A 115,343-nucleotide genomic window follows, 5' to 3' on the forward strand; every position below is an offset into this window, starting at 1 on the left:
GCAAGGCGATGCGCAAGCTCATAAATACCATATTTTGCACTTGTGTCACATCATTTGTCAGTCTCGTAATGAGCGAAGCGGTCGAAAACCGTTCCACATTGGCGAACGAAAAGGACTGAATTTTTTCGAATAGATGCTTTCGCAGCGAAAATCCACACTCTTGACCGACGTAGGCGGCAGCAAAAGAGTTGGCAATCCCCGATGCAAACGCTAGAAATGAAGCGCCGATCATCACCGCACCCCACGTCCAAACAACAGACAAGTTTTGTTTCATGACTCCATCGTCAATAATTTTTCCCATCAACAGCGGCTGCCATAATTCCACTAACAGCTCAATAAGCATCAGCATCCAAGCGATGATCATCCATTTGCGATATGGTTTTAAGTACAATAATATCTGCCGCATGTTGTCACTCCCCCGTGCCTATCATCTGAACCTCCACACGACTAAAGTCGGTGCGGTCTGACGTACTAAAGAGTTTTCCTACACCTGTGTGCAGGCACTCCATCTTGTTCTGTTAAGGATCATGGGCAAAATCTCACTGGTGTTTAGCGCTCTGCCGGCCCGGTTTAACATCGTTTTCCACTTCATTCCAAAACTCAAACCATGGACTTCGTGGCTATCTGCTTTTGTAACTTTTATTCTACTCGCCAAAAAAGCGTTTTACAATTTTTTGATCTTTTATGGAAAAAGACGACGGGCCGTAAATGAACGAGGGAGTGTTATACGAATACAACTGGATTTCCGTATATTTTCAATTTTGTATACAATGGTTCTGCCATATTTTCAGCAACATTTCCTGGCTGGCAATTTCTTTAGTGAGCGAAGCCAGCAACCGAGCGAGATCCTCTTCCCGCTCCACAATCGGAAACAATTTATCAAATTTTGCAATCGCCAATATCCTTTCTACCGTTTTATTAGTGGAAACGACCAATGCAATTTGTTTGTTTTGGCAAACCGCCTTTTTGAAAAAGTGAATCAATAACGCTAATCCTGTACTATCAATAAAAAGAAGTTGACTGACGTCCATTATGACGATGTTTCTGTCTATTTCTGCTAATGCCATTTCCATCTTTTGTCTTGCCGCCTGTTGCGTATGGTAAACCAAATTTCCTTTTAACCATATTTTCGCATACGTTTCTACCGATACCGTTACTAATTCAAAAGTGGATATCCGACGATCCATTCTGTCCTCTCCTCATTTTCATTACGATCGCACATTTGCCGCCTTCATGCGGCACGAATGACACCACATCCATCGTTTCCTTGATCAGTAAAAGACCGCGCCCGGATTCGGCAAGCAAGACATCTTCCAAGCTTTCCTGCCCCAATCGTTCGATCTCTTTTATCGGAATCCCTCCGCCTTCATCGGTTACCGTCACCGTTACCTCTTCCTCTGTAATTCGCCAGGATACGACCAACGCACCGTCATCTATTTTTCTTCCCAGCTGTTTTACTGCCTTTATGGAATTGACAACTGCTTCATGGACCGATAAGACAAACATATCGCGATCATGAAGGGAAAAGAAGCGGGCGATTTGCTTCGCCAGCAAATCGCAAAAATCAATGGCCTCCTCCGTCGCTTTGCATTGCATCGTTATTTCGTACATTGTTTTGCACCTACTGATACAGCTAATTTGGAAGTTATCCTGTCACTGAACTGTAATAGACAGCAAACATATATCATCGACAGGGCTTGTCGACGATTTTCCCTCTTCCATCAACATATGTAAAAACTGTTTGTCTGATAAATGGCTGTACATTTTTGTATACGTACGAATTTTATTCATGCTTTGTAAAATAGAGGAGTCGATTTCATCTAAAATCCCATCGGTATATAAAAATAGTCTTGTCCGCTTTCGGTAATGAATCACCTCTTTTTCAAACGGTACAGAAAACGGGCTGCCGATCGCCAATCCGCCCTTATCCAATTCAATGATTTCTCCGTCCTCGGAAACCAATAATCCGGCAGGGTGTCCGGCATTTGTATACTCGATCTGCTTCCTTTTCGTATCAATCACCAAATAAATCATGGAAAATAAATAGCGGATTTCATTTACCTCATCTGGAAACAAGTTTTGTACATGTTTCTCTAGTTCGGTAGCAACATACACTGGATCGATGACACGTACAATCAGTCCCCTCAGCAGTGAGCGAAGCAGCATGCTGACAAGCGAAGAAGAAATGCCATGCCCCATTACGTCAATAATAATGACGCCATAACGATCCCGATCAATTTGGTAACATGCATATATATCTCCAGATAAGTCGTCCGACGGGATATAAACCGCATCCATTGTTACTACATTGTTTTGGATCGGGGGCGTTAATAAACTTCGCTGAATTTTTTTCGCGAGCTCCACTTGCCGTTTGTGCTCGATGTCTTTTTGCCTCCGCCTTGTAATATCTTCAAACATCACAATATATCCGGTAACGTTTCCATCCGAATCGGTCACCGAAATGACTGCATATGCAACGTCGATTAATGTTCCGTCCTTTCGCTTAACCATGCACTCCCCGGCTTTTTTCTCTTTTAACGGATAGGAAAATACCTCATGATGGGGGTACTCATAAAACAGAGAAGATAAACTTTGACCAATGACTTCCTCCCGCTTCCAGCCAAATAACGCTTCAGCGGCATGTCCCCAGTCTTTTATCGTCATATTTTTGCATAACGGAATTACGGCCAGCGGGGCAGTTTGATATATGGCTCGCAACATTTGTTCCGATTCTGGCAAAGAAGCTGATGTTTCCGTATCGGTAAAACACCAGACGTAACATTCATCTGTCGCGCCGGAAAGCGCATATACTGTTAACATCTTTGTGCGCTTTTGGCCATTGTCCACGTAATGATCTATTTCCCCTTGCCAATAACCGCTTTCTAACACAGTTTCCCAAATCAATTCACACTTTTCAGCAATGCGTTCATCGGCAAGAAGAATATGAATAGATTGGCCGATTAATTGCTCCTTAGCATAACCGGTCAGTTCCGCTATCTCATCATTCACCGCTACAATTAATTGGTTTCGGTCAGTAATGATCATTCCACCACTGGCACGATGGTTAAACGTTTTTCCGATCACCTGTACATTTAGCTTCACCATTGTTCAACCCTTTTTCATCGTAATCTCTCATTATTGCCCCACTTCATGATAAAAGGTCACCTTTTGAACACAAGGCAACCATTGCTTCGAAACGGAAAGGTTTTCTTTTTTGATTTATTAAATTCGCTTCCCCCCCTCCTTTTCCTGCTTTTTCTTTGGAAAAAAAGATAGCCATTTTTTCCTATTTTCATGATTGCTGATTGAAATAACGGTGACGAATAGCTGCAATCACGAGTAAACAAATAGGAATAATAACTTGCAGCGGCAAGTGCAAATAGACCGTGACAATCCGTAATCCTTCCTTAATATGTTCGGAAAAATTGTCAGCGATCGCAACGGATAATAACAACACAATGAACCCAAGAGAATAAATGAGACGGTGATGATTTTGCACTCCAAATAACTCGCTCGCTCCTACCACTCCAGCATAAAAAAAGAGCGAGATTTTAAAAAAGCCGCCAATAATAAGGGCAATCATGAAAAAGACATCGAGGCGTTCCAAAAAATTAGCAACTTGAATGTTTCGGATCGTGTCTAAAAGCGGGAACGTCGAACGGGACACAAGCTCTGGGCCAAGCGCCGCCACATTAATCGCCGCGGTAATGGCTAAATTGATGCCGCTTAGCCCCATACCGATAATAGTCGCTTGTTTTGCTTTTTCCGGATTGTTTAAATACGGAAATATCATCGCAAATACGATCATTTCCCCAAACGGCACATAAAGTGTTTCCGTAAACACTACTTTCCACACAGGCTTCCAGCCATCCGCCAGCACCGGCTCCAAGTTATATAAATGCACTAACCCTGCGCTTATGACCAAAATAAACCCGCCGATTGCCAGTACATAAAGAAACGTCAAAAACAGCTCCCCTGTCCGTGCTAATACCTCAATGCCTTTATACACACCATACATCACCGTCAATATCATAATCGCATTTAAACTAAAGAGAGGCGTTTCCGGATAAGCAAACGTCAAAAGCAGCTCTCCGAAGTCCCTGAGCACCCGGGAGGCAAGATAAAGAAAATAAACGGTATACACAAACGCAAGCGCTTTGCCAAGCCAGGGTCCGATAATGTGTTGCACATAGGATGTTAAGGGAATATCCGGATAATAACGGTAGAGGCGATAATAAACCAAAAACAGCAATATGCCGCCTACCATTCCTAACAAGATCGCCAGCCACACATCCTGCTTCGCCCGCACTCCAAGCGGAATGACGAGCGCACTGCCATGTTCAAACAGTATGATGAGCACAAACAATTGCCGTGCGCTAATTTTTACTTTTTCCATTCCAGTTTCCCGCCTTGCTGTTGAAATATATATGGTTTATTCCGCAGTCCCGTCCGGCGGATAAAAGACTCAACTTTTACATTGACCTCCAAATAAGGGAAATATGATTCATTCCAATTTTTTGCTATTTTCCTCCATTCGTGTGGATAGGAACGATACACGGTTTGGCCAAATCCAAAAATATCTGTCCTCTTTTCTTTTGCTCTTTCAACGGCGTCAAGGACTTCCCTTTTTATGGCCTGTTCTATCGCCTTTTTCAGCATTAAAAGCTGCTTTGGATCGTTTAAGTCAAGAGGCACCAGCACTTCACCGATGTCTCCTTCTGTCTGAATATGAACGGAAACAGACGGCTTCCCATTTTTGATACGGGCGGCCACACTCGTTTGGGACCGATCTACTTTATAGCTAATTGCCTCTTTTTTCTCTTTCCATCCTGTTGTGATATTGGTTTGTTTAATCTTATCTAATACCCATAACACCCCGCGGGATGCTTCCCCATTAATCCATCCGACAAGTTTTCCGTCTTTAAACATCGCCAATCCATCTACATACAAGCGCGCATCCGGCTCGGAAGCTTGTATGCTTAATTGACGTTTTCCTTTTCGTACGTTCCCTTCAATTCCAACACCGCTAATAACAGGAGCTTTTCCTTGTGAAGAAAGATCTCTAATGATGTCTCCTACATGAATATTGATGGTTTCCCCCCACATTTTTTCTGAAAATTGCAATGTTTTGATAATTTGATTGGCAGAAATTTTATCAATGGGTGTTAATATTTTTAATACATCCTCCGCTGAATGATGGCGGGCAATGACCACCATGGAAGTCGCGCGAAACTGGCTGTTGCGCTCCAACGCGTCAAATAGTCCATCCAATCCTTCTCTGGCTACCTCCTCCCCAATCACTACCAAGTTCGTATGGGCATAATACGGAATCCGCGATACCTTTTGCGATGTTTTTCGGCTTGCCTCGACAAGGTTATTGCCTGTTGCTTTATAAATAGAAACCGGCACTCCACCGCTTCCTCCTCCTCTTTGCGTTGCCCCGGCCACATTTCCAGGGTTGACGACTTGGTAGATCATCATGTATTTTCCATCTTTGGTTTTATCCAACCCAACTGCGATGATAAAAGCCAAATCGGTAAGCTCTTTTCTGCTCCAGCATCCCGCAAGGATGATTCCACATAGCAAAATAGAAACGACCGTTGCGATTATTCGTTTCATGACGTTTCTCCCCTGTTTGAATCGTTTGAACTATTCGAGCCAGGCGGTTGTGGCTTCTGATTGTTCCCTTGGCGCTCAATATTTTTTTGGCTGATGAGATGCGGCCGATCTTTAAACGCCCATGTCGGCACACGGAAGAGCGTATCACCCATGTTAGCTGGAATGGATGGAGCCAATGGCGACATATATGGAACACCAAATGAACGAAGGCTGCATAAGTGAATGGTCATCACTAAAATTCCTATGATAATTCCGTAAAACCCAAATATGGCCGCAAGAACCATAAGCAAAAACCGAATGAGGCGGGCAGAAATAGCAATCGCAACTGCCGGCGTTGCAAAACTAGCCACCGCTGTAATCGAAACAACGATGACCATCGCCGAAGAAACAAATCCCGCCTCGACTGCCGACTGTCCAATGACAAGCGCGCCGACGATCGATACCGCTTGACCGACCGCACGCGGCAGACGCACCCCAGCTTCTCGCAAAATTTCGAAAGTGACTTCCATCACCAATGCTTCGACAAACGCTGGAAATGGAACTGCCTCCCGTTGCGCAGCGATCGCAATAACCAGCGGCGTCGGGATCATTTCTTGGTGAAATGTTGTCGCTGCAATATACAACGCAGGAGCAATTAAGGAAATAAAGAAAATAAGCACACGCAAAAAGCGAAGTGCCGTCGAAATATCAAAACGGGAATAATAATCTTCGACCGCCTGAAAAAATTGGATAAACACAGCTGGAACAACCAGGACAAATGGAGTTCCCTCCATAAAAATGGCGACTCTTCCCTCTAACAGATTTGCGGCAACCGTATCCGGCCGTTCCGTATGATATACCGTAGGAAACGTAGTATATGTTTGATCTTCAATTAATTGTTCGATATAGCCAGATTCCAAAATACTGTCAATATTGATGCGGTTAAGCCGTTGTTTTACTTCTTGTACAATTTCCTCATTGGCGATTCCTTTTATGTACATAATGGCGACGTCTGTTTGCGTTACTTTGCCGATTTTCATTGTTTCCATCCAAAGATTTGGATTTTGAATGCGGCGGCGAATCAGTGAGGTATTGATGCGCAGCGATTCGGTAAACCCGTCGCGAGAACCGCGGATCGCTATTTGTGTTTGCGGCTCCTCAATTTGGCGATATTGTCCCCCTTTTGTGCTCGCGCATAAGGCCAACGGAATTCCATCAAGGAGAATAATCGTCCTTCCGGACATTAGTTCTGTAAATAACTCGGACCATTGAGAAATTTGCCGAATCCCGCCGACAGCGGCCAGTTTCTTTTCCATCCAGATAAATAGGTCTGTCGGCAATAAAGAAATTGGAAACGTTGCGGTCATGAGAGGTTCAAGTAAAAATTGGCACACATTTTTTTCGTCAACAAGACCATCGACAAAAATCATAGCTGCGCGAATAGTACGTTCATGGCCAACATCAAAGCGACGAATGACAATATCAGGACTGTCTCCCGTCGTATGACGGACAATATCTATATTCATTTCTAGTTGTGAATGAATGGGTTCCCCTGGAATATCCTGCGCTTGGCCGCTTTGATCTTTTCCTTCTTTCTCCTGAATTTCCTGCTTTTTTTTCTGTAATCCCCACTGAAACAACATTTACTTTCCCCCTTGCTCCAAACTCATGCATTTTTCATTATGGGCAACGAAAAAAGTGGATATACAAAATCAAAACAAGAAAGAAAATAAAACAAGAGAGAAAGGTTTTACAATTAGGACAAAAACAATAAACATCATTTTAACGGCAGGTGGTACGATGAAATTATTGATCATCAAACTAATTATGATCATCTCGCTAGCCGGCATCGCTATGGGAATGGACAGACTGCTTGGTTACTCCTTTTATCAATCCATTCACAATATCCTTTTTCCGTTTCGAGTGATGAAAGGTGCTGAGATGATGATTTTTTTCATATTTGTGCTGCTATGGATCATTGATTTATTCGCAGAAATCTTGAAGCATAAAAAATACCAAAAACAACCATGAGCAATTTTACTCCTCCCCCATGCGTGAAAATCCACCCTCCCCATCATGATGCTAACGCAAACAGGTTGAAAATACGCGCTTTTTCATGGTGTTGCGTCCCTGTCATAGAACTGTTTGAGTCCATTTGGCGCTCCACCCATTGTCAGTCCTTTTCATATGAAAAGATGGCTACGGACAGAAAAAAGAGAAAGGCTGATGCGAAACCCTTTTCGCATCAGCCTCCTTTCGCTTCGCTATTTCTTTTTCTTCCAAACTGAAGCAGCCTTAGTGAATTCAGCAAGACAAGCAAGGTTGCTCCCATATCGGCAAAAATGGCCATCCATAAGGCAAGCCATCCCGGAATAATGAGCAAGAGCGCCAATAATTTTAAGAATAGAGCAATAGCCACGTTTTGTTGAATCATACGCAGCGTTTTCCGGCTTAGGCGGATCACATACGGAAGTTTTTCCAAATCATCCCCCATTAACACAATATCTGCAGTCTCAAGCGCCACATCCGTTCCGGTATTTCCCATTGCGATGCCAATATTGGCCGCCGCCAACGCCGGGGCATCATTGACGCCGTCACCAACCATCGCAATACGATCGAATTGTTTTTGCAATCCGTGAATAGCGGTTAGTTTTTCCTCTGGCAATAGCTCAGCGCGCACATCGGCAAGCGGAAGATCCGCGGCAAGCGTATGGGCGGTTGTTGCATTGTCCCCTGTGAGCATCACGGTTTGCGAGATTCCTAGTTTTTTGAGCGCCTGCAGCACCTTGCCGGCGCTAGGGCGCAGCTGATCGGAAACAGCGATCATTCCCAGCACGCTTGTTTCATCGCCCACTAGCATCACTGTATTTCCTTGTTTTTGCAACGTTTCGATTTTCGTATGAATCGTTTCGCTTAACGATAAATGCGAAAATAGTGAAGGTTTCCCAATATAATACATCGTTCCATTGACACGGGCTGCGGCTCCTTTGCCGGCCATTGCCCGAAACTCCCTAATCTCCATGCCATCAACCGACAGCTGCCATTGTTCCGCTTTGCTCAACACTGCCGAAGCAAGCGGATGTTCTGATTGTTTCTCGATCGCAGCGGCAATTTGCAGCAATTGTTTTTCATTGATATGGCTTACTGGATAAACTCCCGTTACTTCCGGCGTTCCCGTTGTTAACGTCCCCGTTTTATCAAACGCCATCGCCTTAAGTTTTCCGACCTCTTCTAAATAGGCTCCTCCTTTGATCAACACCCCTTGCCGCGCCGCCTGTCCGATCGCCGTAACGATCGCGACCGGCGTACTAATGACAAGTGCGCACGGGCAGCCAACAACAAGAATTGTCAATCCGCGATAAATCCATGTCAGCCACTGTTCATCGAACCATAAAGGCGGGACGATGGCAACGAGCAAGGCAATCAGCATAATCGCCGGCGTGTAATAGCGGGCAAAACGGTCGACAAATTGCTGCGTTGGCGCCCGCTCGGCCTGCGCTTCTTCGACAAGATGAATGATTTTGGCAATGGTGGAATCTTCGACGCGCTTTGTAACGCGCACCTCAAGCGCCCCTTCGGCGTTTAACGTCCCGGCATATACTTCATCGCCGCTCGTTTTTGCAACCGGCATCGCTTCACCAGTAATCGCCGCTTCGTTGACCGACGATTCCCCGCGAATGACCACGCCGTCCATCGCGATTTTTTGTCCGGGTTTCACAAGAATCGTATCGCCGACCATCACCTCTTTGACATCCACTTCATACTCTTTGCCGTCGCGGAGCACGAGCGCTTTTTTCGGGGCGATATCCATTAGCCGCTGAATCGAACGGCGTGCCGTATCCATGGAATATCTCTCGAGCGCTTCGCTAATCGCAAATAGGAAGACAACGACCGCCCCTTCTTTCCATTCTCCGATGCACGCCGCGCCGATGATGGCGATCGTCATCAATGTTTTCATATCAAATTGTAGGCGAACAAGATTGTTGATTCCGGTTTTTAATAAATGATAGCCGCCGACCAGGATGCTTGTTGCAAACAATAAAATCGCGGCAAGGCTCGTTTCGCCAACCGCATGCGCCGCGACAAAGCCGCTGAGAAGAAACAACGCGGAAACGGCGGCAAGCACGTTTGTTTTCTTTTTCCAAAACGGCGCTGCTTTCTGTTCTTTCCGCTCCGTTTCCGGAATGACGGTAATTCCGTCAAACGCTCCCGCTTTTTCCAGCTCTGCGATCGACGCTTCGCCAATCACCGTTAGTTTCGCCGCGCCGAAATTGACTTCAGCATCTTTGACCGTCGCAATCGACTTCACATTTTTCTCAAACCGTGCCGCACAGTTAGCGCAGGAAAGGCCTTGAAGGCGGTACACATGTTTATTTTCCATCGTTTTCTTCCCCCTCTTTGGCGTGAACAAGCGCCAGTGCCACAAGCTGTTCGACATGGTCGTCTTTCAGCGAATAAAACACGAGTTTCCCCTCTTTGCGGTGCTTGGCGATTCCCATATCGCGCAACAGGCGCAAATGGTGGGAAGCGGTCGCCACCGTGCAACCGATAATCGTCGCGACATCACAGACGCATAGCTCTTTTTCGAGCATTAACGCATACGTGATTTTTAAGCGCGTCGCATCGGCCAGCACTTTAAATAGCTGTTCCACCCCGCTGATTTCATTGATGCGCTGCCGGACGGCATCGACTTTTTCCGCGTTAATGGAAAATACTTCACATACATCGTTCGCCATCTTGTCACCTTCATTCAAATATTCGTTTGAATATAGTATATTCCTTCATCAACAAACGTGTCAATTCATTCAAACAATAATTTGAATATCTTTCAATCAAAAAAGGGAATCACTGCGATTCCCTTTTATCATTCCGCATTCCCTCGGGCTTTTGCGAGCAGATGATGATCTTTGAGCCACTTTTCGACATGCGTATACGTTTCTTTCCACGCGAGAAGAATGGTATCGCCGTCACTTTGTAAAAGCTCGATATCCCCCTGCCATACTTTGCTGCTATCCAGCATCGCGCTTGCAGGCTCTTCCATTAAGTCGGCTTTTAACGCTTCGATAAATGAATCAATTTGCTGCGGCTCGATGATCGTCAACGTTTTCTCGCTCGTCTCTGGGTGGCGGAAGGCGACTTGGCGAATCGGCGAATATCCTTGATCGCGCAGCAATAAATAATAGTTTTTCTTATACTCTTTCGATTCTAAAATTGGTTGATAATAGGAAAAATACGGTTCGCTAGGCACACCATACTGGCGGATCATCCGCTTGCCGTTCTTGAACACATAACCGATGACCACTTGTCGCTGCGCCTCAGACGGAAACGATCTTGGTTGATCTTTGACTAGCTGTTGGTGAAATGCGTAGACGGCTCGAATATTTTCTTTTTCCTTTAAAAACTGGTTTTCTTGTTCAAACGGCACATACGAACGTTCGCCATTTTCAACAAAATCATAGACGGAACTGCCAAAATAGACTTGGCGGATATCCTCTAACGCTGGCAGCCGTTTTTCATATCCGGTTATATCAAGATGAACCAAAATGCCGATGACCACCATCGCCGCGGCAAAATAAGTGTACCCTTTCCACTTATGGAAAACCCGCCACGTTTTTTCGATAATCATTTCGGCAATGAAAAAGCCGATAAATGAGAAGGTGACATATCCGAATACAATCCAGGAAAACTGATTTTGCGTAACGCCAAAATAAAAACCGCCGACGAGCATCGTACAAAACGCGACGCCGTACTTAAAGACCGGACGGAGCACCGGAAATGCCAGCGCCTGCGTCGCCGCCTCGCTATGCCGTTTTTGGTACAGCCAAATCGCTAAAATAAGGAACAACATAATAAAAAGCAGATAAATAAGCGATTCGCCCGCTGCCAACGGTTCTGCTTCAAGATTTAAATAGCGGAAAAACGGCACAATTGTCTCCAGATTTTTTGATAAATAATAACCGGCCGGGAATCCAATCAATAAAAACGAGGTATTGGCTAATAATAAAATCGTGATGCCTGCCGGGAATAAAAACAAAATATACGTAAATACGACTTGCAGCGTCGACATGCCTGTCATCATTCCGACAAACACGCCAGCGGCAAAAACAAACAGTTCCATGATAGCCGTTTCCCACATCCAGCGGATAATGTCACTGATCGTTAGCGGCACGGAAAGACTTAATCCATAGCGGCAAACGACGGTAAGCAATGAAATAAGCACGATTGGAATGACAATGAGCATCACTCCAAACACGACTTGCTGGCAAAACAGTTCCGCTCTCTGTACAGGTAAACTATGCATAAAATCAGATGATGGTTTGCCTTGCATGTAACGAAATAAGAATGCGGCTAATAACACCGGCAGCGTAAAAACAATCATCGATTGAAACGGCGCGGAAATGCTGTATAAACTTTCCCATTCGGGATAAATGCCGCCGTCTTTCTGCTGGGAGTAAGCCATCAATAATTGCAGCGGAATGGCGGCGAACCACAGCAAGAAATGCACGATGCCAATCCAGCCGACGCTGCGAAGATTTTGCACAAAAAGCCCGCGATTAAACGATAATATTTTCGATGGCATAGCCGGCATCCCCCATTTCGTAAATAAAAATCTCTTCAAGCGTAAGCGGCAGGATATCAAAAATGAGCGGCTGAAACGGCTTAATATAGGAAACGATTTCCTGCTTTTTGCCGCGCACAATAAGGAGAAGGACGCTGCCGCGCTGCTCTTTGTAAACGATATTAAGCTGCTCAGCAAATTGCTTTGGAATTCCATTGCGAAACGCGACTTGAATTTTATGGATATCGGTTTTCATCGCATCCAGCTCTTTTTCAAACAGCATTTCTCCCTCATGCAAAATGCCGATACAGTCGCAAAGATCTTCCATTTCCCGCAAGTTATGCGAAGAAATAACGACCGTCATTTCACGCTCGGCGACCTCTTGGACAATAATGTTTTTCACTTTTTGCCTGACGACCGCATCGAGTCCATCAAGCGGTTCATCCATGACGAGCACGTCCGGCATCGTCGAAAAGGCGAGCCAAAATGCGGCTTGACGCTGCATTCCTTTCGAAAACTGGTGGATTTTTTTGCGCGGGTCAAGCAAAAATATTTCTTGTAATCTTGTAAACCGCTCCCGATGAAAAGATGGATAAATACTTTCGTAAAACGCGGCCATTTGCTCGATCGTTGTTTGCGGGAAGAAATATACATGATCCGGCAAAAACATGATTCGCCGCTTTATTTTTGGATTTTCCCATACCTCTTCCCCATCAATGAGCACTGTGCCATGATCGGGACGGATAATCCCAGCCATCATCTTTAACAATGTCGTTTTCCCCGCGCCATTGGAGCCGAGCAGGCCGTAAATTCTTCCTTTTTGCACCGTCATGCTGACTCCGCGAATCGCTTGAAAGCGGTCAAACGTTTTCGTTACGTTCGTCAAATGAATCATCTGTTTTTCCCCCTCTCTCCCCTTGTTCCGCTTGTTCGATCCATTGCAGCACTTCTTCTTTTGTCACTCCTAAAAAAAACGCCTCGGCAGCCAGACGGACAATATCGTGGCGAATGGCTGCGATTTTTTCTTGGCTTGCTGTTTTCGCCTGCGGAGAAACAAAGTTTCCCTTTCCTGGAATCGAATAAATAAACCCTTGGTGCTCTAATTCCCGATACGCTTTTTGAATCGTGTTTGGATTAATCGTTAATTGTTTCGCCATCATCCGTACGGATGGCAGCTGCTCATGCGGCTTCCATATTTCGCGGATGATCATTTCTTTCATTTTTTCGACAAGCTGTTCATAAATCGGTTGGCGGCTGCGAACGTCTAACTCAAACATCTCCCCCCTCCTTTCATCATCTGTATCAACTGTACTATTAATAATAATACACTTATAACAGTTAAATAGCAAGTATTTTCCATAAATAAAAAAAACGTAACATAAGGAAATGATATTCCTTACATTACGAATACGTCTGCACAAACAGGCCGTCCCCTTCCAGCCATTCGGCAATGATGACGTCCTCATACGATGACACGCCATGGGTACGCAATTGTTCGTTTAGCCATTGCTCATCTTTGCCAATTGCGTGCAGTTCATCGATAAGCAGCTGTCCCTCGCGGATGAGCGTAACCGGAACATGAACGGGATGGGGCGGCAATTGAAAATCTTCACGTATCGTTTTTTGATATTTTGCTTTTTTCAAGACGCTGATTGTTCCGTTTGCCTCTAAATAGCAAAAAGCGACTTCCCGCAATGAAAACGTTTCGTTTTGACGAAGCAAACTTTGCAGTTGATTGAGCGTCATCCGGCTTTTCTTCAATGCTTCATAGTCAATGATCCCATTTCGGATTAATGCTGTCGGTTTTCCTTCACTAAGGCGGCGAAACGGGAGCCATTTTTGGCTCATGTATTCGACAAGCAATAATAGCGCTCCCCATAGCGATATCGAATAGATAATATACCAAAGATGGACATGATCGTCATATAGAGCGTTTCCTAACAGCTCTCCTAATACGAGCGCCGAAATAAATGTAAATGGGCTTATTTGATGGATCAGTTTTTTGCCGGCCACTTTCACAACGAGAAATAAAAGCACAAATCCTGTCACAAGCTCTACTGTTAAATGCACCCATTTCATTCATTGCCACCATCCTGATCATGATTCGTTAGTTTCATTATGAACAACAACATGCTAAATTATGTCACGGCAAAGTTTTTGCCGCCTGAAGCCAAGAACGCAACTCCTTTTTTCAACAATTGTTTATTCCCTTATAAAAAAGCTATTTTTCCATCCCATTCTTTCCGTATAATAATATAATAATAGGGTCGAATTTTCGTGGATGGGAGATATTTATGGGTTCTTATATAAATCAACATGTATTAAACAATTTGTTTTATATTTTAGTGAGCGTATTTGTTTTTTATTTTATTTATGATCACGGGGAGATATTTAAAAAGCGGCCATCATACAGAAATGCCCTCCTTGCCATTTGCATGGGGTTTCCGATCATTTTATGCATGAAATTTCCTATTTACATTGATGAACGTTGCATCCATGACTTACGACAAATTCCATTTCTTGTAGGCGCACTATATGGCGACGGAATCGTCGGCTTTATTTTGCTTCTGATTTTGCTGGCTGCTCGCTCTCTGATTTACGGATTTGAGTATATTACTGCGATTGTGTATATGACCATGTTTGTGGTCACAGCTCTCATTTCGCCGACATTTAAGACATTAAAACGCCGAAACAAACTCTCTATGTCGGTCTGGTTAACCTTTTTTCTGGCGATTCTCACCACGTTTCTCGCCATCATCATCGCCCATTTTCCAGTAACGGACACTTATATTGTTTATTTCATTGTACTTCCTCCCATTGGGATGCTATTTGTCGTGTATATTATGGAAACATTAAAAGAAGCAATTATGATGCGCTCCAAACTGGTTAAAGTCGAGAAAATGGAAGTGGTTAGTCAGCTTGCGGCCAGTATTTCACACGAAGTTCGCAATCCATTAACCGTTGTCAAAGGATTTATTCAATTATTAAAAACCCCTTCTCTTCCACAAGATACAAAAGATCGCTACATTCAAATTGCTTTAGACGAAATTAATCGAGCGGAAGCGATTATTAACGATTATTTAACCTTTGCCAAACCAGCATCGAACAAGGTAGAACGTCTCATGGTAGATGCCCAGTTGCGAAAGGTCGTTCAGATGCTGGTGCCAATGGCTCATATGAGCTCGATTGAAATTGTTGAAGAGCTGCAACCCGCTGCGATTGTCGGAAACATTCAGTACTTTCAACAGTGTTTTTTAAATTTGATAAAAAACAGCATCGAAGCCATGCCAAACGGAGGGACATTGACGATTTCATCCCGCGTGCATGGAAATCATGTCATCATTACGATTAAAGACACCGGCGTGGGAATGACAACGGAACAAGTAGGCCGTTTTGGCGAGCCATACTTTAGTACAAAAGAAAAGGGAACCGGTCTTGGAACAATGATAGCGGTAAAGATGATTCAAACGATGCAGGGAGCGCTGCATATTCAAAGCGAGGTAAATAAAGGAACCACATTAACGATTACGTTTCCTAAGGCTGCGAACTGATCCTGCCAGAAAGAAAGGGATGTGGAGCTAGTCCACATCCCTTTCTTATGTAGATGTCGAGTGCGAGGGCTGTCTCTCTTTTTTCTGAGATAACAAGAGAACCGTCACCATAATGCAAACGGCTCCAATGGCTTGAAACAGACCGAACGGGACATGTAAAAAAGCAATCGAGGCTATTACGGCTGAAAGCGGCTCTACGCTAGATAGCAAGCTCGATTCCGTCGGCGATAAGTAGCGAATGCTTTCGACAAATAATAAAAATGCAAATAAAGTGCCAAATACAACGACAAACAAGATAAGCAGCCACGTCTGTGCATCCCAGCGGACCAACGGCAGCGGAAAAGGAGGAAAAACAAAACACATGACTCCCCCTCCGATGACCATTCCCCAACCGACAACGATGGTGGAGTGCCACTGTTTCAGCATCTGTGCCGAAGATAATGTATAAAAAGCTAAGGCAACACCAGAAAGAATTCCCCAACCAACAGATATCAATGGCACTTTTAATTCCCCGGTTGAACCGTTTGTAATTAATAGAAAAGTCCCTAAAAGAGCCAATACAATAGCAAACATCACCTCTTTCGATGGACGATGCTTTTGAAAAGCGATGGCATATAACACGATATAGACAGGGGCTAAATATTGCAATAATGTCGCCGTAGCGGCATTGCCCGTGGCGATCGATGCAAAATACGTATATTGCACTCCAAGCATGCCGAAAAACCCAAACAATAGTAAGCTTACAATGCTTTTGGCGTCGGTCCAGATCGAAAATATCGCCATCCGTTTACATGCCGCAAACAATAGCAACGCGCTTCCCGCCAGCATCATTCGCACCACGACAAGCCATTCTGCGGTTATTTGCTTTTCCTGAAATAACACTTGCGCCGCTGTTCCTGATAATCCCCAAAGCGCTGCACCGGTGATGACCATCATTAGTCCTTTGATGCGACTAGAGACTTGTGTGGCCATAATTCTCCCCTTCTTTTGACTGATGTTGATGGATAGGATGCTTAACGGCAATAAACACCCCTATGATAATCAGCAACCCGCCTACATAAAACGAAGCTGCAATTTGTTCATGTAAAAACAAAAAGCCAAAAACAGCGCCGACGAGCGGCTGAAAAAAGAAAAATAACGAGCCAATCCCGGCATCCATCATTTCCATTCCTTTATTCCAGAGAAAAAACGCCCCCGCGGTCGAAATAATCCCAAGATAAAGAATCCCAAATACGACGATCATGTCAGGAAAAGAAACGGGTTGTTCATATAACTCCCAAATCATAACCGGGGTAGTGAATAATAAAGCAAACAAAATGGCATAGGTTGTAATCGTCAAGGCCGAAAAGCGGGTGGAAGCCACTTTCACGTACACAGATAAAAGCGCCCATGTCAGCGCCGCCCCAACTAACATCATATTCCCCCAAAATGATGTCCCTCCGCTGTTGTCCAAACCGATGACGACGACGACCCCGATGGTAGCCAGCAAAAGAGCAAAAGCTTTTCTCAAGGTGATCCACTCATGTAAGACCAATCTTGCAAACAAGACAATAAACGCCGGAGTTGCCGACGTGATCAACGCCCCTGTATGCGCATCAGATAATTTGGTGCCGATAAATTGCAACGATATCGAAACAAAATAACCGATAAAACCGATCCAACCTAGCAAAAGCCAATCTTGTTTTCGAAGGGATAGCCTCGCTTTTGTTTTATATTGATGGACTTTTAATATCCCAAATAAAACAACGAACGCGATGGCATAACGCAGCCACACTAACGTAAACGGCGGAACGAAATCAAGGACATATTTGCTGACAACGTACATTCCACCCCAAATGCTGGCTGCCAGCGATAAATAGAAGGCGCCGAAAAATATATTTTTCATTGGAACAACCCTCCGTCTTCATCGGGATTGAAAAGCCATCCTTTCCTAAGATGAGGCGCAATTATAGCTGCCCCCGTCTTAGAAGCGAGCCGCAGGTTGATCGTTTTCCCATAAATCGAAATACATTCTCATCGTTTCTCACCCTTTTCTCTATAATCATTTCATTTTGTTTCATTGTATCAAATTATCGTGAAATACACATTCATATTTTCCTAATTATTATGTATGTTGCGAAAAAGAATAGACATTGCTGCTTATGGAAAAAATAGCAACATAGTTAGTAATTCACCCAAAGAAAGGTGTCCGCTGTGAATCATACTCCGTTAAGTACCGTTCAACTGGTTTGTGTATTTATGTTGTTCATCGGGCTAATGAATCATGTCATTGTGATCCCATTGTTATTAGACGCAGCCGGTCGTGATGCGTGGATTTCGGGAACCATGGCCCTTGCTGCATTGCCGTTATGGCTTCCGCTTTTATATTTTGTCATGAAGCAATCCAATCAAATGCATTTATTCTTATGGTTAAAAACAGAATTTAAAAGTGTCATTGCATATTTCGTGGCTATTCTTGGAAGCCTATTATTACTGGTTATCGGCTATGTTACAGTCAACGACACGGTTACGTTTATTACCACTACCTTCTTAACGCGTACACCTGATTGGGTCATTTTGTTAATCTTAACAGTGATGTGCTTTTATAACGCATATTATGGCATACCATCCATTGCAAAGACGGCGGTCATTCTTTTACCGTTTGTCGTTATTTTTGGGATGTTAGTTGCGATCGCAACTACGCCGCATAAAGATTATTCATTGTTAAAGCCAATTATGGAAAATGGCTTTACCCCTGTTTTAAAAGGGATGATCTATGCTGGTGCCGGAAATGTGGAAATTTTTCTTATTTTATTCATGCAACATTATCTTCCAGCTCGCTTTTCTTTTAAATCGCTGTTAATCATTAGTGTTCTCGCCGCAAGCTTAGGCATTGGTCCAACGATTGGCGCGATTATTGAATTTGGACCGAAACAAGCAGCGGATTTACGTTACCCGGCCTTTGAAGAATGGGGATTGATCAGCTTTGGAACGTACATTGAATATCTTGATTTCCTTGCGGTTTATCAGTGGATGTCTGGGGCATTTATCCGAAATTCCCTGGCTACTGCGCTCATCCCAGAGCTATTTCACGTAACGGATAAAAAAGTACGATTATGGATTTTGATCGTTATTTATATCACTCTGTTTTTATTATCATTGATTCCGATCAGCGACGACAAATTTTTAGATTTGCTATATCAATTGGTTCTGCCGCTTTCGCTACTATCCATTCTATCTCTCTCTTTGCTTATTGGGATATTGGCACTCATTTCATATTTCAAAAAGAGGAGAGCTTAATCATGCAGATTCCTTCAAGAGCGCCGCAAGTCAGAAATTATCCAAATGATCATAGCGGACAGGAAACGCTCATTGTTTCCGAGCAAACGTTGCGGGATCATTATTCGAACTGTAAAGATGTCGCGATTCTTACCTCGACGATTCAACCAGCAAAAACCGCAAGCGGCACGCTTACCCTAGTGTTTATCTATTGCGAGGAGCTGTGTGACACTCAGCTGATGAAACAGGTCATATTTCCAATGTTTCGTGAAATGTGCCGTAAATATCCTTGCCAGTCGGTGGAGGAAATTGAAGCAAACAAACTGATGCCAATGGAGCTGCTTGGAAAAGAAGTGCTGGTGGATGATCTAGACTATCTTCTCTTTAACGGTGATTTATTAGTCTACTTTCAAGAAGCGGATGTTTTATATTCCCTTACGCTTGCCAATCCGCCCAACCGCGACCCGGAAGAACCGAACACGGAAGTGTCGATCCGCGGCCCGAAAGACGGTTTTATTGAGGAAATTTCGAAAAACGTCGCGCTTATCCGCAAGCGAATTAAATCCCATAAGCTCTGTTATGAACAATTTATCGTCGGAACAAGAAGCCAAACAAAAGTGGGATTAATGTACATAGAGGACATCGCGAATCGTGAAATGATTCATGAAGTGAAAAAAAGAATTTTACAGTTAAATATTGATTCCCTGACGAGTACCAATCAGTTGGAAGAGTTGCTTGGCGACAAACGATTCTCTCTGTTTCCGTTATTTGCCTACACAGGACGGCCGGATTTTGCTGTGAATAGTTTATTGAATGGAAGATTTATCATCCTGTTAGACGGTGCTCCTACCGTCATTATTGGTCCGGGAAACTTATTGTTTTTACTGAATACATCGGAAGATAACGCTACAAACCCTATCTTTGTCATTTTTCAGAGAATCCTTCGCTTCATGGGAATCTCATTGGCTATTTACTTACCTGGATTTTGGACCGCCTTATTATCGTTTCATCCAGGAGAAATACCATTCACTCTCTTAGGAACGGTTGTGCTTTCCAGGCAAGGAGTGCCATTGCCTGTTCCACTGGAAATGTTTATCATGGTGGGGCTGTTCGAAATTGTTAAAGAAGCGGGTATGCGCTTACCGTTAGCGGTTGGCCAAACATTATCGATTGTCGGCGGATTGATTATTGGGCAAGCGGCTATCAGCGCTGGCTTATTCACACCGGGAAGCCTTGTTGTTGCGGCCATTGCTGTGGTCGCTTCGTTTACATTAGTGAATCAAAATTTGTCAGGAACCGTGGCGCTATTGCGTTTTATTGTCTTAATCGCTTCTTCTGTATTAGGGTTATTTGGGTTTATCGCTTCTTTATTTATACTTTTAACATATGTGGCGAATTTAAAAATATTTGGAATTCCGTATCTTATGCCTCTCTCTCCTCCAACCATGGATATTTTCAAAACCTTAATTCCGAATGGTTGGAAAAAATTCAAAAAGAGAGCAGGTTTGGTAAAACCGCAGGACGATACACCAAGGGGGAAGCGAATTGAATTTCAAAACCGCCTTTCCCTTTATGATTTCTATATTCTTGTTAACAGGATGCTGGGGATCGCAAAATATTGATCATCTTTTTTATGTCGGTGCAATCGGTATTGATTATAAGGATAATCGGTTTATCGTTTATGTGGCCTTCACTAGCTTTACCGGATTAGCGAAAGTCGAGTCTGGAGGTGCCCTTGAAAAATCCGGCATTGCCGTTGGAAAAGTAGAAGGCGAAACGTTTAATATCGCAACCGATAATCTGTATCCTTCTATTCAGCGAATGGTATCATGGGCGCATGTGAAAAGTATCGTGTTTACAAAAAGAGCGCTGAAGAAAGTAGTGCTAGAAGACGTCTTAGACGTTTTAGACCGATATAACGAAATTAGGCATACACTATGGGTTTATGTGACAGATGAGCCGATAACAAAACTTTTTTTTGGGGCAGCACCACTTTTGCATACATCGCCATACTATTCTTTATTAGCCAATCCTAGTGAAATTTTCAATCAAAGTTCATTTATTCAGCTGATTCGCTTAAATCGCTTTGAAGCTGATATGCGTGAAGATTCCAAAACAGTGCGACTTCCTTATCTCAGCATTACTACGCGCCATTGGAAGGAGGGAAAAAAAGAAAAACCGATGTTAAATTTAAAAGGAATGTGCTTTATACACGATGATGAACTTCAAAAATGTTTTGATCGCTCTAAGTTGCTAGGAATCAGATGGCTTGAAAAACAAATAAAAAGAACCCCTATTTATGTAAAAAAAGGAAACAAAGTCGTTGCATCAATCGTTGTTCTTAAACCTAAGTCAAAAATTTCCTATCAGCGCAAAGGATATACTCCTGTATTTAACATAGAGGTAACCGCCAAAGGAAGTGTGATTGAGTTAAGGGAAAAATTAACGGAAAAACAATTAGTTCGTTTGGCGCAAAAAACGGTGGAAGATGAAATAAGAAGTCTCTACAAGCTAGGGCTAAAATATGATATTGATACCCTTAACCTCTCTGAAGCCATGTATCGCCAAAAGCCAGAAGATTGGAAGAAGTTTTCCAAAAACGGAGAGATTCCATTAACAGACGAAAGTTTAAAAAAGATTAAAGTAAAAATCTCCATTAATACATTTGGGAAAGAAAAATTGAAATACTGATGTATCGTGGACCTCTCTCCTAAATAATGCTGATTTGCATCATTGTGATATGGTGCAGCTTCCTTCCGCTGCTTGGGGTACTCACGAGGTGGTTACCAAAAGAAAAACCGCTCGTTTCTCAATAGGCGAAAAGGCTGTCTTCCGTAAGAAACGGAGACAGCCTCCATTGGTTTGTAAGAAGCGGATGGGCCAGCTTCCATCGTACAATGATCATTTTACCTATATGAATAACTATTTCACATGTTGGGTTGAACCTTCTCCTAAACCGTAGCTTGTAAAAAAGAGGAAGTATTACTTCTCCTCACGCACTTCCTCAAAATAATCTTTATAAAACCCGCCAATTTTTCCGGTGTTATCAATAATAAAATAAAATTCTTCCGTTTCGTTTTTCACTTCATACGTTTTTCCTGGTGTTAGCACATGATCAACGATGTATTTTTCCGCGTTTGTATGTACACATTTCACTTTTTTTAACGTTGGGCGTTTTAACCAAGTTTGATGAATCATATTCGACTCCCCTTGTTCTGTCATCATTACTACTCCCATTTTAGCGATATTTCGATTCGGCTGCAATATCAAAAGAATGGCCATTCACAGTTTTTGATGAATGGAAGTACTGTTGGGCATGCTATGGATGAAAGTTTTTCAAAATAAGGGAGGAGACACGATGGAAAAACGCCCGAGCGAGCGTCAATTCCAACAAGATGTCAAGCAATACAACATGGATAACGTGATCAACGCGCCAAAAAACTACGTATATCGGGTCGGATACGAAGCATCAAGCGGCAATCCGACCGGAAATCATGACGAAGCGAAAAAAACGCGCGATTTGCAACAATAAACGAGAATGCCTATTTGGTATTCTCGTTTATTTGTTTAAGACAGCTTCAAATTCGATGATTCTGCCACACGGTTCAATGACCGTTTCTCCGTTTTTCCGCACTTCACGGAAAATCGGCCGTTCTATGCGGCGAATGGGTCGATATCCTTCTGCTTTTATGCGCTTGAGACATTCGTCAATCGTTTCCTGTTCTTCGACGACAAAAATTTTTTTCATTACTATAATCCCTCCTTTCTTTTTATCATCACCTATTTCGCTGCAAAAAACAAACCGAACGCGATGGCAGCGTTCGGTTAACGGATTTTCTGTACATATTTTTTGTACAGTCCATACAAAATGGCAGTTTTGTATGTTTCCACTTTTTTTCTTTCCACAGGATGATAGCGAACTCCTGCCTCTTTCAACTGTTGAACGAGCCAACCTTTGGAACCGAAATAAGCCATAAGCATCCCCCTTTTTCTGTTGCTTGTCCTATATATACGGCGAAAAACAAAAAAACAGAACTAAAAAACGGATTGGCGTCATTGCCAATCCGTTTTTAATCATCTTCTTCATCGTTATCATGTTTATGGCCTTTTCCTTTTCCTTTTTCTTTTTGTTTCTTTTCATGTTTGTCATGCCAGTGATGTCGTCGTTTTTCCTTCTCTCTTTTTTCTTTCGGGCCGTGTTCATGTTTTCGTTTCTCTTCTTTTTTCTGTTTTTCTTCTTCTTTCTTTTGTTTATGCCATTGTTGCCATTGTTTCTGTTCTTTCTTTAAAGCTGGGTAGGCAAATGATTGCGCCGGTGTGCCTTCGAGCGCTTTTTCCATGATTTCACGGAAAATAACAGCGACGGTCTGGCTGCTTGTCGTTTGTAAATAATGGCGTTTATCGGTATGATCATATCCAAGCCAGATAGCTCCGACAAGCTGTGGAGTATAGCCAACCATCCATTGATCTTTTACCCCATTTACTCCGTCTACTGGAACTTGGGTTGAACCTGTTTTTCCCGCTAACGCTCTTCCAGGAATGCGTGCGCGTTTCCCTGTTCCTTCTTTTACGACCCCTTCGAGCATAAACGTTATTTTTTGTGCCACTTCTTTTGATGTGACGCGCACATCATGTGGTTTCCATTTCGCTATCTCGTTGCCGTTTTTGTCGACTATTTTTGTAATAATGTGCGCGTCTGTTCGCACGCCATCATTCGGAAACACGGAATACGCTTCAGCCATTTGCAATGGGGATACGCCCTGCCGCATTCCGCCTAATGCGACTCCTAAATAATGATCTTTTTCGTCCAAAGGAATCCCAAACCGTTGCAACGCATCGATTCCTTTTTCCAATCCGATTTGATCCAAAAGCCATACAGCAGGAACGTTCAGCGAATTAATGACCGCCTCATACATCGTGACACTTCCGCGGTATGTATGGTCATAGTTTTCCGGGCGGTAACCGTTAAATTCGACCGGCTCATCTTTTAATTCGTCAAATATATGATATCCTTGTTCTAACGCAGGCGTATACACGGCAAGCGGCTTCATTGTTGACCCCGGCTGGCGTTGTAGTTGCGTCGCCCGGTTAAACCCGCGGAATACATGCTCGCCGCGCCCCCCAATTAACGCCTTGATCCCGCCTGTTTTCGGATCTAGAAGCACCGCACCGCTTTGGACAAGCTGATCGTCCGTTCCCTGCGGAAACAAAGCGTCGTTTTGATACACGGTTTCTAACGCCTCTTGCATGCGCGGGTTCAACTCCGTATAAATATGAAGCCCCCCGGACAGCACTTCACTTTGTGTGACATGGTAGCGCGCGATCGCCTCTTCGATCAGCTGATCCACATAATACGGATATTTGCCTTTGTATGGGTCTGGTTTTTTTTCTTTTTGAATCACCATTTTTTCATTCTTGGCGTGCAAAAATGTCTGCTCATCAATATAGCCTTGTTCCTTCATCAGCTGAAGTACAACGTTTCTTCTGGCAATTGCCTTCCCATAATGACTGGCCGGCGACAAGGCGGACGGGGCTTTAATCAGCCCGGCAAGCAGCGCCGCTTCGCTGACGGTTAATTTGGAAACGTCTTTGCCAAAGTACGTTTTCGCAGCGCTTTGCACCCCCCACGCCCCCTCACCGAAATATACGCGGTTTACATACATCTCCAAAATTTGTTGTTTGGAATACGTGCGCTCGATTTTTTTGGCAATAAACCATTCCTGCCATTTTCGCCACAACGTTTTTTCGTTCGTTAAAAACACGTTTTTGGCAAGCTGTTGGGTAATGGTGCTTCCGCCTTCGGTCCATCCGCCTGCTTTTATGTCGCGAAAAAGCGCTCGCAGCATTCCATAATAATCAATGCCATGGTGTTGATAAAAGCGACGGTCTTCGGTCGCCACCACTGCTTCAAGAAAATGATTAGGAATTCGTTCGATCGGTACCTCCTCCATCTTCGATGAGGAAATTTTGCTGGCGACGCGGCCATTTTGGTCATAAATGATGGTCGGAGCCGGCAGCGGTTTTTGCAACGCGCTTATATCTCTTGTCGCGATATACCATTGCATCGTTAAATAGACGCCGACGATAAAAACCGCGAACACAACTCCAGTAAGCAGCCAATGCCTTTTCCGTTTGTTTTTTCTTGCTTGCCATCGGCTTTGTTGTTCCAACGAAATCCCCCCTACTCTATCACTTTTATACCATTCGAAGCAACACTCCTTTTTCCGTACATTGTCCATCACAAAAAATGGCGCAAACGGCCGAGATGCGGCCGTTTGCGCCAAGCATTCCATCAAGCTGATGGAGCATTTTTCTTTTTCCCTTTTAAGAAGAACGCTAAAATGAGCGCCAACACAGCAAGTCCGGTGGCGACAAAAAATGCGTCGTTAATTCCCTCGACAGCGGAATGCTGCTGCACGATGCCATATAAAAGCTGCGCGATCGCTTCATCGCTAGGAATCACATGTTTTAACTGCGCGACAATATCCATGAAGAACGGATTATTTTCCGTCATCTCATTACGATAATTTTCCGCATGAAACTTCGTACGGTTAGACATGACGGTAACGAGAAATGCCGTGCCGAGCGAAGCGGCGACTTGCCGTAGCGTGTTGGCCATTGCCGTTCCATGGCTGTATAAATGGCGCGGCAATGCATTTAATCCTTCCGTCATAATCGGCATCGACAACATCGACATACCGAACATGCGGAAAATATAAATTGCCAAAATATGGCTGTATGGTGTATCCATCGTCAGCTTGCTGAATTCCCATGTTGTCGCGACCGTAATGATTAAACCGACAATCGCGAGCATGCGCGCGCCAATGCGGTCAAAAATCCAGCCGGAAATCGGCGACATGATGGCCATCACAATCGCACCAGGCAAGAGCAGCAAACCGGCGTCAACCGGCGTAAATCCGCGCAAGTCTTGCAAATAGACCGGAAGCAGGACCATCGCGGCAAACAGAGCCATGTTAATGACGCAGCCGATGATGGTGGACAAAGTAAATACATTATATTTAAACACACGGAAATTTAAAATTGGATTTTCCACCATTAACGAACGCCATGTAAATAAAATCAAGAATATAACACCAAGGATAATGGACACTACTACACTCATCTGTCCCCAGCCGTTGCTTCCCGCTTCGCTGAATCCGTAAAGTAAGCCGCCAAAGCCGATGGTCGAATAAATCGCGCCGCGCCAGTCCAAAAGCGGATTTCCTGTTTTCGGTGTATTTTTTAACCAAAGAAACGCAAGCACAATATCTATAATCGCAATCGGCAATACAACATAGAACAAAAGGCGCCACGTGTAATGTTCCACGATCCATCCCGATAATGTCGGACCGACAGCCGGCGCAAACATCATGGCAATCCCGACAGTTCCCATCGCTACCCCGCGTTTTTCCGGCGGGAAAATAGTCAGCATAATGACCATCATCAACTGCATAATAATTCCCGCCCCTACCGCTTGGATTAGGCGTCCTGTCAGCATGATGGCGAACGATGGGGAGATGGAACAAATAAAAGCTCCAGCAGCAAAAAACAACATTCCGGCTAAAAACAGCTTCTTCGTTGGGAATTTCGCAATTAAAAACGGGCTGATCGGAATCAGCACGCCGTTAACAAGCATGTACCCTGTCACAAGCCATTGAACCGTTGACGTTTCCACATTGAAATCATGCATCATATGCGGCAGCGCAACATTAATAAGCGTTTGGTTCAAAATCGCGACAAACGCTCCAAGCATGATCGTGACTACTACTTTGGCGCGGCTATCCCCAATATTTTCCAATCCTGTTTGTTGTCCTGATGCCGCTGCCGTTTTCAACGGCTTTTCGTCTCTATCTGCCGCCATGCCATGTGCATGTGCCATCTCTGCTCGTTCCAGACTAGACGGGACGGGATCGTTTTTTTGTCTTCTTAGCGCAATATTCAGCACAACCAGAACAAGGACAGAAAAGATAATATAGCCAGTTAAAAATGTTGACATAGGTCATCACCTACTTATGAATGCGAACGGTGACGTTCATTCCTGGTACTAGCCCCGCCCCGTTGTAATTGTCAATGGAAATCGTCACTGGAATTACTTGCGTCACTTTCGTATAGTTTCCGGTCGCATTCGAACTTGGAAGCAGGCTGAATGTGTTGGCGGTCGCATATCCAAGTTTCTCTACTTTTCCGCTAAACTTGCGATCCGGGTATGCGTCCACGTAAATATCGACATCTTGGCCTACTTTGACATCTTCAATATCCGTTTCTTCAATATTGGCCGTTACCCATAAATCATCCAAATCATAGCCGCGCGCCAACGCCATGCCGGCTGCGACAAACGAATTTTCCACCGCGTTTTGCTGAGCGATCGTCATATGATGTGGAACGGTTACCGGAATATTATGCTCGCCGTCGGATACTTCACCAATTTTATCGCCGCTGTTAAATGTTTTTCCAACGCTTCCGGACCAGGAAGTCAGTTTTCCGGAAAATGGCGCAGCAATCGTAATCGCTTGGCCGTCGATACGAGCGTTGTCCGTTTTAATATAATTGGTTGCTTCATTGACATAATAATAAGCAGCAAAACCGCCGCCCACTAGCAAAATAAGAACAATAATATTTAATATAATTAAGCGTTTTACGTTCATGTTTTTACTCCTCCCCTAATAAAATGTCTTTCATTTTTTGCTGGATGGATAAATATTGTACAATCTCTTCCTCCTTAAAGGTTTCCTCGATTCTTTTTAATCGTTTCCTCAAAACGGATTCATGGTTAAACGCTTCTTGAATCGCCTGTCTCCCTCTATCTGTTAAACTTAATACAACAGCGCGCCGATCTTGTTTTGAAGTCTCCCGCGCTACCAGCCCAGCGCTGACAAGGCGGTCGACCGTACCGCTGACATTGCTGTTGCTTAAATTTAATTTTTCCGCCAAATCGTTCAGCCGGATATTTTCTTTTTTTAACAACGTATAAAGAATCATTAGCTGCACTTCTGTAATTCCTACCCGGGCCGCATCTTCGCGGACAAGACGGTATAACGCCTTTTGCATTCGGAACACCGAATACATAATTTCTTTGCCAATGCCCTCCATACATCCCCCCACCTCACTATATGTAATAGAAATAGTTTTAATACGAATTATTTCTATGCGAATTATGATTATAACATGACAATATACAAAAATCAAAATGTTGATATATCAGCTCTATTCAATTTCATTGTTGATGTTTAGGCCACAGAAAATAAATCAGTCTTTTCAGCTTGTCGACAAAGTCGGCAAGTTGATTCTGATGCAAATAGTCTTCTGTTGTCAAGAAACGTATTTAATAAAAAAACCACACCACTAAAGCCTGTCTTAGTGGTGTGGTGCAGAAATATTGATCCTTATTTTCTTATAAATTGTTGTGTCCAGATGTACCCGTTTTCTTCAAAACCTACTCCGATATGAGTGTAGTTTTTGTTCAAAATATTTGCCCGATGGCCTTCGCTATTCATCCAGGCTGCCACTACTTCTTGCGGAGTCCGTTGGCCTTTTGCAATATTTTCTCCAGCAGCTGTATAAGAAATGCCGAATTTTCTCATCATTTCAAATGGAGAGCCATATGTCGGGCTGTAATGGGAGAAATAATGGTTTACTGCCATGTCTCTTGACTTTTCACGGGCCACTTTGCTTAACGCTAAATCGACCTTTAAAGGCGGCAAGCCATATTTCGCCCGTTCTTTGTTCGTTAAGTCTACTACTTGTTGTTCATAAGCTTTTAATCCTGCTTCATTCGTTGCTTTTTGGCTTTGACTTGGTGCAGGTGCCTGCGTTGCTGGCTTGCTTACAGGAGCTTGTACATTCGCTGACGGTTTTTGGACAGTTGTTGTGACTGGTTTTTGCTGTACCAGTTTTGTCATTTCTGCATTTCCTGTTTGATTTAAAATAAACTGCAACCATTTTTCAATATCTTGAATGCTAGATGGATAGACATTATATTTAACTTCATAGCTTTTGATAGCTGGACATGGAGCAGGCCCAGCTGCTTCCGTTTTTACTGTATTTACTGTAAAAGATGCTCCTACAATCGCTAAAGATGCAGCAAGTGAAAATACGAATTTTTTGTTCATTGTTTCTCCTCCTCCAACTCATCCCTTGCTTGCACCTACATAATAACACGGATTTTTTGTAATATTTTTAGATAAATATGGTAATTGGATTAATTTACCATTTATTCTGCAAGAAAAGATTTTTTTCATAAAAAAATCAATGTCTATCCCTGAAAAAAACTAGCATTGTAAAAAAACATCTTTCATGGGTATTTAATTCTTTTTTGGAATTACTAGCGAGAATTCCTATATATTACTTGTGAAATAAAGATTGACAAAGTTTAAGAAAAAGATCATAGTTAACATTTTTTACAACAATGTTACAATACAGGATGTTGTTTAAAATTTTTTACAAGAAAATTTCGTCAGATCATAATGTTCCTAAAAAATCCGTTTTTGAACCTTGTAGTTTTTTACCAACAAACGTACATGCATGAATTTCAAGCGTATCACTCCATTTCTTTAATATCAATATACATTATTTTCCATATCACTACAATCATTTGGCATAAGAAAACAACAATCCTTTCGAAAAGAGCTATAGAGAAAAATTAGAAACTTCAAGGCCAACAAAGAGGTACATAATCATAAACAATAATGTTATAATTATTCTGAATTATCATACAATGGCAGTGGGCTTACTTAATGAATGTTGCAAAATTTAGGAGGTATTGCTATGAAGGCTCAGCACATTGACCAAATACTGCAAAGAGCTGTGTCAGAAGGAAAAGTGCCGGGTGTAGTTGCGGTCGCGGCAAATGATAATGGATTGGTATACCAAGGCGCGTTTGGTAAACGAAGCATAGACAGCGACACTCCAATGACCCTGGACACCGTCTTCTGGATTGCCTCCATGTCAAAAGCAATAACGTCCGTAGCGGCAATGCAACTGGTAGAGAAGGGGAAACTCCAGTTAGACGAACCGTTAAATCGTGTGCTACCCGAGTTGGACTCGATTCAAGTGCTTGAAGGATTCGACAGTAACGGTCATCCTAAACTTAGAGCGCCAAAGAAACCCATTACTCTTCGTCATCTCCTCACACATACCGCTGGATTCACTTATGATATGTGGAATGCTGATATGGTTCGCTACATGGAGTACGAAAAGATTCCAGGAATTATTGAATGTAAAAACGCCTCTCTCAAAACTCCACTAGTCTTTGATCCTGGCGACCGTTGGGAATACGGCATCAACATCGACTGGGTAGGAAAGGCCGTTGAAGCAGTAAGCGGTCAGTCTCTACGCGATTATCTAAAAGACCACATATTCATCCCACTTGGCATGGACGACACAGATTTTATCATACACCCCGAGGCTCGCTCTCGCATGGCCGCGATGCATCAGCGTGATAACAACGGTGTGCTTAACCGCATCGATTTTGAAGTTCCGCAAGAACCTGAGTTCTTCATGGGTGGGGGCGGTCTCTACTCTACAGCCGAAGATTATTTAAAATTCCTTCAAATGTTGCTACATGGTGGCACTTTCAAAGGGGTTCGCATTCTTAAATCGGAAACAGTGAAAGAAATGGGAATTAATCAAATTGGTGATCTTAATGTGCTCACAATGAGAAGCGCAATCCCTTCCGTTACCAACGATGTTGAATTTTTTCCAGGCATGGTCAAGAAGTGGGGATTAGGCCATATGATTACGACTGAAGATGCACCAACTGGAAGAAGTGCGGGAAGCCTAGCGTGGGCGGGACTCGGGAACACGTACTACTGGATTGACCCAGTTAAACGCGTGACCGGTGTACTTCTTACCCAGATTCTCCCTTTCGCGGACGACTCTGTCTTGGAACTACTTGCTAAGTTTGAGACGGCGATCTATGAACAACTATAATTCTAACTAGTAACTTCATCAGGAGACTCGCAACGTGAGTATCCCGGATATTTCAATTCTATATTCTGAGCAAACCACCATGTACTCAATGAGAAGGTCTTTTTTATTGTTAGACAATGATTGTCGGATATCCTTTTTTTTCTTGAGTTCTTCTGCAAGGCGTTCCCCATTCCCGCGCTCCGCGAACGCTTCGACTTGCACGCGATACAATTTTCCGTCAGAGGATTTTTCTTTTGGTTGTACATCTTCTTTGGATCCCATCCGAACAATTTGGCAAATCCATGAGCGTGAGCAAGTGCGATAAATCACCTTTTTGCCCATCATCTATAACAGCGATTTTTCTTATATGTTTTGGGCTTAGGGAAAAACGTGCATGAAAAAAGCCGACCTCTATGCAAGAGATCGGCTTTTTTCATGTACATGACGCCGCGTTTGCCGTTGGTGGAATGCAGTTTCTCAACCACACTCTACCAGGTGGGTGTTCGCAGAAACGTTCCTGTCGTCCTCTAACCTAGCGCGTAGGGAGGCATGACATTCCCGTTTCGATATAGAACTCCCTTTCTATTGCCATCGGTTGAAACTTCATTCTTCAACGTACAACGCAGCAGTCGTTTTTTGGTGATTATTATCATACATAATCTTTCTTCTTTTTTCAAGTGGTTGACATACTCATTTTTAGCAACTTATATAAACAGATATAATAATTTATTGTGACAGGTTTAATGCTTTTCGTTCAGCCTATTCTTTCATTATACCGGGTAGACGCCATGCTTTCTTTCCGAAAACGTCATATATTTGGACATATAGGCGTCAAAACGGCGGATCAGCTCATCGCGCAACTGGTTTGGAGCAATAATGCCGTCTACGACCATTTCCGATGCAAGCCGGTAGATATCGATATCGCGCCGGTATTCTTCACGTTTTTGCTCGACAAAGGCTGCGCGCTCTTCCTCCGGCAATTCGGCAATTTTATTCGCATACACCGCATTGACCGCTGCTTCCGGCCCCATGACGGCGATTTGTGCGTTTGGAAACGCCAAGCAACAATCCGGCTCAAACGCCGGTCCCGCCATCGCATACAGCCCGGCGCCGTATGCCTTGCGCACGATGATCGAGATTTTTGGCACGGTCGCTTCCGACATCGCCGAGATCATTTTCGCTCCGTGACGGATAATGCCCGCGCGCTCGACCTTCGTACCAATCATAAAACCTGGTATGTCGGCTAAAAAGAGAAGCGGAATGTTAAACGCATCGCAAAGAGTGATAAATTTGGCCGCTTTGTCGGCAGAATCGTGGAACAGCACCCCTCCTTTGACGCGCGGCTGATTGGCGATAATACCGATCGGTTGGCCGTTTAAGCGCGCCAGTCCGGTAATAATCTCTGGCGCAAATAACTTCTTAATTTCGCAAAATGACCCTTCGTCGATCACGCGCTCAATCAAATCGTACATGTTAAATGGGGCGTTTTGGTTCGCCGGAAGAATATCTTCAATCGTTTTTTCGAAGGCTTTTGGCGGCTTGGCTTCCGTAACTGGCGGCTTTTCGCTGTAATTAGCCGGAAAGTAGGATAAATAGCGGCGGGCATAGGCGATCGCCTCTTCCTCCGTTTTCACAAGCACATCGCCGCAGCCGGAAACGGTGCAATGCATGCGGGCGCCGCCCATCTCTTCGAGCGTCACTTTTTCCCCAATCACCATCTCCGCCATGCGCGGGGATCCTAAATACATTGACGCATTCCCTTCAACCATAATGACAATATCGCAAAACGCCGGAATATACGCGCCCCCGGCCGCAGACGGCCCAAACAGGAGACAGACTTGCGGCACTTTTCCTGATAATTTCACTTGGTTATAAAAAATTCTTCCTGCACCACGCCGACCTGGAAACATTTCAATTTGGTCCGTGATGCGTGCACCGGCCGAGTCGACTAAATAAAGAATCGGGCAACGCAGCTTTTCCGCCGTTTCTTGAATGCGGATGATTTTTTCCACCGTCCGCGCTCCCCAGGAACCCGCTTTCACCGTCGAATCATTGGCCATCACGCAAACAGTCTGTCCGTTGATTTTTCCTACCCCGGTCACAACGCCGTCGGCTGGAAGCCCATCGGCAAGACAGTTGGCAAATAGTGCATCTTCAAATTCGAGCCCGTTATCCAATAGCAATTTTAAGCGGTCGCGGACAAACAGCTTTCCTTGCGCCGCGTTTTTTTCGTGGTATTTTGGCGCTCCGCCTTGTTCAATTTGTCGGATTCGCTCCTGCAATTGCTCTGTCAGCACTGCATTTTGTTTTTTCGCAACATCGTTCATTCCCATGCTGTCTTCCTCCTATTCCCCTTTGTAGACCGGTTTTCGTTTTTCTTTAAACGCCTGCAATCCTTCAAGACGGTCCTTTGTTGGAATGGTTACTTCATATGCCATTTGCTCGAGACGCAACCCGGTCGCCAAATCGACATCCAAGCCGCGGTTCACCGCAAGTTTCGCCTGCCTTACGGCGATTGGCGCGTTGGCGGCGATTTGCCCAGCAATTTCGAGCGCTTTCTCCATTAATTGCGCGCGTGGCACCACGTATTCGACAAGGCCGATTTGTGCCGCTTCTTGGGCGGTAATGCGCTTAGCGGTAAAAATCAATTCTTTCGCCTTTCCTTTTCCGATGAGACGCGGAAGCCGCTGTGTTCCACCTGCGCCAGGAATGATTCCTAAAGACGTTTCCGTAAGCCCCAGTTGCGCCGTGTCTACTGCCACGCGAATATCGCAGGCAAGAGCGAGCTCCAGACCGCCTCCAAACGCCGAGCCATTTAGGACAGCGATGACGGGCTGCGGCAGCTGTTCTACCTGGTTGATCGTCTCGCGAATGAGGGCGACCGTTTTCCGTACTTCCGTTTCATTCATGCCGGCGCGTTCTTTTAAATCGGCTCCAGCGCAAAAGACTTTTTCCCCCGCCCCGGTCACAATGACAACGCGAATGTCCTTCCGGAAAGCAAGATCGCCAAGAAGCTCGGACAGCTCGTTTAAGAGCGAGGTCGACAGCGCGTTCGCCGTTTCCGGTCTATTTAACGTCACTATTGCAATACCATTTTCCTGAAACTCGTATGAAACGAATGATGACATCGTATTCCCCCTTTGATTACCGAGCAATGGTTTGTAAGTACCGGCTAGAAAGCGGACGCCCGATTTTATCGCGAATAAACAGCGCCGCTTCTGTCAGCTGTTTGACATCGATGCCTGTAGCAATATCCATGCCATGAAGCATATAGACTAAATCGTCTGTCGCCACATTCCCCGACGCGCCTGGCGCGTACGGGCAGCCTCCTAATCCGCCAAGCGAACTGTCAAATGTTGTAATCCCCATTTCCAACGAAACGAGAATATTCGCTAAAGCCGTCCCCCTCGTGTCATGAAAATGCATGGCCAGCTTTTCCTTTGGAAAGCGTTGCAAGACAGCTTCCAGCACTTCTTGCACTTGCTTCGGCGTGGCGATTCCAATCGTATCTCCTAACGAAAGCTCATCAATTCCCATAGCAAACAATCGTTCTGAAACGCGAATCACTTGTTCGATCGAAACGTTTCCTTCATATGGGCAGCCGAATACCGTCGATACATAGCCGCGCACCGCTTTTCCTTCTTGTTTGGCCATTTTCACCACTTCTTCTAACACCGGAAACGTTTCCGCGATCGATTTGTTGATGTTTTTACGGTTATGCGTTTCACTCGCGGACATAAAGACGGCAACTTCATCTACCTGCGCGGCCAGCGCTTTTTCCAATCCTTTTTGGTTCGGAACGAGCGCGGCGTACGTCACGCCTGGCACCCGTTCAATTCTCGTCGCTACTTCCAACGCATCGGCAAGCTGCGGAATCCATTTTGGGTGGACAAAAGAAGTAATCTCAATATACGTTAAACCTGTTTTCGACAGTTGATTAATCCAGGCAATTTTATCTTCGGTGGCGATTTGTGCTTTTTCATTCTGCAGTCCGTCGCGCGGGCCGACTTCTTTTATGGTGACATGTGTTGGCCATTTGCCCATTTCTCTCACCTCTTATTCTAATTCGAGCAGCACGTCGCCCTCGTTCACAAAGTCCCCTTCTTGTACATTGATTTGTTTGACAACTCCCGAAGACTCCGCCGCAATCGGGATTTCCATTTTCATGGACTCTAAAATGATCACATCTTGCCCTTCTTCAACTTGGTCCCCTACCGCTACAACAATTTTCCACACACTTCCTGCCATTGATGCAACTACTTGACTCATCGTTTTCTTCCTCCATTTCTTCTATTTTGTCGTTGTGGTTTGCAAATGTTTTTCGACGAAGTTAGTGGTTGTATCTCCTGCTTGGAACGCAGGGTGGGAAAGCACCTCTTTTAGCATTGGAATGTTTGTTTTAATTCCTTCAATTTGATAATTTTCTAGCGCTGCAAGCATGCGTTTGATCGCTTCTTGGCGGTCGTTGCCTTTCGTAATGAGTTTGGCAATCATGGGATCGTAAAACGGCGTGACCGTCATGCCGCTTTGCACCGCCGTTTCATTGCGCACGTATTCCCCTTGTGGCAGCCCGAAGACCGTGATTTTCCCTGGCGACGGCAAAAATGTTTTCGGATCTTCCGCATAGATGCGCACTTCGATCGCATGGCCGTCGCGGCGGATATGTTCCTGCCGATAGCGAAGCGGCTCACCGGCGGCGACGCGCAGCTGTTCTTCAACTAAATCGAGTCCGGTAATTTCTTCGGTAACCGGGTGTTCCACTTGCAGTCTCGTATTCATTTCAAGAAAATAAAAGTTTTTCTGTTCATCGACTAAAAATTCAATCGTTCCGGCGTTCGTATAGCCGATATGTTTGGCAGCCTTGACAGCGGCTTCCCCCATTTTCCGCCGCGTTTTTTCATCTAAAAACGGCGATGGTGCCTCTTCGACGACTTTTTGGTGGCGGCGCTGAATCGAACATTCCCGCTCCCACAAATAAATGCAGTTCCCATGTTTGTCGGCGAGAAGCTGAATCTCAATATGACGTGGATTGGCGATATATTTCTCTAAATACATCGCCCCGTCGCCGAAGAATGAAGCGGCCCGCTTTTGATTGCCGGCAAACGCTTTGCGCAGCTCGTCTTCATCGCGCACGATTTGCATGCCGATGCCGCCGCCTCCCGCCGAAGCCTTTAACATAATCGGATAGCCGATCGCTTCAGCGGTTTTTACCGCTTCCTCGACATCTTGAAGCGGAAAGGCGATGCCGGGTACGATCGGCACTCCGGCCGTTTCCATCGTTTTTCTCGCTTCAATTTTGCTTCCCATTTTTGCGATCACATCCGCTTTCGGCCCGATAAAGACGATGCCTTCTTCTTCGCAGCGGCGGGCGAATTGCGGATTTTCCGATAACAATCCGTAGCCCGGATGGATGGCTTCCGCTTTTGTCGCTTTCGCCACTTCAATAATTTTCTCGATATTTAAATAGCTTTCGCTTACGCGTGGCTTTCCGATCAAATGTGCCTCATCCGCCAGCTTGACGTGAAGCGAGTCAGCATCCGCTTCCGAATAGATCGCCACCGTTTGAATCCCTAACTTTTTGCACGTGCGAATCACCCTTACCGCAATCTCCCCGCGGTTGGCGATCAATATTTTTGCAAACATCCCATCACCCTTTGTCTCCTTAGTTAGTTTCGTTTTATTGCGAAGCGGGACGGCGAAATAACGCGCCGCTTCGCCAGACAATTGTTTTAGTTCGTCAATCTGAGACGCTGTTTCGCCATTTCGCGCAATTTAAATTTCTGTATTTTTCCGGAGGCTGTCATCGGATACGAGTCGATAAATTCGATATAGCGCGGGATTTTATGGCGCGAGATTTTCCCGCGGCAAAACTCGCGAATTTCTTCTGCAGTTGCCGTCTGTCCTTCTTTCAAAATAATCCACGCCATCACTTCTTCTCCATATTTTTCATCCGGCACGCCGACGACTTGAACATCCAAAATTTTTGGATGTTTGTATAAAAATTCTTCAATTTCACGCGGGTAAATATTTTCGCCGCCGCGAATAATCATGTCTTTTAAACGTCCTGTGATCCGGCAATATCCGTTTTCATCCATCACCGCTAAATCGCCGGTATGCAGCCATCCATCTTCATCAATCACTTCTTTCGTTGCATCTGGATTGTTGTAATAGCCTTTCATCACGTGGTAACCGCGCGTGCATAATTCCCCTTGCACACCTGGCGGCACTTCTTTATTTGTCCCAGGCTCGACGATTTTCACTTCGACATTTGGCAGCGCACGACCGACCGTTTCCACGCGCAAGTGAATCGGGTCATCCGTTCTTGTCTGTGTGATCACCGGCGATGATTCTGTCTGACCATAAGCAATCGTAATCTCTTTTATTCCCATTTTCTCGATGACCGCTTTCATCACTTCAATCGGGCAAGGAGAGCCGGCCATAATTCCCTTGCGAAGCGTTGATAAATCATATTTTTCAAAATCAGGATCGTTTAATTCGGCAATAAACATCGTCGGCACCCCATGCAAGGCCGTGCATCTTTCCGCTTGCACGGTTTGCAGCACTTGTTTCGGGTTAAATTCCTGCACCGGCACCATCGTTGCCCCGACCGTAGCGCATGCCAACGTGCTCATCACGCAGCCGAAGCAATGGAAGAACGGCACTGGGATGCAGAGGCGGTCACTTTTGGTGAGCTTCATGCACTGCGCAACATTATAGGCATTGTTGACAATATTGTAGTGGGTGAGCATCACGCCTTTCGGGAATCCCGTCGTTCCCGAGGTGTACTGCATGTTGATGACATCATGCGGATCGAGCGAGTTCATCCGTTCATCAAGCTGTTCTTCCGGCACATCATGCGCCATCGCAAGAATGTCGTTCCATGTAAACATCCCCGGATAGCGTTTCTCCCCAATGAACACGACATTTTTCAATTTTGGCAAACGCTTGGACTGAAGCTTTCCAGGCTCGCATGTGCGCAGCTCCGGAACAATCTCGTAAACAATATCCACGTAAGAAGAACCGCGATATTGTTCGATTAAAAAGAGCGTCGTCGAATCGGATTGTTTTAATAAATACTCTAATTCTGCGGCGCGGTAGTTTGTATTGACAGTAACAAGCACTGCTCCCATTTTTCCGGTCGCAAATTGACAAGCGATCCATTCCGGCACATTGGTTGCCCAAATCGACACATTTTCCCCTTTTTCAATGCCAAGCCGCATCAACCCGCGCGCCACTAGACGGCAATAGTCATTAAATTGCCTATACGTCATCCGTAGGCCGCGGTCTGCATACACAACCGCCTCATGATCCGGATGCAACCTCGCTTTTTCCTCCAGCAGCTTCCCCACCGTGACCGTCAACATAAACCGTCTCCTCCCCTTTGTCCAGATTCATTTCTAGCTATATGCGCATTTCCCGGTATTTAGCATCCAAGTTGACGAGCGATGACCAGACGTTGAATTTCGGACGTGCCTTCCCCGATTTCCATTAGTTTAATGTCGCGCAAATGGCGCTCGACTTCATACTCTTTCATATAGCCATAGCCGCCGTGAATTTGAATCGCCTGGTTGCAAACGCGAAAGCCCATTTCCGAAGCAAACAGTTTCGCGAACGATGCTTCTTTTGTGAACGGTTTGCCTTGATCCTTGAGCCATGCCGCTTTATACACCATATTGCGGGCGAGTTCAATTTCCATCGCCATATCGGCAAGCTTAAACTGGATCGCTTGAAATTTTGAAATAGTCTGACCAAATTGGACACGCTCTTTTGCGTATTGAAGCGCTTTCTCAAATGCCGCTTGGGCAATGCCAACCGCCAATGCAGCAATGGAAATGCGGCCGCCATCAAGCGTGTATAAAAACTGTTTAAACCCTTTTTTCGGATCGCCAAGTACGTTTTCTTTCGGCACGCGGACGTTTTCAAACACAAGCTCACACGTATTGGAAGCGCGGACGCCCATTTTGTCGTAGTTCGAGCGAATCGTAAACCCTGGCGTATCCGTTGGAACGATAATGGCGGAAATAATATTTTTGCCGCGTTCATCTTTTCCCGTTACCGCCGTGACAATCACCTGTCTGGAATATTGGGCATTGGTAATCCAGCACTTTTCGCCGTTAATCACATATTCATCTCCATCCAATACCGCTGTAGTGCGTGTGCCGCCTGCATCAGATCCAGCGTTTGGTTCGGTCAAGCCAAACGCTCCCAACGTTTCTCCTTTCGCCATCGGAACAAGCCACTTTTGCTTTTGTTCTTCCGTGCCGAAATAATAAATCGGGCTTGCGCCTAAGGAAACGGCAGCAGCATAGCTTAATCCGGTGCCGCCGCAAGCACGGCCGATTTCTTCGACAGCGATGGCATAGGAAATCGTATCTCCGCCCGAACCGCCATACTTTTCTGGAAACGGGATGCCTAAAAGCCCTAATTCGCCCATCTTTTTAAACACTTCAACAGGAAAATACGCTTCTTCATCCCATTTCGCCGCGTATGGCGCAATTTCCTTCTCGGCAAAGTCACGAACCATCTCTTTAATCATCTGCTGCTCTTTTGTTAATTCGAAATTCATTCTCTCTCCCCCATTAGATTTATCATTTATCTTAAAACCGACTAGTCGGTTTTAATCGTTAGCAATAGAAACAGATGACAACTGCCTCTGTTTCTATTTAGACCGACTAGTTGGTTTCTTTACAAACACACACATTATTTCTCCTTCGAAAACGAATGAAACAAAGACGGAAGCAAAAATCGAGAAATGGACGGTTTTTCCTTCATTTCTTCCCTCAGCACGGCATGCAAAATAAAATCAGCAAAATATTTCGCGATTTGCTCGATCGTAAGCGGGCCTTCTGGGTTATACCATTTATACGTCCAGTTGACCATGCCGATAATCGACATGCCAGTAATTTCAACAGATAGTTCGGGACGGAATTCCCCTGCTTCGATCCCCTCGCGGATGACGCGAAAAATGACTTGTTTGAATTCATCACGTTTTCGGTTGATCTTTTCCGAGTATTCCGGCTTTAAATATGTGCTTTCCTGATAAAAAACAGTAATATGAGGCTTATATAAATGAAACACTTTAACAAATGACTGGATAATGGCATATAAGCGCTCTGTCGGGGTTTTGTAGTTTTCATACGCTTCCTGCGCCTTATTCAAGACATACGTAATAAATACGTCATGAATGTGATAAAGCAGCTCGTCTTTTGACTTAAAGTTATGGTAAAAGCCGCCTTTTGACGTATCGCTTTCCGTCACAATGCGGTCAACGGTCACGCCGTGATACCCATATTTTTCAAAGAGGCGAAGAGCAGTGTCAATAATTCGGTCTTTTAGCGGTTTTTCTGCCATGAAAAATCTCCTTTGCTTTTATATTACCACTATTTTCTGAAAAATAAAATATTTTTTGTTTAATTATAAAATACGGAATGGTTGCCGGAATTGTCAACTATCGTTTATCATCAATCATGTAACGAAAAAGAAAGGAACGATACGATGGCAAAAATATTAGTGTTAAATGGCAGTTCAAGAGAAAACGGAAATACGGAACAGCTTACAAACATGATGTTGGAAGGAATCTCTTGTATCCACGTTCATCTTAGAGACTTTCATATTCAGCCGATTGTTGACAAACGCCACGATCCGGCAGGGTTTACGAAAGTTGACGATGATTATGATCAAATGATGGAGCTCGTTCGCCAACATGATGTTCTTGTTTTTGCGACTCCCATCTATTGGTATGGAATGAGCGGGCATATGAAACAATTTATCGATCGCTGGTCACAAAGTTTACGGGATACACGATTTTCTTTTAAAGAAGAAATGAAAAAGAAAAAAGGCTTTGTCGTGATTTGCGGCGGTGACGATCCGTATATAAAAGGTCTTCCGCTCATTCAACAGTTTCAGTACATCTTCCAATTTATCGGTCTGGAATACATCGGCTATGTGATCGGAGAAGGAAACGCTCCTGGAGACGTTTTGCACGACAAACGAGCTATCAGTCAAGCGAAATACTGGAATGCTTTTTTTCAAGCTCTTTAAAAATTCCTCCGTTTTCAGCGGAGGAATTTTTTCTTCATCCCTCATACGTTATTAATTGCTTCGCTGCGCGGCACGTCTTTTTCATGCTTGAACGTGCCAAACTTCCCCAACGTCTCGTCCCCCTTATGAAACAAACTCGAGAATCGTCTCAATCACTTCTGTTTCCCAACGATGACCGTCAAACGTATGGTTGGCTCCTTCAATCAAATGGATGGTGGCGCGGCTGCCGTAACATAACTGCTTATACAGATGGCTGACGCGGTACGGTACGACATCATCCTTCGTTCCATGAATAAGCAGCACAGGGCCGTCGTACGGCTTGGCCCGCTCAAATACGTTGATCGTTTGTAAATCCTCTAAAAACGCGCGTCCAACTAAGTTTCCCCCGTGATCAAAATAAGGAGCGGTCGCATCGATATTTCCTTGCCGAATCGTCTCCACGATCAGCTCGTACATGTTTCCTGCCGGCGCCATAAGAATTAATTTGGCGACATCGTTCGGTCTTTCGCCGGCAACGACACTGGCAACAAGCCCGCCCATGCTGAGGCCGAGCAAACAAATGCGCGATGGATTAATGCGCGCATCGCGTTTGACAAAGTCGACAATCGCATGCGCTTCCTCTATTTCTTTAGATACGGTCATCTCTTCAAAGTCGCCGTCGCTTTCCCCGCTGCCTAAAAAGTCGAAGCGGAAGCTGGCGATTCCTTTCTTCTCAAGTGCACGTGATATTTTTAAAAACAAACGGTGCGGTTCTAGCTTCGTACCGGTAAATCCGTGAAACAAAATAACGGCAGGGATCTTTTCATCCAGCGCTTTTTCCGGGATATGTTCCATCCCGCGCAGCGTCATGCCACGATGAGTCAATGTAATCGCTCTTTGCACCTTGCCCCTCTCCCTCCTGATTTTCTCTATAAATACTATTGTTCGCTATATTTGTATGCGATTCCTCTATGACATATAGGCGGTTTCTACAATTTTATACATAATCATGACGGTTTTTCCAAAACATAAAGATGGAGGTGGCTTCTTTTGGAACCGATGTTATGTCCGAACTGCAAAACAAATCGAACCCGTTTCCATTTAATCGAGCAACATCCGCGAGCAGTAAAGCTCAACCCACAAACAGGCGAAATTGAACAAGAATATACGAACGAGGCGTTAGAACCGTTCCATCTTCCGTATCGCGGCCCAAGCTACCGCGTCCAATGCGGCACATGCGGGCTCATTGAAGATGCGGAAATGTTTATTCAGCGTGCAAAATCTTCACAAATGAGGTGACCAATATGGCAAACAAAAAACAAACTCCATCATCATTGGTCGACCAAAAACAACTTGTTAACGGCAAGGCAAAAGCAATGAGAGAACAAGGCGACCAACATATTCGCCGCGTCACGCCAAACGGAGCGGACGGGCAATAATCATGAAAGGTGGGCCTACTTCCCAAGTCAAAGTAGGCCCACCCTTTTCTAGCGATACATCGTTCATGTACCGATATCGCGAAAACCAAGATGTTTGTAAATGCTGCCTGCCTTTGAATTATTGTAAAAATAAGCATAACGTTTTCCCTTCGTCTTGCATTTACGATCTTTCATGGATTCGAGCTATATTTAACTAAAAGCAGACAATCATCATATACATAAATTTATGTAAACTGATGATAAACGAAACAGATGGAGGAAAAATGAATGAAATTTGTCGACGAGCTATACGAATACTATAAAAACCGACTCACAGGTGATGAAGAAGATGCGGAAGCGATGACGATGTCGATTTTGGAAGAGCTCGATCGCAACGATTTGATGCAGCTCATTGAAGAAATGACCGATGAGGAATTAATGGGGATGATGGGGCTTTACATTCTCGAAAGCCTAAAAGCGAAAATGGCGCATGATGGAATCGGACAAACCAAACTACGAGATATGCCGAACGTTCACTGAAAACAATAAGGGATGGCGTGACTACGCCATCCTTGAGGCGGTGTTATTGAAAAAACTCGACGTCATATCCTTCTTTTAACAACACTTGGTGAATTTGATGAATATGATCTTGATTTTTTGTTTCGAGCGAAAAATGAATTTCCGCCTGTCCCGGCAATACTTTTGCCCCAATGCGCTGATGGTGAATGGACATGACGTTTGCTTCTAATTCGGCAATAATGCGCAATAATTTATTGAGCTGGCCCGGTTTGTCGGAAATGACGGTCGTAAACGTGACAAACCTTCCGGATTCGACAAGACCACGTTCAATAATGCGCGAAATAAGGGTAACATCGACATTGCCTCCGCTTAATATGACGACGACTTTTTTTCCGGTAAATGGAAGCTTTTGATACAACAGCGCTGCCAGCGGACACGCCGCCGACCCCTCGACTAACAACTTGTTCCGCTCCAGCAAATATAACATTGTCCGCGAAATTTCCGCTTCTTCGACGCAAACGACGCCATCTACGTATTTCTCAATATATTGGTACGTGATATTTCCTGGCTTCTTCACCGCAATCCCATCAGCAATCGTATCCGAGGAGGCAATCACCACCGGCTTTTTATGGCGAAGGGCTGCCGTCATTCCCGGACAGGCCGCTGATTCGACGCCATACACTTTGATCGACGGTTTTAACTGTTTTAATGTAAACGCCAATCCTGAAAGCAGACCGCCGCCACCAACCGGGCACAGGACAACATCAACATCCGGAAGCTGCTCGAGAATTTCCAAGCCGATCGTTCCTTGCCCTGCCATCACTGCCAAATCGTCAAACGGATGGACAAACGTCATACCGCGCTGCCGCTGCAGTTCAAGCGCATACTCAAGCGATTCGTCAAACACATCGCCATGCAAAATCACTTCTGCGCCGTATCCTTTTGTCGCTTCGACCTTGCTTAACGGCGCCCCTTTCGGCATGACAATCGTGCACGGGATGCCGATCATGCCGCTGGAGTAGGCGACCCCTTGGGCATGGTTTCCTGCCGATGCGGCAATCACCCCACGTTTTCGTTCTTCTTCTGTTAACGACATAATTTTATTAAACGAGCCTCGCACTTTAAACGAACCGGTTTTTTGCAAGTTTTCCAATTTCATATATACATTATTGCCGGATAAATTGCTAAACGTTTGCGAATGCTCGAGCGGGGTTTGATGAACAACTCCTTTCATTTTCTCTCTTGCTTCTAGCACATCATTTAACGTTAGCATCGTTTTCATCACCTAACTATTTTCATTTCAGCTATCACACTAATCATTATATAAGAAAAATGAGCAGTGCTACAAACTATACTGCATATAGCGCTTTTTTCCCTTCATTAAGTGAAAAGCGTATAAAATAAACTAACAAAGGCGCTAATCCCAATAATGGCCCCAGCCTCCACAGGACTGATTCCTTTCACCTTGGTTAAATAAATCGACAAAAACGGAATCGTCATAAACGTCGCTGTCTTTGCAAACAGCGTGCCGATGATAATATGTAAGCTGATTGGATGTAGTGAAAGAATGTTTCGCATATGTTTCCTCCTAGTGCATATATATTTTGCAAATCTTTCCGAACTTCATTATGATAGAAAAGGAACGAACTTCCGGAGGGAATAATATGGAAAAGAATCGATTTCTTCCCCTTTTATTTGCTATCATGTTTTTAGTGATGTCAGGATTTGGAATTATCATCCCTGTACTCCCCTTTTTAGCCGAAGACATCGGGGCGACTCCGACACAGTTAGGGCTGCTTATGGCGATTTACTCCCTAATGCAATTGTTGTTTGCCCCGTTTTGGGGCAGATGTCGGACCGCTACGGACGCAAGCCGATTTTATTCATCGGCATCGCCGGTCTATCTCTTTCTTTCTTTTTGTTTGCTATCGCTAAAACGCTTGCCATGCTGTTTATCGCCCGCATTATCGGCGGAATACTGTCAGCAGCTACGATGCCTACGGCAATGGCTTATGCGGCTGACGTCACCACGTCGCAGGAACGCGGAAAAGCGATGGGAGCGATCGGCGCGGCTACGGGACTTGGGTTTATTTTCGGCCCGGCAATTGGCGGCATTTTTTCAAAAATGAATTTACATACCCCTTTCTTTATTTCAGGCTGTCTTTCCGCCATCACCGCCTGTTTTGTCCTGCTGTTTTTAAAAGAATCATTATCAAAAGAAAAACAATCGTCTGGTTCAAAAACGAAAGAACCAATGTGGCATATGCTCAAAGGACCTCTCTTGTTTTTATATTTGCTGCAATGGTTCATTACGTTTTCGCTCGCCGGGCTGGAAGCGACCTTCGCTTACTTTGCCGCCAAACGCGCCGGATTATATTCTGCACAGCTAGGGTACATTTTTATGATTATGGGCCTTGCGAGTGCTGTTGTCCAAGGGGGACTTATCGGCAAATTGATTCGCAAATTCGGTGAAGGCCGCGTCATTCAAGGCGGCATTATCGTATCTGCCATCGGATTTGCCTTGATTTTACTTGTTCGTAATTTTCTGACCGCTGCCGTCTTTTTATCGGTATTTGGCGTCGGCAACGGCGTCATCCGCCCTTGTGTATCGGCGCTTGTCACGAAACACGCGCCAAGCGGCCAAGGGCGCGCCACCGGGCTTCTCTCTTCCTTTGACTCACTCGGGCGCATTGTCGGCCCGGTAGTTGCCGGTTGGATGTTTACGAAAATGATCGAACTTCCTTATCTTTTTGGCATTGGCTTATCTATTTGCGCACTCGTTCTTTACTACCTATTTTCCAAACAATCAAATGAGATGCGCCGTACATTATCTTAGGGGAAATCTTTCCCCTTTTTAAATTGTTTATTTAGAAAATATTTTAATAAAAATTATAAATATTCATACTATTTTTGTATAATGTTGAATGATAAAATATTTTTTTCACTACACGCAACTGAAATTTTATCACAATATTTCGATTGGCGTAGTTTTTCACTCTTTCATAACCTAATTTCTAAATTTACTCACAAGCCTCCCCTCTAAACCGAATAGGGACGGAAAAGATTCATATCACAACCTTGCAAAAACCGTCAGATTTATCCAAAATTTGCTTATATAAAAACAAACAATACGGGAAAGGATGAAACAGATTGACGGAAAAATGGTATTACACTTCCCCAACAACTAGCGAATGGACAACAACGATCACAAGCGCAAAAAAAGACGGAGATACATACATTATCACATTGTCAGAAACGGCCTTCTATCCCGAAGGCGGCGGGCAGCCGTGCGACAACGGAGTGATCGCCGGTATCCCTGTGCTTGAAGTGTTCGAAAAAAATGAAGAAGTATATCATCGTCTTCCTTCCCTCCCTGCTGCATCAACTGTTCGTTGTCAGATTGATATGGCGCGCCGTCTCGACCATACCCAGCAGCATAGCGGCCAGCATTTATTGTCTGCCGTGTGCATCGAGCTGTTTGACGCGCATACCGTCGGATTCCATATGGGCAGTGAAGTCGTAACGATTGATTTAAATGTCCCGTCTTTATCGGAAGAGGCGCTTACGGCCATCGAAAATCGCGCCAATGAATTGATTTACGCCAACATCCCTGTCGAAACCTATTACGTAACAAAAGAAGAAGCACGCCAGCTTCCGTTTCGCAAGCTTCCTAAGATCGAAGGAAATATCCGCGTTGTCGAAATAAAAGGGATTGATGTTTCCGCCTGCTGCGGCACGCATGTATCGCGGACGGGGGAAATCGGCATGATTAAGCTGTTGAAAGCGGAACGCCACCGTGGAATGACTCGCCTCTCGTTTGTTTGCGGCAAACGTGCGCTTACCGATTATCAGCTGTCCCATCGCATCGCGACCGCTGTTTCTCAGCAACTGGGGACGAATCGGGATATGCTGCTTGACGTTCTCGGCAAATGGGAAGCGGAAAAGAAAGAGTTGCAAAAGCAGCTTGAACAATATAAAGAGATCCTATTTGCCATAGAGGCGGAAAACGCCGCTCAACAGGCAAAGCAAGAACAAGTCGTCATGCGCGTTTATAAACAATATACCTTAAAGGACATACAAACCATTGCCAACATGATTGCCAACCGCTATGAAAAAACGGCGGTGCTGGCTACAGCATTAGAGCAGCGCATCGTGATCGTTAAAGCGCCTTCCCTTTCTCTGCACATCGGAAAGTGGCTCAAAGAAATGCTGTCATTATCAAGCGGAAAAGGTGGCGGAAACGAGCGGCAGGCGCAAGCCGTTTTTCCTTCCGAAGAAGAGATGCAGAAGTTTCTCCGTTTATTGCAAGACGATATCAAAAAGGTGAGCGCCTGTGATTGACGCTCACTTTCATCTTGACCAGTATAGACATATTGAAGAAAATATAAAAACATGGCGGGAAGCAGAAGTTACGGGGTAGTAGCGGTTTCCACCGATTTGCTCTCCAGCTATCGGATACTGGAATGAAAACAAAAGCATGCGAAACGATCGCCTCCGTCATCACCGCCAATACGAAAAGATTGTGCCTTCAATGATAGCCAAAATAAGTGTATTTTTGTACAATAACTAACGGATGTTCAATTAAGGAGTTTGGGATGATGGATGATTTATCTTACGAAAACCTGAAACAGCGAATAGCAGAATTAGAACAACAAATACAATGTTATCAAAATTTTATTAAAAAAATTCCATTTCCATTTGTTTTCACCGATTACAAAACAGGAATAAAATTAGAAAAAAGCCGCGAAAAAGCAGCGCCAATCATGAAGCCGATTCCTGCATCTCCGGCAAAAGAGGCAGAATTACAATGGGACATCGATTTTTATCGAGACATACCGTTTGAGAAAATCGAAACATTTTTAACGCCGATTCTTGACCTTGTTCCTCATCATATTGTGTTTGTCGATGGCAACGGCATCATTACGCTTTGCAACTTGCAAGCGGCCAACGATACCGGGGTGGACCGCGACGCGATTATTGGAAAACATATCCGCGAATTATTGCAGCTGCCCGATGAGCTGATTGTGACGCTGCAGTCCATTGAAAAAAAGGAACCGATCTATAATCAGGAAGTATTAGACCGCTTTTACGGCATCATTAATACGCGCATTATTTATAATGACGACGGTTCGATCAAACGGGTCATTAGCATGTTCCAATCGTTAAACATGATGAAGGAAACCGAAAAGCTTGCCGTCGCCGGCCGCATCGCCGCTGGGATTGCCCACGAAATTCGCAATCCACTGACGACTGTTCGCGGTTATTTGCAATTTTTGAAAAACGATCTTCCAGATCGAATTATTTCGCTTATCGATCGTCTGCTTATTCCCGAGCTGGATCGCGCCAACAACATTATTACTGACTTCTTAAGCACCGCAAAGCCTGCGGATATAAAAATGGAAAAAATTAAACTCAACCAATTTATTCGCAAAGACGTCGGAATGCTGTTGCAGAGTGAAGCTTTGTTAAATAATGTAAATGTTTATTTTGATTTAGATGACCAGCTAGATCGGTGTGAAATAAACGGTGATAAAAATCAGCTGCTGCAAGTGTTTTTAAATTTATTCCGCAATTCGGTCGAGGCTAAAGTAAAAAAGACGATGAATGTCACTATTTCTAGCAAACGATCGAACAACATGGTGCAAATTCAATTTTGCGATGACGGGCCGGGCATACCTCCGACAGTGATTGATCATATTTTTGATCCGTTTTTCTCGACAAAAGAAACAGGCACCGGCCTTGGGCTTTCGCTATCGCGAAAAATCATCGAACTTCACAAAGGAACGATGAAAGTGCAAAGCGGCGACAAAGGCACATGTTTTTTTATTGAGCTTCCCATTGACGATAAAAAGCTGTCCGTATAATAAACGGGGCAGCTTTTTTGCTTGTACTTTTATTTAAAAGTAGTTTCTTTTTTATACTTTGTATTTAGAACAATGTTTAATAATAAATCATATTGCAAAGCAAGAGATTTCATTCTTGTTTCTTCCTTTCTTTTCTATTATCCTATATTAATAGTGCAATCTTTTTTATAGAAAAGAGGCTGTTGGCGATGCAGCAAACGATGACGTATAGAGAGAAAATCGTTCAATTGCTACATATTTTTCTTCCCGTATTCATCACCCAAGTCGGCCAATATGCAATGAATTTTGCCGATGTCACTATGTCAGGTCATGCCAGTTCCAAAGATTTGGCGGGAGTCGCGATTGGATCCAGCTTATGGGTTCCGGTGTTTACCGGAACGAGCGGCATTTTGCTGGCGCTAACCCCCATCGTTTCCCAGCATCTTGGAGCGAAGCGGCATGAACAAATTCCCCATGCGGTTATCCAAGCGATGTATTTAGCGGGTGTGATCGCACTTTTTATCATTGCCATAGGCGCCATCCTTTTGCACCCGATTCTGAACCATATGAATCTAGACAACAAGGTGCAGCGCGTCGCTTTCCACTATTTAATGGCCCTTTCCGTTGGCATCATCCCGCTCTTTCTTTACTATGTTTTGCGCTGCTTTATCGATGCGCTCGGGCAGACGAAAATGACGATGTTTATCACTTTAACGGCGCTGCCAATCAATATTTTGTTCAACTACTTGCTTATTTACGGCCAATGCGGATTTCCAAAGCTCGGCGGCGTCGGTACCGGCTATGCAACCGCCATTACCTACTGGTATTGCTTTTTTATCGCCGTTATTATTGTCCGAAAGTTTCAGCGTTTTGCCCGCTACCGCCTGTTTACGCGTTTTTATCCTCTCTCTTTCGCTGCGTGGAAAGAGCTTTTGAAAATCGGCGTGCCGATTGGTTTTGCGATTTTTTTTGAAACGAGCATTTTTGCCGCCGTTACGTTGCTGATGAGCGAATTCAGCACGACGACGATCGCCGCCTATCAAAGCGCTATGAATTTTGCTTCGCTGCTATATATGATCCCGCTCAGCATTTCAACCGCTTTGACCATTGCCGTCGGCTTCGAGGTCGGGGCGAATCGCTATCAAGATGCGAAGCAATACAGCTATCTTGGCATCGGCATGGCGGTAGCGACAGCAGTCGTAACATCGCTTTTGCTTTATTTTTTCCGCGCCGATATCGCCCGTATTTATACGAATGAGCCTGATGTTTTAGCGCTGACGGCACAATTTTTATTGTATGCGATTTTCTTCCAGTTTTCCGATGCGGTCGCCGCTCCCATCCAAGGAGCGCTTCGCGGCTACAAAGATGTGAATGCCACATTTTGGGCCGCCTTCGTCGCCTACTGGGGCATTGGGCTTCCGCTCGGTTACACGCTCGCCAACTTTACTACTCTAGGAGCGTTTGGCTACTGGATTGGGCTGATTTCAGGGCTTGCTGCTGGCGCGATATTTCTCTTTTTCCGCCTTCTTTCTATCCAGCGCCGCTACGGATGCAGAAACGAACAAGGCTGACATGCATCCAAGCTGTCAGCCTTCCATTATTTAATACTGTTTTTTATATATTTCAATACTTCGCGATCGATTTTTCTTTTTCCGGTTCGCGCTCCTGAAAAAATGCGTGAAACGGAAAAAGCCTAAGTTTCTCCAACTTCACTTTCCTGCTTTCTAAAAAATATTGGGAAGATGCTGTACCCCAGCCTCTTCCCATTTGTCCATGTGATGTGGCTAGTTAGTCATTAGCACCATGTTGCTCCGACAATGATGAGCAAGATGAACAAGACGACGATCAGCACGAAACTAGAACCACGGCCATAGCCGAAGCCACCATAGCCATAGCCGCCCCAGCCGTAGCCGCCCCAAGGGCCGCCACCAAAGCCGTATAAGCCAAATGGCATCATTCTTCACCTCCTTTTACAAAATCACTGGTTGTTAGTACACCCAGCCACCAATACACGCACATCCAACAATAATCAACAAGATGAACAAGACAACAACTAACGCAAATCCGCCACCGTAAGCTGCACCCACTTGAAAGCACCTCCTTCACTTTTGTACTAGTAGACTATTCAACTAACGGGTAAATGGTTAGATGTTTTCATAAAAATAGGTATTTGCCGGGCCGCCGGGAAAACAAAAAAAACGGACTGGTTCTTCCAATCCGTTTTTACACTTCAAGGGAATTCCGTTTCATCCATTTGTCATGCAACCATTGCATTCGCTTTGTTTTAGCGAAAGAAAAAATAATAAGCGCCCCCCAAATGCAGCTAAACGCATACATGTGCGTTTTCGTAAACGCCTCATGAAACAAAAACACGCCAAGCAGCAAGCTGATCGTCGGGGCAATATATTGCAAAAACCCTAGCATGGTCATGGAAATTCGTCTTGCTCCTTTTGCAAAATATAAAAGCGGGATCGCGGTTGCCGGACCGGCCCCAAGCAGCAATACCCCTGCCAAATGGTCACCGATGACAGCAAAGAAGGGGCATCGTTATACAGAAGCAGAAGATAGACAAAGGAAATTGGTGTCACCGCCATCGTCTCGAGCGTCAAACCAATGGCAGCATCGAAGCTTGCCAGTTTTTTTACCAGTCCATAAAATCCGAACGAAAAGGCAAGCGACAGCGCAACCCATGGGAATGTACCGTATTGAAAGGTCATGATACAGACTCCGAGGCAGGCGAGCGCAAAAGAAATCCATTGCCATACGTTAAGCCGCTCTTTTAACACGATCATCCCCAATACAACACTCACGAGCGGGTTAATATAATATCCTAAACTTGTCTCGACAATATGGCCATGATTGACCGCCCATATGTATATAAACCAGTTTGCGCTGATTAAAATGGCAGCCGCGCTGATTCCCCCCACTAATTTTGGCTGCCTGCAAATGGCAGACAGCTGATGGCGCCACGCTTTCAGCTGCCGGGTGGCCCACAGCAGTCCAATCATAAACAGAAACGACCAGATGATGCGGTGCGCTAAAATTTCCAGCGCCGGGCGGACTTCCAACAGTTTCCAATACAACGGCAGTATGCCCCATAACAAATACGAAAACGCCGTATAGATGATTCCAATTTTTTCTTCGTGCGATTGGCTCACTTGCTCTATCTCCTTTTACTTTTATTGCTTCCGTTTCATTATAACCCCATTTTCTGTTTCCTTCCAAGAAAAAACGCCTGTAAAAGGAGCAGGCGTTTTTCCTAATTATCTAATTGCCGCTAACACGATGATCAGCAAAATAAACAGCACGACGATTAATGCAAAGGAAAAACCGTAGCCATAGCGATGTCCTCCGTATCCGTAGCCATAGTAATGCGGCACGCATCCGTCATAATACCACATCGTCCTCTCCCCTTTCCTCAATAATGAATGATACATGCACAACCAACAATAATTAACAAAATAAACAGTACGACAATAATCGTATAACCGCTGTCGAATATGCCGCTCACGGCGGGCACCCCCTTCGTCTGTTCACCGCCATTATATGCATCCGCCCACTCCCTCGGGCGGGCTATCGCCCAATTTCACGAAAAAAAGATGGGCAGAAACACTGTCCATCTTTATTTTTCTTTTGTACCGGTCTCCCCCCACCAGCCTTTTTTCTTAAAATAAAGCGCAATCAAAGCAGCCGTTGCCGCCATCAATAAAAGTGCAAAACCATAGCCGTATTTCCATTTTAGTTCCGGCATTACCTCAAAATTCATGCCGTACACCCCGGCGATAAACGTCATCGGCATAAAAATCACGCTCACTAACGTTAATGTTTTCATAATGACGTTCATATGATCGGATTTCAACGAAAGCTGCAAATCAAAAATGCCAGACAACGACTCTTTAAACGTATCCAATGCCGCCGTAATGCGGGCAAAACGGCCAGCGACATCTTGCATATAAGGGTTCGTTTCGGCATTGATATATGGAAATGTTGTATGCTGAATCGTTTTCACCATCTCTTCTTGGGCTTCTGCCACTTGACGCAACTCATGAATGCGAATTTTCCATCGGTAAATACTACGCCCGATTTCATTGGCAAACGGCGTTTTAAATACTTGTTTTTCCAATGCCTGAATGCGGTCGGCAATATCATCAATGACTTGCAAAAAACGGATAGCAGTGATATCTAAAAAATGGTATATTACATATCCAGGATGTATGGCATGTTCACGGTGGTGAAGCAGCCGTTCCTTTACTTTTTCTACCAGCGGATCATCTTCTTCCATATAACTAATGACATACCGTTCTGTCGCAAGCAAGTGAATTTTTGCCGTCTGCAGCTCAGGACGAATGACAAAAAGCGCCAGAAATAAATGCTGCCCATATTCGTCTACCATGGGAATATCCGTTCCGAACAACAGCCGCTGTTTTGCTAGCGGATGAACGGAAAGCGCGTCTAACAGCCTCTCTAAATCCATTTTCGAAGCTTTCGTAAAATGCAGCCAACACGCACCGTTTCCAATAGGGGCATGATGACGATATTGCCCCTCTATTTCCAGTGTCTGTGTAGGATGGTATGCCATCGTCAAATTCCTTTCTTTCATAAAGTTTGCATATTATAGTGTTTGCATTTTCATATAAAAAAAACCTTAACCGCTTGGAAAGAAGGCGGTTAAGGGGTCTTCTCCGGTTCAATATGGACATGTGTCGCCTCAATGTTATAGCGTTTTTTCATTAATCGCTCCACCTCGTCGGCGATTTCATGGCTTTTGACAACAGTCAAATACGGATCAACATGGATCGTTACTTCAAGAACAATGTCATTCCCTAACATCCTCGCTTTTATATCCGCAACATCCTTTACTCCATCAATAGCGGCAATTTCATGCTTGTATGCCGTTAACGTTTGTTCATCAAACCCATCGGTTAACGTATGGGATGTTTCCATAAATACTTCCCAGGCCGTTTTGCAAATAATTCCGCCGATGATCACCGCAACAAGCGGATCCAGCCATAGAAGCTTGATTTGTACACCAGCGATGCCGATGACCGTTCCGATGCTGACAAGCGCATCGGACAAGTTGTCTTTTGCAACGGCGGTAAGCGCCTGGCTGTTGGTTCGCTTCGCCAGCCGCATATTAAAAGAATAGACAAATAACATTACAAAAGCAGAGGCAACGGCGACGAACGCAGCAAGCAATTCCGGCGCATTTCCCCTCTTTTCCGGCCGGAGCAGCGCCGATACCCCTTCCACCATGACATCGATGCCGATGGACATCATCATAAACGCTGCAATTAAAGAAGAAATATTTTCCGCTCGTGAATGACCGTATGGGTGATTGTGATCGCGCGGTTTTTTTGCAATTTTCATGCCGATATAAACGGCAACCGAAGCAATAACGTCGCTCAAATTATTCCAACCATCCGCTTTTACCCCATCGGAATGGGCGATATAACCGACAAACAGCTTGCTAGCGGCTAAAGCGACGTAAGCAACGATGCTAATGAAAGCCCCTGCTTCTGCCTTCCCTTTTCTTTCCACACACTTCACCAACCTAGTCGTCCTTTCTGCATTTATCAGTGTACCAGCAAAAAAGCGTGTGAGTCTACAGCAAAAAAGTTGACTAACGGAAGGAGTATAGAGACAGGCAAATTTTTTCCCGTTTGGATAACTTTTTTGAATAAAAGCAAATTGCTACACAACTGCGTATGATAAACCAATCAACCAAACAAATAGTGGGAAAGGAGAATATAGATTGACAACTTATCTCGATATGTTGGCAGAGATGGGAGTCGACGGCGCCCACCCCGGCGGATTTGATTTAACAAAAAATATATTACGTAAACTAAAAATTGACTGCCATACTGCTCTTCTCGATGTTGGCTGCGGAACTGGACAAACTGCCGCCTATATTGCTGAACAATACGGCGCAGACGTAACGGCGATTGACATTCACCCTATTATGCTGGCAAAAGCGAAAGACCGTTTTTCCAGCCTAACACATCCCGTCCACCTTCGCCGCGCTTCCGTTGAAGCTCTCCCGTTTGCCGACGGGCAATTTGATATCGTATTATGCGAATCCGTTTTGGCATTTGTTTCTATTCCTCGGGCATTAGCAGAAATTTATCGGGTGCTAAAGCAAAACGGGGTCCTCGCCGCCATTGAAGCGTGCCATTTGCAATTAACCGATAAAGAAAAGCAAAAAATCGCCGCCTTTTACGGTTTTCGCCATTTGCTTACCAGCCAAGAGTGGGAAAACGAATTGCAGAAAAAAAGTTTCCAGCATATTGACATAACGTACTCGTCGGCTAGTCATCCCTCTGCCGCGCAAACCCCATTTCTCATTACGGCCAATATGTCCTTGCCAATATTAAAAATGATAGAAACCCACCAGCAAATGACAAAACAATATGGCGATCGACTAGGTTATTGTGTATTTTCTTGCCAGAAATAGTCATTGGTACAGACGTGTCCATCTTCCTTCACGTACAATGCAATTGTAGCATTTACAAAGGAGGGAGATAAATGTCGCCGCATTGGTACCATGTTTGTTGCCGCTACCGCGGTCAAGTGGTACGGATCCATGATAAATTTGGAAACGTCCATGTAGGACGGATCACCCGTGTCACCCCAACTCATGTTTATATTGCACCGGTCGGCCCACGCAACCTTGGCGGATTTGGCTACGCCTTCGCAGGCTGGGGATGGGGATGGGGGTGGGGCTTTGGAATCGCCCTCGCTGCCATCGTTGCCATTGCCTTAATCGGTTTGTTCTGGTGATAAATTTTTCTTATATGTAAAAAAGTGGATTACTTCTAAAGAAGCAATCCACTTTTATATTTTCTTGACTATTTTGAAATATTCTTCCAACGTTATGTTTCTTTCAAATATGACTTTCGCTGCTTTTTTGCCGACATAACGAAGGTGCCAAGGTTCATACTGGTATCCGGTGACCGCTTCTTTTCCTTTTGGATAGCGGATAATAAAACCATATTCATGGGCATGTTCAGCCACCCATTTTCCTTCCTTCGTTTCTCCAAACGCTGTTGTCAACGCATAGTCGACCGACGGACTTGTAATATCCATTGCCAATCCGGTCTGATGCTCGCTTTGTCCCGGCAGCGCAACAGCTTGAACGGCTTTTTCTCTTCCTTTTTCTTTGACTTCTTCCGTAAAGATGGCTTGTTGCCGCACATAAGAACGATATCCGGATGCGGCTACCAGATCGATTCCCTCTTTACGGGCCGCGGCAAATAACGCTTCCAATGCGGCTGCCGCTTCCGCCCGCATATATCGTTTATCCACATTCTTTTCTGCAAAAGAAAACGGCACGCGCGGCACGACTAAATCATTCGGCTTATACGTAGAGGGAAGCGACTGTTCCTTATTGACAAGCACCAGTATATTGTCTGGATTCATAATGACTTTCATGCCATTATGCACTTCAACAATATTCCAATATTTCGCTTCCAGCCACAGTTCCGGTTCGGTTGTTTCCCCTGTCTTCGGCGCGCCTTTTTTTCCGCCCGTCTGCGGTGCCTCTATGTTTTCCGCTGTTTCCTTTTTGCTATTATCCTTGCTTTGCGGATGGGCTGCATCATTTTCTCCTGCATTCGGCAATTTTTTTTCCTGTTCGCTGGACGCACCATTCAGCTGGCTGCACCCGCTGAAAAAAACAAGTGACAAAACGATTATTGCTTGACATAGCTGTTTCATTATTTCACCTTTTCTTCCATAATTAACTAATAATTAATGCGGCAAAAGCCGTCCTTCCCTTTCGCAAGGAAATTGCCGCAACGACAAAGCGGATGCGGCACATAAGCAAAGGACGACACCTTTAGGCGATTCACGCTTCGGCGCGAATCGCTGTTTCTAGCGCCACTTCAATCATTTCATTAAATGTCGTTTGTCGTTCTTTTGCTGTCGTTTCTTCCCCTGTCAAAATGTGGTCACTGACCGTTAATACCGAGAGCGCTTTACGGCCGAATTTTGCCGCTAACGTGTATAGTGCCGCTGTTTCCATTTCGACCGCCAACACGCCGTAGCGCGCCCACGTCTCCCAATTCGGCTCGTCATTATAAAACATATCGGCGGTAAACACATTGCCCACCTTTAAGGCAAGCCCTTTTTCGACACCGACTTCATACGCCGTACGCAGCAGCGCAAAATTCGCTGTCGGCGCATAATCGCGTCCACGGAAAATTAAGCGGTTCATATTCGAATCCGTAGATGCACTCATTGCTAAAATGACATCACGAACGTTCACATCTTTTTGAATCGCCCCGCACGTTCCGACGCGGATCAATGTTTGTACATCATAGCTTTGAATCAGCTCATTGACATAAATGGAAATAGAAGGAACTCCCATTCCCGTCCCTTGTACAGAAATCCGGTGTCCTTTATATGTACCGGTAAACCCAAGCATGCCGCGCACACGGTTGTAGCATGTCGCTCCCTCTAAAAATGTTTCCGCGATATATTGCGCGCGAAGCGGGTCGCCTGGAAGCAAAATTTTATCGGCAATTTCCCCATGTTTTGCCTCAATATGTATGCTCAATGTATATACCTCCTATTCGTCTTTTCAGCGCCGCGTTTTATACCTTTCTTATCATACCACATATTTGTTGAAAATGGCAGTAAGTATTATACGTAAAAAATAATTGTGATGGGCATACTGTGTATGCTCCTTCCCCATTTTGGTTTCACCAGCGATCACCTTCATGTGAACAAGGAGGGACATACGAATGAAAAAGAAGCTCGAACAAGCCGTCGAATACGCAAACAAAACAAATCCGTCTTCCCGCTCCAACAATCAGCCGTCCACGTCGAAAAAAGAAAAAACAAAGTTTTAAAAAGGGAGAGCTTTTCTCCCTTTTTTAGGACGTTTTTGAATGATAATCATGACTGTCGCGGCGGCGCGCTAAATATTTCTCGTTAATATACAATACTTTTTTATCTTTGCTGCGCGTATACTTTTTTTCCCGCCTCTTCCGTTTTCGAAAAAGCCAGCAGCCGAGCAGATAGATGGGAAGGACAAGTTCCAAAGCTCCGATAAACACGTACAAAAACTGCTTGGCAGATGCCATCGTAGACAAATGAAGTTCTATATCGCTTAATTTATAATAAGAAACGGCGACAATAAACCCGGCAACAAGGACATTGATCACATGCAGGAAAGGAACGTCTTTCCAGCGAAAAAACATTCTTTCTATTTGTTCCTTTACCAATAGCAAAACAGCAATCGAACTTGCACAAAACAGCATGGAAATAAAAAGTGCGGCCATCTTCGTTTCCCCCTTCCCCCTCACGCTTTACTGCAAGGATTTCCCATCAATGAACCGCTTTTTGCTGTACAAACTAACAGTGAGAGTACTAAACCTCTGCATGACTAAAGCCGGCAGGTTCTGACGTACGAAAGAGTTTTTTCTACACCTGCGCGCAGGCACTCATGCTTGCTCCGTGAAAAGGAGCATGAACAAAAACTCGCTGGTGTTTAGCGGCCTGTTGGCTCCATTCAAAACCGTATTTCTACTTCATCCCGATCACTCAAGTTGCGGGCTTTCGTAGCTATATACTTTTGTAAACAAGGAGGGATCTGTTTATGGGCAAAAAACATCGCAATCGTATTAACGGCCAAAAAAAGAACAACCATATTCCGAAGGAAGCATTAATCGCAGAGGATGCGGCACATGCGAAAGAATACTCTGCCGCAGGGGGACGGAAAAACGGGCCAGGGCATCATGACAACCCAGAATCATAATAAGGCTTCATCATGCTAAAATCATAAATGGAAACCCTTGTGTAATAACAAGGGTTTTCATGTTGATGGATCCACTTCATCAAAAGACAGTGTCACCACTTTTGTATACTCCCCACGGGCAATTTCTTCTTTCGTCGCTTTTTCGTTCAGTTCCTCGTCATCATCAATTCCTGGCGCTATGGTTGGTAAGTCGTGCTCCTTCTTGTTGCGTTCCAAATGATCGCCCCCCTTTCGTTTATTATCCGTTTCCAAAATCCGCACAAACTATTCGACTTTTTTCTTCATTATACCATATCTATCCCTCTTTACACAGAATCTTTCGAATTTTTTATTAATGAAGATGAAGGCGATTGATTTTTTTCCACCCTTCCGGACATAGTCTGTAATACACTTGTCCCTTTATTCCTTCATCAATGAGTACAATATCTCCCGTACTCATAAAACGGGCGTGATAATCTTTTGGCATTAAATCTGCTACGTTAAACATGCGATAAAGGTAGGATAATGCTTCACGATGGCTCGATGCTTTCACCGTCATCCTATATACTTGCCGATATCCTTTTGTCTGGCCAAAATGCGGCGTCTGAAATATGGTGACATCATAAGTGTGATGGACATGAAGCATTTTTTTCATCAATAAACGTACCATAGTCCCTCTCTCCTTTTGTCTGGCAAATGTTAGTATTTATTCCATAATATTTGTGATTAGCCATGTCGATTCCTTTAGCAAAATTGCTGTTGTTTTGTCGAATAGCATCATGAATGTTCATTATCCATTATTTTACTGTTACATCAAAAAGCCGATATGTCCAGTTAAATAGCAGTTGCCCCTGCGATTTGCTAGAGGCATGGAATTGGCCATCTCCCGAATAAACGACTATCAAACGGAAAAAATGAAAATACAAGATGTACTAGCAAAGGAGGGGGACCGTATTATCCAAATTCGCACGTTCCTGCAAATGATCCATCCAATTCAATACATCTATCGTTCTTTCTTATACCGCCATCATATCCCGATCGTCTCTTCACATCTTTTACTCGACCTTGCCCGCTGCTGGGAAAATCCGACTCCTTCGATAAGTCTAACCGATGAAGAGCAGCAAATCGTCAGTGCCATTCGCCAAAAAACAGCAAAATATAATCGCAATAATATTACGCGGACGGCGGCCTATTTTGATTTTTTTCAGGCTCATCCTGAAGTGCATTGGGCATTTTTGGCACATATCGTTTCGCGAAATGGCGGATGGAATATGACCGATTTGCGTGGAAACGTCATTCCCCGCCTTCTTCCCGAAAATCTGATCAACCCACTCTTTTTATTTTATGAAAGAGCAAATGCGCTTATTTTTCATGATGCCTATCCGCAGCTTTTGCTGTATGAACAAAGCAAGCAAAAGAAAAAACCGCTATTCCATTTGCTTCCTTGTTTTGCTGTATCATCGTTTATGAAGCCGTTTTGGGAATATTTTTGGGAAACAAAAGATGCACCGGTCATCACCGTAGCATTAATTATTAATGAACAGCATTATATTCAAAAGCGAGTCATCGAAAATCCATTTTTCCAGACGCACGTGCTTTCAACTATGCCGTTTATTGTCGAGCAATGGCTTGGTTTTAACGATGTGCTTATTCCGTATAAAGCGGGACGCCGCATTCGTCTTGCCGGCACAACTGTTCGCGATTTTGCCGATGTCCATCACCGCATTCACATCGGTAAAACGCTTTACAGTATATTGTTTTTCGAAAAACGGCTCACACAGCGGGCATATCAATTTGCCCGCGAAATGGCCCATACCGGCTCGCGGGCCGACTTTTGGCCGCAATGGTTTTCCGCACAAGCAACGGATTCGTCCCGCATTTACAGCCCGCGTTTAGAAGAGGTTTGGCCGGATATTTGCCATCCGTTTTCCGACCACCACGACTGGTTTACCGATAAAGAAGCAATTATTCAAATGATGGAAACCATTCCTGCCGTCAAACATAAAGATATAACCGCTGATTATATGCATAACGTGAAGATGCTGCGAACAGCAGCGATCACTGTCCAATAAAAAACGACGAGTGGCATTACTCGTCGTCTTCTATGTCCAGCTCCTCGTCAATAATGCATTTTTCCAGCAAATAATCAAACGTAATATCGGCCAGCTCCTCCAATTCCGTCTTTGTCGGCACAAAACCGCGGCGGATCAATTCATGAAAAAAAAATTCAGCAATTTCCTCCGTATCAATGACCACTTCGATTTCCTTCACGACATCTCGCCCCCTTTGTAATGTTGTATGTATCATTATACCGTTTTATGTCAAAAGAATTTCCTCATTGATGTACTATTTCTCCCGATTTGGCCATATATGTAGTAACAAAAACGATCACGGGGGAATGGAATATGGACAAGCAGTCAGTAGCAGATAAAATAATGGAAACAGTTGTAAACAGTTTGGCAGTCATCGTGATGGTTGCCGGAATTCCTTACTTTCTGTTTATTTTATTTCAATTTCTATTATGGTAATTAGCCATCATTTGTAAACGTTCTACAACTGTTTCCATCATCTGTTTATACCGTTCATCGCGAAACCATTCGTATAGGAATTTGTAATCGTTATACATATCAAGCAGCTCATCAATCGATGGCAACTTCGCCTCCCCTTCCGCAGGAGAAAGGAGAGCATATGCTTTCATTGGTGCGGATTGGACAATATTTTGTATGAGAATAATAGATGTTTCTTCATCATCTGCTAGCGGGATCATATCATCCATATGGACCTCAATTTCCCAGCCGTCAATTAACCGTTTTAATTCATAAATCGTTTCTTCCCATCCCTCCCCATGATAGCGGTAAATTTCTGTGCGCACTCCAACCACTTTAAATAAATGGTCTCCGTAGTCGCGAACGCGGACAATTTCTCCCAGGAAAAACGGCAGCTCCACTTCTATTTCTTCGGTAATCCATAAATCGCCGGTAAAGTCAGATAGCAATACCAGCATATGTTCCATAAATAAGCTGCGGCTATGGTTAATTTCATATAAAAATGTATCATCGCTTTGTTGAATATCCGTGATCGTGCCAACTGTTCCATACAGCGTGTTTACAACAATATCTCCGACCGAAAATTTTGGGCGCTTTGGGCCACTCATTCATATCCCCCCACCTAAAGCTGTGATAGTATATTATATGCATATACCAATGAGTGGACACCTCCGCGACCGTGGAAAAACATATTGATAGCGCTTTCAAAAAAAGGGGGGAGCGGAAGCAATGCCCAATTATGCCTCCTGTAAAAATTGTTCCCAAAGCTCATCAAATACGATCATGCTGTCTAAATAATCACCGTTTAGCTCCAAATACTGGCTAATTTCATTATAATCTGCCGATGATTTCGGAAAACTATGATCATAATATGCTCCGTTGGCAAATCGCACAAACGGGTCTTCACTTTTGCCGTCACGGAATTTCAATAAATAGCGATAAAATGATTTTGCCATCTTTCACCATCCTCTTCCGTTTTCTTTGTTGCCATTTTAATGATTTTTTTTCATTTTGTGAAGCATTTTGTCTAGAAAAAATTAGAATACCACTCCTTTCCGCTTCTGGCTCTTCTTTGTATTGAAATAGTACGCACTAGAAAGCAGTTTCATGAAAAAAATTATCAAAAAAGAAGGCATTTTCATCGCCTTTTTACCATCACCGCTGTTCTACAATACTTTTATGAATCCATATTGCCGCCTGTGCGCCTTCTCCCATGGCGATCGTTACTTGCTCGGAATGAACGCCGATGTCGCCTGCCGCCCAAATATTGGGGACATTGGTTTGTTTCGTGCGCGGATTAGTCGGAATGTGTTTATTTTCTAATCGCTCTACGCCAAGCTGTTTCGCTAAATCCGTATTAACTTTGTTATGGCCAAAGGCAATAAAGCCGCGTTCCGCGAAAATTTCGTTGCCATTTTGCAGGCGGACGCCGGAAAACTCCGGTCCTTCCTTAATGAGCACGGACGCAATCGGCTCGCGAAAGTAACGAATGCCTTTCGCTTGTAGCTGTTTCTGCCACGTTGCTGATAGTTCTTCGCCGTCGTGATTAATATAAATAATGTCGTTTGTCCAATATAACAGCGTTATGGCCATATTGGCCCCGGCAGTGCCCGCGCCAAGCACGATCACTTTTTTATTGGTGACTTCATATCCGTCGCAGTCCGGGCATACGTAAATGCTTGTCCCTAAACATGGAATTAGATTTGGAATGGGCGGAATCCGGTCTTTTACCCCTGTTGCAAACAGCAGGCGCTCACTTTCATACGTATTCCCGCTTTTGCCAAACAGAACAAATACGTTGCCTTTTTTCTCGGCGGCAATCACCTCATCGTCGGCAAAATGCACCCCGAATTGTTCCGCTTGTTTTCTTCCAATCGCTCTCAGCTTTTCCCCGCTTACCCCGTCCGGCCAGCCGAGCACGTTATGGTACGCGCGGCAAAGGGTGGAACGACCGTTATTGGCATCAATCACCAAAACGCGGTGATGGTAGCGGCCAAGCTGGATCGCCGCCTGCAATCCGGCAATTCCGCCCCCGATAATAATGCATTCATACATGTTGTTTCACTCCCGATTATCGTTTTTATCTTTTATTGTCTGCTGCTTATTCCTATTCATGCATAAAAAAAACGCTGTCTCCAAACAGGAGGCAGCATCGGTAAACTTAGGAGCAAATCGTTTGCTCTTCTGCAGAAAAATCAATTTCAAAGCCGAGATCTTCAAGCATTTGGTAATCAGCAGATTTCTCTTGACCGGCCGTTGTCAAATAATCGCCGACAAAAATCGAATTGGCCGCATATAAGCCGAGCGGCTGCAGCGAACGCAAATTGACTTCGCGCCCGCCGGCGATGCGGATTTCTTTCGCCGGGTTCATGTAGCGGAACAAGGCCAACACTTTCAGGCAGTAACGCGGATCCAATTCATTCGTTCCTTCAAGAGGCGTCCCATCAACCGCATGCAAAAAGTTGACCGGGATCGAATCGGCATCAAGAAGACGCAAGCTCCGCGCCATATTCACCACATCTTGTTTTGTTTCTTTCATGCCGATAATGACGCCCGAACATGGAGAAATGCCCGCTTCTTTCACTGTTTCCACCGTCTGCACACGATCATCGTATGTATGAGAAGTCGTAATGTTCGGATGATGTTCTTTCGATGTATTAATGTTATGGTTATAGCGGTCGACTCCCGCCTCTTTGAGACGCGCCGCTTGTTCCGGCTTTAAGATGCCCAGGCAGGCGCAAACTTTGAGCCCAAACCGCTCCTTAATTTCTTTGACCGCAGAAACAACCGTATCGATTTCTTTTTCGCTCGGACCGCGGCCGCTCGCGACAATGCAGTACGTGCCAATGCGCAGGCGGTATGCTTCTTCCGCGCCACGCAGGAGCGTCTCTTTATCGACCATTTTATAGGTCTTCACCGGCGCCGTCGAAACGGCGGACTGGGCGCAATAGCCGCAGTTTTCCGGGCACAGCCCCGATTTGGCGTTAATGATCATGTTCAGTTTCACTTTGTTGCCGTAATATTTGCGGCGAATGCGATACGCTCCCTGCAACAACAGCAGCAGTTCTTCATCCGGACAGTCCAAAATCGCCAGCGCTTCTTCATCGGTCAGTTCGTGGCCTTCCAATACGCAATCGGCCAATTCCAGCCAATTTACCATTTTTCCTCTCCCCTTTCCACATCGTTACATTTATCGTAGCGAAAGGAGAGTTAAATTGTCAACTATAATTTTATTAAGGTTAACTATTAATTCCATACTTCATCAAGATGGTCGGCATAAAATATTAACGCATATCCTTTGCCATTTATTTGGTTAATTTTTCGACGATATCGCGGGCGATCCATACGCCGCAGGCGCTCGCTTGGGCGAGTCCGCGCGTAATGCCGGCGCCGTCGCCGCCGACATATAAGCCGGATATTTCCGTCTCAAACCGGTCGTTTAATTTCGGGCGCGCCGAATAAAACTTCGCTTCGACGCCGTAAAAGAGCGTATGTTCCGAAGCCAGCCCCGGTGTGACGTGGTTCAGCGCCTCTGTCATTTCGATTAAGCTTTTCATCGTATTATATGGAAGCACAAGGCCTAAATCGCCAGGCACGGCTTCTTTCAATGTCGGTTCGATAAATCCTTCTTTGATCCGTTTTTCCGTAGAACGTCTTCCTTTTAAAATGTCGCCGTATTTTTGCACAATGATGCCGCCGTTCGATAAAGCGTTAGCGAGCCGCGAAATTTCATGGGCGTATTCGTTCGGCTTATCAAATGGGTCGGAAAACTTGTGCGATACAAGAAGCGCAAAATTGGTGTTGTTGCTGCCAAGTTTCGGATCTTTATAAGCATGGCCGTTTGCAAGCATAATGCCGGAATGGTTTTCAACGACAACGTGCCCGGAAGGATTGCTGCAAAACGTACGCACTTGCGTCCCGACCGACGTGTTGAAAATAAATTTTCCTTCGTACAAATGTTCATTAATCTCTTCCATGACAATGTTGGATGTTTCGACACGCACGCCGATGTCGACTTGGTTGTTGATCATGCGCAAGCGGCGTTTTCGCAATATTTTGCTCAGCCACACCGACCCGTCGCGCCCCGGTGCGATGACGACTTTCTCCGCCGTCAGCGTTTCGCCGTTTTTCAGGACCACTCCTGTCACTCGATGCCCATCGTTCGTTTTTTCCGTTACAATATCCTCCACTTCGGTCTTAAAACGCATCTCAATCCGCTCATGCAAATATTCAAAAATGCTTTTTAAAATTTCCAAGTTTTGCTCCGTTCCTAAATGGCGGACATAGGCGCGAAGCAGCTTCAAACCGGCAGCATAGGCGCGGCGCTCAATTTCTTTCACTTTTTCTGTCATCGGGTCGGTAATCGACGTCGTCGCGCCGTGTTTTAAATTAATCTCGTCGACATAGCGAATGAGTTCCAACACTTTGGACGCCGGCAAATAATCGGTCATCCAGCCGCCAAATTCGCTGGTGATATTAAATTTGCCGTCCGAATAGGCGCCGGCCCCGCCGAAGCCGTTCGTAATCGAGCATGCCGGCACGCATCCGGCGTAATCTTTTTTGCCGGCCGGCGGCGGGCACTTTTCAATCTTTTTCTGAAGAATCGGACAATTGCGCTTATATATATCGTGTCCTTTATCAATTAACAGGACATTCGCCCCTGGAAGTTTCAACGTTAATTCGTAACAAGTAAAAATGCCTGCCGGACCTGCGCCGACGACAATGACATCGTAATGGCTTTTCACTTGTCCATCCCCCACTTCCCGTATTCCATTTGTAAATATATCAGCTATTTTTCTTCTCGTCAAGATAAAATACGAACTTTTTGCTGATTATACACAAATAATGTTCGTTATTTTTTTATCTTGTTTTTGCGGGCAAAAATTGATAAGTTGATAAAGTAGCAAAATAGAGAGGGGGAAACCAATGCGGTTTTTCGTAAAAAACTTTATCAACGGTGTCATTACGATTGTTCCGATTATTTTAGCGGTGTACGTATGCTATAAAGTGTTCACCTTTTTAGACGGGCTGCTTGGCAATTATGTGCGTCCGTACTTGCAGGATGATTACATACCAGGGATCGGCATTTTATGTACGATCGTTCTTATCACCGTCTGCGGCTGGCTGTCGACGCAATATATTAGCGGCCGAATTATTCGTCTTCTTGACCGGTTGCTAGAAAGCCTTCCGTTCATTAAAACGGTTTATTCCGTCATTAAAGATACCGTTTCCTCGTTTGTTGGCGAAAAACGGTCTTTTTCTAAAGTTGTGCTTGTCACCTTGCCAAACACGGAACTGAAATGCATCGGCTTTATTACATCCGAGGAAGTCGAAAACTGGCTCAATCCGCTCCAAGACCACGTTGCCGTCTACGTTCCGCAGACGTTCCAAGTGGCAGGCATCACTTTTCTAGTCCCAAAAGAACAAGTGGAAGTCATCGACATGAAGCCGGAGGAAGCGATGAAATTTGTGCTTTCCGGCGGAATGGCATCGTCCAAAAAGAAAGGGCTGCCCGAAACATAGGAGGCAGCCTTCTTCATTGTTAAAAATATCGTTTTTTCCAGAAAATATAGGCGGTAGCGGCTGACAAGGAGGCAGCCAGCAACATCGCGACTAAAAAGGCGTATGGGGAATGTTGATACGGAATCGGCACGTTCATGCCATAGAAGCTTGCGACCATCGTCGGCAGGGAAATGACAATCGTAATCGCCGTCAAAAATTTCATGACGATGTTTAAGTTATTGGAAATAACAGAAGCGAAGGCATCCATCATCCCGCTTAAAATGCTGCTGTATACTTCCGCCATTTCAATCGCCTGTTTATTTTCGATAATAACATCTTGCAGCAAATCTTGATCATCTTCGTACATACGCAAATAATTCAGGCGCAACAGCCGTTCCATGACAATATTGTTTGCCTTCAGCGACGTCATAAAATAGACCAAGCTTTTTTCCATGCTGAGGAGGGAAAACAATTCTTTATTTTTCATCGACTGATGCAATCCTTTTTCAATTTCGCTCGTTCTCCGGTTAATTTGTTTTAAATAACGCAAATAATAGGTGGAAATCACATATAGCATTTGCAAAGCAAAGCGCGTCTTCATAAACGTGTAAAAGTTTTTGATTTTGTTTTTGGAAAACTCTTCGAAAATCGGGTTTTCCTGCAAGCAGACAGTAATGAAGCACGTATTTGTAATAATCATGCCAATCGGAATCGTTTCGTACATCGGACCATCTACTTCATCATTGGCGGCAATCGGAATATCGACGATAATCAATACGTGATTGTCTTCTTTTTCGACGCGCGACCGCTCCTCGTCGTCCAATGCGTCTTTGATCGAATCAATCGGAATATCGAGATGATTAGCAATGTAGCGAATTTCTTCTTCGGTCGGTGCTACTAAATTAATCCAGCAGCCGTTTTTAATTTCATCGATTTCTTTCATTTTTCCGTTTGCATCGGATAAATACATTTTCATCATACGCATCCTTCCTCCTTTTCATCGCGAGGAAGTTTGCGCTTCTCCTTTTCCGATCGGAGCTCGTTTTCGTACGATGAGTAGCTGCGACGATCGAAAAAGAAGAAGACAAAGCTCCCCGCTACATTCCGGCTCTGGTTCGCTCGAACTTCGACTACTCATATACGAAAACGTCACTCCTTTCAAAAAAAGTACTCCTCGATTAATAATAACGTTGAATGACGTATTTGTATAGTAGTTTGCCAAAGAAAAAAGCAGCCTACTGGCTACTTTATTCACTGGCTGGCGTTGTGTTAAAAAAATCGCGCTCCTTTTTTTCTTTTTTGGTATGGCCGGATTGTTTTTTCGTTTTCTTCCCCATCAGCCCATCCGATTCGTAACTTAAAGGAAATGGACGTTTTTTCTCCACTTTTCTCCCTCCTTATTTTGTTTTCTCTCTTTACTTTTTGTCAACGGGAAGCAATTTAATCAAAAATGTCATGAGATGTTCATGAAACTTTTTACATAAAGGCCATCGTTTTCTTATAATATTAGTTGAGGAGGAGGAATAATGAACATTATCATCACGCCAAAAGCATTGGACTGGTTTAAAAAAGAAATGGATTTACAAGCGGGAGATGCTATCCGCTTCTTTGCCCGCTATGGAGGATGCAGCACCGTACAAAAAGGGTTTTCTCTTGGTATGGCAAAAGAAGATCCGATAGAGCCAGTTGCACAAACAACGGTTGATGGAATTACTTTTTTTGTAGAAGACCAGGATAGATGGTATTTTGATGATCACAACCTAACCGTTGATGTAAACGAAAAAACAGATGAACCAATGTTTATTATTCAGTAAATAGCTAAGTAAAAAAGCTAGCGTTTTTGCCAAAAACGCTAGCTTTTTTTGATGACAGCGATCGTACAGCGGGAAACGCAGACAAGCCGCTCCTGTTCGTCGACGATTTTGATATCCCATACCATCGTTGTTTTACCGCGGTGCAGAACCTTCCCTGTGGCCGTGACCGTGCCGCTGCGGACGGCGCGGACGTGATTGGCGTTGATTTCCAAGCCAACGACGCTTTCTTTTTCCGGATCAATGAGCGCATAGGCGCCGATGCTCGCCACCGTTTCTGCCAGTGCTACGGAAGCCCCGCCATGGAGCAATCCAAACGGCTGGTGGGTGCGATGATCGACCGGCATCGTTGCGACAACATGACCCTTGCCAACTTCCGTAATTTCAATCCCTAATGCTTCGAGCAACGTTCCTTTTCCAATCTCTTTTAAATTTGTCAAATCCATCTTTCTTTCCTCTCTCCCTTATCTAACTATAAATGAAACCGCAGTAAATGCTCCGTCAACCCTTCTTGCTGCAAAATTTCCTTCTGCGTTTCCCCGAGCAGATCGAAATGGGAAAACTCGCCGCGGCGATGGATCCATTCTTTGCGCAATCCGTATTGTTTTCCCCAGGCTGCCAGTTTTTCAATATCCGAACAGCCTACCTTTGTCACGCTCGTGTATTCCGGAAACCGTTCATCACACCAATAATGCGTTAAAAACGCAATTTCTCCTCTTTTTACTTTCTCCTTCCATTCCATTAACTCCCACCTGCGAATGCCAAATGCCATCGGATGTATCTCCTTTACTTTTTCGCCCGTTCGTACGCTTCATGCCAATCAGGAAAATATTTGCGGATGACAATCGGTCGGAAGGTGTCACGTTTGACGCAAACGTGCTGCGATTTTCCCGTTACCGCTATTTCTCCATCCGGCGTCAAAATTTCATATCCATAAGTGACGCGGATGCCATCATAAGCATCAATCCAAGTGCGAACAGTCGCCGTTTCCCCGTAACGAAGCGGCTTTTTGTAGGAAACTTGCAGATCGACAACAGGAGAAATAATTCCTTCTTTTTCCATATCGGCATAATGAAATCCTAACTGTTTAATAAGCTCTGTTCGTCCTACTTCCATCCAGACGAGGTAATTGGCATGATACACAACTCCCATTTGATCCGTTTCCGCATAGCGAACTTCAATTTGTTTTTCAGCTATTTTCATGTTTCTCCCTCCGTTTAGCATCCTCCACATCCATACAACTACATCTTACCATATTCTTCGTTTTGCTCGATAAAAAAACGGAGTCACCCATCCATAAAGGGTAACTCCGTACCGCCGATTATTATTGGTAGCCGTTTTCACGTGCCGCTGCTTCGTCTCTAATTTCGGCACGCATTGCCGCAATCGCCTCTTCACGGCGTTTATTTTTTTCGCGAATTTTTTCCCGCTCTTCCGGGGAAGCAAATTGCATCGTTTCCTCTGCCTTTTCGATATTTTCAATCGTGTTTTGTACCATATCTTGCAGTTTTTCTACGTTGTCGCTGCGGTCATCCGGTTTCGGACGATTAGACATTACGCTTCCTCCTTCGTGCTTTTCATTTCATTTGAGTATTTATGGAAATAAACGATTATTCGCCCTTCGTTTGAATCACTTGAGCATGTTGCCCAGATTGGTCTTGCATTTGTTTCCCTTTATTTCCTCCAGCAGCACGAGGCTGTGTACCTAGATGGTTGGGAACGAAATGTTTACGGCTTCCTTTCGGATTGCTCATGAACCTCGCCTCCTCACCATCTAGTCTGTCCGCCCGGATGACCGCTATGCATGACTTATTCTGCTTTTTTTAACATGCGTTCTTCCAATTTTTTTTCGATTTTCTCCATTGCTTCGCGATCATTTAATAATTGGCGTTTATTTTCCATAATTAATTCTTGAAATGTTATTTTACGGGTTCTTCTCATCATTTAACCCTCCTCTCACTTATTATTTTAATTTCATTCATTTCCAAAAGAGATGAAAATTATTACAACTTTTTGAAAAATAACAGTTTACTTTTTCTTTTTTAAACAGCAAAAAAGCACCTTTCACTTGAAAGATGCTTTTATTGGCGGAGCGGCGCGGTGATTTCCTCCATCTGCTTATACGTCATCGGACCGATCACTTTTTTCCGGATTACTCCATCGCCGTCAATAATATACGATGTCGGAATCGTTTGAATATGATATTCGTTTAATACTTTTTGTTTTTTATCAAGCACCACCGGAAATGATAATTGATAGTCGTGGATAAAGGATTTCGCATTTTCGACCGTATCTTGCGATGTTAAATGAACAGCAAGCAAGCCTACTTTAGAATGGTAATTTTGGTAAAACTTTTCCATGTCAGGCATTTCTTTTTTGCACGGCGGGCACCAAGTCGTCCAAAAGTTGACGATGACCGGCTTCCCACGGAAATCAGATAAACGCACCGTTTCGCCGGCCAATGTCTGCAAGGCAAAATCAGGAGCAACGTCCCCGACCGATAGACCAACTTTTTTTGTTTTTTCTGCCGCGAGCGCATTCCAAATGCCGTACCCAGTAACTGCCAGCAGCAAGACAATGGCAATGAATTTTCTCATGTATGTCCCTCCTGTAAGCATAGTGAAAACGGAAGTTTAGCCGCTTTTCCATCAAAACAAGTCATTCTTTTTATGCGATATGTATATCTTCTCATCCAAAACTCTTGTCCGGTTTGGAGCGAGGCGTAGTCTAAACATTCATCACTACCGTTTATTAAAGCATAAAACAGGACAGAAAAAAAGCAAAAAGAGGGGCTACTCAGACGCCCCTTCCCGATCAGCGGATATTTTTATGTTCGTTTTTCATTTTTTTTGTTTCTACCTCGGCATAGGAAGCAAATTCGCTATTCCATTCTTGATTGAATCCGTTTTTTTGTTTCGCGTTATTGTTTCGCTGTGCATTGGCATTGCCAAGCTTTGTACGGCCCACACGGCATTCCTCCTTTGTGATCGGGGTACATTTTTAGTATCGGCCGGTGGGCGAAAAATATTGTCGCTATTTTTCTCCACCCGCGATCGGATGGTCTGGATATGAAATCCAGTCGCTCCAGCTGCCGGCATATAAACGGACATTTGTGTAGCCCGCTTCTTTTAAGGCAAGCACGTTTGGACATGCCGTCACCCCTGAACCGCAATATACGATAATCGGGGCGTCTTTACGAATGGAGGCAAAACGCTGTGCCTGTTGTTCCTGACTTTTCCAATATCCGCCAGCCATGATCCCATCTTTCCAAAACATATGGACCGCTCCTGGAATGTGGCCGGCCACGCGGTCGATTGGTTCTTCAATTCCCGCGTAGCGCTTCCATTCGCGTGAATCAATCAAAACAGCGGAGCCTTCGCGGACGGCGCGGCGCACATCATCAACGGTCGCCAGCCATGACGGCTGCAGGCGCGGATGAAACGAACGCGGCGGTACTGTTGGAATCTTATCAGTGACAGGAAAGCCTTTTTCTTTCCATTGTGTATAGTTCCCATCAAGGACATAGACGCGCTCATGCCCAAGATAGCGGAGCAGCCACCAGCACCGCGCCGCCATCGCTCCGTCTTGATCGTCATAGGCTATGACTGTAACTGTTTCATCAATGCCGGCCGCACCTAATTTTTCCGCCACTTCTTCCACAGATGGAAGCGGATGGCGGCCGCCATGTTCAGAAACCGGCGCCGACAAATCTTTTTCCAAATCGAAATAGAAAGCGCCAAGAATATGGTCTTCGATATATTCCGCCAATCCGCGCTTTGGATCGTTTAAATGAAAGCGGCAGTCGATGATGCGGACATCTTCCTTGTTAAGCCGCTCCGCCAGCCATGTTTGTGAAACGATATGCTTCATTTCGCTCCCCCCTCACTTTTTGCTGCGTTCCACATACTCTTTGACCATTTCTACTGTTACATATTTTCGTGCCGGCACCACCCCTTGTTTTGCCAGTTCATTCATCTTTTTGGTTACCGCGTTAATTTTTTCAACTGTAAACGGCTGCCCGTTTCGGCAAAGCATCACAGCTTCCTCAATATAGTGCTCGCGCTCTTGTTCGAGTTCAGCAAACTTCTTAAGGATGGCATGCTGCTTTTGCAAATGGGCGGTAATCGCTTGGTGCACTTCAGTCATGATGATCTTCCTTTCTCATTCCTTTTTCCATTAACTTTCGCACATTGGGCTTTGGCGTCCAGCAGTTGAATTGGTAATATGGCTTTGTTTCATAGCCAAGCCTCCGGCAATACGTATAAAGTCCTTTTTCCGTCTTTTCCATTCCATAATGAATGCATGTGGCGCACGCATGAAACCGATTCATCCCATCTCCCCTTTTTATACGCCTAACAGCGTCCATGCCAATTCATCAAGCATGCGGACATCGAGCGGCTCGCCTGCCGGCAGCGTTTCAATGACCGACGAATCAACGTCAAGGAGCGCTGCTACTGTTTCCGGCGCAAATTGGCGAACATCCGTCTGTTCTCCTTGTTTGGCCAGCTTCAGCCGCTCTACAAACTCGTGTAGCGACGCATCCCCATCCACCAATTCCGTAAACAGAAGCGGCGGCAGCGTGCCGCGGCACACGATCCAGCGGAACATAAGCGCGCCGCGCAGCGCTTGTACATACGTTTTTATATATGCTTTTGGCTCCATTTCTTTTTTTGTGAGAGTATGAATATTTTTTATTGCCATCGAATGGTAATGGTGGGCCAAAACTCGTAATGAGTAATGCTTATCAATCATTTCCTTCATTTTCGTGTAAAAGAAATCGTCTTTTGCGTAAACGATCGGCGTCGAGAACCACTCATACAACGATGGGTTGGATTTGCGAAGCAGCTCCAGTGCTTTAAAAATATCCCAGCTGTGCCACTCATACGGCGGGGCAGAATGACTCCATGACAAAGATGGTTTGACAACCGATACATAGGCGCGAACCGGTTTCATCGTGATCAGCCGGATGTCATAATCGCTCGCTGGCGTCTCCATTCCATAGGAACGACTCCCTGCCTCGCACGCGTACAATATGCGAACCGCTTGCTGTTTTTCAATCGCCATCAATCCGCGTTCGATGACCTTGTTCATCCCCGCTCCTCCAATATGCGAGCTAACTGCGCTGCACATTGGTGCAGCTGTTCGATATCGAGAGCATCCGTTAACGCCGTGTATAGTCCCGCAAAATGGTCGTCGACTTGGTGGGTTAAAAGAGCAACTAGCTCCTCTATCACCGCTTTATATTGCCCTTCGTAAGCGGAAAGCAGCTGTTGCTTTTGGGCGGCAAGGTATTCATCGATTGGCTGCTGCAATTGCTTTTCGATTTCCTCTTTCATTAACCGCTTTTCGTCCCGCTCAAAAAACGATTTCGCGTTTTTATACATCGATAATGCTTTTGCAAATCTTGACCGGTCTATGTGTTCTAACCCGTTGTCAAATTCCGGTGTGACAAAGGAAACAGCCTCTAAATCGGACAGCGGCATCCCTGGATGAATCTGTTCCAGCTTTTTGCATGCATCAGTAAATTGATCTTGAAGCCGCTCTTTCAAAAACTTCTCCACTCGTAAACTCGTCGCCCGCATTTCTTGTGCTAAATCAAAGCCCACCGAATGCAGCAACTCTTCGAGACACATGTTTAAAGCGCGGCGGATATCGCGTCCGTCATCCCTTAAAGAAGCCGGATTGAACGCTTCTTTAAACCAGTCGTTCAGCCGCAGCAATACGCGCTGTTTGACGTAATACACAAGTTCATCTGTTTCTTGGATAAGCGCCTGCCAATCGTGCTCGGCCGTTATCTTGCCGAGAATATCATGCATTTTTGCTTGTTCCTCTAGCAGCGCCTGCCGTTTGGCCGCTTTTTCCTCCCCGCTTTTTTGCGCGGCATGGATGTATTCCACTATCGTTTGATGCGCCCGTTCGATTTCCGCATAAGCGCCTTGAATCGCCACTTCCATTAACTCCTCGATGATAAAGCGCATAAAATCTTTCTCAAACGCGCCAATGCCCGATTCGGTTAAAAAGCCGTATTGCCCCTTTACTCCGCCCATTTTCTCCTCCAAGGCGAAACGGCTTGACAGCGCGTAAAGGCGCGGAAAACGGATGCCAAAGCGGGCAAGCTGGTCTTTCATATACGCCAAGACAGCGTCCAATTCCTCTTTAGAGCGCGCTAAGTCCGCGGCATTGACGACAAAAAACATTTTATCAAGCGCAAAGGTGTCTTTGACGCGGCCGAGCTGGATTAAAAATTCGCGGTCTGCCTTGGAAAACGCATGGTTGTAATACGTAACAAACAAAACCGCATCGGCGTTTTTAATATAATCAAACGCCACCCCCGTATGGCGCGCGTTAATCGAATCAGCCCCCGGCGTATCGACCAAGGTGATTCCTTGGCGGGTAAGAGCGCAGTCGTAGTACAGTTCCACCCATTCAATAAAACAGGCGGTCGCTTCATCGGCCACATATTGATAAAACTCATCAAGCCCGATGCGGAACGTATGACCGAGCTGCTCTTTCATGCGCTCATAGCCGGAAAGAACCGCGCAAAGAAAAGCATAGTGCGGCTTTTGGTGCGGCTCCACTTTTTCTAAGTTTGCTATTTTCTGACACATCGCCCATGCTTCTTCCCACGTTTCTGCCTCCTGCTGAAAATGGCGGAGCGACGCCTGAATGTCAGAAAACAGCTGTTTGCTGCTTTTTACTTGCACTAGGGCCGTTCCGTGCGGGTTTACTTCGGTTGGCGGCGCAATTTTATTAATCGTTGCCGTCGTCGGATTTGGAGATGACGGCAGCAGCCGTTCGCCCATCAGCGCGTTGGCAAACGATGACTTGCCGGCGCTGAACGCGCCAAAAAGCGCGACGGTAAAGGCACGGTGCTGCAATCGATTTGCTTTCTCGATTAGGGGGGAGACAAACCGATTCATGATGCCGATTGTTTCGATTGTTTTTGCCGCTGCTTTCAGATGCTGTACCGCTTGCTGCACTTTTTTGCGCGATGATCCGCTTTGCCGATCGAGCGCTTGCTCTGAAACGGATGGCGGCTGTTTTTCTTCCGTCTGTTTGGAAGCCAGTGCCGCCGCTTTATGCTGCTGTTTTCTTATCACAGGAGATTCGGTCAGCTCGGCAAGCCGCTTTTCATCGATGTCTTCTTCACTGCACTCCGATTCAAGCAAGTTCATTAGCTCCTGCCGCCGCTGTTTCCGCTCCACGCTGCGGCAAGACAGCTCGCAAAGGAGTTCATACTTTTCTGCTTCTACGGCCAGCTGTTCTTTTAACTGACGGCGTTTTTCTTCTGCTTGTTCCTTCCATTTTTCCAGCAGCGCGGCAAACAGCTGCATCGCTGCGTTACGATACCGCTTTTTCATTTCATAGGCGACATCGTTCGTATAATTTAACACTGCCTCTCCGGTCACCCCGGCTCCTTTTTTGACCAGGTTTGCCAGCATTTCCGCTTCCCATGTCACCGTCCATTGCTGGCAATCACGAAGCAGTTCGTGGTCATCGATGGCATGTTCTTTGCTGAAGCGGGTAAACAGCTGGCGCACATGCCATTCGATTTGCGCCATCGCTTTTTCTTTTACATTTTCATAAAAGGCCTGCAATCGCTTTTCGCGCTCCTGTTCCGTTTTCGACTTGGCAAAGAAAAAGCCGATTTTAAAATCCGGTTGCATCGATTGCAAATATGCTTTTGCCAGCTCCCTTGTTTCAAACGGCATGATATAAGCATGTTCCAATATTCCGTCCAGCTCGCGGCGAAAGTCCTCTTCTAGCTGATGCAGGGCTGTGTCAAGCTCTTCCAGCTCCGCTTGCAGGCGCGCCAGGCTTTCCCGCGCCGCTTCTTCTTCCACTCCCGTGCCTCCTAACTCCGAAAGCCGCATCTGCAGCGCCTGTTCGTGTTCTTCGTCCTGCTCCTTAAGCCAACGAACATGCTCGTCGACAAGCCGCTTTAGCGCCGTTTCCACTCCATACAGAAGCCGGCCGTCTTTGTCGCGAAACAGCGCATGCATGCAGTGTGCCAGCTCGTTCCATTCATTATATGGATGGTCTGGCTCCTTTAACGATATAAAAAACACGCGCTCCGCTTTCACTCCCCAGTCGCGAAACGCTTCTTCCACCGACTGGCGAAATGTGTGAAACGGCAATTCCTGCTCGCGGTGTTTATCAATTTGATTGACAATCAAGTACAATGTCTTTCCATGGTTCGTTAAGTCTTTCGTAAACTGAAAATTCAACTCTGACTTCACATGGTTATAATCCATCATATAAAACACAACATCGGCTAAATGCAGCGCCGATTCGGTGGCAAGCCGGTGGGCATCGTCGGTCGAATCGATTCCCGGGGTATCCATCATGACAATGCCGCCAGGAATGCGCGGAGTCTGCCGGCTTACTTCAATTAATTCAATCGCATCCCCGTCTTTGCATTGGTCGCGAATCAGCTCTTCATTGTACGGCGGGTCGTATTCGACCGGCGGTTCGTGTCTATAAAAAACACGCACATATTCTTTTCCCGATTTCACTTTAACTAAGTTGGCGCTGGTGGGAATCGGGCTTGATGGCAATAACGGCTCGCCAAGCAACGCGTTAATCAAGCTCGATTTGCCGGCGGAAAAATGGCCGCAAAACGCGATCACCAATTCCCGTTTTGCCGTTTTTTCCAACAGCTGCCGCACTTTTTTCGCGTTCGTTTCATCGCCGTGGGCGATGAATATGTCGTGTATATGGATCATTTTTTGCAACCATGGCGTTAGCGACGTTTGCTCTGCCAGTGGACTCATGCACAATACCCCTCACGCGTTAATATCGTATATATTCATTTTACTGTATTTACACACTTTTCCCAACAAAAAAATAAAAAGTCCCGCCTTTTACTTAACGGGACGAAACGGGAAAAAGCGAGGGCGTACCGCGAACTGCTCGCCATAATTCGTTAGCGACCTTAGCGCCTCTTCTTCGGCGTCAATGCGAATCAACAGCATAATCGCGTTGGCAATCGAAAAAACAAGCGCCGTCCAATACGCCTGAAACATCAGGGGAATGAGCCATATTTCCAGCGCGACAATGAAATAATTGGGATGGCGGATCCAGCGATACGGCCCCTTGACAACAACCGGCGCATTGGGCAGCACTAAAATTTTCGTATTCCAAAAGCGGCCGAGCGACAATATCGTCCATATCCGCAATCCTTGCACGATGAGAAACAAACTAAAAAGAAACGGCCACCATGGAGAAGGCTCTGCTCCCTTCCATAATGACTCGACCGTAAATGAAAGCAAAAACAGGACATGCATCGCCACGATCCACGGATAATGGCGCGCGCCAAATTCTTTCGCGCCCATCGCTTTGACGATCCGCTCATTTCGTTTCGCGATGATGAGTTCCATGAGGCGCATGCCGACAATCCACAGCAAAAAGAGGTAAAACACGATTGTTGTCACTCCCATCTGAGCAAAATCATTTCCGCGCTAAATCCCGGGCCGAGCGCCACCATCAGCCCGTAATCTCCCGCCGGGATCGGCTGTTTCATAAAGCGCTCGAGCACGACGCAGACGGTGGCCGAAGACATGTTGCCAAACTCTTTCATCACTTGGAAGGATATGTTGGTTTTTTCTTTATCGATGCCAAACGCCTCTTCATACGCCGCAATGACTTTTTTGCCGCCCGGATGAGCAATAAAATGGTTTATGTCACCAAAGGCTAGCCCGTGTTGTTGCAAAAACGACTGCGCTTGCGGCCGCAGCCACGTGCGGATGAACGAAGGAATATCTTTTGAAAAAACAACGAACAGGCCGTCATCGCGGATATCCCAGCCCATCACATCTTCCGAATCAGGCATCAGTACGGATTGCGCAGCAATAATATGCGGTCGTCCTGCCTCAACGGCCGCCTCGTCGCCGGCAACGCATACGCACGCCACTCCATCGGCAAACAGCGAGGTGCCGATGAAATTGCTTTTCGAATGATCGTCCGGCTGAAACGTTAGACTGCAAAACTCGGCCGCAATGACCAGCACTTTCGCTTTTGGAAACGCCAGGCAATATTCATAGGCGCGCGCAATTCCTGCCGCTCCCCCCGCACATCCTAACCCCCAAATTGGAATTCGCTTCGTATGCGGCGAAAAAGGCAAAATATTCATGATGCGAGCTTCGATGCTTGGGGTAGCGAGCCCCGTCGTCGAAATATAAAAAATCGCCTCGATTTCATCGTATGTAATCGGCTTGGCTAAAAACGCCGGATTGTTTAGGCATGCTTGAATCGCTTCACATCCGTAACGAAGCGCGCTTTCAATATATAAATCATTTTTCTCGGCAAACCGATGGCGTTTTCCGTACCATGCAAGCGGTTTTACAAACGATCTTGATTCAATTTCTCCGTTTTCGAACACATGAAGAAGACGGTCGATATGAGGAAAACTGGAGGCAAACAGTTGTTTGACATATTGCTTCGTTTCTGCTTGGCTTACTTTATATGGCAATATCGCTGTCCCAACCGAAAGGATCACCGGCATAGCAACACCTCTGTTTTTTCCATTTCCTTTACCGTTATGTTGTTACTAATACCGGCATTGTATGCATCAATAAAAAAAGAGCTGGCATATTACAGCAACGGGTTTACTTCAGGGAGGGAAAAATATTAAAAAATACACCAACTAACAAGGTAATTAGCCATACATTTAACACAAAAATACACATATAAATCGCAAAGAAAAACGCTCGGATTTTCATTCCGAGCGTTTTTCTTTTTTGAACTAACGCATCTGTTCAATAACAATGTTTTTTTATAAATTACCCTCAAATGAAGGAATCCTTATGTTACACTATAATTGAAGCTTTTAGTTTTAAATTACATTAAATTCATTTACGACCTCTACCAGGGATAAAGGGAGAATCCGGTCATTTTGGGGTTATTTGCCCAAAAAATGAAAAAAACTTGAGAACCACATGGGGACTCAAGTCATTTCGTATTTAAGGAATCACCGTATCAAAAAAAATTTTTCTTGACTTTGTGAACACTTTCAAATTCCTAACTCCTGTATCAAACGCTGAAATGTATAAAACGCCGGTTTCGGAGTATAATTATCCCGCATGATGCCAAATTGATGAAAGAGATCATCTTTGGAACTGTCTGCATCCCTGAGACCGAAAAGCTCATAATGTGTGATATTGAGTTCTTGACGTAGTTTATAAACTGTCCGTATGATCGTCTCTAGTACTTCAGATTGATGTTCGTAAGATCTGTCTTTGCCTGTAAAAGGGTTTTTGCCAGTAGGCCATCCGTTTTCTGTAATGCGTATGGGGATGGAATCGGGTATGCCGGCTGTCTTGAGATTCACTTCGCGAAAACGCCGCAACAGGTTCTCGACGGAAGCCGGAATTTTTTCCAAAGAGAGCGGCGGTTCAAATACATCTACATAAAAATTATGTGCGACATAATCCAATGAATCCACGAATACCTCTCCGCCAAGTTCGGCAAGGTTTTCCCAAAAATGTGGGACCACCTTCGGACCGATATCCGGTACAGATCCAAATCCGATATCCACTTGAACATTCGCTGCTTGCGTTTCCTCTTTTGCTGCAATAACACCCTGCACCAACAATGGCAAGATGTTAGGGTTCGATCCGTCCATAAAGGTCAAGTTGGGTTCATTCGTAATTTGCAGTGAATCAATGTAGGAACCATACTGTCTAATTATTTTCCTAATAAGCCCGAGCCAGTGGTCCATCTCTATGTTCGGAGCCAAAGAACCTACTACCAAGTCTCCCATTAATCCCAAACGCACATATTTCTCCACGATCGATAAGAGTTTCTCCTCCGAATCAGCAGGTCCCGTATAAACGAGATAAATTCTGGATAACAGCGATTTAGATTCTCCTCGAAGGTGTTTTAATGCCAGTTGAATTTGCTCATAGTCGTCCCGAGGTCCGACAGCTAAACCGGCGGGTGTACCGGCCACACCAAGCGGATATATCCCAAACTTCAACCCGGATGAATACATAAAAAACACTCCTTTTTCTTTATACTGTGTTTGTGATAAATCGATTAATAAACATATATTAATTATAAATACATAAATAATAAATATATATTTACTATTTTTATTAGATATTAACCAAAAAAGTAAATATAAATTTACGTTATAACCAACCTAATAATAAATTATTATTTACTTTATTGTCAATAGGATTTTGAAATACAGAAAAAGGATGTTTAGCACCGCCTCCAAAAATCGAATATGATTCAACTTCTTTCTTTGCTTCAAAACAAGATTTTTAAGCCGATCCTAAAAAATGCAGCGAATCTGAAAGAACAGTCCGTTTAGCACATCCATTTTTTCAGTGACCATCATGATTGCCATTTTGCTAATTCATATGTGAATTTAGTTGCGATTTTATACGCCAAAACAATAAAAATGTTGATATATCAACAAAAATTAAAAGACCAATTCTAATGCGAATTGGTCTTTTAATAGAAATAGATATGTTATTTTCTCTCCCGCAAGTGAATCCGTTAATATTAAAAGCCAGCCCTTTTCATCAATTACGATACTTGCTGTTGATAGACAGAAGATGCGGATTTTACACGCTTTTTATTCGGAAGAACATGGAATAAAATGTTTAACACGATCGCGGTGAGACTGCCGGCGACGATGCCGCTGTCCGTTAAAATACGAATGCTTGCCGGAAGTTCAGCGAATAAGTTCGGAACAGCGGTCACCCCAAGCCCCATGCCAACCGAGCAGGCAATGATAAATAAGTTTTCTTGCGATGCAAATTCAACTTGGCTTAACATTTTAATTCCATAGGCAATGACCATGCCAAACATCGCCAGCATCGCGCCGCCGAGCACCGGCGCCGGAATAATCGTTGCTAACGCGGCGATTTTCGGAACCAATCCAAGCACAATCAGCATGATCCCCGCCGCATAAATGACGCGGCGCGTTTTGACTCCCGACAATTGGACAAGTCCGACGTTTTGTGAATAAGTCGTATACGGAAACGCGTTCAACAATCCGCCGATCACCATCGCCAGCCCTTCAGCGCGGTATCCGCTCGCCAAATCGTTATCCGTTAATTTCCGGCTACAAATATCGCCAAGCGCAAAATACACGCCGGTCGATTCGACTAAACTGACGAGCGCGACCAAAATCATGGTCAAGATCGCCGTTGCGTTGAACGTCGGGATTCCAAAGTAAAACACGTGCGGCAGATGACCCCATGAAGCTTCGGACACCGCGCCGACATCTACTTTTCCCATCAATGCCGCCGCGATCGTTCCAATGACCATACCGAGTAAAATGGAAATGGAGCGGATGAATCCGGTAAAGAAGCGATATAAGATGACAATCAGCGCCAATACGCCAAATGAAAGCGCGATATTGCTGATATCGCCGAAATCTTTTGCCCCTTGTCCGCCGGCCATATTATTCATCGCCGCCGGAACAAGCGTAAGCCCGATGACGGTAACGACCGAGCCGGTCACAATCGGCGGAAACAACACGCGCAGCTTGCTAAAATATTTGGCAATGATCACGACAAACAGCCCAGCGGAAATAATTGCGCCGTAGACGGCAGATAACCCGTATTGCTGTCCAATCGCAATCATCGGGCCGACCGCCGTAAACGTACAGCCGAGCATGACCGGAAGACCGATGCCGAAAAATTTGTTTTTCCACACTTGCAATAACGTCGCAACCCCGCACGTAAACAAATCAATCGCCACTAAATACGTCAACTGTTCCGACGTCAAGTGCAGCGCCCCGCCCACAATAAGCGGCACAATAATCGCTCCCGCATACATGGCCAGCACATGTTGAACTCCTAATGAGCATAATTGCAACGGCTTCATTCACACATCACCTCTTCGATAAGTTTCACGGTTCCGTCTTGCAATGAAGCGATTCGCGCCAATGACACAACGCGATAACCGCGGGAACGAAGCAGCTGTCCGCCGCCTTGGAATGCTTTTTCAATAACAATGCCGATGCCGGCAACATGTGCCTTCGCCTGTGCAACGATATCCGTCAAACCTAATGCTGCTTGGCCGTTTGCTAAAAAGTCATCAATAATTAACACGCGGTCTTCACAGTCAAGCAGCGTCTGCGAAACGAAAATTTCTGTTTCTTCTCGTTTCGTAAACGAATATACACTCGCTTTATATGTGTTTTCCGACAGCGTTACCGGTTTTCGCTTCCGCGCCACAAGCAGCGGAACGTTTAACTCATAAGCAGTCATCAAAGCCGGGCTGATGCCGGAAGACTCCAGCGTCAGCACTTTCGTAATCCGCTCATGGCGAAACTCATCGGCAAAATGTTCGCCGATTTTCTTCATCAACTGCGGATCGACTTGATGGTTTAAAAAACGATCCACTTTCAACACATGTTCGGAAAGCACTTCTCCTTCTTCCATGATCTTTTCGATTAATTCGCGCATACCGTTCCCCCTTTAAATAAAAAAGCTTAAAAAACACTGTCCTCACTCATTTCATGAGTCAGGCAATGTCTTTTAAGCCAAAACAAACGAGACAAATGCCTATTCGGCATTTGCCGCTGATTCCGTTCTGACATTGCCACCCATAGTCGGCCGATTTACGGTCGGCCGGTAGAGACTTGCAGGCCATATTCCTGCAATTATATGAGTGAGTCAGCATAATGAAGTTATTTGCAGTATACCATGGTTTTTGACGTTTGGAAAGCATTTTTTCGATATTTACACGAACATTTTTTATTAATAAAAGATTATTGTTCGTATAATAATCATTTTCTCTCTAACATCGACGCTTTTCCTATACGGGTAGCGAAGAAAATCGTGCGTTCGCTGCCAATGGCCAGGGACAAGTTTGAAACCGCTGCCTGTCATTGAGTCGATCCAATTGCTGCTGTTCTCCTGCTATGATGAAAGCGGCTGTTCACAATATTTTCACATTTCTCCTCCCGCCTATGTGAGAAAAATCACTGTTATATCAATTTTTTAAGGTTATTATAGTGACAAAGTAAGGAATGAATAATTTGTGAACTAGTAAAATGCGCCTACCATTTTCCACATGATTTTGTATGATGAAGTTAGGAGATGACTTTTGTTGGGAGGAGGTATAGGAGATGGCAAAACCAGAATTGCAGCGAACAAAAACAAACACAAAAAAAATGAAAGAGCACGACACATCATTAAAAGGCACGCTTGCTTCTGTATTCTTGCTCGGGTTTTTCATCATTTTCTCATGGGTTAGTGTTTATTTCTTATTCTTGCATCGCTTATAGCTTATAAGGGAGGGGATATAGCCATGCATATGCACAAATACGAAAAAATTTGGCTTACGTTTGGCATTGCCTGTCTGTTTGTCTTCTTGACCGTCATCGGCGTAAGCGCCTTCGCCGAAGGCAAACAGCCGCCGAGCTGCTTGACGACCATCGATCCCGAGAAAGTAGATCAGACACCGCCGTTTAATAAACCTGGCTTAGTCAAAACCGGAGATAATGAATATCAGCTAAACATTGTCGTATCTGCCTTTGCATTTACGCCAAACCAAATCGAAATTCCGAAAGGCGCAAAAGTAACGATTAATGTGACTTCAAAAGATGTTATCCATGGTTTTGAAGTAGCAGGCACAAACATTAACATGATGGTGGAACCGGGGTATATCAATACTATTACGAAAACATTTAATCAAACAGGCGAATATACGATCCTTTGCAATGAATATTGCGGTGCTGGTCACCATATGATGACTGGACGAATTAAGGTGGTGGAGTAAATGATGAACGAAACAGTGAAAGTAGACCGTCGTGATGCCAAATTAGCTTTAGCGCATATTTATGTCGCATTTATCGCCCTTGCTTTAGGAGGATTGGCCGGATTATTGCAAACGCTAGTGCGTTCCGGAAAGTTTCAGCTGCCGGCAGGCATCAGCTATTATACCATTTTAACAACACACGGCGTATTGCTTGGCCTCGTCTTAACAACATTCTTTATTATCGGATTTCAATTCGCCGCAGTAAGCCGTACGTCCGGAACATTTTCCAACCGCGTCCGCTTCTGGGGCTGGGTCGGTTTTTGGACCATGACGATCGGTACGGCGACGACAGCGTTTTTCATTTTAACTGGGCAAGCATCCGTTCTTTATACGTTCTACGCGCCTTTGCAAGCACATGCCGGTTTTTATCTCGGCTTAACCCTTGTTGTCGTCGGCAGCTGGATCAGCGGCTTCGCGATCTTTGCCCATTATGCGCGCTGGAGAAAACAGCACCCTGGCCAAGCCAGCCCGCTGCTTACTTTTATGGCGGTAACGAATATGATTTTATGGCTTGTTTGTACGCTGGGGGTAGCGGCCACCGTTTTAATCCAACTGCTGCCATGGTCGCTTGGCATCGTTGACCGAGTGAACGTTCTAGTCAGCCGGACTTTATTCTGGTATTTCGGGCACCCGCTCGTTTATTTCTGGCTGCTTCCAGCTTACATGGTTTGGTATGCCGTTATTCCAAAGGTGATTGGCGGGAAAATTTTCTCTGACTCTTTAGCGCGGCTAGCGTTTATCTTGTTCTTATTTTTCTCGATTCCTGTCGGGTTTCACCACCAATTGCTCGAACCGGGGATTACGCCGTTTTGGAAATACGTGCAAGTTGTCTTAACATTTATGGTTGTCATTCCTTCGCTAATGACGGCGTTTGCGATGTTTGCGACATTTGAAGCATACGGACGCTCGAAAGGTGCCACCGGCCTGTTTGGCTGGCTTCGCAAACTGCCGTGGGGAGATGCGCGCTTTTTCGCGCCGTTTGTCGGTATGCTGTTCTTTATTCCTGCCGGTGCTGGCGGAATTATTAACGCTTCCCACCAAATGGACCAAGTCGTCCATAACACGATTTGGGTGACAGGGCACTTCCATTTAACGGTTGCAACAACGGTCGTGCTTACGTTCTTCGGCGCTGCCTACTGGCTCGTTCCGCACTTAAGCGGCCGGGTGATGACAAAAGCGATGAACCGCTTGGCGATTATTCAGACGGTGGTATGGGCGGTCGGCATGTCGTTTATGTCCGGTTCGATGCACTTTGCCGGGTTGCTTGGGGCGCCGCGCCGTTCGGCATTTTCCACTTACGGAAACTCGCCGCAAGCGCTCGAATGGATTCCGTATCAAATCGCGCAAGCGGTCGGCGGCACGATTTTATTTATCGGCATTATTTTAGTCCTTGTCATTATCACCAACTTAGCGTTCTTCGCACCGAAAGGAGAAACGGAATTCCCGGTTGCCGAAGCGGCAGAACCGCAAGAACGCGCCGCACTTGCTATGGATAACTGGAAACTATGGATTGGCATTACGGTCGCGCTTATTTTGATTGCCTATACAGTGCCATTCATCGATATGATTCAAAACGCGCCGCCAGGGTCAAAAGGATATAAATTATGGTAAGAAAAATCCCCCTCCCCGAAGCGGGAGGGAGGATTTTTTCTTTTATAATTGGTAGATGGTTTTATATTTTTCTTCTAAATAGCGGATCAAATAGTCGGCATTCAATGCTTCTCCGGTTGCGTCTCGCAAAATTTCCAGCGGTTTTTTCGTTTTGCCGAATTGATGGATCCGCTCTGTCAGCCATTCGCGAATTGGCGTTAATTCCCCTTTTTCGAGCAGTTCATCGAAATGAGGCAAGTCTTTTAGCATCGCATGCTTGAACTGTGCCGCATACATATAACCGAGCGCATACGACGGGAAGTAGCCGAAGCTGCCGCCAGACCAATGGACATCTTGCAGCACGCCGACCGCATCGTTATGCGGGCGAATGCCGAGGTATTCTTCGTATTTATCGTTCCAAATTTCCGGCAAGTCCTTTACTTCGATCTCTCCATTAAACAGCTGCTTTTCGATTTCGTAACGAACCATAATATGTAACGGATATGTCAACTCATCGGCTTCGATGCGAATTAACGACGGCTTCGCTTCATTAATCGCCCGGTAAAACGCATCAAGAGAGACGTCAGAAAACTGCTCCGGAGCATATTGCTGCAGGCGGGCATAGTTGCGTTTCCAGTACGAATAATGGCGGGCAATAAAGTTTTCATAAAATAACGACTGCGATTCGTGAATTCCCATCGATGTGCCCGTGCATAGCGGCGTCCCGATCAATTTCTCCGAAATGTGCTGCTCGTATAGGGCGTGGCCGCACTCATGAATGGTTCCAAAAATGGCGGTGCGGAAATCACGCTCATCATACCGCGTCGTAATACGGACGTCGTTTGGATTCAGACCGATGGCAAACGGATGCACCGTTTCGTCCAACCGGCCTTTCGCAAAATCATAGCCAAGCTCCTGCAGCAGCTCCAAACTAAAAGCGCGCTGTTTTTCTTTCGGGAACGGATGGAATAAAAACGATGTTTCCGGCTGATGCGGAGAAGCAACGACTTCCTGCACCAACGGGACAAGGCGCTCACGCAGCTTGCCGAATACTTGATCCAACACGTCGACCGTCATTCCCGGCTCAAATAAATCAAGCAATGTATTGTACGGATTGCCTTCATATCCCCAATAGTTAATAAACCGTTTATTGAATTCCACTAATTTTTCCAAATACGGACGGAACAGAGAAAAATCCGCTTTCGCTTTCGCTTCTTCCCATACGCTTTCTGCTTTCGACTGCAATACGACGTATTCCTTATACTCATCAGCCGGAATTTTTTTATTTCGCTCGTACTCTTTCTTGCATTCTTCTAACGTGTGGCGGGCCACTTCCGAAAGCTGCTCATACGCATGTTTTGGCGACAACTCGGCGATAAACGCCGCCATTTCCTCCGATGTGGACATTTTAAATACTTCCTGCGAAAGCATGCCAATGACTTCCGAACGCTGCTCGACCCCTTTTTTCGGCGCTCCTGTCCGCAAGTCCCAGTACATAAGGCTGATCGCCTCGTTATAACTCATCATTTTTTTGACATATTGTAAAAATTGTTGTTCTATTTTTTTAATCATGGTAGCGCCTGGTTACTAAAATCTATAAAAACCGACTCATCGCGATGGAACCAGGAAACACCGCTTGCCGCTCGGATTCTCACCGAGTTCCATCAGGAAGGGAATTTCCCTTGTCATTCACCTGCTGTGAAAGACACCCCGTGGCTCGCTGTTAGCGACGGCACCTGTCGTGCACCATTCCTTCCATCGGTCAGTACACGACAGCGATTTTAGCAACCAGGTCTACACCTCCCTCAGTTGAATTTGGTACTGGTTCAGCCAACAGAATTTGTGCAAGATGTTCCATAATGACCACTCATGTTCCTCTTTGAAGTTCTCGATCTTTTTTAACATCATCCCTAGATATTGTCGCAGTTTTGTTCCGCTTTTTGATTGCTTGTAGGATTCTTCCATCGACCCTAACATGGCAATCAAATGGCGTTTCACTTTCGTTTTTATGAGGTGAATGAGTTCTTTTGGCAATCGTTCACGATACCCTAATCCCCGTCTAGCAATGACTAAAGCGGCACTTTCATGGACGGATAACCCATACTTTTTCCTATACTTGAAACGTCCGATGACGCTGGTATACGCCGGATTCACTTTTTTGATGCGAAACCCCAGCCGCATCCCCCGGCGAATGATGGTGTCAGTCAGTTTTTTCTTTTTGAAGTTATGGGTGAAACGATTGAATCGTTTGTCCGTATCGTGCCGCTGTCTTAGTTGGATGTTTTCGATGACCACTGCCCCCACATTCTCTTGAAGCAGCCAGTCATACACATCTCGTACGGTTTCTCCCACGATGTTGTTTCGTTTATTCGCCCGCACATATTCGAGTTCATGGCAGTAAAACACTTTCGATTTGAGGAAGTTTCCATGTTTTGAAACGATGCTGACGGCGATGCGGTCCATATTGATATCCATCCCAGCGATTCGTTCCGCTTGAATCGGTTCATCATCGGTAAGTTCCCTGCCATATACCTCTTCTTCATAGATGAGATGAATGTAATATTCCCCGTTTTTGCGTTGGATTTCGACGGTATATGGTTGATATTCGATGATCGGCTTTCCTTTTGCATTCACTCCGACTGGTTCTCCCATGATGAGATCGATGATTTCCTCTTCATATTTTTCAGGAACCAACACAGGCAGCCTCAAGCGAGGAGCGTGTTTCCCTTTTTGTTGTTCCAGCGGGTTGGCGATTTCTACATAACATTGGTACGTCTTGTCGTCATAGGTGAGGCGAATATTCAAATTTCCTTTTTTGCTTTTATCGCCTCTGGCGTACAACTGATTCGAGCGCAAATCTTTCCATTCTTCATTCGTGATGTTTCCTTTCAAGCGCTTATAAAAGTTCTCTTTTCCACCAAAAATCACACCTGGAATTGTCCCTTGATCGAGATGGTGCTTTAGCTCGGCTTCTTTGGATTTCCATTTTTCTAATCGTCGGTGTAATCCGTCTAAACACGTTGGAAGATCGACGTTCTTCAGTGTTTTTCTTCCATGTTGGTAGTCATCGATTTTCTTTTCCGTTTTTTCGATTTTCGCCCGCACATCCTCCAAGCGAATTGGAAGCAACTCACGTTGAGAAGAAATCAGCGATTGAGCAAGCAAGACCGCATCTTCGGCAAACCGTTTGTTAAGTCGAAATTGGTGCGGAAGGTGCTTGATGATGTCTTTGGCGTTCCTTCCCTCCAACAAACGGTTGAACGCGTATCGCTTCGCGGAACAAAAGACGCGCATCAACTCATCTAATGAACGAAGTTGTGATTCATCATGAGAAACGATTTTCATCCCCCGAACGGTTTTCACCCCCTTGCCTTCCCCCTTGTTTGGAACTTAAGAACATATATTCGCTAAATCTTCTTCATTTCCTTTTAACATGAGGAAGGGGGAGAAGATTTTTTATCAAAAGACAGGGGATGATGAAAAAGATGAAGAACATCCACCTCTCCACGTCCAATAACAGGAGATATTACATGATTTTATAGATGTTTAACAAACTGCTTATACCTTTGGTGCTTTTGGCTGCATTGATAATATTTCCATGATGAAGGGCTGTTTTCCTCTTTTTTACGATAAAAAAAGAGGGAAGAAATTATTCTTCCCTCACTGATGTCGGCAGTACTCCTTTGATAGCTTCAATCACTTTTTTATTTTCGTCATCCGTCACAAAAATGGATGCGATGCCGCGGTCTTCATGGGTGCGGATCAAGCGCCCTACCCCTTGGCGCAGCCTTAGCAGCATATATGGAACGTCGACACTCCAAAACGGATCTTCGTACGCTTTTCGCTTTGCCTGAAAAACTGGATCATTCGGCGGATATGGCAGCGACCAAATAATGACGTTTGATAGCGACGGTCCCGGGATATCAAGGCCTTCCCATAAATGTTCGGCGCACAATATCGTTTCTTCATTCGCTTGGAAGATGGCGACGAGCTCGCTAATTTCCCGATCGCCTTCAAACAAAAAGGTGAATTGCTTCTCGCCGCTCGCCGCCTCTTTAAATTGTTGCAGTTCTTGCCGTGTCGGAAATAAAATAAGGGCTCGTCCCTCTGTTTCACGAATTTTTTCGAGGGCATACGCATACTTTTGCGCAAATAATGTTTCATCATTTCTAAACGTTGGCATAAAAATCGTCATTTGCCGTTCATAATCAAACGGCGAGTCGACACTGAAAGACAAATACTCATCAATGCCAAGGCTATTCGCAATATATTGAAACGATTTGCCGCTTGATAATGTCGCCGAAGAAAATATAAACGGAATGCGCTTGCTGAATACTTTTTCGCGCAATACTTCCTGCACAGTACGCGGCATGACGACGAGCGTCGTTTCTTGTCGGAACGATTCGAGCCATATGATCGCGTCGGCATTATTCATAAACAAATCAAGCGAATATTCAATTTGATCTAAATATTCATCGACAATATTTAATTGATAGTGATCGATCGTATATGTCTCGCTTTCAAACACGAGCTCATTGCCAATCTCCACTATTTTGCCGTGTAATTGTTTCGCAAGACGGAGCAACTTTGGCGAAAACATAATTTCTTGACGGTTGGAGCCGGCGACTTCTTTTGCACATGATTTCAGTTCATCAAAAAAGCGGACCATGATTTGCAGCGTTTCCTCAATTAAATAGGCCAGCTCTTCACGGATATCGTTTTCTAAAAGTCTTGTTAACAGCGATTCGAGCGTCGTTTCTTTCATCCGGTATGTCAGCGCTTTTTGCGCGGCAAATTCGAGCAAATGCCCCTCGTCAAATACGACGCAACTCGCTTCCGGCAGAAGCGGAAGCTGTCCTTCGCGTTTACGTGCTTCATATGTCCAAACATGCTCCATGTAAAAGTCATGGGAACAAACGATTAAATCAGCGGCTTTTCGATAATATTCGCGCCACAATGTTTGTCCGCAGCGATGGCGCTTTTCACATGTAAAGCAGTCTTGAAACGGATCCCAAGCGATTTTTTTCCATTGCTCATCCGTTAAATGAGCATATTCTTTCCGGTCCCCGTAATGATAGAATGCTTGCATTGGCTTATTGTCATGCACAAATGCCGGAAGTTCATCATAAATTTGTTCGTAAAGCTCGATATCCTTGTCATCATATGTCGTTACTTCTTCGAGTTTGTTTAGACATAAATATTGATCCGGGGACTTGGCCAACCGCACATCAATATGTAAACCAAGCACATCCGATAATTTCGCGATGTCCCCTTCTTTTTTTACCAGCTGCTCAATCAGCGTCTCATCGGCGCAAGAGATAATGGCCGGCTTCCCTGTATAGCGGGCGTAACAAATCGCATACAGCAAATAGACAATCGTTTTTCCCGTACCGACTCCCGCTTCGGCAAAAATTACTTTTTTCTCGCGAAACGCGCGCTCCAACTGGAACGCCATATAAATCTGTTCATCCCGCAGCTCAAAACCGGCTTCCGGCAAAATGTCATAAAACACATCGCCAATCCACTGGCTTAACTTATCAAAAAAATTCTCGTTTTTTTCTAATTTAAAAGGATAGCGCTCACGGCTCATCGTCTAAAAACCCTCCAAAAATAATAAATAAAAACTTCCTGCCCACTGTATTTGTTATGTATGCATGCATAAGCGCGCAACGGTCTTTTGCTGCGCGCTTACGGTTCTATAAAGTCTAACAAAATAATATTATGATTGATCATTCTCAAGAAGTCAAATAATATCCGCCGATGAACGAGCGAAAACTTCTTTAGCCTCCTTATGCTTTCAACGGGCTGGATATGCGGTATGTAAACGCTTGTTTCCACATGTTTTTTGCCGCTTCAATTTGTTTTAAATGTTCGCTATCGGCATTTTGCTGCACTAAACATTCGTATGTGCGATCAAGCGCTTCGGAAATTTTCATCCAGTCAAGCGAACAATACGTCATTTTCATCCCCTTCCTGCAAAAATAGTTCATGGATAATATCCGTATTATATGCAGAAAGGAATGCCTCTATTCCTTGCCGGAAGCGCCTATTTTTATTGACCGTTCGTTTTTTCTTTCGGCGGCCGCGGCCCCCAGTACTGGTAATAATGTGTTTCGATAAAACCGTTGAATAATTTTCGGCGCTTCGTCGCTTTTTTTCCATAAAGTTTTTCAAACTCTTTATGCGCCGTCAAAATATAAATGGACCACGTATCTAAGGCGGAGAACGTTTTGCCCATGTCCCGATACATTGCTTCTACTTCCCTACGCTCGCCGAGCCGCTCGCCATACGGGGGATTGCCGACGATGACGCCGTATTCTTTGCGCGTGCGAAAATCTTTTACTTGCATTTGCTTAAATGACACTAAATCGGCAAAGCCGGCTTCCATCGCGTTTGTTTTTGCGATTTCCACCATGCGATGGTCAATGTCAAATCCAGAAATATCAAGAGGCTGGTCATAGTTGGCCAAATCTTCCGCTTCCTCGCGGGCCCGCTCCCATGTTTTTTCGCCAATCCACCCCCATTGTTCAGACACAAAATCGCGATTAAATCCTGGCGCGATATTTTGACCAATCAGCGCCGCTTCAATCGGAATCGTTCCCGATCCGCAAAACGGATCAACAAATGGGCGGTCCGGCGTCCAGTTTGTCAGCTGCACGAGCCCGGCCGCCAGCGTTTCTTTTAACGGGGCTTCCCCTTGGCGGGCGCGGTAGCCGCGTTTATGCAAACCGGCCCCGCTCGTGTCAATCGTCAGCGTGGCGGTATCTTTATGAAGCGCAACTTCAATACGGTAAAGCGGCCCTGTTTCTTCAAACCAAGAAACGTGATACCTCTCTTTTAAACTTTCCACCACTGCTTTTTTGACGATCGCCTGACAATCCGGAACGCTAAAAAGCGTGGATTTTACCGATTTTCCGATCACCGGGAAGTTGGCATTCACCGGCAAATAGTCCGCCCACGGCAACGCTTTTGTTTGCTCAAACAGCTCCTCAAACGTTGTCGCTTTAAATTCTCCAACTTTTAATTTCACGCGATCTGCGGTGCGCAGCCATAAATTCGCGCGGCAAATCGCCAGCTCGTCGCCCTCGAACGTCACTTTTCCGTTTTCCACTTGACACTCATAGCCGAGACGGCGCACTTCATCAGCCACAACCGCTTCCAGTCCCATGGCTGCTGTGGCAATTAATGCAAAAGACTTCATAGGATACCTCCCGTTACCGTTAATGTGGCAACTGATATGCACAAAGTAGGTCATGTATAATAAAAAATTCTTTCCATCTCTCTATGGATTTAGCAGAGAAGATGTGATTCATTGCAAAAATACGAAAAGCTCTCCTTCATGCAGGAGAGCTTTTCACGGTATCCGTTACGACGTTAATAATGTTCTGTAAGCCATGTTCTGTACCTTCGTACTGCAAGCGGCTTATCGCCTCGTACTCCGGCGGTAATCATCTATCTACAGATGGAAAAGCTCCATCTGTCCTTCCCTCCGTTCATTTCCTTCGGGAAGGTGCCCCTACCATCATTTGGGTTTCTCGCTCGTGGGGTTTACCGCGTTCCACCTCTAAGGTTTCCCTTAGAGCTGCGTCACTGTGGCACTTTCAGGGTAATCGAACCATATCCCAATTGGGACTTAGGTTCTTTCCCCGCCGTCAGCCCAGCATTGCGCCAGACTGCCCTAGCTTATGGTTTCGCTAGGCACGAACACTACGGGCATCTCAGCACCGTGCGAGCATGGACTTTCCTCTACGGCAAAAATTGCCGCAGCGATTACCCGAACATTATTAACGCCGTTTGCACATTGTAGTATAGTTCATTTTCCGAGTAATTGCAATAGAAAAAGTATCCATTTTGTATGTATAGTATAGTGCATTTGTCTGCATGGAATTATTCATATAATTTATTGCCAAATACATGTTTTTCTAAATTAGATAACCGCTGCAAAATATCATAGTTTGTTGTTCCCACTTGCGCAGACGGCCGTTTTTGCAGCTCTTCCACTTGCCGTTTCAGACGAGCGTTTTCTTGCTGCAGCTGTTCAATTTCTTGTTGGAACGTTTCGTAATCTTTAATAATAATGTCCAAAAACTGATCGACTTCGTCTTGATTGTACCCCCGCATACTTACTTTAAACTCTTTTTCTAAAATTTCTTTTGGCGTTAACTTAATACGACCGGCTAACATCACTTTCACCTCAATTCTACATTCCGCTATTGTCTTTACTTTATTTTTTCAGAAATCAAATCGATTGTCAATTTGCGTTTCATTGTAAAAAAACAGGAACCGTCTTGGCGGCTCCTGTTTCATCGGGATTAAAATCCCCATGGGAACGGAGCAGGACCAGGGAACATGCAATGTTGGTTGGCTACTTCGTTGACAACCGACTCCGTATGCGGGAAATAATGTTGATGTTGGAAAAGATGATGGTTGACATGTGTCGTATGCGACGGATGAATGTGTGGTACGATCGTTGCCCCGAAATGATGTTGTACACAACATTGTGGCGGATGAACAATCGGTGCCATTACATGTGGTCTGCAAAACATACATCATTCTCCTTTCTTTTCATAGGCTTCTGTTTTACACTACTAGCCTATGATGAAAGGAGCGGACTCGTACTAGTATAGATACCCATTTTTCCTGTCCGTTGAAAACATACTGCTAATGTTACGTTAAATTAGTAAAAACAACAAACGTTAAGCATATGACGATAAAAAACAAATAAAAGATTTTTTTATACATGCTCCGCATCGCTTTCTCCCCGCCATTATTCATTTTTAGTGATTCCGATGAAATTGTACACATTTTTTATTTTTTCTACAAGATTCGAAATAGAAAAGTTAGTTTTTTTTATTTTCTGTCATATTTTGCGCTTGCCAAGGAAATATTTTTATTATTTAATTTCCTCTTGAGGCGCTCGATCCGTTTCCTCCACTCCGACTCTTGAGCACTGTTTCCCTGTTTATATGTGCGGAATAGCGTTTTCCATCGTTCATAGGCACGGGTAGCGTAGCGGTAAGCTTCGTAAACATCGCGGAAATAATGTTCATACGCTTTGGCCAGCTCCAATCCGGCTTTTACCTTCCATGCATCGCTTCCATGCTCCCATAGTTCCAGCCAAATCGCCGCGGCCTCTTCATACCGTTTTTCTTTTTTATATAAAAGCGACAGCTGCCATTTTGCCTGCCATGCTTCTTTGGTTTCTTTTTTGGTGACATGATGGTACACCTGCTTGGCGGCAGCCGTTTCCCCTAACGATTCCAGCCAGCGCGCCGTTTCCAGCTGCTCAAGCGCATCGTCTAGCCCTAAGGCGTCCAATAACTGATTGGATAAATGAATATAAAGACAAATTAACGATAAAATATCACGCTCGTTATGCTGAAACACCGGAAAAATGCGGTCTGGATGCGGTGTAGACAGGAAATCGGCGTACATCATCGGCGCCAAAAAGCCGGGAACATCTTCTTTCCGCTCCACTTGCAGTATTTCTCTTTCCACCTCAGAAAGACGAATCGACTCAAGTTTTTGCTTCCACATTCTCCTTGAGGCATGATACAAATCGAAATGACCGAACGCCGGCAGCTTTGGAACGGCATCGCGAATCAGCGTATGACGCGTTTTTACTTTCGGCCAGTCGAATGCTTTCCCGTTATAGGTAACAAGTGTTGTATAATCGACTTCCGACAGGAAACTTTGGTATAAAGCCACTTCCGCCCCCGGATGCGGCAAAAAATGCTGCCGAACGACAACCCGGTCAGCATACACGCGGGCATGGCCAAGCAAAAAAATGACATGCCCTGTTCCGCTGCTAAGCCCGGTCGTTTCCGTATCAAAGAAAAATAAATCGCTTGCTTTAAACCCTTTGCAAGAAAGCGGATGGGCAAAAGGAGCAGCCTGCCACCGCTGATGGACATGATGCAATTCTCCAAGTTGGTAGCGGCCGTGCCGGTAATCGAGCGGGTATACCACTTCGCGGATGAGGCAGTAGTCCTCGTCAAAAAAGAACGGCTGCACTTGTTTGTTTTGCCATTCATCCAAAAACGGAATTTCCAGGCTGTGCCGCCCTGCAGCAGGGGAGTCTGCATGTTCAGACGCGGCGCCATGGCGGGATGCCAGCTGCTCCTTCCATCTCGCTAGTTTTTGCTTCATTGACATCGTGTTCATCCTTTCTCATTGGCTAGCAATTGTCGCAAAAAGGCAATGATGCGCTGCTTCGCCAAATGGTGCTGCCCCTCGACAATGCCGATGCAAGAAGGACAGCCGCTTTCACACGGGCAGTTTTCCACCCATTGCTTCACTTTTTCGATCATTTCATCATATCGTTCAAAAACGGCTTCCGATAAACCGATCCCGCCCGGATAACGGTCATAAATAAAAATCGTCGGCCTTCCCGAATGCGGTGCTTTTATTTGTGGCACGACATAAATATCCGACCGGTCACACATGACAAACATCGGGACAAGATGACGGAGAACATTCGATATCCCGATCAAGACTTGTTCAAGCAGCGGCGCGTCGATGTCAGACAGCTCTTCTCCCAATTCGATCCATGTCGCTGATGTATGCAGCTCTTCTTCCGGCAAATGAATCGGTCCCGAACCAATGTTTTCAAATGTCGATAATTTGATTTTTTTAAAGATCGTCGCCATCGCCCTTACAGAAACATCGCCATAATGCAGGCTTAACTGCTGCCTTTGCTCGCTTCGGTCTTCTTCTAGGACATGAAGCTGCACCGCTAAATTCGCATCCGTAAAATATTCTACGTTCACTTCGCGGACATATGCCTTCTTTTCTTCCCAATCGAGCTTTTCTACTTGGTATTGCACTCCTTCATGAAGATAAATCGCTTCCTCATGCAGCAGCGTCATTGCGCTGAAACGGTCCATTTCGCCGATGACGCGATGGTTCGCTGTTTCGGAAATATCGATAATGACGACATTTTCTTGCGAGGCGGAGCGCAGGCTAATATTATGAGCCGGAAACGCGTCATTCATCCAATACCATTTGCCGGCACGGTAGTGCAAGACTTTTTGCTCTGTTAAAAATTCCAACACTTCTTCCACTTCGAGGCCGCCAAACTTTTCTCCTTTTCGGAAAGGAAGTTCATATGCTGCACATTTAAGATGATCAACAAGAATCAGCATGTTATCCGGGTTGATGCGAGCCGTTTCCGGAGAGCGGTCAAAGAAATATTCCGGATGCTGCACAATGTACTGGTCAATCGGATTAGAGCTCGCCACCATAATGACGATGGAATCGCCATGGCGTCTTCCTGCCCGTCCGGCTTGCTGCCACGTGCTCGCTACGGTGCCGGGATAACCGGTCATGATGCATGCCTGCAGCTGGCCGATATCCACGCCAAGTTCAAGCGCGTTCGTACTCACCACTCCAATAATTTCCCCGCTGCGCAACCCTTTTTCGATCTCCCGTCTTTCTTTTGGCAAATAGCCGCCGCGATAGCCGCGAATCGTTTTCGGTCCCAACCGGTCTTTCACCATCGCCTGCAAATGGCTTAAAATCAACTCGACGCGCACGCGGCTACGGGCAAAGACAATCGTTTGAATGCCGTTTTCCAAAAACTGTTTTGCCAACCGGTTCACTTCGGCAGTTGCGCTTGCCCGAATGTTAAAAGAGGAATGAACTACTGGCGGATTATAAAAAACAAAATGTTTTCTTCCCCGCGGCGCTCCATTGTTATTAATTAATGTCATGGGTTCTCCCGTCAGATGTTCGGCCAGTTCTTTCGGATTAGCAATCGTTGCCGATGTGCAAATAAAGATCGGCTTGCTTCCGTAAAACGAACAGATGCGCTTTAAGCGGCGGATGACGTTGGCAACATGGCTGCCAAACACGCCGCGATACGTATGGAGCTCATCGATGACAACATAGCGCAAGTTTTCAAATAAAGATACCCATTTCGTATGATGCGGCAAAATTGCCGAATGAAGCATATCGGGATTGGTAATGACAATATGGCCCGCCTGGCGAATTTTTTGACGAATGCCTGGGGCGGTGTCGCCATCGTACGTATAGCTATAAATCGGCACGCCCATTTCCTCGATGATTTCGTGCAATTCGTTTTTTTGGTCCTGGGCGAGCGCTTTGGTTGGAAATAAATAAAGCGCTCGGCTATGTTCCGCTTCGGCGATCGCCTGCAACACGGGCAAATTGTAGCAAAGCGTTTTCCCGGAAGCTGTCGGTGTCACCGCGACGATATGCTTGCCGTTTCGCACCGCCTCGTACGCCGCCGCCTGATGGGTGTAAAGCGAGGCGATGCCGCGCTTTTCAAGCGCTGATTTGAGGCGCACGTCTAGGCTATCTGGCATTGGAACCGTATTGGCTTCCTGCGGCTCGATTTCATGCCAATATACGACATTTGGATCTTTGCGCAATTGTTCAATCAATTCATGTAGGTTCTTTTTCTTCATCCATGCTCACCTCAACGATATCACTTTTATTATTTTAATAGAAATGAGGTGGGAATTGCCACGAAAAACAATGTACGCACCACAAAAAACGCCCAGTCATCAAGACTGGACGGGGTGATCTGGCCGATATCCAAGCCGGGCGGATATTTGTTTGCCGATCGCCTGAATGCGACCCTGCAATTTTTCCATCCGCTCGTCTGTCATGCGGATCGTCGGACCGGAAATGCTGACGGCGGCCACTACGCTGCCCGAATAATCAAATATCGGAACAGCGATACAGCGAATACCGTACTCATTTTCCTCTAAATCCAATGCATATCCTTTTTGTTTTACTTTTTCTAATTCTTTGAGAAATTCATTCTTGTCCGTAATCGTGAAATCGGTATGCTTTGGCAAGCCTTTTCGATCGATGATCTCTAATGCTATATGAGGCGGCAAATGGGCAAGAATTGCTTTTCCGACGGCGGTGCAATGCATCGGTGCCCGTTTTCCTACTTTCGAATGCATGCGCAGCGTTTCCGTTCCCTCTAATTTTTCGATATAAATGACTTCGCCTTGGTCATATACCACAAGGTGAATGACCTCGTTTGTTTCTTTTTCCAATTCCCGCAAATACGGTTTCGCCTCTTTCCGCAAATCGATCGATTCAAGCAGTTTGGAACTGATTTCTAAAAATTTATAGCCAAGCTTATATCGCTCCGTTTCTTTATCTTGCTCGATGTAGCCGTATTGAACAAGAGTCGATAAAATGCGATAGACGGAACTTTTATTAATATCCATTTGATTGGCGATTTCGGTGACGCCTAACCCATCTTTTTTCGAACTGACGATATCAATGATATGTAATGCCCGGCTTACGGATTTTACTATATTTTCTCTTTCCATCGTGTTCACCTCAACTATTCCTTCGTCCACTGCCATTATACACCTATTGCCGGGCATTTTACATATAATGGTACATTTTGCGCCATTAACATGTTTTTGCCCGCTCCCGAGCCGTTACAAACGTATTGCGCAGCGTACCGATTTCTGCTATTTCACATTCAATCACATCGCCGGCTCCAACCAGTTCGGCACCGACCGGGCTTCCCGTTAAAATCACATCGCCCGGTTTTAACGTCATCACGCTTGTTAAATAGGCGATCATTTTGCTGATTGGAATAATCATCAGTTCTGTCGGGCTGTTTTGTTTTTCAACTCCGTTTAATCTCGCTTTCACCCAAACAGAAGAAGGGTTCAGCTCCGTCTCGATGACAGGGCCTAACGGCGTGAACGTATCGAACGATTTGCCGATCGTCCAGTGGCCGTCCGGATGGAAAAATTGCGGCGCCGTTACATCGTTGGCAACAGTATATCCAAATATATATTGCCAGACATCCGATTCAGGGACGTTCTTTGCTTCCTTGCCAATAACTACAGCCAATTCTGATTCAAATTTGACTTTGTCGACTCCCGCTGGAATAACGATCTCCGCTTCCGGGCCAATAACCGATGAAGACGGCTTAAAGAAAAAGACAGGAATTTCCGGAAGCACATTTGGCAATTGTTCTCGTTTTGCTACATAGTTTGCGCCAATTCCGATGATTTCATTTGGAACGAGCGGCGCCAGCAATGTTACTTCTTGCCTGCTGAAAACGTTCCCTGTATATTCCCATCCCGTAAATAAATCACCGACGATTTCGCGAATCACCTCGCCATTCACTACTCCCATATGCGTTTTTCCATCTGCAGTAAATCTGGCAAATTTCATGATGCCACTCCTCTCACATAACGTTTTCCTGTTCTTTTTCCGTATCCCTGCTTCTGGCGACTCCCGTTCTGATGGCCGCACGCGCCACCGCATCGGCCACAGCCGCGACTACGCGCTTATCAAACGGGTTTGGAATCACATAATCATTCGTTAGTTCTTCTGGGCTGATTAAACCGGCAATCGCACTAACCGCTGCTAGCTTCATCTCTTCATTAATTTCAGAGGCACGCACTCGCAGCGCTCCTTTAAAAATTCCTGGAAAGGCGAGGACGTTATTGACTTGATTTGGCAGATCAGATCGTCCCGTTGCAACAATGGCTGCTCCTGCCGCTTTAGCTTCATCCGGCATAATTTCCGGAACCGGATTAGCCAGCGCAAAGACAATGGCATTGTCGTTCATCGAGCGAACCATTTCCGGCGTGAGCGCCCCGGCAACAGAAACGCCAATAAATATATCGGCAGCTTGAATGACCTCTTTTAGTGTTCCTTGAACGCGCCCGCGATTCGTTTGCTTTGCGAGCGTTTCTTTTATCTTATTCATACCGTATGGACGGTTTTCATAAATCGCCCCTTTGGAGTCGCATAAAATGATGTCGCCCACTCCCATATAAAGAAGCAACTTCGCAATCGCGATGCCGGCGGCGCCGGCTCCGTTAATGATCACCTTGCACTCGCTCAAACGCTTTTGCACGACCTTCAACGCATTGATTAACCCGGCGGCCGTTACAATTGCGGTTCCATGCTGGTCATCATGGAATACTGGTATCGATAACTCCTGCTTGAGGCGCTCCTCAATCAAAAAACAGTTTGGCGCGGCAATATCTTCTAAATTAATGCCGCCGAACGTCGGTTCTAACAATTTGACGGTCTGAATGATTTGTTCCGGATCATCGGTGTTAATGCAAAGCGGCACAGCATCAATGCCGGCAAATGCTTTAAATAAGGCGGCTTTTCCTTCCATGACGGGCATGGATGCGCTTGCGCCAATATTCCCCAGTCCTAATACAGCAGATCCATTGGAGACAACCGCCACAAAATTTCCTTTCATCGTGTAGTCATATATCAAATCAGGGTTGACATAAATTTCTTTACACGGCTCCGCCACTCCCGGAGAATAAACGACGCTTAAATCATCTGCATTTTCGATCGGGACTTTGACATCTACATATAGCTTTCCTTTTGCTTGCTGATGAACCAGTAGCGATTTTTCCCGCAGGTTCCGCATGATCGTTTACCTAGCTACTAACCTTTTTCCATCTATTTCTGCCGCCTTTTGTGCTGCTTTGCTTACTACAATAAATCTGTAGTAACTAGGATTTGCACCTCCTTGTTTATTTATTTGAATATTTCGACGAATAATACGAATGAACAAGGGCGTTCATGGAAGAGAAAGACGCCCTTGTTCATCATTTTCTTATTGTTGAACCGCTGCATATTTGGCTTTTGCTTCTAAACGGCGGCGATGCAAAATCGGCTCGGTGTAGCCGTTTGGCTGTTCATAGCCTTTAAAGATTAAATCGCACGCCGCTTGGAAGGCAACGGAATTATCATAGTCCGGAGCCATCGGCCGATAGTTCGGATCGCCGGCGTTTTGCTCGTCCACCACTTTCGCCATCCGTTTTAACGTTTCTAACACTTGCTCTTTCGTGCAAATGCCATGGTGAAGCCAGTTGGCGATATGCTGGCTGGAAATCCGCAGCGTTGCCCGGTCTTCCATTAGCCCGATATTATTAATATCCGGCACTTTCGAGCATCCGATACCTTGATCGATCCAGCGCACCACATAGCCTAGTATGCCTTGGCAGTTGTTATCGAGCTCTTCTTGAATTTCTTCCGGCGTCCATTGCGGATTTTTAGCGACCGGAATCTGCAAAATTTCATCACGGTAATCTTTGCGGTCTTTCCGCAACTCATTTTGCACTTCTGCTACATTTACTTGATGGTAATGGAGCGCGTGCAGCGTCGCTGCTGTCGGCGAAGGCACCCATGCCGTATTGGCGCCGGCTCTTAGCTGCCCGCCTTTTTGTCTGAGCATTTCCGCCATCATATCCGGCATTGCCCACATTCCTTTTCCGATTTGGGCGCGGCCTTGGAAGCCGACCGCTAAACCGATCGCAACATTGGATTTTTCATAGGCTTGCAGCCATGTCGACGATTTCATCTCGTTTTTGCGGATCATCGGGCCCGCTTCCATCGACGTATGAATTTCATCCCCTGTCCGGTCTAGGAAACCTGTATTAATAAAGACGATGCGGTCACGCACTTGATAGATGCAGTTTTTCAAATTCAATGTCGTGCGGCGTTCTTCATCCATGACGCCAATTTTAATGGTGTTGCGTTTTAGGCCGAGCATATCTTCAACACGGTCAAACAGTTCATTCGCAAACGCCACTTCTTCTGAACCGTGCATTTTCGGTTTGACGATATAAATCGAGCCCTTACGCGAATTTAAGTAACGAGTGTTGCCAATAAGCGAATGTTTCATAATCAAGCTTGTTACAACCGCATCGATGATGCCTTCATATACTTCCTCGCCGTTGGCGTCTAGAATTGCGTTGTTTGTCATTAAGTGGCCGACGTTGCGGACGAACATAAGCGAACGTCCTGGCAGCGTAAGCTCTTTGCCATCCGGTGTTCGATAAATACGGTCCGGATTTAGCGCCCGCGTCATCGTTTTTCCATTTTTTACAAATGTAGACGTTAAATTTCCTTTGACAAGGCCAAGCAAGTTGTGGTATACGAGCACTTTATCTTCTGCATCCACAGCCGCTACCGAGTCTTCGCAGTCCATAATGGTTGTGACGGCTGCTTCCAAATAAATGTCTTTTACCCCCGCTTTATCCGTTTTCCCGACCGGATGGTTGCGATCAATTTGAATTTCGATGTGAAGGCCGTTATTTTTTAACAAAATAGCGGATGGATTTTCCGGATTTCCTTGGAATCCGACAAATTTTTCTTCCTCTTCTAGCGTCGTAGTGCTTCCGCCTTCGACAGTAACCGTTAATTTCCCGTTGACTACCGCATATTGTACGACATCTTTATGAGAATATTCTTTTAATGGCACTGCTTGATCCAAAAACTCGCGCCCATAGGCGATGACTTTGGCGCCGCGCACCGGATTGTAGGAGTTGCCGCGTTCAGCGCCGTCTTCTTCACTAATCGCGTCCGTTCCGTACAGCGCGTCGTAAAGGCTTCCCCAGCGGGCGTTGGCCGCGTTTAGCGCATAGCGCGCGTTCGTCACCGGAACGACTAGCTGCGGTCCCGCTTGCACCGTGATTTCCTCGTCTACTCCTTCGGTTGTAATCTCAAAATCCTCCACCTCTGGCTCTAAATAGCCGATTTCGGTTAAAAATGCTTTATATTGTTCCATATCGAAGCTGCCGCGATGTTTTTTATGCCACTCGTTTAGCTTTGCTTGGATCTCATCACGGCGGGCAAGCAGCTCCTTGTTTCTTGGCGTTAAATCGGCAATTAGCGTTTCAAAGTCTTTCCAAAATTTTTTCCCATCGACACCGCTTCCAGGAAGCACTTCCTCATTGATAAACTCATAGAGCAATGTCGATACTTGTAGATTCCCGATTTTTACGTATTGTTCCATTTCCTTTCCCTCTCTCCCCTTTTTTGTTTCTTATTACGAAACACTGTTTCATGATTGTTTAAAAAAATGATAGCATGAAATGAAATCACTTTCAATGATTTTCGCAAAATTTTCACTTTATGGAGGAAGCAACTTGTTTCATCTCGACGCATCGCCCCGGAGTTGGGAACAGCTTTCCGGCGTTCAGCAAATTTTTCGGGTTAAACACGTCGCGAATGTCGGTTTGCGCAACAATTTCTTCATCGCTGAAAATGAAGCGCATTTCTTCTTTTTTCTCGATACCAACCCCGTGCTCCCCAGTAATCGAACCGCCAACCGCGGCACATACCTGCAGGCATTCGCTTCCTGCCGCAAGCGCCCTTTCTGTTTCTCCTGGCTTTCTTGCGTCAAACAGCACAAGCGGGTGAAGATTTCCATCGCCCGCATGAAAGATGTTGGCAATGCGCAATCCATACTTTTTGCTAATCGCTCGGATATTTTTTAGCACTTCCGGCAATTTGTTGCGCGGAATAACCCCGTCTTGCACTAAGTAATCCGGGGAAATGGCCCCCATCGCGCTAAATCCGGTTTTGCGGTTGGCCCACCAGCGCGCCCGTTCTTCCTCCGATTGAGCCACTTTTACTTCGCGCACGTTGCGCTTCTTGCAAATGTGCAAAATTTCATTAATTTGCTCGGAAATGCCGGCAGAAATCCCGTCTACTTCAATTAATAAAAGCGCTTCAATATCTTTCGGATGTCCGACCGGAAAAGCGGCGGCCTCCACCCCTTCGATCGCTGTTTGATCCATCATCTCGAGCGCCGCCGGAACCATCCCTGCGGAAATAATATCGGAAACGGCCTGGCTCGCGTCTTCGACACGATCAAAATAGGCGAGCACCGTCTGCTTCGCTTCTGGATTTTTTAAAATCCGAACTGTAATTTTGGTCACAATCCCCAACGTTCCTTCTGAACCAGTCAACAGCCCTAATAAATCATATCCCGGCGGATCAGGAATGCCGTTTTCCCCGATTTCAATAATTTCCCCGTTTGGCAGCACGACTTCAAGTCCTAAAATATGGTTCGTAGTGACGCCATATTTTAAACAGTGCGCTCCTCCCGCGTTTTCGGCGACGTTTCCGCCAATCGTGCAGCAATATTGGCTCGATGGATCAGGAGCATAATAGTACCCTCGATCAGCGATCGAATTTGTTAGCTTTAAGTTCACAAACCCAGGCTCCACCACCGCGCGGCGGTTTTCCAGATCGACATGAAGCAGCCGCTTCATCCGCGTCAAACTAATCACAACTTCCCCGTTTAGCGGAATCGCGCCGCCGCTTAATCCGGTTCCGGCTCCGCGGGCAAGAAACGGCAAGTCGTGGTCATGGCAATACTTAACGATCGCTGCGACTTCCTCCGTATTTTTCGGAAATACGACCGCTTTCGGCAGATGGCGGTGAACGGTGAACCCGTCACAGTCATAGGCAATCAAATCTTCTTTTTTGTATAAAATCGACTTTTCGCCGCCAACAATGCGTGCTAACGCTTGAATATGCGGGTCCTTCGTTTGTATTGCCGTTTTTCTCATATGCGTACTTCCTTTCCTTCTTCTTTTTGGTACGCCCAATCTAATATTTGCACCGTATGGACGACTTTTTGGTTTCGTCCGTATTTCATAACGCCGAGCGCCATTTGCAGCATGCAGCCCGGATTGCCCATCGAAATCAGCTCCACATCCTGCGGAACGTGTTCCATTTTGCTTTCCAATACCGCTCCTGCCATCTCTGGATGGGTGAGATTGTAAATTCCCGCACTGCCGCAGCAGCGATCTGCGTTTGGCATGGCAACCATTTCTACTCCCGGAATGCTTGTTAATAGAGCGCGCGGCTCCTGGCGGATTCCTTGACCATGGGCCAAATGGCAGGCGTCATGGTACGTAATGCGCATGTTTAACTCGGTCTTCGGTTTGTCATATCCGGTGTCATGCAAATATTTCGAAATATCTTCGACTTTTTGGGCAAATTGTTCTGCTTTTTCATGCCACTCTGGATCGTCGCGGAACAATTCCGGATATTCCTTTAACATGCAGCCGCATCCGGCCGCATTGACGATGACGCGGTCGACATGCCTAAACGCCTCGATATTTTGCTTTGCCAGCCTGCGGCCTGTTTCGCGGTCGCCGGCATGGACATGAAGCGCTCCACAGCACGTTTGGTTTTGCGGAATAACGACATCGTTTCCGTTGCGGGTCAACACTCGGATTGTTGCTTCATTAATGTCGCTGAACATGACATCCATCACGCAGCCGGTTAGTAGTGCGACCGTATGCTTTGTTTCGCCTTTGGCTTTAATAACGTTCGTATGCTTATATTTTTTCCGCACCGGTACGCCCACTTCCGGCAAAATGGCTTCCATCTCCGCCAAATGCTTTGGCATTATACGAAGCAGTTTTGCTTTGCGGGCGAAAGTCTGCAGTCCGCTTTTTTGATACAGTTTTAACAAGCTTCCAAGCAGATGAAGACGAGATGGATACGGAAACACCCCTTTGAGGAAGAAATCACTGACCAACGCTTTCCATCCTGTTAACGGAATGGCTTGGCGAATTTGTCCGCGCACTTGTTCAATCAGTCCGCCGACATCGACATCCGCAGGGCATGCCGTCGTGCAAGCGCGGCAGTCTAGGCATGTAAAAATAGGATCGATTAAATCTTCTGTAATCTCTAGTTTTCCTTCCCCCACCGATTTCATCAAATGCACGCGTCCGCGCGGCGAATGTTGTTCCTGACCGGTCTGTTCGTAAGTCGGGCATGATTCTAAACACATGCCGCAATGCACGCAGTCCGCCCATTTGCTTGGATCCGGCGGATCGCTAAAGCGATAGTTCCCAAGGCTGACGGTCGTACAGGCCGGTCCGCTTTTTATCTCGCTTTCTCGTAAACTCATCTTATATCCCCCGACAAACCGCTGATGATTTAACGTTTGCTTTGGATCAATTTTTCGTTTAATTCCTTCAAGCAGAAAAAAGTACGATGGCTTTTCTCCCCATACATTGACGCGGGTGCGCAGCGCGAAAGGCAGGTGCTTGACGATGGCGTATCCGCCCAAGCTTGTCGCCGCCGCCCGCAGCTGTTCGATCGCCGTGATGATCGACTCCTCGCTTCCCTTCAAATACACTTGGCAAAGTCCGTGCCCCAGACCCCCGTGCGCCTCCATATGGACGTGGCAGCAGTCTTCTAATAGCTCGCTCTCGCGGATGATCGAGATGACATTCAAATTCACGACGCCGATTTTCACCGCCGCTTCGACTTCGTTTCCAGCCGGTTCGTGCGGTGCGGCGCCATTCGGGCCGATCGTGTAGAACGTTTGCCAAAACGATTTGGCCTCTTCCTGCGGAAGAATACGAATCGTCGTATGGGACGGACGGAGACGCTGTACATAGTCTTCTTGATAATGAACAGCGCTTTCTACATCTTCAAACGCGATCATTAGCGTATAAGCACGCTTGCCGATCAGCCGCTCCGACAGCGATGGGCTCAGCAATTCAAAACAAACAGGCTCCATCATCGAATCGAGAAATTGAACGGCAAACGAACGAACTTCTTCCAAATTCCCCGACGGAAATGACAGCAATACAAGGCTTTCATATTTTGGCAGCGGACGGAGCTTCAGCGTGATTTCCGATAACACGCCAAGCGTGCCCATCGCTCCGATAAACAGCTTGTTCATATCATAGCCGGCCACATTTTTGACGACTTTTCCTCCAGAACGAATCACCGTTCCATCCGGATACACCGTTCTCAAGCCAATGACACTGTCGCGCGCCGAGCCGTAGCCGAGCCGTTTGGGCCCGCTGTCGTTGGCTGCAATGACGCCGCCGATCGTCGCGTATTGCGGCCATGCAGGGTCAAGCGCGACTTTTTGCCTGTATTCCGCCAAGTAATCTTGCAGCTGCCCAAACACGGTTCCTGATTTAACGGTAACCGTCATATCGGCAGCGGCATGTTCGACAATCCCGCTATAGTTGGCTAGCGATAGCAAAATATCGGCGCATTCCATTTGTCCTCCGAATCCCCGCTTCGTTCCGCCGCCGACAATGCATACTTTTTTTCCGTGGCTGTTGGCGTAACGCAATACGGCGGAAATCTCTGCTTCTGTTTGCGGATAAACGGTTACATGGCCGCCGTTGCCAAGCGGGTGCGTTTGACCGTCTATCTTCACTTGTTCTTCTGGTAAAAATGTGGTTAAATCGTCTTTCCATGCTAACGGCAGCACCCTTTGCACCTCCTGTTGTTTCGTAATAAGAAACGATGTTTCTTTTATTTTGTAAAAAATAGGCCATGCATCGGCAAATGCAAGACTCATCGACTACTGCATGTTTTATTGCTTTTTACTATTATTAAAACATCTATTTTTATTTTTTTCAACGAATTTTTTGAATTTATGAATAATTCTATTCATTCTCCTTTTTTACCGTCACATTGCATTGTTGTTCGAAAAGCTGAATGACCGCAGACATATCTAAATTGGACAACCCCTGTTGCATGGCAAGGGAAAACGCTGCTTCCGCCATTTGCCCTAAAAATTGCTTCATGCCCATTTCCTTCATCAGCTCGTTGGCCAAACGAACATCTTTATGTACATACTTTACTGCTCCACCCGGCGTAAACCGGCGCGGCAGCACATATTGCTCCATATGCCGGCGCAGCATGCGGCTATCCCCGTAGCTCACTTTCAAAATCCGATAAAGCTGTTCTGCATCTAATCCAAACGCTGTTCCGGCGACCATCGCCTCCGACGCGGCAACGGAATGTACAGCGACAAGATATTGGTTAATTAGTTTGGCCGCGCTGCCCGCCCCGCTTTCCCCCAAATATTCGACTGTTTCGCCAAGAACGTTCAGAAGCGGCAACGCTTGTTCCCAAGCGGGCTTCGCCCCGCCAACCATAATCGTCAGCGTTCCTTGCTCCGCTCCTTCCGGCCCGCCGCTCACCGGTGCGTCTAAATAGTAAATGTCTTTTTCTTGAGCCCGTTTGGCCACCGTCTTGCTTGTATCCGGTCCGACTGTCGTAAAATCAAGACAAATCGTTCCCGGACCAGCATGGTCGATGACACCGTCTTTTCGCAAATAAACGTCGATAACATCGTCCGGCATCGATAAACACGTACAAATGACATTCGAGTGCCGGGCCAGTTCCGCGATCGTGTCGGCTCTGTTTGCCCCCATCTTTACTAACGGTTTCGTTTTTTCGATAGAACGATTGTATACAGTAACCTGGTAGCCTGCACCAAGCAGCCGTTTTACCATCCTTGTTCCCATCACACCTGTACCAATAAATCCAACCTTCATTCCTCTCGCTTCGCCACTTGAATAATGATCCATTGCAGCGAAACTTCCCTCCCTTCTGCTTCGTCTCCGAAATCAATGGCCAATGTTAGACCGCTCCCCATGCAAAAAAGCAGGGGATTCTTGGGTAACCCCTTCTACTGAAGGGGAAAATAACATACGCCATCCAAAACTTTGTTCGCTTCGCCCCGATGGAATATATTCAAGCCCGACCATCCCTTTGTACCCGCATTTCTCTAAATGGCGAAAAATATATTCATAGCGAATTTCTCCCGTTCCCGGCTCATGCCGTCCCGGGACATCAGCAATTTGTACATGAGCAATCCAGTCAAAATACGTTTCAAATGTCGTTGCTAAATTTCCTTGAATTCGCTGCATATGATAAAAATCGTATTGAAGCTTGATGTTTGCTAGTCCGATTTCTTTAATCATCGAAACGGCTTCATGAATATTCGTTAAAAAATAATTCGGCATATCAAATGGATTGATCGGCTCGATTAAAAGTGTCAACGAGTGGTTCGCCATTTGTTTTGCCGCATCATAAAGATGGCGCATGTACGTTTCTTTCGCTTTTTGCCTGTCTAAATTGGCTGGAAGCACTCCCGCCATACAGTGAATATACGGAACGTTCAACTCGACCGCATATCGAATTCCTTCTTCTACGGAACGCTGAAACTCGTCCGTTCGGTCTGGGAAAATCGCGAGTCCTCTATCCCCTTTTTCCCAATTTCCTGGCGGTAAATTGATTAATACGAGAGACAATTGGTGCTGATGAAGCTCGTCGCGAATGCGTTCGATAGGATATTCGTATGGAAACTGGCACTCCACGAACGAAAAACCGCACTCTCTTACTTTTTGAAATCGTTGTAAAAACGGCATTTCTGTAAAAATAGTTGATATGTTAACAGCAAACTCGTTCATTCTTTCTTCCTCCTTTCCGACGAATATTGCTTATCATTCTCGCTGGAGATGCCGTATTCCTGCTTATTTCAGCAACCGTTTTACCCATTGAAGCGCCTTCGGGTAATTTGGATAGCGCACAGCGATATCCCATACGGTCGTTTGTTTGAGGATGCTTTTATAATGGGAAAAAGCGTCAAAGCTCGCTTTGCCGTGATACGCCCCAAATCCGCTTTGTCCGACGCCGCCAATCGGCAAATACGGCATCGTGATATGCATGAGCGTATCGTTAATGCAGCCGCCGAAACTAACGCGCTCTAACACCGCTTGTTGCACGCGGCGATCCTCCGAAAACAAATATAGTGCCAGCGTTTTTTCGTAACGTTGGATAAAGTGGATTGCTTCGTCGATGTTCGCAAACGAAAAACCGGCAAAATTGGGCGAAAGCGACCATTCTCATCTTTTCGAAGCGCGATTTAGCAGTCTGACTGCTTACTGCAATGAAAAAAGGACTGTTTTCCTGGCCAACAGGGAAAACAGTCCTTTTTGTATAAACATTCGATCAATCTTCATCACTGGCAAAAAAGCGCAAAACGTAAATAAACAAGTTAATAAAGTCAAGATAAATGTTGACGACAATCATCGGAATGTCAGCTTCCGTAAATCCATAGCGGGCAAGGCGATTGATGTCGTAAATCGTAAAGCCAAGGAAAATGAGAATCCCTAGGGCAGCGATTCCCATTTGCCCGACGTTGGAAAACGGAATAAACCATTGAATAATCAAGAGACCGAGCAGCGCAAACGCGCCAAGCATTAAAAAGCCGCCGAGAAAAGAGAAATCTTCTTTCGTTTTTGCCGCGTAAATGGCCACGCCGGAAAACGAGAAGGCTGCCAGGGCAAACGCCTTCAACACCGCATCGGCGCCGATAACGGAAATGTAATAGCCGATCAGCGGATAGAGCGTTGCACCAGATACGAGCATAAAACTGTACATAAGCGGATAGCCGACCGCTTTTTTGCTGCGGGCAAAAATCATCACAAGCAGCAAAACGATCTCCAGTACAGCAAGTGGTAAATGCATCGCTGCCGGAATCCATTGTCCGACGTAAAGACCCCCTGTTGCCACTGCTAATGCTGCTAAAAATGTAACGGTTAGTTTAGCAATGGGACTAGATGAATACGTTGTTGAGTACAACACACATTCCTCCTTTTTTTATTTAGTTTATCACAATTGACCGTGAGCGGTCATTAGCTAAAATGGTAGTTTTGTATGAAAAAATACAAAGAGTTTGAAAATAAAATTCGCATGTTCCATTTCATATGTATACGTGGCGGATTTTTTGTTAACGTTCGAATGGATTGGCCGTCTTGCCTTTCCATCCCATCACCGCAAACCGATTCGCATAGTTACCAGCTTCGTTGCGGAACGTTGAAGCGGCCCATCGCTCACTTTGTGTTTGTCACAACGATTTTTTGGCAGGATATTGCGCGGGGATGACAAGCAAATAAAAAAGACTCGCCTAAGCGAGCCTTTTGTTAATCCGCAAATAAATCGGACGATAAATAACGCTCTCCCGAATCCGGCGCCATACAAAGGACACGCGCCCCTTTTGGAAGCTGTTTGGCCACTTTGACGGCATAATAGGCGCTGGCCGCAGCAGAAGCGCCGACAAGAATTCCTTCTTCGGCCGCCAGCCGGCGCGCCATCATTTGAGCGTCTTCATCTTTAATAAGAAAAATATCGTCATAAATATTGCGGTTTAAAATTTTCGGAATAAACCCCGGACCTGTACCCGGGATTTTATGTGGTCCTGGTTTTCCGCCCGACAATACAGGGGAACCATATGGCTCTACGACATAAATGCGCAAATTTGGGATATGCTTTTTCAATTCTTCTCCGGTGCCAGTCACGGTTCCACCCGTACCGGCAGTAAGCACAAACGCATCTAACTTACCATCAAATGCTTCCAAAATTTCTTGTGCGGTGCTATGGCGATGTGCATCCGGATTCGCCGGATTTTCAAACTGCATCGGGATGAAGCTGTCTGGAATTTGCGCGGCAAGCCGGTTCGCCTCATCAATCGCTCCTTGCATCCGTTTTTCCGCCGGCGTTAAATGGACCTCTGCTCCGTATGCTTTTAAAATTTTCACCCGTTCGACTGTCGCGTTATCTGGCATCGTGATAATGCAGCGATAGCCGCGGGCCGCACAAACCATCGCCAAGCCGATGCCGGTGTTTCCAGAAGTTGGTTCGATAATTGTGCTTTTCCCCGGAGTAATCTTTCCTTCTTGTTCTGCGCGCCGAATCATTTCGAACGCTGCCCGGTCTTTTACGCTTCCTCCCGGGTTAAACGATTCTAGTTTCATATACACATCCGCACCATGCGGATCAGGAATCCGGTTTAATTTGACAATTGGTGTATTGCCGATTAAGTCTAAAACAGAGTTGTATAGTTTCATCGTAAATCCCCAACCTTTATTAAAATTATTCGTATATGATTATAGGACTTTTTTCATTTTCCTTCAATAATCGCTACTCAGCGTATATCGGAAGCTGAATCACCACTTCCATTCCTTTCCCTTCTTCACTGAAAAACGACATCGTTCCATTGTGAAGGGAAACAATTTGTTTGACAATCGCCAAACCTAATCCCGTACCACCTTCTTTTCTCGTACGTGCCTGATCAACACGGAAAAAACGTTGTCCAAGAAATGGCAACTTTTCTCTTGGAACTCCTTTTCCTGAATCACGAATGATAAGCTGACAACTCGTAGCACTTATTTTTCTCAATTGTATATCGATCTTTCCAGCGGTTGGGGTATAACGAACGGCATTATCTAAAAGGTTTTGCACGACCTGTTCAAGCCGGTCGGCATCTCCTTCCAAAATAATATCGTGATCTAATTCCACATGAAGTGTAATTTGTTTTTTTTGTAAAAACGGTTCGTATTTTACGGCCGTATCTTCGATCACTTGCGCAAATACAAGCGGTGTTTTTTGCAGTGGCACACTATTTCCTTCTAATTGGGCCAAATCAAGCAAATCACGGACAAGGCGCTCCATTCGGTCCGCTTCCCGATGAATCAGCTGCACATACTTTCTTTCCTCTTCCTTCGTCTTCACCAATCCTTGCAATACCGCTTCGCTATATCCTTTCACATAGCTTAATGGCGTCCGCAATTCATGGGAAACGTTTGCCAAAAACTCGCGCTTTCGCATATCTTCTTCCGCAATTGCTTTGGCCATGACATTGAACGCTTTCGCCAGTCTGCCTATTTCATCGTTCGTCCGCACCGGAATTTGCGCTTCATAATTTCCTTGCGACATATGATAAGCAACTTCTTCCATCTCCTTTAGCGGACCGGTTATATGGCGAACAAACCGCTTTCCAGCGAAAAGAAGAACAAAGACAAACAGTGCCGCGAGCGGAAGCCAAATCATCACGACATCTTTCGTTAATTCTTGAATGCTTGCGAGCGGAATATAAAGGTAAATCACCCCTTGCAGGCGACGGCCATCTAAAAGCGGGATAATCACTCCCATAATTTTGCGGTGGAATCGCTTTTCGTAGCCGATTTTCGTCACTGTTTCACCGCGAAGCAGCTTCGCGCGATCCTTGCCGCTAATCAACGATTGATAGTTAATGTCAAACGGCAGGCAGGCGCTTAATTCGCGTGGGTTATTCACTAACATCACTTCAGCTGTTGATTTTTCATCATACCATTCAATTTGTTTGCGGAACGTTTCGCTAACCGCACCGCCGTGATAATCGGATGCCAGCGATTTTCCCTCTTGGAGCAGCGTCTGTTCTACTTTATCCACATATAGTTTTTGGTAGAAATAATCTAATAAAAAAGAGGAAAACGATACGGTCAAAATAACGCCAAGGCTAATCACCAACCATATTTTTTGCTCCAATGTCAACGTGTTTCGTCGCATTCACGACACCTCAAATTTATATCCAATTCCCCAGACTGTATGAATGAAATCGCTTGCCTGCTTTAGCTTCATGCGCAGCGTTTTAATATGGGTATCGACCGTTCGTGCATTTCCTGTATAATCATATCCCCATACTTTTGCGAGCAGCTCTTCGCGACTAAACACTTGTCCGCGATGTTTCGCCAAAAATAAAAGCAAATCGAATTCCTTTAAAGTGAGAATCACCGGCTCCCCGTCTACCGTTACTTTTCTTCCTCTTTCATCAATCAGAAGCGAGCCAAACGAAAGGCCGCTATTGTCGGCGTGATAAGCACGGCGCATCACCGCTTCAATGCGGGCGATCAATTCTCCCGGACTAAACGGCTTCACAATATAATCGTCGCCGCCCAGCTTCAAGCCTCTTACTTTATCCCATTCTTCTCCCCTTGCTGTTAAAAACAAAATAGGAACGTCCGATTGCCGGCGAATTCGTTCACATAAGGTAAAGCCATCCATTTTCGGCATCATAACGTCAATTAAAACGGCATCTACTTTCGCCTCTTCCAAAACTTCCAGCGCCCGGTCACCATCTTCAGCTTCCAGACAAGAAAAACCAGCGTTTTCTAAATACATCCTGACTAAAAAACGCATATCTTCTTCATCATCTACAATTAATACCCTTTTCTTTTCCACCGTCATTCTCCTTCCGCCATCAGCAATTGAAACGGGCCTTTTCCTGTTTTCCAACGGTCGATGACTTTCATCGTACGCCCGTCCACAACATATATTTCATTGCTATCATAACTAGCAATATATAGCCGTTCGTTTGCCCCAATCATGGCAAACGGATTCGCCCCTGCGATTACTGATGATTCCAATTTCCCTGAAGCATCCCATTTCCATAGCGTACTTGAGCCGTGGCTTAAAACATAAATTCCTTCTTTTGTTTCCGCAAAGTCTACCGGCATCACGGGCGCTTTCACCGTTTTGACCAACGCTCCTGTGCTAGCCGAGTAAATATGAATATTCGTTTCCACGGTGTTGCCGCTTCCATGGCCTCCAATCCATAATTCCCCTTCTTTCTCACGTAGCAAGCCGCCAACGGCAAATTTCGGAACAGAAAACGTCCGAACTACCCGCCGTTTGCCAACTTGGATGATATACGCTTTTGTGTTGCGAAAATCAATGACATACAGAAGCGTCCCTGCATCGTTTTGCAATAATGTCAGCGGCTTGTCGCCCACTGCAATTTTCCCAGCCTCCTGTCCATTTTCCTTAAAGATGCGGATGGCGTTTTGCCGCTCGTCTGCCAAAAACACGGCATCTCCTTTATTCGATACGAGCGCATGAACAATTCCTTTTCCCGTTTGCCATTCCTGTGTTGCCTTTCCGGTCTTGATATCATATAGGTAAACACGATCTAACTCATTGCCGTATAGCAACAATGTTCGCCGATCGCGAAGCAGCGCGGCGCCTTGAATCGGTTTCTTCACTTTCCATTCTGCCAGAGCCGCCCCTGTTTTCGCATCGAAAAATGCGACGCTTTCATCGTTCACATTGACGCTGACTAATATTTGCGGCCGCTTTGGAACCGCCGGAAATGTTGTTTTTTCACATCCATACACCAAGAACAGTCCCAAAATAAGAAGAAATAGGCGCGCCTTCCTCACCCCGCCCCCTCCTTTCATCAACAAGTCCATTATAAATGAATATTGTGAAGGATTTGTGAAATATTGTTCACATTTAACGATCAATGAATTGAAGCCATTTTCCATCTATTCTACTTG

At 45.3% G+C, this 115,343-nt stretch carries 117 protein-coding genes, 2 other RNA genes, 4 pseudogenes and 1 riboswitch (1 of these 124 only partly in view); of the genes and pseudogenes, 25 read left to right on the forward strand and 98 right to left on the reverse strand.

Annotation, left to right across the window (positions count from 1 at the left end; genetic code table 11):
* From BV455_RS00355 to BV455_RS00385, 7 genes are all read right to left on the reverse strand, one after another.
* Positions 1-406 carry the beginning of an ABC transporter ATP-binding protein gene (locus BV455_RS00355; RefSeq protein ID WP_218687602.1) on the reverse strand. 1,334 nt of this gene lie to the left of the window's left edge, so 406 of the gene's 1,740 nt are visible here — the first part of the coding sequence; it begins with the start codon at positions 404-406; its stop codon lies off the left edge, out of view.
* Positions 407-755: 349 nt separating this feature from the next.
* Positions 756-1,187: an anti-sigma factor antagonist gene (locus tag BV455_RS00360; RefSeq protein ID WP_042410167.1), complete on the reverse strand. Its 432-nt coding sequence runs from the start codon at positions 1,185-1,187 to the stop codon at positions 756-758.
* Positions 1,162-1,611: an ATP-binding protein gene (locus tag BV455_RS00365; protein ID WP_017436695.1), complete on the reverse strand. Its 450-nt coding sequence runs from the start codon at positions 1,609-1,611 to the stop codon at positions 1,162-1,164. The genes BV455_RS00360 and BV455_RS00365 overlap by 26 nt, the downstream gene beginning before the upstream one ends.
* Before the next feature lie 42 nt (positions 1,612-1,653).
* On the reverse strand, positions 1,654-3,105 hold the full coding sequence (locus BV455_RS00370; protein ID WP_042410163.1) for a SpoIIE family protein phosphatase: 1,452 nt from the start codon (positions 3,103-3,105) through the stop codon (positions 1,654-1,656).
* 187 nt (positions 3,106-3,292) lie between these two features.
* Positions 3,293-4,396: a GerAB/ArcD/ProY family transporter gene (locus BV455_RS00375; protein WP_218687603.1), complete on the reverse strand. Its 1,104-nt coding sequence runs from the start codon at positions 4,394-4,396 to the stop codon at positions 3,293-3,295.
* Positions 4,384-5,619 carry a Ger(x)C family spore germination protein gene (locus BV455_RS00380; protein ID WP_218687604.1) on the reverse strand — a complete coding sequence of 412 codons (1,236 nt, stop codon included), beginning with the start codon at positions 5,617-5,619 and terminating at the stop codon, positions 4,384-4,386. Before BV455_RS00380 ends, BV455_RS00375 begins: the two co-directional genes overlap by 13 nt.
* Positions 5,616-7,241, reverse strand: a complete 1,626-nt coding sequence (locus tag BV455_RS00385) for a spore germination protein (RefSeq protein WP_218687605.1) — start codon at positions 7,239-7,241, stop codon at positions 5,616-5,618. The genes BV455_RS00380 and BV455_RS00385 overlap by 4 nt, the downstream gene beginning before the upstream one ends.
* Positions 7,242-7,398: 157 nt before the next feature.
* Here BV455_RS00385 and BV455_RS00390 point away from each other — a divergent pair, with 157 nt between their 5' ends.
* Entirely contained in the window at positions 7,399-7,629 is a 231-nt protein-coding gene (locus tag BV455_RS00390) for a YczF family membrane protein (protein WP_081160769.1), read from the forward strand.
* A 214-nt stretch (positions 7,630-7,843) separates the two neighbouring features.
* Here BV455_RS00390 and BV455_RS00395 read toward each other — a convergent pair whose 3' ends face one another.
* The 6 genes from BV455_RS00395 to BV455_RS00420 form a co-directional block, all read right to left on the reverse strand.
* The gene (locus BV455_RS00395; RefSeq protein WP_081160772.1) at positions 7,844-9,979 is read right to left on the reverse strand and encodes a heavy metal translocating P-type ATPase; all 2,136 of its coding nucleotides are present in this window, start codon (positions 9,977-9,979) and stop codon (positions 7,844-7,846) included.
* A complete protein-coding gene (locus BV455_RS00400; RefSeq protein WP_017436703.1) occupies positions 9,969-10,334 on the reverse strand; it encodes an ArsR/SmtB family transcription factor in 366 nt (121 codons plus the stop codon). The genes BV455_RS00395 and BV455_RS00400 overlap by 11 nt, the downstream gene beginning before the upstream one ends.
* 128 nt (positions 10,335-10,462) lie before the next feature.
* Positions 10,463-12,178: an ABC-2 transporter permease gene (locus tag BV455_RS00405; protein ID WP_081160775.1), complete on the reverse strand. Its 1,716-nt coding sequence runs from the start codon at positions 12,176-12,178 to the stop codon at positions 10,463-10,465.
* Complete coding sequence (locus BV455_RS00410) at positions 12,153-13,052, reverse strand: ABC transporter ATP-binding protein (protein WP_017436705.1); 900 nt, start codon at positions 13,050-13,052, stop codon at positions 12,153-12,155. The genes BV455_RS00405 and BV455_RS00410 overlap by 26 nt, the downstream gene beginning before the upstream one ends.
* Positions 13,018-13,434 (reverse strand): GntR family transcriptional regulator, encoded by a 417-nt coding sequence (locus BV455_RS00415; RefSeq protein ID WP_042409453.1) that lies wholly within the window; start codon positions 13,432-13,434, stop codon positions 13,018-13,020. Before BV455_RS00415 ends, BV455_RS00410 begins: the two co-directional genes overlap by 35 nt.
* 124 nt (positions 13,435-13,558) lie before the next feature.
* A complete protein-coding gene (locus tag BV455_RS00420) occupies positions 13,559-14,236 on the reverse strand; it encodes a YetF domain-containing protein (RefSeq protein ID WP_081160778.1) in 678 nt (225 codons plus the stop codon).
* A gap of 215 nt (positions 14,237-14,451) precedes the next feature.
* On the opposite strand from BV455_RS00420, the gene BV455_RS00425 reads away from it, so the two are divergent.
* On the forward strand, positions 14,452-15,708 hold the full coding sequence (locus BV455_RS00425; RefSeq protein ID WP_218687606.1) for an ATP-binding protein: 1,257 nt from the start codon (positions 14,452-14,454) through the stop codon (positions 15,706-15,708).
* Positions 15,709-15,753: 45 nt separating this feature from the next.
* On the opposite strand, the gene BV455_RS00430 is transcribed toward BV455_RS00425, so the two are convergent.
* Both BV455_RS00430 and BV455_RS00435 read right to left on the reverse strand, forming a co-directional pair.
* Positions 15,754-16,680, reverse strand: coding sequence for a DMT family transporter (locus tag BV455_RS00430; RefSeq protein ID WP_218687607.1), 927 nt, complete (start codon positions 16,678-16,680; stop codon positions 15,754-15,756).
* Complete coding sequence (locus tag BV455_RS00435; protein WP_218687608.1) at positions 16,661-17,593, reverse strand: DMT family transporter; 933 nt, start codon at positions 17,591-17,593, stop codon at positions 16,661-16,663. Before BV455_RS00435 ends, BV455_RS00430 begins: the two co-directional genes overlap by 20 nt.
* Positions 17,594-17,901: 308 nt before the next feature.
* On the opposite strand from BV455_RS00435, the gene BV455_RS00440 reads away from it, so the two are divergent.
* The 3 genes from BV455_RS00440 to BV455_RS00450 are packed head-to-tail and all read left to right on the forward strand — an operon-like array spanning position 17,902 to position 21,657.
* Complete coding sequence (locus tag BV455_RS00440; protein ID WP_218687609.1) at positions 17,902-18,987, forward strand: GerAB/ArcD/ProY family transporter; 1,086 nt, start codon at positions 17,902-17,904, stop codon at positions 18,985-18,987.
* 2 nt (positions 18,988-18,989) lie between these two features.
* Positions 18,990-20,588 (forward strand): spore germination protein, encoded by a 1,599-nt coding sequence (locus BV455_RS00445; RefSeq protein ID WP_245005317.1) that lies wholly within the window; start codon positions 18,990-18,992, stop codon positions 20,586-20,588.
* Positions 20,512-21,657: a Ger(x)C family spore germination protein gene (locus tag BV455_RS00450; protein WP_155835562.1), complete on the forward strand. Its 1,146-nt coding sequence runs from the start codon at positions 20,512-20,514 to the stop codon at positions 21,655-21,657. Before BV455_RS00445 ends, BV455_RS00450 begins: the two co-directional genes overlap by 77 nt.
* A gap of 291 nt (positions 21,658-21,948) precedes the next feature.
* Here BV455_RS00450 and BV455_RS00455 read toward each other — a convergent pair whose 3' ends face one another.
* On the reverse strand, positions 21,949-22,164 hold the full coding sequence (locus BV455_RS00455) for a DUF6501 family protein (protein WP_026078661.1): 216 nt from the start codon (positions 22,162-22,164) through the stop codon (positions 21,949-21,951).
* A gap of 160 nt (positions 22,165-22,324) precedes the next feature.
* Here BV455_RS00455 and BV455_RS00460 point away from each other — a divergent pair, with 160 nt between their 5' ends.
* The gene (locus BV455_RS00460) at positions 22,325-22,498 is read left to right on the forward strand and encodes a hypothetical protein (protein ID WP_169735606.1); all 174 of its coding nucleotides are present in this window, start codon (positions 22,325-22,327) and stop codon (positions 22,496-22,498) included.
* Positions 22,499-22,525: 27 nt separating this feature from the next.
* Here BV455_RS00460 and BV455_RS00465 read toward each other — a convergent pair whose 3' ends face one another.
* The 7 genes from BV455_RS00465 to BV455_RS00495 all read right to left on the reverse strand — a co-directional run bounded on the left by BV455_RS00465 (position 22,526) and on the right by BV455_RS00495 (position 29,075).
* Positions 22,526-22,714, reverse strand: a complete 189-nt coding sequence (locus tag BV455_RS00465) for an NETI motif-containing protein (RefSeq protein ID WP_218687610.1) — start codon at positions 22,712-22,714, stop codon at positions 22,526-22,528.
* Between the two features lie 77 nt (positions 22,715-22,791).
* Positions 22,792-22,941, reverse strand: coding sequence for a DUF2639 domain-containing protein (locus tag BV455_RS00470; RefSeq protein ID WP_017437452.1), 150 nt, complete (start codon positions 22,939-22,941; stop codon positions 22,792-22,794).
* Between the two features lie 95 nt (positions 22,942-23,036).
* Positions 23,037-25,136, reverse strand: a complete 2,100-nt coding sequence (locus tag BV455_RS00475; protein ID WP_218687611.1) for a transglycosylase domain-containing protein — start codon at positions 25,134-25,136, stop codon at positions 23,037-23,039.
* Positions 25,137-25,258: 122 nt separating this feature from the next.
* Positions 25,259-26,962, reverse strand: a complete 1,704-nt coding sequence (locus BV455_RS00480) for a DHA2 family efflux MFS transporter permease subunit (protein ID WP_218687612.1) — start codon at positions 26,960-26,962, stop codon at positions 25,259-25,261.
* A gap of 10 nt (positions 26,963-26,972) precedes the next feature.
* Complete coding sequence (locus tag BV455_RS00485; RefSeq protein WP_017437448.1) at positions 26,973-27,611, reverse strand: HlyD family secretion protein; 639 nt, start codon at positions 27,609-27,611, stop codon at positions 26,973-26,975.
* A 4-nt stretch (positions 27,612-27,615) separates the two neighbouring features.
* Positions 27,616-28,056, reverse strand: coding sequence for a MarR family winged helix-turn-helix transcriptional regulator (locus BV455_RS00490; protein WP_218687613.1), 441 nt, complete (start codon positions 28,054-28,056; stop codon positions 27,616-27,618).
* 293 nt (positions 28,057-28,349) lie between these two features.
* Positions 28,350-29,075 (reverse strand): CAP domain-containing protein, encoded by a 726-nt coding sequence (locus BV455_RS00495; RefSeq protein ID WP_081160800.1) that lies wholly within the window; start codon positions 29,073-29,075, stop codon positions 28,350-28,352.
* A 655-nt stretch (positions 29,076-29,730) separates the two neighbouring features.
* Between BV455_RS00495 and BV455_RS00500 the strand changes: the two genes are divergently transcribed.
* Positions 29,731-30,894: a serine hydrolase domain-containing protein gene (locus tag BV455_RS00500; protein WP_061579070.1), complete on the forward strand. Its 1,164-nt coding sequence runs from the start codon at positions 29,731-29,733 to the stop codon at positions 30,892-30,894.
* A gap of 420 nt (positions 30,895-31,314) precedes the next feature.
* On the opposite strand, the gene ssrS is transcribed toward BV455_RS00500, so the two are convergent.
* The 9 genes from ssrS to BV455_RS00540 form a co-directional block, all read right to left on the reverse strand.
* Positions 31,315-31,505: non-coding RNA, 6S RNA (gene ssrS, locus BV455_RS00505), on the reverse strand.
* A gap of 138 nt (positions 31,506-31,643) precedes the next feature.
* Positions 31,644-33,206, reverse strand: coding sequence for an acyl-CoA carboxylase subunit beta (locus tag BV455_RS00510; RefSeq protein WP_061579337.1), 1,563 nt, complete (start codon positions 33,204-33,206; stop codon positions 31,644-31,646).
* A 12-nt stretch (positions 33,207-33,218) separates the two neighbouring features.
* A complete protein-coding gene (locus tag BV455_RS00515) occupies positions 33,219-34,001 on the reverse strand; it encodes an enoyl-CoA hydratase (protein ID WP_061579336.1) in 783 nt (260 codons plus the stop codon).
* Between the two features lie 16 nt (positions 34,002-34,017).
* The gene (locus BV455_RS00520; protein WP_017437442.1) at positions 34,018-34,917 is read right to left on the reverse strand and encodes a hydroxymethylglutaryl-CoA lyase; all 900 of its coding nucleotides are present in this window, start codon (positions 34,915-34,917) and stop codon (positions 34,018-34,020) included.
* A gap of 12 nt (positions 34,918-34,929) precedes the next feature.
* Entirely contained in the window at positions 34,930-35,142 is a 213-nt protein-coding gene (locus BV455_RS20170; protein WP_017437441.1) for an acetyl-CoA carboxylase biotin carboxyl carrier protein subunit, read from the reverse strand.
* 21 nt (positions 35,143-35,163) lie between these two features.
* A complete protein-coding gene (accC, locus tag BV455_RS00525) occupies positions 35,164-36,516 on the reverse strand; it encodes an acetyl-CoA carboxylase biotin carboxylase subunit (protein WP_042409494.1) in 1,353 nt (450 codons plus the stop codon).
* 86 nt (positions 36,517-36,602) lie between these two features.
* Complete coding sequence (locus BV455_RS00530; RefSeq protein ID WP_017437439.1) at positions 36,603-38,237, reverse strand: AMP-binding protein; 1,635 nt, start codon at positions 38,235-38,237, stop codon at positions 36,603-36,605.
* Positions 38,238-38,296: 59 nt separating this feature from the next.
* Positions 38,297-39,439, reverse strand: a complete 1,143-nt coding sequence (locus tag BV455_RS00535) for an acyl-CoA dehydrogenase (protein WP_017437438.1) — start codon at positions 39,437-39,439, stop codon at positions 38,297-38,299.
* A gap of 134 nt (positions 39,440-39,573) precedes the next feature.
* Positions 39,574-40,224 carry a TetR/AcrR family transcriptional regulator gene (locus BV455_RS00540; RefSeq protein WP_017437437.1) on the reverse strand — a complete coding sequence of 217 codons (651 nt, stop codon included), beginning with the start codon at positions 40,222-40,224 and terminating at the stop codon, positions 39,574-39,576.
* A 144-nt stretch (positions 40,225-40,368) separates the two neighbouring features.
* Here BV455_RS00540 and BV455_RS00545 point away from each other — a divergent pair, with 144 nt between their 5' ends.
* Positions 40,369-40,914, forward strand: a complete 546-nt coding sequence (locus tag BV455_RS00545; protein WP_061579335.1) for a flavodoxin family protein — start codon at positions 40,369-40,371, stop codon at positions 40,912-40,914.
* 123 nt (positions 40,915-41,037) lie between these two features.
* Here BV455_RS00545 and BV455_RS00550 read toward each other — a convergent pair whose 3' ends face one another.
* The gene (locus BV455_RS00550; RefSeq protein WP_017437435.1) at positions 41,038-41,796 is read right to left on the reverse strand and encodes an alpha/beta hydrolase; all 759 of its coding nucleotides are present in this window, start codon (positions 41,794-41,796) and stop codon (positions 41,038-41,040) included.
* A gap of 147 nt (positions 41,797-41,943) precedes the next feature.
* Between BV455_RS00550 and BV455_RS00555 the strand changes: the two genes are divergently transcribed.
* The 3 genes from BV455_RS00555 to BV455_RS00560 all read left to right on the forward strand — a co-directional run bounded on the left by BV455_RS00555 (position 41,944) and on the right by BV455_RS00560 (position 42,851).
* A complete protein-coding gene (locus BV455_RS00555) occupies positions 41,944-42,192 on the forward strand; it encodes a hypothetical protein (RefSeq protein ID WP_017437434.1) in 249 nt (82 codons plus the stop codon).
* A gap of 5 nt (positions 42,193-42,197) precedes the next feature.
* Positions 42,198-42,332 carry a hypothetical protein gene (locus BV455_RS20595; RefSeq protein WP_017437433.1) on the forward strand — a complete coding sequence of 45 codons (135 nt, stop codon included), beginning with the start codon at positions 42,198-42,200 and terminating at the stop codon, positions 42,330-42,332.
* A gap of 267 nt (positions 42,333-42,599) precedes the next feature.
* Complete coding sequence (locus BV455_RS00560) at positions 42,600-42,851, forward strand: DUF6154 family protein (protein WP_017437432.1); 252 nt, start codon at positions 42,600-42,602, stop codon at positions 42,849-42,851.
* A 43-nt stretch (positions 42,852-42,894) separates the two neighbouring features.
* On the opposite strand, the gene ilvA is transcribed toward BV455_RS00560, so the two are convergent.
* The gene (gene ilvA, locus BV455_RS00565) at positions 42,895-44,103 is read right to left on the reverse strand and encodes a threonine ammonia-lyase (protein WP_017437431.1); all 1,209 of its coding nucleotides are present in this window, start codon (positions 44,101-44,103) and stop codon (positions 42,895-42,897) included.
* Between the two features lie 125 nt (positions 44,104-44,228).
* Positions 44,229-44,408, reverse strand: a pseudogene (locus tag BV455_RS00570) (MDR family MFS transporter); the annotation flags it as partial.
* A 137-nt stretch (positions 44,409-44,545) separates the two neighbouring features.
* Between BV455_RS00570 and BV455_RS00575 the strand changes: the two are divergent.
* From BV455_RS00575 to BV455_RS00590, 4 genes and pseudogenes are all read left to right on the forward strand, one after another.
* Positions 44,546-45,666, forward strand: a pseudogene (locus BV455_RS00575) (MFS transporter).
* A 314-nt stretch (positions 45,667-45,980) separates the two neighbouring features.
* Positions 45,981-47,171 carry an alanyl-tRNA editing protein gene (locus BV455_RS00580; protein ID WP_017437428.1) on the forward strand — a complete coding sequence of 397 codons (1,191 nt, stop codon included), beginning with the start codon at positions 45,981-45,983 and terminating at the stop codon, positions 47,169-47,171.
* 257 nt (positions 47,172-47,428) lie between these two features.
* Positions 47,429-48,694 (forward strand): two-component system sensor histidine kinase NtrB, encoded by a 1,266-nt coding sequence (locus BV455_RS00585; protein ID WP_017437427.1) that lies wholly within the window; start codon positions 47,429-47,431, stop codon positions 48,692-48,694.
* Positions 48,695-48,882: 188 nt separating this feature from the next.
* On the forward strand, positions 48,883-50,244 hold the full coding sequence (locus tag BV455_RS00590) for an MATE family efflux transporter (protein ID WP_017437426.1): 1,362 nt from the start codon (positions 48,883-48,885) through the stop codon (positions 50,242-50,244).
* A 224-nt stretch (positions 50,245-50,468) separates the two neighbouring features.
* Here the strand turns inward: BV455_RS00590 and BV455_RS00595 are convergent, their stop codons facing one another.
* The 7 genes and pseudogenes from BV455_RS00595 to BV455_RS00625 form a co-directional block, all read right to left on the reverse strand.
* Positions 50,469-50,627 carry a YjcZ family sporulation protein gene (locus BV455_RS00595; RefSeq protein ID WP_033314086.1) on the reverse strand — a complete coding sequence of 53 codons (159 nt, stop codon included), beginning with the start codon at positions 50,625-50,627 and terminating at the stop codon, positions 50,469-50,471.
* A gap of 34 nt (positions 50,628-50,661) precedes the next feature.
* Positions 50,662-50,760, reverse strand: a complete 99-nt coding sequence (locus tag BV455_RS00600; RefSeq protein WP_017437424.1) for a YjcZ family sporulation protein — start codon at positions 50,758-50,760, stop codon at positions 50,662-50,664.
* A gap of 136 nt (positions 50,761-50,896) precedes the next feature.
* Positions 50,897-51,831, reverse strand: a pseudogene (gene rarD, locus BV455_RS00605) (EamA family transporter RarD).
* Positions 51,832-51,936: 105 nt separating this feature from the next.
* Positions 51,937-52,074 (reverse strand): YjcZ family sporulation protein, encoded by a 138-nt coding sequence (locus BV455_RS00610; protein ID WP_017437422.1) that lies wholly within the window; start codon positions 52,072-52,074, stop codon positions 51,937-51,939.
* Between the two features lie 17 nt (positions 52,075-52,091).
* Complete coding sequence (locus tag BV455_RS00615) at positions 52,092-52,184, reverse strand: YjcZ family sporulation protein (RefSeq protein WP_017437421.1); 93 nt, start codon at positions 52,182-52,184, stop codon at positions 52,092-52,094.
* A 111-nt stretch (positions 52,185-52,295) separates the two neighbouring features.
* The gene (locus BV455_RS00620) at positions 52,296-53,252 is read right to left on the reverse strand and encodes a magnesium transporter CorA family protein (RefSeq protein WP_218687614.1); all 957 of its coding nucleotides are present in this window, start codon (positions 53,250-53,252) and stop codon (positions 52,296-52,298) included.
* Positions 53,253-53,341: 89 nt separating this feature from the next.
* Entirely contained in the window at positions 53,342-54,223 is an 882-nt protein-coding gene (locus BV455_RS00625) for a cation diffusion facilitator family transporter (RefSeq protein ID WP_026078658.1), read from the reverse strand.
* Between the two features lie 202 nt (positions 54,224-54,425).
* Between BV455_RS00625 and BV455_RS00630 the strand changes: the two genes are divergently transcribed.
* Together BV455_RS00630 and BV455_RS00635 are read left to right on the forward strand one after the other, a co-directional pair.
* Positions 54,426-55,124: a class I SAM-dependent methyltransferase gene (locus BV455_RS00630; protein ID WP_081161039.1), complete on the forward strand. Its 699-nt coding sequence runs from the start codon at positions 54,426-54,428 to the stop codon at positions 55,122-55,124.
* Positions 55,125-55,195: 71 nt separating this feature from the next.
* A complete protein-coding gene (locus BV455_RS00635; protein WP_042409520.1) occupies positions 55,196-55,450 on the forward strand; it encodes a hypothetical protein in 255 nt (84 codons plus the stop codon).
* Between the two features lie 54 nt (positions 55,451-55,504).
* Here the strand turns inward: BV455_RS00635 and BV455_RS00640 are convergent, their stop codons facing one another.
* The 3 genes from BV455_RS00640 to BV455_RS00650 form a co-directional block, all read right to left on the reverse strand.
* Complete coding sequence (locus BV455_RS00640; protein ID WP_042409522.1) at positions 55,505-56,386, reverse strand: D-Ala-D-Ala carboxypeptidase VanY; 882 nt, start codon at positions 56,384-56,386, stop codon at positions 55,505-55,507.
* A 130-nt stretch (positions 56,387-56,516) separates the two neighbouring features.
* On the reverse strand, positions 56,517-57,227 hold the full coding sequence (gene deoD / locus BV455_RS00645) for a purine-nucleoside phosphorylase (RefSeq protein ID WP_017437415.1): 711 nt from the start codon (positions 57,225-57,227) through the stop codon (positions 56,517-56,519).
* A 319-nt stretch (positions 57,228-57,546) separates the two neighbouring features.
* The gene (locus tag BV455_RS00650; RefSeq protein ID WP_017437413.1) at positions 57,547-57,954 is read right to left on the reverse strand and encodes a hypothetical protein; all 408 of its coding nucleotides are present in this window, start codon (positions 57,952-57,954) and stop codon (positions 57,547-57,549) included.
* 317 nt (positions 57,955-58,271) lie between these two features.
* Here BV455_RS00650 and BV455_RS00655 point away from each other — a divergent pair, with 317 nt between their 5' ends.
* Positions 58,272-58,430 (forward strand): hypothetical protein, encoded by a 159-nt coding sequence (locus BV455_RS00655; protein WP_017437412.1) that lies wholly within the window; start codon positions 58,272-58,274, stop codon positions 58,428-58,430.
* Positions 58,431-58,487: 57 nt separating this feature from the next.
* Here BV455_RS00655 and BV455_RS00660 read toward each other — a convergent pair whose 3' ends face one another.
* Together BV455_RS00660 and BV455_RS00665 are read right to left on the reverse strand one after the other, a co-directional pair.
* Positions 58,488-58,646 carry a hypothetical protein gene (locus BV455_RS00660; RefSeq protein ID WP_017437411.1) on the reverse strand — a complete coding sequence of 53 codons (159 nt, stop codon included), beginning with the start codon at positions 58,644-58,646 and terminating at the stop codon, positions 58,488-58,490.
* Positions 58,647-58,761: 115 nt separating this feature from the next.
* Positions 58,762-59,079: a YodL domain-containing protein gene (locus BV455_RS00665; RefSeq protein WP_017437410.1), complete on the reverse strand. Its 318-nt coding sequence runs from the start codon at positions 59,077-59,079 to the stop codon at positions 58,762-58,764.
* A gap of 286 nt (positions 59,080-59,365) precedes the next feature.
* Here BV455_RS00665 and BV455_RS00670 point away from each other — a divergent pair, with 286 nt between their 5' ends.
* Positions 59,366-60,481 carry a DUF2515 domain-containing protein gene (locus BV455_RS00670; protein ID WP_026078657.1) on the forward strand — a complete coding sequence of 372 codons (1,116 nt, stop codon included), beginning with the start codon at positions 59,366-59,368 and terminating at the stop codon, positions 60,479-60,481.
* Between the two features lie 16 nt (positions 60,482-60,497).
* Here BV455_RS00670 and BV455_RS00675 read toward each other — a convergent pair whose 3' ends face one another.
* The gene (locus BV455_RS00675) at positions 60,498-60,680 is read right to left on the reverse strand and encodes a YozD family protein (RefSeq protein ID WP_017437408.1); all 183 of its coding nucleotides are present in this window, start codon (positions 60,678-60,680) and stop codon (positions 60,498-60,500) included.
* 134 nt (positions 60,681-60,814) lie between these two features.
* Between BV455_RS00675 and BV455_RS20600 the strand changes: the two genes are divergently transcribed.
* On the forward strand, positions 60,815-60,937 hold the full coding sequence (locus BV455_RS20600) for a hypothetical protein (protein ID WP_017437407.1): 123 nt from the start codon (positions 60,815-60,817) through the stop codon (positions 60,935-60,937).
* Here the strand turns inward: BV455_RS20600 and BV455_RS00680 are convergent.
* The 5 genes from BV455_RS00680 to BV455_RS00700 form a co-directional block, all read right to left on the reverse strand.
* Positions 60,919-61,563 (reverse strand): hypothetical protein, encoded by a 645-nt coding sequence (locus BV455_RS00680; protein ID WP_017437406.1) that lies wholly within the window; start codon positions 61,561-61,563, stop codon positions 60,919-60,921. The two genes, BV455_RS20600 and BV455_RS00680, sit on opposite strands and share 19 nt — an antisense overlap.
* 129 nt (positions 61,564-61,692) lie before the next feature.
* The gene (locus BV455_RS00685; RefSeq protein ID WP_017437405.1) at positions 61,693-61,911 is read right to left on the reverse strand and encodes a YozE family protein; all 219 of its coding nucleotides are present in this window, start codon (positions 61,909-61,911) and stop codon (positions 61,693-61,695) included.
* A 199-nt stretch (positions 61,912-62,110) separates the two neighbouring features.
* The gene (locus BV455_RS00690) at positions 62,111-63,010 is read right to left on the reverse strand and encodes an NAD(P)/FAD-dependent oxidoreductase (RefSeq protein WP_017437404.1); all 900 of its coding nucleotides are present in this window, start codon (positions 63,008-63,010) and stop codon (positions 62,111-62,113) included.
* Between the two features lie 106 nt (positions 63,011-63,116).
* Entirely contained in the window at positions 63,117-64,115 is a 999-nt protein-coding gene (gene bioB / locus BV455_RS00695; RefSeq protein WP_017437403.1) for a biotin synthase BioB, read from the reverse strand.
* Positions 64,116-64,260: 145 nt separating this feature from the next.
* Complete coding sequence (locus BV455_RS00700) at positions 64,261-65,700, reverse strand: NAD(P)/FAD-dependent oxidoreductase (RefSeq protein ID WP_017437402.1); 1,440 nt, start codon at positions 65,698-65,700, stop codon at positions 64,261-64,263.
* A gap of 181 nt (positions 65,701-65,881) precedes the next feature.
* Here BV455_RS00700 and BV455_RS00705 point away from each other — a divergent pair, with 181 nt between their 5' ends.
* Positions 65,882-66,478 (forward strand): DUF502 domain-containing protein, encoded by a 597-nt coding sequence (locus BV455_RS00705; RefSeq protein WP_017437401.1) that lies wholly within the window; start codon positions 65,882-65,884, stop codon positions 66,476-66,478.
* 19 nt (positions 66,479-66,497) lie between these two features.
* On the opposite strand, the gene BV455_RS00710 is transcribed toward BV455_RS00705, so the two are convergent.
* Both BV455_RS00710 and BV455_RS00715 read right to left on the reverse strand, forming a co-directional pair.
* Positions 66,498-67,436 (reverse strand): magnesium transporter CorA family protein, encoded by a 939-nt coding sequence (locus tag BV455_RS00710; protein ID WP_017437400.1) that lies wholly within the window; start codon positions 67,434-67,436, stop codon positions 66,498-66,500.
* Between the two features lie 268 nt (positions 67,437-67,704).
* Positions 67,705-67,842, reverse strand: a complete 138-nt coding sequence (locus BV455_RS00715; RefSeq protein ID WP_017437399.1) for a hypothetical protein — start codon at positions 67,840-67,842, stop codon at positions 67,705-67,707.
* 141 nt (positions 67,843-67,983) lie between these two features.
* Between BV455_RS00715 and BV455_RS00720 the strand changes: the two genes are divergently transcribed.
* Positions 67,984-68,271, forward strand: coding sequence for a HesB/YadR/YfhF family protein (locus BV455_RS00720; protein WP_017437398.1), 288 nt, complete (start codon positions 67,984-67,986; stop codon positions 68,269-68,271).
* A gap of 38 nt (positions 68,272-68,309) precedes the next feature.
* Here the strand turns inward: BV455_RS00720 and BV455_RS00725 are convergent, their stop codons facing one another.
* The 18 genes from BV455_RS00725 to BV455_RS00810 form a co-directional block, all read right to left on the reverse strand.
* Positions 68,310-68,714: a hotdog fold thioesterase gene (locus BV455_RS00725; RefSeq protein WP_017437397.1), complete on the reverse strand. Its 405-nt coding sequence runs from the start codon at positions 68,712-68,714 to the stop codon at positions 68,310-68,312.
* A gap of 26 nt (positions 68,715-68,740) precedes the next feature.
* Positions 68,741-69,040, reverse strand: coding sequence for a hypothetical protein (locus BV455_RS00730; protein ID WP_218687615.1), 300 nt, complete (start codon positions 69,038-69,040; stop codon positions 68,741-68,743).
* 14 nt (positions 69,041-69,054) lie between these two features.
* Positions 69,055-69,471, reverse strand: coding sequence for an acyl-CoA thioesterase (locus BV455_RS00735; protein WP_017437395.1), 417 nt, complete (start codon positions 69,469-69,471; stop codon positions 69,055-69,057).
* Between the two features lie 121 nt (positions 69,472-69,592).
* Positions 69,593-69,823, reverse strand: coding sequence for a small acid-soluble spore protein Tlp (tlp, locus tag BV455_RS00740; RefSeq protein ID WP_017437394.1), 231 nt, complete (start codon positions 69,821-69,823; stop codon positions 69,593-69,595).
* Between the two features lie 55 nt (positions 69,824-69,878).
* Entirely contained in the window at positions 69,879-70,022 is a 144-nt protein-coding gene (locus BV455_RS00745) for an acid-soluble spore protein N (protein WP_017437393.1), read from the reverse strand.
* 55 nt (positions 70,023-70,077) lie between these two features.
* Positions 70,078-70,209, reverse strand: a complete 132-nt coding sequence (locus BV455_RS00750; RefSeq protein WP_017437392.1) for an FbpB family small basic protein — start codon at positions 70,207-70,209, stop codon at positions 70,078-70,080.
* Between the two features lie 140 nt (positions 70,210-70,349).
* Positions 70,350-70,865 (reverse strand): redoxin domain-containing protein, encoded by a 516-nt coding sequence (locus BV455_RS00755; RefSeq protein ID WP_017437391.1) that lies wholly within the window; start codon positions 70,863-70,865, stop codon positions 70,350-70,352.
* Between the two features lie 217 nt (positions 70,866-71,082).
* On the reverse strand, positions 71,083-71,235 hold the full coding sequence (locus tag BV455_RS00760; protein WP_166909330.1) for a hypothetical protein: 153 nt from the start codon (positions 71,233-71,235) through the stop codon (positions 71,083-71,085).
* A 66-nt stretch (positions 71,236-71,301) separates the two neighbouring features.
* Positions 71,302-72,138, reverse strand: coding sequence for a sulfurtransferase (locus tag BV455_RS00765; RefSeq protein ID WP_218687616.1), 837 nt, complete (start codon positions 72,136-72,138; stop codon positions 71,302-71,304).
* Between the two features lie 12 nt (positions 72,139-72,150).
* On the reverse strand, positions 72,151-72,414 hold the full coding sequence (locus tag BV455_RS00770; RefSeq protein WP_017437388.1) for a YpbS family protein: 264 nt from the start codon (positions 72,412-72,414) through the stop codon (positions 72,151-72,153).
* On the reverse strand, positions 72,407-72,598 hold the full coding sequence (locus tag BV455_RS00775) for a hypothetical protein (protein WP_042409553.1): 192 nt from the start codon (positions 72,596-72,598) through the stop codon (positions 72,407-72,409). The genes BV455_RS00770 and BV455_RS00775 overlap by 8 nt, the downstream gene beginning before the upstream one ends.
* Before the next feature lie 14 nt (positions 72,599-72,612).
* Positions 72,613-73,359: a nucleotidyltransferase domain-containing protein gene (locus BV455_RS00780; protein WP_081161422.1), complete on the reverse strand. Its 747-nt coding sequence runs from the start codon at positions 73,357-73,359 to the stop codon at positions 72,613-72,615.
* Entirely contained in the window at positions 73,356-77,042 is a 3,687-nt protein-coding gene (locus BV455_RS00785; RefSeq protein WP_218687617.1) for a dynamin family protein, read from the reverse strand. The genes BV455_RS00780 and BV455_RS00785 overlap by 4 nt, the downstream gene beginning before the upstream one ends.
* A gap of 90 nt (positions 77,043-77,132) precedes the next feature.
* Positions 77,133-77,708: an isoprenylcysteine carboxyl methyltransferase family protein gene (locus BV455_RS00790; RefSeq protein WP_042409560.1), complete on the reverse strand. Its 576-nt coding sequence runs from the start codon at positions 77,706-77,708 to the stop codon at positions 77,133-77,135.
* Positions 77,699-78,772, reverse strand: coding sequence for a type III polyketide synthase (locus BV455_RS00795; RefSeq protein WP_017437383.1), 1,074 nt, complete (start codon positions 78,770-78,772; stop codon positions 77,699-77,701). Before BV455_RS00795 ends, BV455_RS00790 begins: the two co-directional genes overlap by 10 nt.
* A gap of 507 nt (positions 78,773-79,279) precedes the next feature.
* The gene (locus tag BV455_RS00800) at positions 79,280-80,260 is read right to left on the reverse strand and encodes a hypothetical protein (RefSeq protein WP_042409563.1); all 981 of its coding nucleotides are present in this window, start codon (positions 80,258-80,260) and stop codon (positions 79,280-79,282) included.
* A gap of 542 nt (positions 80,261-80,802) precedes the next feature.
* A complete protein-coding gene (locus BV455_RS00805; RefSeq protein ID WP_218687618.1) occupies positions 80,803-82,110 on the reverse strand; it encodes a nucleobase:cation symporter-2 family protein in 1,308 nt (435 codons plus the stop codon).
* Positions 82,107-82,694, reverse strand: coding sequence for a xanthine phosphoribosyltransferase (locus tag BV455_RS00810; protein ID WP_042409568.1), 588 nt, complete (start codon positions 82,692-82,694; stop codon positions 82,107-82,109). The genes BV455_RS00805 and BV455_RS00810 overlap by 4 nt, the downstream gene beginning before the upstream one ends.
* Before the next feature lie 123 nt (positions 82,695-82,817).
* A riboswitch (purine riboswitch) is annotated at positions 82,818-82,919 on the reverse strand.
* 485 nt (positions 82,920-83,404) lie between these two features.
* On the opposite strand from BV455_RS00810, the gene BV455_RS00815 reads away from it, so the two are divergent.
* From BV455_RS00815 to BV455_RS00825, 3 genes are read left to right on the forward strand one after another with little or no spacing between them, the layout of a single operon-like run.
* Positions 83,405-83,518, forward strand: a complete 114-nt coding sequence (locus tag BV455_RS00815; protein ID WP_375781791.1) for a cytochrome c oxidase subunit 2A — start codon at positions 83,405-83,407, stop codon at positions 83,516-83,518.
* Positions 83,519-83,541: 23 nt separating this feature from the next.
* On the forward strand, positions 83,542-84,012 hold the full coding sequence (locus BV455_RS00820; RefSeq protein WP_017437378.1) for a cytochrome c oxidase subunit II: 471 nt from the start codon (positions 83,542-83,544) through the stop codon (positions 84,010-84,012).
* A complete protein-coding gene (locus BV455_RS00825; RefSeq protein WP_017437377.1) occupies positions 84,013-85,662 on the forward strand; it encodes a b(o/a)3-type cytochrome-c oxidase subunit 1 in 1,650 nt (549 codons plus the stop codon).
* A gap of 42 nt (positions 85,663-85,704) precedes the next feature.
* On the opposite strand, the gene BV455_RS00830 is transcribed toward BV455_RS00825, so the two are convergent.
* The 25 genes and pseudogenes from BV455_RS00830 to BV455_RS00950 all read right to left on the reverse strand — a co-directional run bounded on the left by BV455_RS00830 (position 85,705) and on the right by BV455_RS00950 (position 115,226).
* Complete coding sequence (locus BV455_RS00830) at positions 85,705-87,213, reverse strand: carboxypeptidase M32 (RefSeq protein ID WP_042409573.1); 1,509 nt, start codon at positions 87,211-87,213, stop codon at positions 85,705-85,707.
* A gap of 222 nt (positions 87,214-87,435) precedes the next feature.
* The gene (locus tag BV455_RS00835; RefSeq protein ID WP_223845283.1) at positions 87,436-89,004 is read right to left on the reverse strand and encodes an IS200/IS605 family accessory protein TnpB-related protein; all 1,569 of its coding nucleotides are present in this window, start codon (positions 89,002-89,004) and stop codon (positions 87,436-87,438) included.
* A 286-nt stretch (positions 89,005-89,290) separates the two neighbouring features.
* Positions 89,291-91,231: an ATP-dependent DNA helicase gene (locus tag BV455_RS00840; protein ID WP_017437375.1), complete on the reverse strand. Its 1,941-nt coding sequence runs from the start codon at positions 91,229-91,231 to the stop codon at positions 89,291-89,293.
* Between the two features lie 199 nt (positions 91,232-91,430).
* A complete protein-coding gene (locus tag BV455_RS00845; protein ID WP_155835586.1) occupies positions 91,431-91,607 on the reverse strand; it encodes a hypothetical protein in 177 nt (58 codons plus the stop codon).
* 86 nt (positions 91,608-91,693) lie between these two features.
* Complete coding sequence (locus BV455_RS00850; protein WP_218687619.1) at positions 91,694-92,842, reverse strand: THUMP domain-containing class I SAM-dependent RNA methyltransferase; 1,149 nt, start codon at positions 92,840-92,842, stop codon at positions 91,694-91,696.
* 182 nt (positions 92,843-93,024) lie between these two features.
* Positions 93,025-93,423: RNase P RNA component class B (gene rnpB / locus BV455_RS00855), an RNA gene on the reverse strand.
* A 105-nt stretch (positions 93,424-93,528) separates the two neighbouring features.
* Positions 93,529-93,825, reverse strand: a complete 297-nt coding sequence (gene gpsB / locus BV455_RS00860) for a cell division regulator GpsB (protein ID WP_017437372.1) — start codon at positions 93,823-93,825, stop codon at positions 93,529-93,531.
* A gap of 128 nt (positions 93,826-93,953) precedes the next feature.
* The gene (locus tag BV455_RS00865; RefSeq protein ID WP_017437371.1) at positions 93,954-94,187 is read right to left on the reverse strand and encodes a CotD family spore coat protein; all 234 of its coding nucleotides are present in this window, start codon (positions 94,185-94,187) and stop codon (positions 93,954-93,956) included.
* A gap of 304 nt (positions 94,188-94,491) precedes the next feature.
* Positions 94,492-95,796, reverse strand: a complete 1,305-nt coding sequence (locus BV455_RS00870; RefSeq protein ID WP_409993677.1) for a ribonuclease H-like domain-containing protein — start codon at positions 95,794-95,796, stop codon at positions 94,492-94,494.
* 5 nt (positions 95,797-95,801) lie between these two features.
* The gene (locus BV455_RS00875; protein WP_017437369.1) at positions 95,802-98,069 is read right to left on the reverse strand and encodes a DEAD/DEAH box helicase; all 2,268 of its coding nucleotides are present in this window, start codon (positions 98,067-98,069) and stop codon (positions 95,802-95,804) included.
* A 99-nt stretch (positions 98,070-98,168) separates the two neighbouring features.
* The gene (locus BV455_RS00880; RefSeq protein WP_017437368.1) at positions 98,169-98,954 is read right to left on the reverse strand and encodes an IclR family transcriptional regulator; all 786 of its coding nucleotides are present in this window, start codon (positions 98,952-98,954) and stop codon (positions 98,169-98,171) included.
* An 85-nt stretch (positions 98,955-99,039) separates the two neighbouring features.
* A complete protein-coding gene (locus BV455_RS00885) occupies positions 99,040-99,819 on the reverse strand; it encodes a fumarylacetoacetate hydrolase family protein (protein ID WP_218687620.1) in 780 nt (259 codons plus the stop codon).
* Between the two features lie 13 nt (positions 99,820-99,832).
* The gene (locus BV455_RS00890) at positions 99,833-101,044 is read right to left on the reverse strand and encodes an NAD(P)-dependent malic enzyme (protein WP_218687621.1); all 1,212 of its coding nucleotides are present in this window, start codon (positions 101,042-101,044) and stop codon (positions 99,833-99,835) included.
* Between the two features lie 189 nt (positions 101,045-101,233).
* Positions 101,234-103,417: a malate synthase G gene (locus tag BV455_RS00895; protein ID WP_218687622.1), complete on the reverse strand. Its 2,184-nt coding sequence runs from the start codon at positions 103,415-103,417 to the stop codon at positions 101,234-101,236.
* Positions 103,418-103,529: 112 nt separating this feature from the next.
* A complete protein-coding gene (locus BV455_RS00900; protein WP_017437364.1) occupies positions 103,530-104,981 on the reverse strand; it encodes an FAD-linked oxidase C-terminal domain-containing protein in 1,452 nt (483 codons plus the stop codon).
* Positions 104,978-106,336 (reverse strand): (Fe-S)-binding protein, encoded by a 1,359-nt coding sequence (locus BV455_RS00905; protein WP_218688001.1) that lies wholly within the window; start codon positions 106,334-106,336, stop codon positions 104,978-104,980. Before BV455_RS00905 ends, BV455_RS00900 begins: the two co-directional genes overlap by 4 nt.
* A 6-nt stretch (positions 106,337-106,342) precedes the next feature.
* Positions 106,343-107,665, reverse strand: a pseudogene (locus tag BV455_RS00910) (FAD-binding oxidoreductase); the annotation flags it as partial.
* Positions 107,666-107,843: 178 nt separating this feature from the next.
* Positions 107,844-108,773 carry an NAD(P)-dependent oxidoreductase gene (locus BV455_RS00915; RefSeq protein WP_071997960.1) on the reverse strand — a complete coding sequence of 310 codons (930 nt, stop codon included), beginning with the start codon at positions 108,771-108,773 and terminating at the stop codon, positions 107,844-107,846.
* A 39-nt stretch (positions 108,774-108,812) separates the two neighbouring features.
* A complete protein-coding gene (locus tag BV455_RS00920; protein WP_017437360.1) occupies positions 108,813-109,658 on the reverse strand; it encodes a hydroxypyruvate isomerase family protein in 846 nt (281 codons plus the stop codon).
* Between the two features lie 63 nt (positions 109,659-109,721).
* Complete coding sequence (locus BV455_RS00925; protein ID WP_218688002.1) at positions 109,722-110,048, reverse strand: aldehyde dehydrogenase family protein; 327 nt, start codon at positions 110,046-110,048, stop codon at positions 109,722-109,724.
* 151 nt (positions 110,049-110,199) lie between these two features.
* On the reverse strand, positions 110,200-110,835 hold the full coding sequence (locus tag BV455_RS00930; protein WP_218687623.1) for a Bax inhibitor-1/YccA family protein: 636 nt from the start codon (positions 110,833-110,835) through the stop codon (positions 110,200-110,202).
* A 338-nt stretch (positions 110,836-111,173) separates the two neighbouring features.
* Positions 111,174-112,097, reverse strand: coding sequence for a cysteine synthase A (cysK, locus tag BV455_RS00935; RefSeq protein ID WP_017437355.1), 924 nt, complete (start codon positions 112,095-112,097; stop codon positions 111,174-111,176).
* A 73-nt stretch (positions 112,098-112,170) separates the two neighbouring features.
* The gene (locus tag BV455_RS00940; protein WP_017437354.1) at positions 112,171-113,577 is read right to left on the reverse strand and encodes a sensor histidine kinase; all 1,407 of its coding nucleotides are present in this window, start codon (positions 113,575-113,577) and stop codon (positions 112,171-112,173) included.
* Positions 113,578-114,249, reverse strand: a complete 672-nt coding sequence (locus BV455_RS00945) for a response regulator transcription factor (RefSeq protein WP_026078654.1) — start codon at positions 114,247-114,249, stop codon at positions 113,578-113,580.
* Between the two features lie 2 nt (positions 114,250-114,251).
* Entirely contained in the window at positions 114,252-115,226 is a 975-nt protein-coding gene (locus BV455_RS00950) for a YncE family protein (protein ID WP_017437352.1), read from the reverse strand.
* Between the last annotated feature and the right edge of the window lie 117 nt (positions 115,227-115,343).

It is taken from the genome of Parageobacillus caldoxylosilyticus, from assembly GCF_019272935.1.
Classification (GTDB): domain Bacteria; phylum Bacillota; class Bacilli; order Bacillales; family Anoxybacillaceae; genus Saccharococcus; species Saccharococcus caldoxylosilyticus.

Bases quoted from the DNA above. Each gene is read 5' to 3' on its own strand.
- BV455_RS00360 (WP_042410167.1), bottom strand. From the start codon at position 1,187: ATGGATCGTCGGATATCCACTTTTGAATTAGTAACGGTATCGGTAGAA.
- BV455_RS00650 (WP_017437413.1), bottom strand. From the start codon at position 57,954: ATGGCCGCACTTTTTATTTCCATGCTGTTTTGTGCAAGTTCGATTGCT.
- BV455_RS00430 (WP_218687607.1), bottom strand. From the start codon at position 16,680: ATGGCCACACAAGTCTCTAGTCGCATCAAAGGACTAATGATGGTCATC.
- BV455_RS00850 (WP_218687619.1), bottom strand. From the start codon at position 92,842: ATGAAGTCTTTTGCATTAATTGCCACAGCAGCCATGGGACTGGAAGCG.
- BV455_RS00825 (WP_017437377.1), top strand. From the start codon at position 84,013: ATGATGAACGAAACAGTGAAAGTAGACCGTCGTGATGCCAAATTAGCT.
- BV455_RS00460 (WP_169735606.1), top strand. From the start codon at position 22,325: ATGGAAAAACGCCCGAGCGAGCGTCAATTCCAACAAGATGTCAAGCAA.
- BV455_RS00685 (WP_017437405.1), bottom strand. From the start codon at position 61,911: ATGGCAAAATCATTTTATCGCTATTTATTGAAATTCCGTGACGGCAAA.
- BV455_RS00845 (WP_155835586.1), bottom strand. From the start codon at position 91,607: ATGAAAATGACGTATTGTTCGCTTGACTGGATGAAAATTTCCGAAGCG.
- BV455_RS00905 (WP_218688001.1), bottom strand. From the start codon at position 106,336: ATGAGTTTACGAGAAAGCGAGATAAAAAGCGGACCGGCCTGTACGACC.
- BV455_RS00470 (WP_017437452.1), bottom strand. From the start codon at position 22,941: ATGGCTTATTTCGGTTCCAAAGGTTGGCTCGTTCAACAGTTGAAAGAG.
- BV455_RS00590 (WP_017437426.1), top strand. From the start codon at position 48,883: ATGCAGCAAACGATGACGTATAGAGAGAAAATCGTTCAATTGCTACAT.
- BV455_RS00390 (WP_081160769.1), top strand. From the start codon at position 7,399: ATGAAATTATTGATCATCAAACTAATTATGATCATCTCGCTAGCCGGC.
- BV455_RS00655 (WP_017437412.1), top strand. From the start codon at position 58,272: ATGGGCAAAAAACATCGCAATCGTATTAACGGCCAAAAAAAGAACAAC.
- BV455_RS00915 (WP_071997960.1), bottom strand. From the start codon at position 108,773: ATGGATCATTATTCAAGTGGCGAAGCGAGAGGAATGAAGGTTGGATTT.
- BV455_RS00380 (WP_218687604.1), bottom strand. From the start codon at position 5,619: ATGAAACGAATAATCGCAACGGTCGTTTCTATTTTGCTATGTGGAATC.
- BV455_RS20170 (WP_017437441.1), bottom strand. From the start codon at position 35,142: ATGAGTCAAGTAGTTGCATCAATGGCAGGAAGTGTGTGGAAAATTGTT.
- BV455_RS00610 (WP_017437422.1), bottom strand. From the start codon at position 52,074: ATGTGGTATTATGACGGATGCGTGCCGCATTACTATGGCTACGGATAC.
- BV455_RS00830 (WP_042409573.1), bottom strand. From the start codon at position 87,213: ATGATTAAAAAAATAGAACAACAATTTTTACAATATGTCAAAAAAATG.
- BV455_RS00885 (WP_218687620.1), bottom strand. From the start codon at position 99,819: ATGAAATTTGCCAGATTTACTGCAGATGGAAAAACGCATATGGGAGTA.
- ilvA (WP_017437431.1), bottom strand. From the start codon at position 44,103: ATGCTAACGTTAAATGATGTGCTAGAAGCAAGAGAGAAAATGAAAGGA.
- BV455_RS00585 (WP_017437427.1), top strand. From the start codon at position 47,429: ATGGATGATTTATCTTACGAAAACCTGAAACAGCGAATAGCAGAATTA.
- BV455_RS00795 (WP_017437383.1), bottom strand. From the start codon at position 78,772: ATGCCGGTGATCCTTTCGGTTGGGACAGCGATATTGCCATATAAAGTA.
- BV455_RS00735 (WP_017437395.1), bottom strand. From the start codon at position 69,471: ATGAAAATAGCTGAAAAACAAATTGAAGTTCGCTATGCGGAAACGGAT.
- BV455_RS00420 (WP_081160778.1), bottom strand. From the start codon at position 14,236: ATGAAATGGGTGCATTTAACAGTAGAGCTTGTGACAGGATTTGTGCTT.
- bioB (WP_017437403.1), bottom strand. From the start codon at position 64,115: ATGGTAAATTGGCTGGAATTGGCCGATTGCGTATTGGAAGGCCACGAA.
- BV455_RS00900 (WP_017437364.1), bottom strand. From the start codon at position 104,981: ATGAGAAAAACGGCAATACAAACGAAGGACCCGCATATTCAAGCGTTA.
- BV455_RS00800 (WP_042409563.1), bottom strand. From the start codon at position 80,260: ATGTATTCATCCGGGTTGAAGTTTGGGATATATCCGCTTGGTGTGGCC.
- BV455_RS00620 (WP_218687614.1), bottom strand. From the start codon at position 53,252: ATGGCATACCATCCTACACAGACACTGGAAATAGAGGGGCAATATCGT.
- tlp (WP_017437394.1), bottom strand. From the start codon at position 69,823: ATGTCTAATCGTCCGAAACCGGATGACCGCAGCGACAACGTAGAAAAA.
- BV455_RS00920 (WP_017437360.1), bottom strand. From the start codon at position 109,658: ATGAACGAGTTTGCTGTTAACATATCAACTATTTTTACAGAAATGCCG.
- BV455_RS00690 (WP_017437404.1), bottom strand. From the start codon at position 63,010: ATGTATGAATGCATTATTATCGGGGGCGGAATTGCCGGATTGCAGGCG.
- BV455_RS00775 (WP_042409553.1), bottom strand. From the start codon at position 72,598: ATGAATCGGTTTCATGCGTGCGCCACATGCATTCATTATGGAATGGAA.
- BV455_RS00680 (WP_017437406.1), bottom strand. From the start codon at position 61,563: ATGAGTGGCCCAAAGCGCCCAAAATTTTCGGTCGGAGATATTGTTGTA.
- BV455_RS00400 (WP_017436703.1), bottom strand. From the start codon at position 10,334: ATGGCGAACGATGTATGTGAAGTATTTTCCATTAACGCGGAAAAAGTC.
- BV455_RS00435 (WP_218687608.1), bottom strand. From the start codon at position 17,593: ATGAAAAATATATTTTTCGGCGCCTTCTATTTATCGCTGGCAGCCAGC.
- BV455_RS00880 (WP_017437368.1), bottom strand. From the start codon at position 98,954: ATGGAAAGAGAAAATATAGTAAAATCCGTAAGCCGGGCATTACATATC.
- BV455_RS00365 (WP_017436695.1), bottom strand. From the start codon at position 1,611: ATGTACGAAATAACGATGCAATGCAAAGCGACGGAGGAGGCCATTGAT.
- BV455_RS00765 (WP_218687616.1), bottom strand. From the start codon at position 72,138: ATGAAGCATATCGTTTCACAAACATGGCTGGCGGAGCGGCTTAACAAG.
- BV455_RS00490 (WP_218687613.1), bottom strand. From the start codon at position 28,056: ATGGAGGGCATTGGCAAAGAAATTATGTATTCGGTGTTCCGAATGCAA.
- BV455_RS00495 (WP_081160800.1), bottom strand. From the start codon at position 29,075: ATGAACAAAAAATTCGTATTTTCACTTGCTGCATCTTTAGCGATTGTA.
- BV455_RS00780 (WP_081161422.1), bottom strand. From the start codon at position 73,359: ATGAACAAGGTCATCGAACGCGGATTGATGGCGATTGAAAAACAGCAA.
- BV455_RS00595 (WP_033314086.1), bottom strand. From the start codon at position 50,627: ATGCCATTTGGCTTATACGGCTTTGGTGGCGGCCCTTGGGGCGGCTAC.
- BV455_RS00840 (WP_017437375.1), bottom strand. From the start codon at position 91,231: ATGAGCCGTGAGCGCTATCCTTTTAAATTAGAAAAAAACGAGAATTTT.
- BV455_RS00730 (WP_218687615.1), bottom strand. From the start codon at position 69,040: ATGGCATTTGGCATTCGCAGGTGGGAGTTAATGGAATGGAAGGAGAAA.
- BV455_RS00755 (WP_017437391.1), bottom strand. From the start codon at position 70,865: ATGAGAAAATTCATTGCCATTGTCTTGCTGCTGGCAGTTACTGGGTAC.
- BV455_RS00375 (WP_218687603.1), bottom strand. From the start codon at position 4,396: ATGGAAAAAGTAAAAATTAGCGCACGGCAATTGTTTGTGCTCATCATA.
- BV455_RS00545 (WP_061579335.1), top strand. From the start codon at position 40,369: ATGGCAAAAATATTAGTGTTAAATGGCAGTTCAAGAGAAAACGGAAAT.
- BV455_RS00770 (WP_017437388.1), bottom strand. From the start codon at position 72,414: ATGACTGAAGTGCACCAAGCGATTACCGCCCATTTGCAAAAGCAGCAT.
- BV455_RS20600 (WP_017437407.1), top strand. From the start codon at position 60,815: ATGGACAAGCAGTCAGTAGCAGATAAAATAATGGAAACAGTTGTAAAC.
- BV455_RS00810 (WP_042409568.1), bottom strand. From the start codon at position 82,694: ATGCGCGAATTAATCGAAAAGATCATGGAAGAAGGAGAAGTGCTTTCC.
- BV455_RS00665 (WP_017437410.1), bottom strand. From the start codon at position 59,079: ATGGTACGTTTATTGATGAAAAAAATGCTTCATGTCCATCACACTTAT.
- BV455_RS00815 (WP_375781791.1), top strand. From the start codon at position 83,405: ATGAAAGAGCACGACACATCATTAAAAGGCACGCTTGCTTCTGTATTC.
- BV455_RS00890 (WP_218687621.1), bottom strand. From the start codon at position 101,044: ATGCGGAACCTGCGGGAAAAATCGCTACTGGTTCATCAGCAAGCAAAA.
- BV455_RS00790 (WP_042409560.1), bottom strand. From the start codon at position 77,708: ATGGGAGTGACAACAATCGTGTTTTACCTCTTTTTGCTGTGGATTGTC.
- BV455_RS00865 (WP_017437371.1), bottom strand. From the start codon at position 94,187: ATGTTTTGCAGACCACATGTAATGGCACCGATTGTTCATCCGCCACAA.
- BV455_RS00805 (WP_218687618.1), bottom strand. From the start codon at position 82,110: ATGAAGCCGTTGCAATTATGCTCATTAGGAGTTCAACATGTGCTGGCC.
- BV455_RS00785 (WP_218687617.1), bottom strand. From the start codon at position 77,042: ATGAGTCCACTGGCAGAGCAAACGTCGCTAACGCCATGGTTGCAAAAA.
- BV455_RS00425 (WP_218687606.1), top strand. From the start codon at position 14,452: ATGGGTTCTTATATAAATCAACATGTATTAAACAATTTGTTTTATATT.
- BV455_RS00500 (WP_061579070.1), top strand. From the start codon at position 29,731: ATGAAGGCTCAGCACATTGACCAAATACTGCAAAGAGCTGTGTCAGAA.
- accC (WP_042409494.1), bottom strand. From the start codon at position 36,516: ATGTTTGCAAAAATATTGATCGCCAACCGCGGGGAGATTGCGGTAAGG.
- BV455_RS20595 (WP_017437433.1), top strand. From the start codon at position 42,198: ATGGCAAACAAAAAACAAACTCCATCATCATTGGTCGACCAAAAACAA.
- BV455_RS00875 (WP_017437369.1), bottom strand. From the start codon at position 98,069: ATGAAGAAAAAGAACCTACATGAATTGATTGAACAATTGCGCAAAGAT.
- BV455_RS00870 (WP_409993677.1), bottom strand. From the start codon at position 95,796: ATGTCAATGAAGCAAAAACTAGCGAGATGGAAGGAGCAGCTGGCATCC.
- BV455_RS00530 (WP_017437439.1), bottom strand. From the start codon at position 38,237: ATGTTGACGGTCACGGTGGGGAAGCTGCTGGAGGAAAAAGCGAGGTTG.
- BV455_RS00405 (WP_081160775.1), bottom strand. From the start codon at position 12,178: ATGCCATCGAAAATATTATCGTTTAATCGCGGGCTTTTTGTGCAAAAT.
- cysK (WP_017437355.1), bottom strand. From the start codon at position 112,097: ATGAAACTATACAACTCTGTTTTAGACTTAATCGGCAATACACCAATT.
- BV455_RS00395 (WP_081160772.1), bottom strand. From the start codon at position 9,979: ATGGAAAATAAACATGTGTACCGCCTTCAAGGCCTTTCCTGCGCTAAC.
- gpsB (WP_017437372.1), bottom strand. From the start codon at position 93,825: ATGTTAGCCGGTCGTATTAAGTTAACGCCAAAAGAAATTTTAGAAAAA.
- BV455_RS00465 (WP_218687610.1), bottom strand. From the start codon at position 22,714: ATGAAAAAAATTTTTGTCGTCGAAGAACAGGAAACGATTGACGAATGT.
- BV455_RS00370 (WP_042410163.1), bottom strand. From the start codon at position 3,105: ATGGTGAAGCTAAATGTACAGGTGATCGGAAAAACGTTTAACCATCGT.
- BV455_RS00485 (WP_017437448.1), bottom strand. From the start codon at position 27,611: ATGAACGTAAAACGCTTAATTATATTAAATATTATTGTTCTTATTTTG.
- BV455_RS00635 (WP_042409520.1), top strand. From the start codon at position 55,196: ATGTCGCCGCATTGGTACCATGTTTGTTGCCGCTACCGCGGTCAAGTG.
- BV455_RS00445 (WP_245005317.1), top strand. From the start codon at position 18,990: ATGCAGATTCCTTCAAGAGCGCCGCAAGTCAGAAATTATCCAAATGAT.
- BV455_RS00455 (WP_026078661.1), bottom strand. From the start codon at position 22,164: ATGATTCATCAAACTTGGTTAAAACGCCCAACGTTAAAAAAAGTGAAA.
- BV455_RS00940 (WP_017437354.1), bottom strand. From the start codon at position 113,577: ATGCGACGAAACACGTTGACATTGGAGCAAAAAATATGGTTGGTGATT.
- BV455_RS00415 (WP_042409453.1), bottom strand. From the start codon at position 13,434: ATGTTTGAGTTAGACGTTCGCAGCCGCCAACCGATTTATGAACAGCTT.
- BV455_RS00820 (WP_017437378.1), top strand. From the start codon at position 83,542: ATGCATATGCACAAATACGAAAAAATTTGGCTTACGTTTGGCATTGCC.
- BV455_RS00480 (WP_218687612.1), bottom strand. From the start codon at position 26,962: ATGTCAACATTTTTAACTGGCTATATTATCTTTTCTGTCCTTGTTCTG.
- BV455_RS00535 (WP_017437438.1), bottom strand. From the start codon at position 39,439: ATGAATTTCGAATTAACAAAAGAGCAGCAGATGATTAAAGAGATGGTT.
- BV455_RS00410 (WP_017436705.1), bottom strand. From the start codon at position 13,052: ATGATTCATTTGACGAACGTAACGAAAACGTTTGACCGCTTTCAAGCG.
- BV455_RS00745 (WP_017437393.1), bottom strand. From the start codon at position 70,022: ATGAGCAATCCGAAAGGAAGCCGTAAACATTTCGTTCCCAACCATCTA.
- BV455_RS00705 (WP_017437401.1), top strand. From the start codon at position 65,882: ATGCGGTTTTTCGTAAAAAACTTTATCAACGGTGTCATTACGATTGTT.
- BV455_RS00710 (WP_017437400.1), bottom strand. From the start codon at position 67,436: ATGATGAAAATGTATTTATCCGATGCAAACGGAAAAATGAAAGAAATC.
- BV455_RS00515 (WP_061579336.1), bottom strand. From the start codon at position 34,001: ATGTCATCATTCGTTTCATACGAGTTTCAGGAAAATGGTATTGCAATA.
- BV455_RS00510 (WP_061579337.1), bottom strand. From the start codon at position 33,206: ATGGGAATGAACGATGTTGCGAAAAAACAAAATGCAGTGCTGACAGAG.
- BV455_RS00750 (WP_017437392.1), bottom strand. From the start codon at position 70,209: ATGAGAAGAACCCGTAAAATAACATTTCAAGAATTAATTATGGAAAAT.
- BV455_RS00560 (WP_017437432.1), top strand. From the start codon at position 42,600: ATGAAATTTGTCGACGAGCTATACGAATACTATAAAAACCGACTCACA.
- BV455_RS00895 (WP_218687622.1), bottom strand. From the start codon at position 103,417: ATGGAACAATACGTAAAAATCGGGAATCTACAAGTATCGACATTGCTC.
- BV455_RS00385 (WP_218687605.1), bottom strand. From the start codon at position 7,241: ATGTTGTTTCAGTGGGGATTACAGAAAAAAAAGCAGGAAATTCAGGAG.
- BV455_RS00720 (WP_017437398.1), top strand. From the start codon at position 67,984: ATGAACATTATCATCACGCCAAAAGCATTGGACTGGTTTAAAAAAGAA.
- BV455_RS00520 (WP_017437442.1), bottom strand. From the start codon at position 34,917: ATGGGCAAATGGCCAACACATGTCACCATAAAAGAAGTCGGCCCGCGC.
- BV455_RS00640 (WP_042409522.1), bottom strand. From the start codon at position 56,386: ATGAAACAGCTATGTCAAGCAATAATCGTTTTGTCACTTGTTTTTTTC.
- BV455_RS00540 (WP_017437437.1), bottom strand. From the start codon at position 40,224: ATGGCAGAAAAACCGCTAAAAGACCGAATTATTGACACTGCTCTTCGC.
- BV455_RS00725 (WP_017437397.1), bottom strand. From the start codon at position 68,714: ATGGATTTGACAAATTTAAAAGAGATTGGAAAAGGAACGTTGCTCGAA.